The 115343-nt window shown below is 61.9% G+C and carries 109 protein-coding genes and 1 riboswitch (2 of these 110 cut by a window edge); of the genes, 56 read left to right on the top strand and 53 right to left on the bottom strand.

From position 1 onward, the window contains the following. On the bottom strand, positions 1-694 hold the 5' portion of the coding sequence (locus tag BWP39_RS13040; protein ID WP_096720746.1) for a nucleoside hydrolase. 419 nt of this gene lie to the left of the window's left edge; the window shows 694 of its 1113 coding nt (coding positions 1-694); its start codon is at positions 692-694; its stop codon lies off the left edge, out of view. A gap of 421 nt (positions 695-1115) precedes the next feature. On the opposite strand from BWP39_RS13040, the gene leuS reads away from it, so the two are divergent. The 5 genes from leuS (at position 1116) to BWP39_RS13010 (ending at position 7920) form a co-directional block, all read left to right on the top strand. Next, on the top strand, positions 1116-3641 hold the full coding sequence (gene leuS, locus BWP39_RS13035) for a leucine--tRNA ligase (protein ID WP_096720744.1): 2526 nt from the start codon (positions 1116-1118) through the stop codon (positions 3639-3641). 185 nt (positions 3642-3826) lie between these two features. Then, positions 3827-4411, top strand: a complete 585-nt coding sequence (locus tag BWP39_RS13030) for a GNAT family N-acetyltransferase (protein WP_157915143.1) — start codon at positions 3827-3829, stop codon at positions 4409-4411. Beyond that, positions 4399-5424 (top strand): D-alanine--D-alanine ligase family protein, encoded by a 1026-nt coding sequence (locus BWP39_RS13025; RefSeq protein ID WP_096720740.1) that lies wholly within the window; start codon positions 4399-4401, stop codon positions 5422-5424. The genes BWP39_RS13030 and BWP39_RS13025 overlap by 13 nt, the downstream gene beginning before the upstream one ends. A 475-nt stretch (positions 5425-5899) precedes the next feature. Then, positions 5900-7072 (top strand): DUF4919 domain-containing protein, encoded by a 1173-nt coding sequence (locus BWP39_RS13015; protein WP_157915142.1) that lies wholly within the window; start codon positions 5900-5902, stop codon positions 7070-7072. Between the two features lie 83 nt (positions 7073-7155). Next, positions 7156-7920 carry an alpha/beta fold hydrolase gene (locus tag BWP39_RS13010; RefSeq protein ID WP_096720733.1) on the top strand — a complete coding sequence of 255 codons (765 nt, stop codon included), beginning with the start codon at positions 7156-7158 and terminating at the stop codon, positions 7918-7920. A 104-nt stretch (positions 7921-8024) separates the two neighbouring features. On the opposite strand, the gene BWP39_RS13005 is transcribed toward BWP39_RS13010, so the two are convergent. The 4 genes from BWP39_RS13005 to msrB all read right to left on the bottom strand — a co-directional run bounded on the left by BWP39_RS13005 (position 8025) and on the right by msrB (position 12544). Further along, positions 8025-9158: a porin gene (locus BWP39_RS13005; protein ID WP_096720731.1), complete on the bottom strand. Its 1134-nt coding sequence runs from the start codon at positions 9156-9158 to the stop codon at positions 8025-8027. Between the two features lie 191 nt (positions 9159-9349). After that, positions 9350-10090: a peptide-methionine (S)-S-oxide reductase MsrA gene (gene msrA, locus BWP39_RS13000; RefSeq protein ID WP_407944791.1), complete on the bottom strand. Its 741-nt coding sequence runs from the start codon at positions 10088-10090 to the stop codon at positions 9350-9352. A 39-nt stretch (positions 10091-10129) separates the two neighbouring features. Further along, entirely contained in the window at positions 10130-11980 is a 1851-nt protein-coding gene (locus tag BWP39_RS12995) for a cytochrome c biogenesis protein DipZ (protein ID WP_096720727.1), read from the bottom strand. A 51-nt stretch (positions 11981-12031) separates the two neighbouring features. Further along, the gene (gene msrB / locus BWP39_RS12990; RefSeq protein WP_096720725.1) at positions 12032-12544 is read right to left on the bottom strand and encodes a peptide-methionine (R)-S-oxide reductase MsrB; all 513 of its coding nucleotides are present in this window, start codon (positions 12542-12544) and stop codon (positions 12032-12034) included. A gap of 176 nt (positions 12545-12720) precedes the next feature. Here msrB and BWP39_RS12985 point away from each other — a divergent pair, with 176 nt between their 5' ends. The 4 genes from BWP39_RS12985 to sfnG all read left to right on the top strand — a co-directional run bounded on the left by BWP39_RS12985 (position 12721) and on the right by sfnG (position 16935). Beyond that, positions 12721-13476 carry a response regulator transcription factor gene (locus tag BWP39_RS12985; protein WP_096720723.1) on the top strand — a complete coding sequence of 252 codons (756 nt, stop codon included), beginning with the start codon at positions 12721-12723 and terminating at the stop codon, positions 13474-13476. Beyond that, complete coding sequence (locus tag BWP39_RS12980) at positions 13473-14975, top strand: sensor histidine kinase (protein WP_096720721.1); 1503 nt, start codon at positions 13473-13475, stop codon at positions 14973-14975. Before BWP39_RS12985 ends, BWP39_RS12980 begins: the two co-directional genes overlap by 4 nt. Before the next feature lie 179 nt (positions 14976-15154). After that, positions 15155-15649: a cupin domain-containing protein gene (locus BWP39_RS12975; RefSeq protein WP_096720719.1), complete on the top strand. Its 495-nt coding sequence runs from the start codon at positions 15155-15157 to the stop codon at positions 15647-15649. Between the two features lie 185 nt (positions 15650-15834). Continuing rightward, positions 15835-16935, top strand: coding sequence for a dimethylsulfone monooxygenase SfnG (sfnG, locus tag BWP39_RS12970; RefSeq protein WP_096720717.1), 1101 nt, complete (start codon positions 15835-15837; stop codon positions 16933-16935). A gap of 32 nt (positions 16936-16967) precedes the next feature. Here the strand turns inward: sfnG and BWP39_RS12965 are convergent, their stop codons facing one another. From BWP39_RS12965 to BWP39_RS12950, 5 genes are all read right to left on the bottom strand, one after another. Beyond that, positions 16968-18425 (bottom strand): ATP-binding protein, encoded by a 1458-nt coding sequence (locus BWP39_RS12965; protein WP_207556791.1) that lies wholly within the window; start codon positions 18423-18425, stop codon positions 16968-16970. Next, positions 18406-19089 carry a response regulator transcription factor gene (locus BWP39_RS12960; protein ID WP_096720715.1) on the bottom strand — a complete coding sequence of 228 codons (684 nt, stop codon included), beginning with the start codon at positions 19087-19089 and terminating at the stop codon, positions 18406-18408. Before BWP39_RS12960 ends, BWP39_RS12965 begins: the two co-directional genes overlap by 20 nt. Before the next feature lie 38 nt (positions 19090-19127). Then, positions 19128-19964, bottom strand: coding sequence for a MipA/OmpV family protein (locus BWP39_RS12955; protein ID WP_096720713.1), 837 nt, complete (start codon positions 19962-19964; stop codon positions 19128-19130). Between the two features lie 157 nt (positions 19965-20121). Continuing rightward, positions 20122-20289, bottom strand: a complete 168-nt coding sequence (locus BWP39_RS31960; protein WP_170043853.1) for a hypothetical protein — start codon at positions 20287-20289, stop codon at positions 20122-20124. A gap of 101 nt (positions 20290-20390) precedes the next feature. Next, on the bottom strand, positions 20391-21047 hold the full coding sequence (locus BWP39_RS12950) for an HD domain-containing protein (RefSeq protein ID WP_096720710.1): 657 nt from the start codon (positions 21045-21047) through the stop codon (positions 20391-20393). A gap of 157 nt (positions 21048-21204) precedes the next feature. Here BWP39_RS12950 and BWP39_RS12945 point away from each other — a divergent pair, with 157 nt between their 5' ends. Next, on the top strand, positions 21205-21732 hold the full coding sequence (locus BWP39_RS12945) for a DUF3574 domain-containing protein (protein WP_235851420.1): 528 nt from the start codon (positions 21205-21207) through the stop codon (positions 21730-21732). Positions 21733-21745: 13 nt separating this feature from the next. Here the strand turns inward: BWP39_RS12945 and BWP39_RS12940 are convergent, their stop codons facing one another. The 5 genes from BWP39_RS12940 to BWP39_RS12920 all read right to left on the bottom strand — a co-directional run bounded on the left by BWP39_RS12940 (position 21746) and on the right by BWP39_RS12920 (position 25696). After that, a complete protein-coding gene (locus tag BWP39_RS12940) occupies positions 21746-22042 on the bottom strand; it encodes a 4Fe-4S binding protein (protein WP_096720708.1) in 297 nt (98 codons plus the stop codon). Then, positions 22039-22353 carry a hypothetical protein gene (locus BWP39_RS12935; protein WP_096720706.1) on the bottom strand — a complete coding sequence of 105 codons (315 nt, stop codon included), beginning with the start codon at positions 22351-22353 and terminating at the stop codon, positions 22039-22041. Before BWP39_RS12935 ends, BWP39_RS12940 begins: the two co-directional genes overlap by 4 nt. Before the next feature lie 12 nt (positions 22354-22365). Continuing rightward, positions 22366-22950 carry an RNA polymerase sigma factor gene (locus tag BWP39_RS12930; protein ID WP_207556790.1) on the bottom strand — a complete coding sequence of 195 codons (585 nt, stop codon included), beginning with the start codon at positions 22948-22950 and terminating at the stop codon, positions 22366-22368. A gap of 239 nt (positions 22951-23189) precedes the next feature. Beyond that, positions 23190-24284, bottom strand: a complete 1095-nt coding sequence (gene add, locus BWP39_RS12925; protein WP_096722522.1) for an adenosine deaminase — start codon at positions 24282-24284, stop codon at positions 23190-23192. Positions 24285-24346: 62 nt separating this feature from the next. Then, the gene (locus BWP39_RS12920; protein WP_096722520.1) at positions 24347-25696 is read right to left on the bottom strand and encodes an NCS2 family permease; all 1350 of its coding nucleotides are present in this window, start codon (positions 25694-25696) and stop codon (positions 24347-24349) included. Between the two features lie 94 nt (positions 25697-25790). On the opposite strand from BWP39_RS12920, the gene BWP39_RS12915 reads away from it, so the two are divergent. Further along, positions 25791-26699 (top strand): LysR family transcriptional regulator, encoded by a 909-nt coding sequence (locus BWP39_RS12915; protein ID WP_096720704.1) that lies wholly within the window; start codon positions 25791-25793, stop codon positions 26697-26699. 9 nt (positions 26700-26708) lie between these two features. Here BWP39_RS12915 and BWP39_RS12910 read toward each other — a convergent pair whose 3' ends face one another. Continuing rightward, complete coding sequence (locus tag BWP39_RS12910; RefSeq protein ID WP_096720702.1) at positions 26709-27764, bottom strand: nucleoside hydrolase; 1056 nt, start codon at positions 27762-27764, stop codon at positions 26709-26711. Positions 27765-27766: 2 nt separating this feature from the next. Beyond that, the gene (locus BWP39_RS12905) at positions 27767-28888 is read right to left on the bottom strand and encodes a porin (RefSeq protein WP_096720700.1); all 1122 of its coding nucleotides are present in this window, start codon (positions 28886-28888) and stop codon (positions 27767-27769) included. A 277-nt stretch (positions 28889-29165) separates the two neighbouring features. Between BWP39_RS12905 and BWP39_RS12900 the strand changes: the two genes are divergently transcribed. The 12 genes from BWP39_RS12900 (at position 29166) to BWP39_RS12845 (ending at position 42830) form a co-directional block, all read left to right on the top strand. Then, complete coding sequence (locus tag BWP39_RS12900) at positions 29166-30785, top strand: NAD(P)/FAD-dependent oxidoreductase (protein WP_096720698.1); 1620 nt, start codon at positions 29166-29168, stop codon at positions 30783-30785. 127 nt (positions 30786-30912) lie between these two features. Then, complete coding sequence (locus BWP39_RS12895; protein WP_096720695.1) at positions 30913-31620, top strand: DJ-1/PfpI family protein; 708 nt, start codon at positions 30913-30915, stop codon at positions 31618-31620. Between the two features lie 452 nt (positions 31621-32072). After that, entirely contained in the window at positions 32073-33347 is a 1275-nt protein-coding gene (locus BWP39_RS12890; protein WP_096720693.1) for a NupC/NupG family nucleoside CNT transporter, read from the top strand. A gap of 34 nt (positions 33348-33381) precedes the next feature. After that, complete coding sequence (gene deoA, locus BWP39_RS12885; RefSeq protein ID WP_096720691.1) at positions 33382-34701, top strand: thymidine phosphorylase; 1320 nt, start codon at positions 33382-33384, stop codon at positions 34699-34701. Positions 34702-34717: 16 nt separating this feature from the next. Continuing rightward, complete coding sequence (locus tag BWP39_RS12880; protein ID WP_096720688.1) at positions 34718-35959, top strand: phosphopentomutase; 1242 nt, start codon at positions 34718-34720, stop codon at positions 35957-35959. Positions 35960-35978: 19 nt separating this feature from the next. Then, the gene (locus tag BWP39_RS12875) at positions 35979-36374 is read left to right on the top strand and encodes a cytidine deaminase (RefSeq protein ID WP_091010340.1); all 396 of its coding nucleotides are present in this window, start codon (positions 35979-35981) and stop codon (positions 36372-36374) included. Between the two features lie 74 nt (positions 36375-36448). Further along, complete coding sequence (locus tag BWP39_RS12870; protein ID WP_096720686.1) at positions 36449-37147, top strand: HAD family hydrolase; 699 nt, start codon at positions 36449-36451, stop codon at positions 37145-37147. A 231-nt stretch (positions 37148-37378) separates the two neighbouring features. Then, complete coding sequence (locus tag BWP39_RS32630) at positions 37379-37651, top strand: YjhX family toxin (RefSeq protein WP_096720684.1); 273 nt, start codon at positions 37379-37381, stop codon at positions 37649-37651. Positions 37652-38088: 437 nt separating this feature from the next. Beyond that, entirely contained in the window at positions 38089-38550 is a 462-nt protein-coding gene (locus BWP39_RS12860; protein WP_096720682.1) for a DUF2846 domain-containing protein, read from the top strand. Between the two features lie 179 nt (positions 38551-38729). Further along, positions 38730-39980: a metal-dependent hydrolase family protein gene (locus tag BWP39_RS12855; protein WP_096720680.1), complete on the top strand. Its 1251-nt coding sequence runs from the start codon at positions 38730-38732 to the stop codon at positions 39978-39980. Between the two features lie 77 nt (positions 39981-40057). Next, on the top strand, positions 40058-41434 hold the full coding sequence (locus BWP39_RS12850; protein WP_096720678.1) for an MFS transporter: 1377 nt from the start codon (positions 40058-40060) through the stop codon (positions 41432-41434). Positions 41435-41564: 130 nt separating this feature from the next. Continuing rightward, positions 41565-42830 carry an MFS transporter gene (locus BWP39_RS12845; protein WP_096720676.1) on the top strand — a complete coding sequence of 422 codons (1266 nt, stop codon included), beginning with the start codon at positions 41565-41567 and terminating at the stop codon, positions 42828-42830. 22 nt (positions 42831-42852) lie between these two features. Here BWP39_RS12845 and BWP39_RS12840 read toward each other — a convergent pair whose 3' ends face one another. Beyond that, positions 42853-43377, bottom strand: coding sequence for an Lrp/AsnC family transcriptional regulator (locus tag BWP39_RS12840; RefSeq protein ID WP_091010349.1), 525 nt, complete (start codon positions 43375-43377; stop codon positions 42853-42855). Between the two features lie 162 nt (positions 43378-43539). On the opposite strand from BWP39_RS12840, the gene mdeB reads away from it, so the two are divergent. Beyond that, complete coding sequence (gene mdeB / locus BWP39_RS12835; RefSeq protein WP_096720674.1) at positions 43540-46245, top strand: alpha-ketoglutarate dehydrogenase; 2706 nt, start codon at positions 43540-43542, stop codon at positions 46243-46245. A 23-nt stretch (positions 46246-46268) separates the two neighbouring features. Here mdeB and valS read toward each other — a convergent pair whose 3' ends face one another. Beyond that, positions 46269-48830, bottom strand: coding sequence for a valine--tRNA ligase (gene valS, locus BWP39_RS12830; RefSeq protein WP_096720672.1), 2562 nt, complete (start codon positions 48828-48830; stop codon positions 46269-46271). Positions 48831-49234: 404 nt separating this feature from the next. On the opposite strand from valS, the gene BWP39_RS12825 reads away from it, so the two are divergent. Then, entirely contained in the window at positions 49235-49747 is a 513-nt protein-coding gene (locus tag BWP39_RS12825) for a tetratricopeptide repeat protein (RefSeq protein WP_096720670.1), read from the top strand. A 149-nt stretch (positions 49748-49896) separates the two neighbouring features. Here BWP39_RS12825 and BWP39_RS12820 read toward each other — a convergent pair whose 3' ends face one another. Further along, complete coding sequence (locus BWP39_RS12820; protein WP_096720668.1) at positions 49897-50697, bottom strand: aminoglycoside phosphotransferase family protein; 801 nt, start codon at positions 50695-50697, stop codon at positions 49897-49899. Between the two features lie 70 nt (positions 50698-50767). Then, entirely contained in the window at positions 50768-51652 is an 885-nt protein-coding gene (locus tag BWP39_RS12815) for a LysR substrate-binding domain-containing protein (protein ID WP_096722518.1), read from the bottom strand. Positions 51653-51818: 166 nt separating this feature from the next. Between BWP39_RS12815 and BWP39_RS12810 the strand changes: the two genes are divergently transcribed. From BWP39_RS12810 to BWP39_RS12800, 3 genes are read left to right on the top strand one after another with little or no spacing between them, the layout of a single operon-like run. Beyond that, the gene (locus BWP39_RS12810) at positions 51819-52364 is read left to right on the top strand and encodes a sugar ABC transporter (RefSeq protein ID WP_096720666.1); all 546 of its coding nucleotides are present in this window, start codon (positions 51819-51821) and stop codon (positions 52362-52364) included. Positions 52365-52371: 7 nt separating this feature from the next. Continuing rightward, positions 52372-52698, top strand: coding sequence for a hypothetical protein (locus tag BWP39_RS12805; protein ID WP_096720664.1), 327 nt, complete (start codon positions 52372-52374; stop codon positions 52696-52698). Positions 52699-52719: 21 nt separating this feature from the next. Beyond that, positions 52720-53565 (top strand): MBL fold metallo-hydrolase, encoded by an 846-nt coding sequence (locus tag BWP39_RS12800; protein WP_096720662.1) that lies wholly within the window; start codon positions 52720-52722, stop codon positions 53563-53565. A 34-nt stretch (positions 53566-53599) separates the two neighbouring features. Here BWP39_RS12800 and BWP39_RS12795 read toward each other — a convergent pair whose 3' ends face one another. The 8 genes from BWP39_RS12795 to BWP39_RS12760 form a co-directional block, all read right to left on the bottom strand. Further along, positions 53600-55036: a methyl-accepting chemotaxis protein gene (locus tag BWP39_RS12795; protein WP_096720660.1), complete on the bottom strand. Its 1437-nt coding sequence runs from the start codon at positions 55034-55036 to the stop codon at positions 53600-53602. Positions 55037-55175: 139 nt separating this feature from the next. Continuing rightward, positions 55176-57116, bottom strand: coding sequence for an SMP-30/gluconolactonase/LRE family protein (locus BWP39_RS12790; RefSeq protein ID WP_096720658.1), 1941 nt, complete (start codon positions 57114-57116; stop codon positions 55176-55178). 165 nt (positions 57117-57281) lie between these two features. Then, the gene (locus BWP39_RS12785; RefSeq protein ID WP_096720656.1) at positions 57282-57917 is read right to left on the bottom strand and encodes a 2OG-Fe(II) oxygenase; all 636 of its coding nucleotides are present in this window, start codon (positions 57915-57917) and stop codon (positions 57282-57284) included. A gap of 38 nt (positions 57918-57955) precedes the next feature. Further along, complete coding sequence (locus tag BWP39_RS12780; protein WP_096720654.1) at positions 57956-58723, bottom strand: SDR family NAD(P)-dependent oxidoreductase; 768 nt, start codon at positions 58721-58723, stop codon at positions 57956-57958. A gap of 20 nt (positions 58724-58743) precedes the next feature. Next, positions 58744-59565, bottom strand: coding sequence for an ATP-binding cassette domain-containing protein (locus BWP39_RS12775; protein WP_235851419.1), 822 nt, complete (start codon positions 59563-59565; stop codon positions 58744-58746). Continuing rightward, complete coding sequence (locus BWP39_RS12770; RefSeq protein WP_207556788.1) at positions 59562-60584, bottom strand: ABC transporter permease; 1023 nt, start codon at positions 60582-60584, stop codon at positions 59562-59564. Before BWP39_RS12770 ends, BWP39_RS12775 begins: the two co-directional genes overlap by 4 nt. A gap of 1 nt (position 60585) precedes the next feature. Continuing rightward, entirely contained in the window at positions 60586-61596 is a 1011-nt protein-coding gene (locus tag BWP39_RS12765; RefSeq protein WP_096720652.1) for a substrate-binding domain-containing protein, read from the bottom strand. Positions 61597-61707: 111 nt separating this feature from the next. Continuing rightward, positions 61708-63318, bottom strand: a complete 1611-nt coding sequence (locus tag BWP39_RS12760) for a ribulokinase (protein ID WP_096720650.1) — start codon at positions 63316-63318, stop codon at positions 61708-61710. A 185-nt stretch (positions 63319-63503) separates the two neighbouring features. Between BWP39_RS12760 and BWP39_RS12755 the strand changes: the two genes are divergently transcribed. After that, a complete protein-coding gene (locus tag BWP39_RS12755; RefSeq protein ID WP_096720648.1) occupies positions 63504-64721 on the top strand; it encodes an ROK family transcriptional regulator in 1218 nt (405 codons plus the stop codon). Positions 64722-64778: 57 nt separating this feature from the next. Here the strand turns inward: BWP39_RS12755 and BWP39_RS12750 are convergent, their stop codons facing one another. Next, positions 64779-65159: a VOC family protein gene (locus BWP39_RS12750; protein WP_096720646.1), complete on the bottom strand. Its 381-nt coding sequence runs from the start codon at positions 65157-65159 to the stop codon at positions 64779-64781. A gap of 309 nt (positions 65160-65468) precedes the next feature. Between BWP39_RS12750 and BWP39_RS12745 the strand changes: the two genes are divergently transcribed. Then, positions 65469-66389: a LysR family transcriptional regulator gene (locus BWP39_RS12745; RefSeq protein ID WP_096720644.1), complete on the top strand. Its 921-nt coding sequence runs from the start codon at positions 65469-65471 to the stop codon at positions 66387-66389. Between the two features lie 309 nt (positions 66390-66698). On the opposite strand, the gene BWP39_RS12740 is transcribed toward BWP39_RS12745, so the two are convergent. Together BWP39_RS12740 and BWP39_RS12735 are read right to left on the bottom strand one after the other, a co-directional pair. Beyond that, complete coding sequence (locus tag BWP39_RS12740; protein WP_096722512.1) at positions 66699-66914, bottom strand: FmdB family zinc ribbon protein; 216 nt, start codon at positions 66912-66914, stop codon at positions 66699-66701. Between the two features lie 123 nt (positions 66915-67037). Next, positions 67038-67988 (bottom strand): GlxA family transcriptional regulator, encoded by a 951-nt coding sequence (locus BWP39_RS12735; protein ID WP_096720642.1) that lies wholly within the window; start codon positions 67986-67988, stop codon positions 67038-67040. A 117-nt stretch (positions 67989-68105) separates the two neighbouring features. Between BWP39_RS12735 and BWP39_RS12730 the strand changes: the two genes are divergently transcribed. From BWP39_RS12730 to BWP39_RS12715, 4 genes are all read left to right on the top strand, one after another. After that, on the top strand, positions 68106-68927 hold the full coding sequence (locus tag BWP39_RS12730; protein ID WP_096722510.1) for an SDR family NAD(P)-dependent oxidoreductase: 822 nt from the start codon (positions 68106-68108) through the stop codon (positions 68925-68927). Between the two features lie 107 nt (positions 68928-69034). After that, on the top strand, positions 69035-69952 hold the full coding sequence (locus tag BWP39_RS12725) for a LysR family transcriptional regulator (RefSeq protein ID WP_096720640.1): 918 nt from the start codon (positions 69035-69037) through the stop codon (positions 69950-69952). 291 nt (positions 69953-70243) lie between these two features. Continuing rightward, positions 70244-71683, top strand: coding sequence for a gamma-aminobutyraldehyde dehydrogenase (locus BWP39_RS12720; RefSeq protein ID WP_096720638.1), 1440 nt, complete (start codon positions 70244-70246; stop codon positions 71681-71683). A 79-nt stretch (positions 71684-71762) separates the two neighbouring features. Next, positions 71763-73280, top strand: a complete 1518-nt coding sequence (locus tag BWP39_RS12715; RefSeq protein WP_096720636.1) for an amino acid permease — start codon at positions 71763-71765, stop codon at positions 73278-73280. A 49-nt stretch (positions 73281-73329) separates the two neighbouring features. Here BWP39_RS12715 and BWP39_RS12710 read toward each other — a convergent pair whose 3' ends face one another. The 3 genes from BWP39_RS12710 to BWP39_RS12700 all read right to left on the bottom strand — a co-directional run bounded on the left by BWP39_RS12710 (position 73330) and on the right by BWP39_RS12700 (position 74734). Next, positions 73330-73563, bottom strand: coding sequence for a DUF6723 family protein (locus BWP39_RS12710; RefSeq protein ID WP_096720634.1), 234 nt, complete (start codon positions 73561-73563; stop codon positions 73330-73332). 60 nt (positions 73564-73623) lie between these two features. After that, positions 73624-73911, bottom strand: coding sequence for a hypothetical protein (locus BWP39_RS12705; RefSeq protein ID WP_096720632.1), 288 nt, complete (start codon positions 73909-73911; stop codon positions 73624-73626). 316 nt (positions 73912-74227) lie between these two features. Beyond that, on the bottom strand, positions 74228-74734 hold the full coding sequence (locus BWP39_RS12700; RefSeq protein WP_096722508.1) for an NUDIX hydrolase: 507 nt from the start codon (positions 74732-74734) through the stop codon (positions 74228-74230). A 171-nt stretch (positions 74735-74905) separates the two neighbouring features. On the opposite strand from BWP39_RS12700, the gene BWP39_RS12695 reads away from it, so the two are divergent. Continuing rightward, positions 74906-75496 carry a BPSL1445 family SYLF domain-containing lipoprotein gene (locus BWP39_RS12695; RefSeq protein WP_096720630.1) on the top strand — a complete coding sequence of 197 codons (591 nt, stop codon included), beginning with the start codon at positions 74906-74908 and terminating at the stop codon, positions 75494-75496. Between the two features lie 140 nt (positions 75497-75636). Here the strand turns inward: BWP39_RS12695 and BWP39_RS12690 are convergent, their stop codons facing one another. From BWP39_RS12690 to BWP39_RS12685, 3 genes are all read right to left on the bottom strand, one after another. Next, positions 75637-76134, bottom strand: a complete 498-nt coding sequence (locus tag BWP39_RS12690) for a lysozyme inhibitor LprI family protein (RefSeq protein WP_096720628.1) — start codon at positions 76132-76134, stop codon at positions 75637-75639. Between the two features lie 101 nt (positions 76135-76235). Then, complete coding sequence (locus BWP39_RS31730; RefSeq protein WP_157915141.1) at positions 76236-76382, bottom strand: hypothetical protein; 147 nt, start codon at positions 76380-76382, stop codon at positions 76236-76238. Positions 76383-76588: 206 nt separating this feature from the next. Then, positions 76589-77191 carry an NUDIX domain-containing protein gene (locus BWP39_RS12685; protein ID WP_096722506.1) on the bottom strand — a complete coding sequence of 201 codons (603 nt, stop codon included), beginning with the start codon at positions 77189-77191 and terminating at the stop codon, positions 76589-76591. 91 nt (positions 77192-77282) lie between these two features. Here BWP39_RS12685 and BWP39_RS12680 point away from each other — a divergent pair, with 91 nt between their 5' ends. Further along, the gene (locus BWP39_RS12680; protein WP_096722504.1) at positions 77283-78038 is read left to right on the top strand and encodes a DeoR/GlpR family DNA-binding transcription regulator; all 756 of its coding nucleotides are present in this window, start codon (positions 77283-77285) and stop codon (positions 78036-78038) included. A gap of 29 nt (positions 78039-78067) precedes the next feature. Here the strand turns inward: BWP39_RS12680 and BWP39_RS12675 are convergent, their stop codons facing one another. Continuing rightward, positions 78068-79015, bottom strand: a complete 948-nt coding sequence (locus BWP39_RS12675; RefSeq protein ID WP_096720626.1) for a choline ABC transporter substrate-binding protein — start codon at positions 79013-79015, stop codon at positions 78068-78070. A gap of 296 nt (positions 79016-79311) precedes the next feature. Here BWP39_RS12675 and BWP39_RS12670 point away from each other — a divergent pair, with 296 nt between their 5' ends. Continuing rightward, the gene (locus BWP39_RS12670) at positions 79312-79656 is read left to right on the top strand and encodes a hypothetical protein (RefSeq protein WP_096720624.1); all 345 of its coding nucleotides are present in this window, start codon (positions 79312-79314) and stop codon (positions 79654-79656) included. Positions 79657-79681: 25 nt separating this feature from the next. Further along, positions 79682-80155 (top strand): hypothetical protein, encoded by a 474-nt coding sequence (locus BWP39_RS12665; RefSeq protein ID WP_096720622.1) that lies wholly within the window; start codon positions 79682-79684, stop codon positions 80153-80155. A gap of 218 nt (positions 80156-80373) precedes the next feature. On the opposite strand, the gene BWP39_RS12660 is transcribed toward BWP39_RS12665, so the two are convergent. The 4 genes from BWP39_RS12660 to BWP39_RS12645 form a co-directional block, all read right to left on the bottom strand. Next, on the bottom strand, positions 80374-80742 hold the full coding sequence (locus tag BWP39_RS12660) for an RcnB family protein (RefSeq protein ID WP_096720620.1): 369 nt from the start codon (positions 80740-80742) through the stop codon (positions 80374-80376). A gap of 159 nt (positions 80743-80901) precedes the next feature. Beyond that, positions 80902-82620 (bottom strand): dihydroxyacetone kinase subunit DhaK, encoded by a 1719-nt coding sequence (dhaK, locus tag BWP39_RS12655; RefSeq protein ID WP_096720618.1) that lies wholly within the window; start codon positions 82618-82620, stop codon positions 80902-80904. Positions 82621-82762: 142 nt separating this feature from the next. After that, complete coding sequence (locus tag BWP39_RS12650) at positions 82763-84307, bottom strand: rhomboid family intramembrane serine protease (protein WP_096720616.1); 1545 nt, start codon at positions 84305-84307, stop codon at positions 82763-82765. Beyond that, the gene (locus BWP39_RS12645) at positions 84304-85452 is read right to left on the bottom strand and encodes an FAD-dependent oxidoreductase (protein ID WP_207556787.1); all 1149 of its coding nucleotides are present in this window, start codon (positions 85450-85452) and stop codon (positions 84304-84306) included. Before BWP39_RS12645 ends, BWP39_RS12650 begins: the two co-directional genes overlap by 4 nt. A gap of 385 nt (positions 85453-85837) precedes the next feature. Here BWP39_RS12645 and BWP39_RS12640 point away from each other — a divergent pair, with 385 nt between their 5' ends. The 4 genes from BWP39_RS12640 (at position 85838) to BWP39_RS12625 (ending at position 89732) form a co-directional block, all read left to right on the top strand. After that, entirely contained in the window at positions 85838-86596 is a 759-nt protein-coding gene (locus BWP39_RS12640) for an LptM family lipoprotein (protein ID WP_096720612.1), read from the top strand. Between the two features lie 57 nt (positions 86597-86653). Further along, on the top strand, positions 86654-86857 hold the full coding sequence (locus BWP39_RS12635) for a hypothetical protein (protein ID WP_096720610.1): 204 nt from the start codon (positions 86654-86656) through the stop codon (positions 86855-86857). Between the two features lie 339 nt (positions 86858-87196). After that, positions 87197-88330, top strand: coding sequence for a porin (locus BWP39_RS12630; RefSeq protein ID WP_096720608.1), 1134 nt, complete (start codon positions 87197-87199; stop codon positions 88328-88330). 40 nt (positions 88331-88370) lie between these two features. Continuing rightward, a complete protein-coding gene (locus BWP39_RS12625; RefSeq protein ID WP_096720606.1) occupies positions 88371-89732 on the top strand; it encodes an MFS transporter in 1362 nt (453 codons plus the stop codon). Between the two features lie 69 nt (positions 89733-89801). Here the strand turns inward: BWP39_RS12625 and BWP39_RS12620 are convergent, their stop codons facing one another. Next, entirely contained in the window at positions 89802-91484 is a 1683-nt protein-coding gene (locus tag BWP39_RS12620) for a SulP family inorganic anion transporter (RefSeq protein ID WP_096720604.1), read from the bottom strand. 436 nt (positions 91485-91920) lie between these two features. Here BWP39_RS12620 and BWP39_RS12615 point away from each other — a divergent pair, with 436 nt between their 5' ends. The 3 genes from BWP39_RS12615 to BWP39_RS12605 are packed head-to-tail and all read left to right on the top strand — an operon-like array spanning position 91921 to position 94440. Next, positions 91921-92931 (top strand): YncE family protein, encoded by a 1011-nt coding sequence (locus BWP39_RS12615; protein ID WP_096720602.1) that lies wholly within the window; start codon positions 91921-91923, stop codon positions 92929-92931. A gap of 14 nt (positions 92932-92945) precedes the next feature. After that, positions 92946-93953, top strand: a complete 1008-nt coding sequence (locus BWP39_RS12610; protein ID WP_096720600.1) for a sterol desaturase family protein — start codon at positions 92946-92948, stop codon at positions 93951-93953. Between the two features lie 28 nt (positions 93954-93981). After that, on the top strand, positions 93982-94440 hold the full coding sequence (locus tag BWP39_RS12605) for a GNAT family N-acetyltransferase (RefSeq protein ID WP_096720598.1): 459 nt from the start codon (positions 93982-93984) through the stop codon (positions 94438-94440). Between the two features lie 14 nt (positions 94441-94454). Here the strand turns inward: BWP39_RS12605 and BWP39_RS12600 are convergent, their stop codons facing one another. Beyond that, a complete protein-coding gene (locus BWP39_RS12600; protein WP_096720596.1) occupies positions 94455-95069 on the bottom strand; it encodes a uracil-DNA glycosylase family protein in 615 nt (204 codons plus the stop codon). Between the two features lie 128 nt (positions 95070-95197). On the opposite strand from BWP39_RS12600, the gene BWP39_RS12595 reads away from it, so the two are divergent. The 3 genes from BWP39_RS12595 to BWP39_RS12585 all read left to right on the top strand — a co-directional run bounded on the left by BWP39_RS12595 (position 95198) and on the right by BWP39_RS12585 (position 98497). After that, positions 95198-95461, top strand: a complete 264-nt coding sequence (locus BWP39_RS12595) for a type II toxin-antitoxin system HicB family antitoxin (protein WP_096722502.1) — start codon at positions 95198-95200, stop codon at positions 95459-95461. Positions 95462-95620: 159 nt separating this feature from the next. Then, positions 95621-95728, top strand: a riboswitch (glycine riboswitch). A 40-nt stretch (positions 95729-95768) separates the two neighbouring features. Next, entirely contained in the window at positions 95769-96998 is a 1230-nt protein-coding gene (locus tag BWP39_RS12590; RefSeq protein WP_096720593.1) for a D-amino acid dehydrogenase, read from the top strand. A 44-nt stretch (positions 96999-97042) separates the two neighbouring features. Further along, positions 97043-98497, top strand: a complete 1455-nt coding sequence (locus tag BWP39_RS12585; RefSeq protein WP_096720591.1) for a DEAD/DEAH box helicase — start codon at positions 97043-97045, stop codon at positions 98495-98497. A 54-nt stretch (positions 98498-98551) separates the two neighbouring features. On the opposite strand, the gene BWP39_RS12580 is transcribed toward BWP39_RS12585, so the two are convergent. From BWP39_RS12580 to BWP39_RS12560, 5 genes are all read right to left on the bottom strand, one after another. Further along, complete coding sequence (locus BWP39_RS12580) at positions 98552-99043, bottom strand: fasciclin domain-containing protein (protein ID WP_235851444.1); 492 nt, start codon at positions 99041-99043, stop codon at positions 98552-98554. Positions 99044-99242: 199 nt separating this feature from the next. Then, positions 99243-99974 (bottom strand): anti-sigma factor, encoded by a 732-nt coding sequence (locus tag BWP39_RS12575; RefSeq protein ID WP_096720589.1) that lies wholly within the window; start codon positions 99972-99974, stop codon positions 99243-99245. Then, positions 99971-100570 carry a sigma-70 family RNA polymerase sigma factor gene (locus BWP39_RS12570; RefSeq protein ID WP_096720587.1) on the bottom strand — a complete coding sequence of 200 codons (600 nt, stop codon included), beginning with the start codon at positions 100568-100570 and terminating at the stop codon, positions 99971-99973. The genes BWP39_RS12575 and BWP39_RS12570 overlap by 4 nt, the downstream gene beginning before the upstream one ends. Positions 100571-100711: 141 nt before the next feature. Further along, positions 100712-101017, bottom strand: a complete 306-nt coding sequence (locus BWP39_RS12565) for a divalent metal cation transporter (RefSeq protein ID WP_207556784.1) — start codon at positions 101015-101017, stop codon at positions 100712-100714. A gap of 284 nt (positions 101018-101301) precedes the next feature. After that, on the bottom strand, positions 101302-103593 hold the full coding sequence (locus BWP39_RS12560; RefSeq protein WP_207556783.1) for a PA14 domain-containing protein: 2292 nt from the start codon (positions 103591-103593) through the stop codon (positions 101302-101304). Between the two features lie 506 nt (positions 103594-104099). Between BWP39_RS12560 and BWP39_RS12555 the strand changes: the two genes are divergently transcribed. Both BWP39_RS12555 and pstS read left to right on the top strand, forming a co-directional pair. Continuing rightward, positions 104100-105587 (top strand): MFS transporter, encoded by a 1488-nt coding sequence (locus tag BWP39_RS12555; RefSeq protein ID WP_096720583.1) that lies wholly within the window; start codon positions 104100-104102, stop codon positions 105585-105587. 77 nt (positions 105588-105664) lie between these two features. Beyond that, entirely contained in the window at positions 105665-106756 is a 1092-nt protein-coding gene (gene pstS / locus BWP39_RS12550; protein WP_096720581.1) for a phosphate ABC transporter substrate-binding protein PstS, read from the top strand. A 46-nt stretch (positions 106757-106802) separates the two neighbouring features. On the opposite strand, the gene BWP39_RS12545 is transcribed toward pstS, so the two are convergent. Then, positions 106803-107204 (bottom strand): DUF302 domain-containing protein, encoded by a 402-nt coding sequence (locus BWP39_RS12545; protein WP_096720579.1) that lies wholly within the window; start codon positions 107202-107204, stop codon positions 106803-106805. 104 nt (positions 107205-107308) lie between these two features. On the opposite strand from BWP39_RS12545, the gene BWP39_RS12540 reads away from it, so the two are divergent. From BWP39_RS12540 to BWP39_RS12530, 3 genes are all read left to right on the top strand, one after another. Continuing rightward, positions 107309-108007, top strand: coding sequence for a lytic transglycosylase domain-containing protein (locus BWP39_RS12540; RefSeq protein WP_096720577.1), 699 nt, complete (start codon positions 107309-107311; stop codon positions 108005-108007). Between the two features lie 113 nt (positions 108008-108120). After that, the gene (locus tag BWP39_RS12535) at positions 108121-108996 is read left to right on the top strand and encodes an extracellular solute-binding protein (RefSeq protein WP_096722496.1); all 876 of its coding nucleotides are present in this window, start codon (positions 108121-108123) and stop codon (positions 108994-108996) included. Beyond that, complete coding sequence (locus BWP39_RS12530; RefSeq protein WP_096720575.1) at positions 108993-110831, top strand: ABC transporter ATP-binding protein/permease; 1839 nt, start codon at positions 108993-108995, stop codon at positions 110829-110831. The genes BWP39_RS12535 and BWP39_RS12530 overlap by 4 nt, the downstream gene beginning before the upstream one ends. Before the next feature lie 5 nt (positions 110832-110836). On the opposite strand, the gene BWP39_RS12525 is transcribed toward BWP39_RS12530, so the two are convergent. Together BWP39_RS12525 and BWP39_RS12520 are read right to left on the bottom strand one after the other, a co-directional pair. Continuing rightward, positions 110837-111265, bottom strand: coding sequence for a nuclear transport factor 2 family protein (locus tag BWP39_RS12525; protein WP_157915140.1), 429 nt, complete (start codon positions 111263-111265; stop codon positions 110837-110839). 213 nt (positions 111266-111478) lie between these two features. Beyond that, positions 111479-112357 carry a LysR family transcriptional regulator gene (locus BWP39_RS12520; protein WP_235851417.1) on the bottom strand — a complete coding sequence of 293 codons (879 nt, stop codon included), beginning with the start codon at positions 112355-112357 and terminating at the stop codon, positions 111479-111481. Positions 112358-112686: 329 nt separating this feature from the next. Here BWP39_RS12520 and BWP39_RS12515 point away from each other — a divergent pair, with 329 nt between their 5' ends. From BWP39_RS12515 to BWP39_RS12505, 3 genes are all read left to right on the top strand, one after another. Next, positions 112687-113433, top strand: a complete 747-nt coding sequence (locus tag BWP39_RS12515) for a sulfite exporter TauE/SafE family protein (protein ID WP_096720569.1) — start codon at positions 112687-112689, stop codon at positions 113431-113433. Between the two features lie 76 nt (positions 113434-113509). After that, a complete protein-coding gene (locus tag BWP39_RS12510; protein ID WP_096720567.1) occupies positions 113510-115084 on the top strand; it encodes a 4-hydroxyphenylacetate 3-hydroxylase family protein in 1575 nt (524 codons plus the stop codon). 18 nt (positions 115085-115102) lie between these two features. Beyond that, positions 115103-115343, top strand: partial view of an aromatic ring-hydroxylating dioxygenase subunit alpha gene (locus BWP39_RS12505; protein WP_096720565.1) — the 5' end (the start) only. The gene runs 815 nt beyond the window's last position; the window shows 241 of its 1056 coding nt (coding positions 1-241); it begins with the start codon at positions 115103-115105; its stop codon lies beyond the right edge, outside the window.

Raw genomic sequence — 115343 nt, 5'->3', positions numbered from 1 at the left:
CCGTGCGCACCGCGAGCGGATCAAACCACCAGTTCAGTTCCCCCACCGCGTTTGCGTTGCCTGGTACCGCCATCGCACCGCCCATGTAGACGATCTGCTTGATCAGCGGCACGATCTCCGGTGCCTTAGTGATCGCGGTGGCAAGATTCGTAGGCGGTCCGACCTCGAGAATGGTGACCTGGTTTGGATAGCGCTTGATGGTCTGGATCATGAAGTCCGCAGCGCTTTGCGCCTGCAATTTGGTCGACGTCGCGAAGCCGTCCGGCGGCGCGACCAGCTGCGATTGCGCAGTCGGTTCCGGCCGGCTCCATGCGCCGAAATAGCCTTGCGGATTGGCAGCCTGTTGTGCACGAATACTCGCAACGTTGTACTGCAACGGATAATCCGCACCACCGTACACGCCGACCGTGTTCTGTACGCCCATCCGCTCTACCGCTTTTAGCGCGTCGGCTTCCTCCTGGAGCAACCAGTCATTGCCGGTTACGACCGTGAGACCCAGCAGGTTCACCTTCCCTTGTCCCATCAATTGGGTTGTCATGGCGAAGAGCTGGCCGTCGTCACCCATGGTATTGAAATCGGAATCGATGATGATCTTCGGTGCGTCGGTGTAGGCGGGCGGTGCAGTCCGAATGCCTCCTCCGCACGCGGTCAGCACGAAGGGGAGGGCAAGCAGTGTTTGATGTTTGAGGTTCATGATTGATCCGCTTTTATATTGACCAGACAGACGAGCATCCACGCAGGGACAGGATTTACACCCAGCCTCAACTCGTGCAAACTCTGCCGCATAGTGTTGACAAAGACAATGGAGGCAGCGCCTTAGCGCGGTTTTTTAACGAGAACCGACAAAGCGCCTGCTGATTGCGTGTCTACCTTATGTGTCTACCTTTCTCGGACCTGACTGTCCTATGGCGTTCAATATCGTGTTCTGGGCAAATCTGAGCGGACTTCGCGGTCCGCGCCCGGGCACGTCCCTATCTGCCACCCTCCCTGTCCGCCGACTACCGCCCGGCCGCTAAGCCATGGCGTCTTGGCGGCCGTAGCCGTTCCACGACCGCACTCGCGGATGCATACGGATTAAAGCCGGTTGAAACCGTCTAGCCGGCAAGGGATAACAGATGGCATACGATCCAAAGACGATCGAGCCCAGGTGGCAAGCCTATTGGGACGAGCACTCAACGTTCCGGGCAGAGATCGATCCTACGAAAGAGAAGTTCTACGCGCTCGACATGTTTCCCTATCCATCGGGAGCCGGGTTGCATGTGGGACACCCTGAGGGATATACCGCGACCGACATCCTGTGCCGGTATAAGCGCATGCGTGGCTTCAACGTGCTGCATCCGATGGGCTGGGACAGCTACGGCTTGCCCGCGGAGCGTTACGCGATGCGCACCGGTGTGCATCCGGCCATCACGACGAAACGCAACATCGAAACCTTTCGCGGCCAGGTCAAGCGATTGGGGTTTTCGTATGACTGGAGCCGGGAACTGGCTACCACCGATCCGGGCTATGTCCGATGGACGCAATGGATTTTCCTGAAGCTGTTCGAACGCGGCCTCGCCTATCAGGCTGAGGTGGCGGTGAACTGGTGTCCTGCGCAAAACACCGTGCTCGCCAATGAAGAGGTGAAAGACGGCAAGTATGTCGAAACGGGCGACCCGGTTGTGCGTCGTCCGATGCGGCAATGGATGTTGCGCATCACCCGCTACGCCGATCGGCTCATCGACGATCTGGAAGAACTGGACTGGCCGGAAAGCGTGAAAACCATGCAGCGCAACTGGGTCGGTCGATCGGAAGGTGCTGATATCGACTTGCCGGTTGTGGGCAACAGCCATTCGGTCACCGTCTTTACGACACGACCGGACACCCTGTTCGGCGCGACCTTTTGCATCCTCGCGCCTGAACACGATTTGCTCGCCAGTATCGTCACGTCTGAAGCTCGCGCAACTGTCGACATGTATATCGACCGTGCAAAGGCGTTGGACGAAACGGTGCGCAGCGACGCAGGGCGCAAGAAAACCGGCGTGTTCACCGGCTCATACGCCGTCAATCCCGCGACTCGGGAGCGCATGCCTATCTGGGTCGCCGACTACGTATTGAGCGGCTATGGCGCCGGCGCCATCATGGCAGTGCCCGCGCACGACCGGCGGGACTACGAGTTCGCGCAGACCTTCGGCTTGCCGATCATCAAGGTCATCGATGATGGCGCCGGCAGCGATATTGCGGATGCGGCTTGCGAAGGCGATGGCCCGATGATCCATTCCGGCTTCTTGAATGGACTGCCAAACGCGCAGGCGAAACAGTCGATGTTGACGTGGCTGGAGCAGCACGGCGCGGGGCGCGCGAAAACGACTTATCGCTTGCGCGACTGGCTGTTCTCGCGTCAGCGTTATTGGGGCGAGCCCATTCCGGTCTTGCACCTCGCGGATGGATCGATCGTGCCGTTGCCTCAGGACTCGCTGCCTCTCCTGCCGCCGGAACTCGACGATTACAAACCTGCTGCAGGCGGGGAGCCGCCGCTCGCTCGCGCGGTCGATTGGGTTCACACCACCGTGCCGGGCACCGACATCGCAGCGGTACGCGAGACGAATACGATGCCGCAATGGGCCGGCTCGAGCTGGTATTTCCTGCGCTTCCTGGACCCGCACAACGATCGCGAGTTCGTTAGCAAGGAGGCCGAGCGTTACTGGATGCCGGTAGACGTCTATGTCGGCGGTACCGAGCAGACGGTGTTGCATTTGTTATATGCCCGCTTCTGGCACAAGGTGTTGTACGACATCGGCGTGGTGTCGACTAAAGAGCCGTTTCGCAAGCTGTTCAATCAAGGGATGGTTCTGGCCTTTTCGTACAAGGACGAATCGGGTCGCTACTATGAACCCGACCAGGTGACCGAGCGCGAGGGCAAGTATTTCAGCGGAGACCTGGAATTGAGCGCCCAGGTCGAAAAGATGTCGAAGTCACGCTACAACGTCGTGAACCCGGACGACGTCGTGGAAGAGTACGGTGCCGATTCGTTACGACTCTATGAAATGTTCATGGGGCCGCTCGATGTCGCCAAGCCCTGGCAAACCTCGGGCTTGATCGGCGTGCGCCGTTTTCTCGAACGTGCGTGGCGCATCGTGTGCGATGACAACGACATGCTGCATCCGTTGATACGTGATGTCCCGGACTGCGCTCAAGACTTGCTGCGATTACGCCACAAGACGGTACGCGCTGTGACAGAGGACATCGAAGGGCTGCGTTTCAACACCGGCATCGCGCGGTTGATGGAAATGGCTAACGCTTTGAGCCACGCCTCCGTTCGACCGCGCGAGATCGTGGAGACCTTTGTCAAGCTGCTGGCGCCGTTCGCTCCTCATCTGGCCGAGGAGTTGTGGAGCAAGCTGGGACACGACGGCACGCTCGCCTATGCCGCGTGGCCGGGCTTCAACCCTGGTCTGTGTCTCGACGAAAGCCATGAGTACGTCGTGCAGGTTAACGGCAAAGTGCGGCATCGATTCCGCGGCGAAACCGGACTTGACGCGACGGCCCTCATAGCCGCAGCGAAGGCCGAGCCGGAAGTCAGCGGATTGCTGAAAGGCAGGAATGTGACGAAGGAGATTGCGATTCCTGGACGACTGGTGAACTTTGTCGTTAGGGGATAGCGTTTTCTACGATCACGGTTGATCTGTCGGATTCGACACTCCTTGTCCGCTCTTGGCGGGCGAGGGGTGTTGCTTTTGGAGCGCGAGGGCAACGTATGAATGTTCTGCTATGCACCTTAGTCGACAAGCTATGCTGAATCACCGACAATTTCACGCACCCACCTCTTCCGACGTTCCTGACGACATTGACCTTTCCCAATCTACCTACGGTGTTCGAGACAGAGCGTTTGATCATCCGATCCCCTCAGCCTGGTGACGGTCCAAACCTGTTCGATGCGGTTGTCGACGCGTTAGCGGACCTGAGGCAGTTTCCTGCGTCGTTGCCCTGGGCGATGGAAACGCCATCCGTCGATACGTCCGAGTCATATTGTGTTGCGAGTTCCGAGAGTTTTCAGGCAAGAAAAGATTTTCCGTTTTTGTTTATCGACAAGACATCGCACATTGTCGTGGGCAGCGGAGGTCTTCACCGGCCAAGATGGGCCGTTCCCGCTTTTGAACTCGGTTTCTGGGGAAGGTCCCCGCTTGTGGGGCGCGGTTTGTTCAGTGAAGCCGCCGATGCCCTGGTGAACTTCGCCTTTGCCCATTTCGACGCGAAGCGAGTTGAGGCAATCTGCGACGATCTGAACGTAAGGAGCATTCGGGTGTGTGAACGCATCGGCATGCAGCTAGAAGGCGTGTTGCGGCACGAGCGACGTGCTCCGGACGGCAGTTTGCGGAACACACGAATCTATTCAAAATGCGAGCGAACCGAAACAACATGCAAGAAATGAAACTCAAGGTAGCGGTGCTCTTTGGAGGAACCAGCGAAGAGCGCGAGGTCTCGATTGCGAGCGGGGCGCAGGTGATCAAGGCGTTACGTACTGCCGGCCACGAAGTACTCGCCATTGAAACGTCGCGAGGTCTTTTGACAGCCGACGAAGAAGTCCGTCTGCTAAGTGCGCGGGTCGACGAAGTGCCGCCCGCATCCGATGCGCTCGCGGTACTTCGATCCGGCGAAGCAGGCCTGATCCGTTCTCCTGCGCTTGCGGATGTCGACGTCGTTTTTCTGGCGCTTCATGGCGGGACCGGCGAAGACGGGACCATCCAGGCGATGCTGCACATGGCCGGGATGGCTTACACAGGGAGCGGTCATCTGGGCAGCGCAATCGCCATGGATAAAGACATGTCGAAGCGTCTGTTCGTCGCAGCCGGAATCGCGACGCCGCGTTGGCTGATGGCGCCATGCGAACCTGAAGCGATCTTGCGGGAGATTGGCTATCCGCTGGTCGTCAAGCCGAATCGGCAAGGCTCGACGGTGGGTTTGTCGGTTGTCAGGAATCCCGATGCGCTTGGCGCGGCTATCGAACATGCCTCCCAGTTCGATAACGAGATCATGCTTGAGCAGTTCATTGCGGGACGGGAACTGACGGTGGGTGTGCTGGGTGACCGGGCATTGTCCGTCGGAGAGATCGTGATCGAACCGGACGCGATTTTCGATTACAAGGCGAAGTACCAACCCGGGGCTGTCCGTGAAATATTTCCGGCCGATCTGCCTGAGCATGTTGTCGCGGCTGCGCAAGACGCTGCACTGCGAGCACACCGGGCATTGAAGCTGGAAGGCTATAGCCGGGCGGATTTTCGTCTCGATACCGACGGGCACTTGTGGTGTCTTGAGGTGAACACCTTGCCGGGGATGACCGCGACGAGCTTGCTTCCTCAGTCGGCGGAGGCTAGTGGGATTTCATTTGCCGGGTTGTGTGAGCAGATTTGCCGTGCGGGGATCGAGCGGCATAAAGGTAAGTGAGGTTCGGAACGATTGGGTCGAGGGGCGGTTGTCTGACGGCAGGTAGTCGATCAGAGCTTTGACGACCGTTCTCGGAAAATTCAAGAATCCCGGGGGAAGTAATGTTCACCGACGTATTCAAGCGCAATATATGGCCTCTGCTTTCTGCCGCATTGGTCACGTTCACCATTCAGTACCATGAAACGGGCAGGGTGAGTGCATGGGGAATAGCGATCTTCCTGTTTACATACGTGGTTATGGCCATGGCACTTGAGCGGTTGAACGTGCGGTGGAGACAGCGCTTCGGGGCACGCAGGCGTTCGCGTGTTGCACAGGCCGTACTCTGGCTTGTCACGGCAATCTGCCTGTATTTACTCTTTCGCCATTTCGACAGGACATGACTAGAGGACGTCTTGTCCAGCAACGCCGTAACGTTTTCGTCTTCCGATAACAAGTCTTCAATAATTCCGGAGTACCCATGCGAAGAACTAGATGGTTGATCTGCCTGATCTCAGCCGCCTTTTCTGGTCATTTATTTGCCCAGACCTCGACCTCCGTCGTCGAACAACTCCAGTTGCAGAGACAGAAATTCTCGCAGGACGAGAAGGTTGACCTTCAGCAGCTTTCGCATGACATACAGGCGGCCGTCAAAGATTCGGACGCGCTGGATCGCGCAGGAAAAGATACCGAAGCAATCAACCGGCTTTCGGACCTGGAAAAGTATGCACCGCTGGGGCAGTTTCCCGACTACAACGTGCAGGCGTTGTGCTCCAACATCTATGGAAAATTAAACAAGCAGGATCAATCCAGGGACTGTCGTGAGCGGGCACATGCCATGGCGGAAATTCTGGAAAAACGATCCGGTAGCGGAACGACGCCTGATGATCCGGTTCGCGTGATCAGAATTGACGAGATCACCCAGTGGATCAATCTACGATCCGCGATGCCAACCGATGTGAAAGGTATCCGGTACCACGATACCGAACTGCAGAAGGTGACCTATTCGATTCGTGCGGCAGACGGGCAGCCAGCCGTATCGTATTTTCTGATCAACCCTCGTGTGTTTGCTTCGACTAACCGGACAGGTTCGAGTGCGTTCGATCCGCTGCCTGTCAAGGCAAGCGATGGCAAGTATTTCGTCGCTCTTCAGCAGGCGCACGAGCAGCGCGTCAAATTCCTGTCCGACCGGAGCTTCAACTATCTGGAACTGATGCAGTTGTGCAGGGATTCAGAGAAACAGGCGATACAGCTTGCACAGCAAGGCGACATAAACGGAGCGCTATCGAAGATCAGGGAGGTGGAAAAAATCCGGCCCATCCGGGAGATACCGCTGTTCAGCCTCATTTCGAACTACAGCATGTTATTGGGCAAGGCTGGCGACGTCGATGCACAGGCAGACATGAGACTTTATCTGTTTGGTATCACGCAGGATATCGCGCGTAGTGGCGATGGCCTGTCTCCCGAGACAGCCATCCACGTTATTGCCACCGACGAAGAATATTCCTGGCTCCACGCGAAGAAGCTGCGCCTGACAAGACAGACACTCATGCCGCAAGGTACTTCACAGTACGATGCGCTCGATACGGTAGATGCAAGTGGAAAGACCCAGACCTTTTACTTCGACGTGGGTCAGATCGTCGATCGGGGAAATCCTGCCTTGAACCCGTGATGCGAGCTTTGCCAGATCAGGTCTGAATTTCTGCGAGAAGCCACAAGTGCTGTACTTGCGTAGACAAAAGGCAAACACCGAAAATGAAAACCTTCGCTATAGATAGCGCCCAAGGAACGCTCAGATACCACGACCTCCCCGGACAAGACACCCCAACACTGTTCATCCATGGACTAGGTTGCGCATCGTCATGCGATTACCCGAGCGTAGCAACAGCCCACGCTTTAGCGGGGCGTCGAATGCTGCTAGTTGACTTACTGGGCTATGGCTTTAGCGATCGCCCGGCAGATTTTGCCTACACCGTCGAGGGCCACGCACAAACAATCGTGGCACTCGCCGATCACCTGTCACTTTCATCGCTGAATCTGTTCGGCCACAGCATGGGAGGCGCGGTCGCTATCGCCGCAGCTCACCTGCTCGGCGAGCGCGTACGGCATCTGGTACTTAGCGAACCCAATCTGGAGCCGGGCGGTGGGTTCTATAGCCGAAAGATCGCGGCGCTTTCAGAAGCCGACTATGTGCAGACAGGACACACGGAACTGATCGCCGCATCCGCGCGAGACGGCGACGATATCTGGGCTGCTTCGATGCTGGTCAGCGCACCCTATGCAGTCCATCGAGGCGCGGTGTCGCTAGTGGAGGGGAGTGATCCCAGCTGGCGCGAACAGCTCTATGCCATGGCGATGCCCAGAACCGTTGTCTTTGGCGACCGCTCGCTTCCCGACCCGGACACCGAACGTCTGCCAGCAGCAGGCGTCATTGTTGCCATCGTCGAAAACGCAGGACATTCGATGGCCTGGGACAATCCTGCGGGCCTTGCGCGGGCTATCCAGCACGGGCTCGAATAGCAGAAAACGGGCGACAACACACACATCGGCGCATCGAAGTCGGGTAACCGACGTGATGCGCCGATGCCGGGGCAAGTCTCTAACTCAAGCAAGTACCGCGGATGCTAGAACCGCGTCCGAATACCCACAGTCGCCGCAACCTGATTACCAGTCGAGGCTTGCGACAAACCATTGATATACGCGCCCTCGAACGCGGTACCGGCAGCACCGTACGCGTGTTGATACACGCCCTCGACATAGACATCCGTGCGCTTGCTGAGCAGGTAGTCCGCCATCATCGTCACTTGATGCCACTTCGGATCCACCGAACCCGTGCCGGCGTTAAACGCACCCTGGGTGAAGGTGTAGGCACCGGCAAGCGAAATCGAAGGCGTGAGCAAATAGTGCACGTTGACTTCGTAGTTGTCGAAGCGCAGCGTGTTGAACGATTGCGTGATCGTGGAATTTACGCCGGGCTGAGTATGGTCAAACAGCGTATGCGTCCATAGCAGGCCGACAGTGGCTGGACCGAATGTGTAGTTTCCGCCCACCCCCATTACGCGCTGGCGCGCGGCAGGGAAGCTCACAAAGTCGTTGTCCGTCAGTGCGCCACCCGCGGTCAAACCACCGCTATTGAGCTGGAGGTAGGCAGCGGCCAGATTGATCGGGCCGTTGCCATAAGTCACACCAAAGCTATAGGCGCGATTGTTCGAGAAACCGCCCGCCGCGTTGCTAAAGCCATACTGCGCTTCCGCTTGTAGCCCGTTGTACGTCGGGCTCGCGTACTTGACCGAGTTGTTGATATAGAACGAATCGTCGATATTGTCGTTGTCGAACGGATGCGCGGCCAGGTTGTTGCCATCGCCGTTATTCGCTAACGCAATCGCCCCGAGATTGTCGACCACGGCGTCGTACTGACGACCGAGCGTCAACGTTCCGTACTGGTCGCTTTGCAGACCAACGTAGGCCTGGCGGCCGAACATCGTGCCCGCGTAGGTTTGTCGGCCATTCTGGATGTTGAAACCGTTTTCGAGCCGGAAGATTGCATGCAGATTGCCGCCGAGGTCTTCACTGCCTTTGAGTCCCCATACCTCGTTCGACAGCATGCTGCTTTGTTCTTGCCACGCGTTGTGGCCACCTTGATTGTTCGTATAGACGATACCGGTGTCGATCAGGCCATAGAGCGTGACGCTGCTCTGCGCATGAGCCGCCACTGCAAAGACCGACAAGGTTGCTGCGCCAACAAGCTTGCTTCTCACTTTCTTATACTCCACGAATTTCCTTGATTGTTTGCCGAAGGCTCGCAGAGTTTATGGAGAATGGCGCTTCAATTCATCGAAAAGGTTTCGGTCTTTTTGCAAAATTCGCGTAAAAACGCGACACCCATTTCTGGGTATCGCAAGCTTGTTCAAGAACAAACGGGAAGCCATAAGCACGGCGGGCGCCGCGCCTAAGACCCCGACGTCTTGACCAGCACCGGTTGAGTACGATAAACCGCCGGGAACATCTGCTTCAGATACCCAACCTTCGGCAGATCGTTGATCGCGATATACGGTTGATCAGGATGCAATGTGAGGTAGTTCTGGTGGTAGCTCTCCGCCGGGTAGAAGCCCTTGAACGCCTCGACGCGTGTAACGACCGGTTGCGCGTACGCATGCGCGGCATTCAGCTGCGCGATGTAGGCCTCCGCGACATGACGTTGGTCCGCGTCGACCGCAAACACCGCCGAACGATATTGCGTCCCATGGTCCGGGCCCTGGTAGTCGAGTTCGGTGGGATTGTGCGCAACCGAGAAGAAGATCTGCAACAGATGGCCGTACGTGATCTGCGTCGGGTCGTACGTGATCCGTACCGACTCCGCATGTCCGGTATCGCCTCCGCTGACGGTCTCGTACTGTGCGGTGTCGGCCGCACCGCCCGAGTAGCCGGAGGTCACCTGCGTTACACCACGCACGTGCTGAAACACGCCCTGTACGCCCCAGAAACAGCCGCCCGCGAACACCGCCGTTTCGCTGTGCTTCGCGGCGACTTGTTCGTCGACGGTGGGTGCTGGAATCTTCGTGGCTTCCTCGACGGAATTCGCCATGCCGTGCCAGGCCAGCGCGCCGATCGCGACAGCAATTGCACTCGCGATACGGGCTCCCGGTGAACGGACCCAGCGACGCGCGAGGTTAAGAGAAGTTGAGGTCACGATTGCTGCTCCTTGAGTGATCAATGTGCTGCGCAATACCTAGCCGAACGTGAACGCATACGCTTCGACGCCGGGGTCCAGAAACTCGATGGTGAAGGTGTGATCGGCGACATCGCCGGTTTGCCGCACCAGTTGATACAGGCGCTGTTCGGTCACCGTGCCGGTGCCATCGGCGGCGGTGTCGGTGCCATGTGCCGCACCAGGTGCTGCGCCGTCGACGCTCACGCGAAACCGCACCGGCTTGCCATCCTTGCCCGGACCGAGCACCAGATGCAGATCGCGTGCGTGGAAGCGGTAGACGATGCTGCCGTTCGCATGATCGAGCGTCGCGTGTTCGCCACCGACGTTCCATGTCCCGGCCAGACCCCAGTCGTTCACCGCGGGCTGCACAGGCGCGGCATACGTATGCGGACGATCCTTCGTTTCACCGCCCGGTGATGCGAAATTCTCCGCGCGGTTGTACCCAACGTAGGTCTCTGGCGATTGCATGTCGGCATCGTCGGCTGCGGCCTGTACGCCTTGCGCATTGCCAGTCAGGCCCGTTGCGACGTGTTCGGCACCGGTGTGACCCGCTTCCGCGAGCAGTTGCTGGATGACCTTCTCCGAATGCGCGTAATCGCCTTCGCCGAAGTGGTGGTAGCGGATCTGCCCTTGCGCATCGATGAAATAGTGCGCCGGCCAGTACTGGTTGCCGAACGCGCGCCAGATTGCGTAGTTGTTATCGATGGCGACCGGGTAGTCGACGCCGAGATCGTGCGTAGCCTGCTTCACGTTACCGATATTGCGTTCGAACGCGAACTCCGGTGCGTGTACGCCGATCACGACGAGCCCCTGGTCGCGGTACTTCTGCGCCCACGCTTTCACGTACGGCAGCGAGCGCAGGCAGTTGATGCACGAGTAGGTCCAGAAATCGACCAGCACGACCTTGCCGCGCAGGGCCTGGGTGGTGAGCGGCGGCGAGTTTAGCCATTGCACGGCGCCCGTGAGGCTGGGTAGCGCGCCTTCGACAGGCAACGGTACTTCGGAGGCCGCAGCAGGATCGGCGGCACGTATTATCGCGCCCGACGATCCATTGGCATCGGCAGTGCGCTGCATCGCCGGGTTGGTCGCCGTCATCGCGTCGCCATCCGCCGGATTGCCGGAAGCCACCACACCCGCCGCATTCGCATTCGGCGACAACCGGTCCACCAGACGCTGTTCGAGCCCACCTGTGGCGATCGTCGACAGCCTCGTCAGCACGCCCGTATCGAGTCCGAGCGCAATCGCCGCGACACCGGCCAGCATCGCGACACCAATACCGCGCCGGATCCATTCGCCCGCGCCAAGCGAGCGTTTCATCGCAGCAAACACCTTTCCGCCGATCAGCAGCGCCACCGCCAGCGAGGTCGCCGCGCCCGCGGCATACGCAGCCAGCAGAATCGTCGTACCGACACTCGCGCCGCGCAATGCTGCACCCGTCAGCAGCAGGCCGAGAATCGGCCCGGCGCAGGGCGCCCACAGCAGGCCCGTCGCAATACCGAGCAGGAACGACGATCCCGCGCTTGCCTTGCCGTCAGCCTGAGCGAACTCGGTGAGCCGGCTGCCGGCGTTCACGAGCGGGCGCATCAGACGCTCGGCGAACTTCGGCAGCAGCAGCGTCAGGCCGAACACGGCGAGCAGCACGATGGCGAGCCACCGTCCGTACTGGTTGGCCTGCGTCACCCAGCCGCCACCCACGGCCGCCAGCGTCGCAACGAGTGCGAACGTGAGCGCCATGCCCGCGAGCAGCGGCAGGCTGCTACGCACGAACGGCTGGTCGGCGCGCGAAAACACAAACGGCAGCACCGGCAGGATGCACGGACTCAGGATGGTGAGGACGCCTCCCAGGTAGGCCAGGACGATGAGGAGCATGGTGGTTCCGTTCGGGGTTCGGGGTTTGGGTTTGGGGTGTGCGTCAGGGCTTCAGGTGGCGGCCGGCGTAAAGGTCAGCGCGACGCCGTTCATGCAGTAGCGCAGGCCGGTCGGCCGCGGACCGTCGTCGAATACATGGCCCAGATGGCCGCCACAGCGCACGCAATGCACTTCGCTGCGGCTCATGCCGAACGAGCGGTCTTCGCGCGTGGCGACCGCATGGTCGAGCGGCGCCCAGAAGCTCGGCCAGCCCGTATGGCTGTCGAATTTCGTGCGCGAGGCGAACGCGTCGAGCCGGCACCCCGCGCACGCGAACGTGCCCGCGCGATGTTCGTCGTTGAGCGGGCTGGTGTAGGGCCGTTCGGTCCCTTCCTGGCGCAGCACCATGTACTGGGCGGGCGTCAGCACCCGGCGCCATTCGGCGTCGGTGTGGACCACCGTGAAGGCTTCCGTCGCCGGTGCGGCGGCGGTGGGGGCAGCCGCCAGCCCGCGCCAGCGGGTGAGGGCGAACAGCGCTGCGGCGGCGCTGCCGCCTGACACCAGAAATCGTCTCCTGCCTTGCATGATGCGCTCCTTGCTGGACCCGACGGGTCGATGTCGGCATCGTATGCCCGGCGCGATACCGAAGTCCTCACAGAAAGTTAAATTAAATGTGATACTTCCGCGCGCCGAATTTCTGCACAATGGCAGCCTGTCCCCGTTGTTCCCGCGCGGTTCGCACCGCGCCCGAAAACCCGCATATGGATCAACCGAAGCGCGTACTGATCGTCGAAGACGACGTCGACATTGCCGACGTGCTGAGCCTGCACCTGCGCGACGAACGCTATGAGGTCGTCCACAGCGCGGACGGCAACGAGGGCCTGCGCCTGCTCGAACAGGGCGGCTGGGACGCGTTGATCCTCGATCTGATGCTGCCTGGTGTCGATGGTCTCGAGATCTGCCGGCGCGCCCGCGCGATGGCGCGCTATACGCCGATCATCATCACGAGCGCGCGTTCCAGCGAGGTGCACCGCATCCTCGGTCTCGAACTCGGCGCCGACGACTACCTCGCCAAACCGTTCTCGGTGCTCGAACTGGTTGCGCGCGTGAAGGCGTTGCTGCGGCGCGTCGATGCGCTGGCGAAGGACCTGCGCATCGATGCAGGGACGCTCGAACTCGGCAGTCTGACCATCGATCCGCTCGCGCGCGAAGCGGCCGTCGATGGCCGGCGCATCGAACTGACACCGCGCGAATTCGACCTGCTGTATTACTTCGCGCGCCATCCGGGCAAGGTGTTCTCGCGCATGGATCTGTTGAACGCGGTGTGGGGCTATCAGCACGAGGGCTACGAACATACCGTCAACACGCATATCAACCGGCTGCGCGCGAAGATCGAAGCGGACCCGGCGCAACCGGTCTGCATCCTGACCGTGTGGGGTCACGGCTACAAGCTCGCTGCTGGGCCGAAAGAAGGCGCGAAGGACGCACCCGATGCCACACCGAAGGATGCGCCGTGAATCTGACGCTTACCCAACGGCTGTCGATTGTCTTCGCGGTGCTGCTGCTCGCGTGTTGCGGCGCGTCGGCGTGGCTGCAGATCCGTTCCAGCGATCTGCACGAGAAAGAGGTCGTCCAGGGCCTGTCGCGCGGGCTCGCGCAGCACATCGCGCAGAGCGCACCGCTGATGGACGACAACGGCCTGCGGCCCGACGCGGTGCGACGTCTGTTCAGTCAACTGATGGTGGTGAATCCGAGCGTCGAGGTGTATCTGCTCGACAGCGAAGGTCATGTGCAGGGCGACGATGCGCCGCCTGGTCATCTGAAGCGCGAACAGGTCAATCTCGAGCCGCTGCGGCGCTTTATCGCTGGCGATACGCTGCCGATTCTTGGTGACGATCCACGCAGCGTCGATGGTCGCAAGGTGTTTAGCGCCGCTCCGTTGCGCATGAACGGGCAGGCACCGGCGGGTTATATCTATGTCGTGCTGCTCGGCGAGGCGCACGACGAACTCGCGGCGCGCGTCGCGGCGAGTTCGGTGTTGCGTACGACGTTGTGGTCGATGGCGCTGGTTGCGCTGCTTGGGCTCGTTGCGGGGCTGGTGGCGTTTCGTTTGATCACGCGGCCGTTGCGCCGGCTCACCGAGGCAATGCGGCACTTCGATGCGGACGGCGAACCGCGTGTGCCACCCGTTGCTGTTACATCGGCGGGGACGCCGCGCGCATCGACGGTGGGGCGCGGCGACGAAATCGCGGTACTCGAAGCGGCGTTTGCGCAGATGGCCGAACGCATCGGCGAACAGTGGCGCGCGCTGACGCGCCAGGACCAGCAGCGACGCGAACTGGTCGCCAACATTTCGCACGATCTGCGTACGCCGCTCACGTCACTGCATGGCTATCTGGAGACGCTGTCGCTGAAGTCGGACACGCTCGGCGAAACCGAACGCAAGCGCTATCTGGCCATCGCGCTCGCGCAGAGCGTGAAGGTCGGCGCGCTCGCGCAGGCACTGTTCGAACTCGCGCGGCTCGAATATGGTTTCGTGCAACCTGCGCTCGAAGAATTCTCGCTCGTCGATCTCGTGCAGGACGTGCTGCAGAAGTTCGAATTACCCGCGGAGGCACGCCACGTTCGCTTGCGTGCCGACGTGCCGCTGCGCGTGCCGAACGTCAGCGCCGATCTCGGCATGATCGAACGTGTGCTGACCAATCTGCTCGACAACGCAATCCGCCACACACCCGCTGACGGCACGATCGATATCGCCCTCACGAGCCGCGAGGGCAGGGTGACGGTGACGGTTAGCGATACTGGGCCGGGCATTCCCGAGGCGCTGCGCGAGGGCCTCTTTCAGCGGCCGTTCAGCTCGGGCGGCGCGCATCGCGGCGGTGGGCTTGGATTGCTGATCGTGCAGCGCATGCTGCAGTTGCATCGCAGTGAGATTCGCCTGATCGAACGCGCGGGCCCGGGCACGGCGTTCTCTTTTGAACTGGCTGCAGCGGGTAGCGCAGCCAACGGCGCATGAGTGGCGCCCTCGTAGTCGCGATGTAGACCCTCTATTCCATTCAGACGCGACGCACTACGAATCGCGTGGGCCAAACATCGTTTCTACACGCCAGGCGTCGCAGTAGAATTGCCGCACACCGGCGCGACGAATCGCGTGCGCCTGGGAACCCCACAACATACACATGTCACGGAGACTTCATGGAACGACCCAGTTTCATTCGTCATTGGACCGAGCTGGAGGGCGCGGACGACTCGCACTACACGGGCGATACCGAGCTGATGGCGATCGGCGCACCGCTTGCCAATGCGCTCGGACTCACGCGCATCGGAATTCATCACAACAGGTTGTTGCCTGGACGTCGTACCTCGTACCCGCATGCGGAAAGCGCGGAAGAGGAGTTCGTCTATGTGCTCGAAGGCACGCCGGATGTCTGGATCGACGGTCACCTGCATGCACTGAAGCCTGGCGATTCGGTTGCGTTTCCAGCCGGCACCGGGATTTGCCATACCTTCCTCAACAACACGGAGCATGAGGTCCGTTTGCTGGTGATCGGCGAAACGCCTAAGGATGAAAACCGCATCCGCTACCCGAAGAACGAAGCGCATGAGGCCAAACGTCCTGATCGCTGGATCGACTGGCCGGTACGCGAGATAGGGCCGCATGACGGCAAGCCGACCCGCTATAAGGCGTAAGGTCGCGCGTTTCGCGACTTCAAAGCGAGCCTGACGGGCGCCGCTTCGCGCGTGCCCGTCTATCCGATCGAGCGTCTATTCATAGCAGTTTTTATTGTTTCCCCGCACCTGTTGGCGCCGATACGGTATACGGCAGCCGTTTTCATTCAACAGGAGGTCCGTTCGCGGGCCAGCAGGGAAACCCGATGACAACCGATCATGAACGCGCAGTGAAATTCGCCTACTGGGTGCCGAATGTCAGCGGCGGCCTGGTGGTCAGCAAGATCGAACAGCGCACGAGCTGGGATATCGATTACAACCGCCGGCTCGCGCAAACCGCCGAGCGTAGCGGCTTCGAGTACGCGCTATCGCAGATCCGCTTTACCGCGGGATACGGTGCCGAGTATCAGCATGAATCGGTGGCGTTCAGTCATGCGTTGCTCGCCGCCACCGAAAAGCTCAAGGTCATCGCGGCCATTCTGCCGGGGCCCTGGCATCCGGCCGTGGTCGCGAAGCAGCTTGCCACCATCGATCAACTCACCGGCGGCCGTGTCGCGATCAACGTGGTGAGCGGTTGGTTCAAGGGCGAGTTCACCGCGATCGGCGAACCCTGGCTCGAACACGACGAACGCTACCGGCGCTCCGAGGAATTCATTCGCGCAGTGAAGGGCGTCTGGACCGAAGACGACTTCACGTTCAAGGGCGACTTCTATCGCTTCAACAACTACACGCTCAAGCCGAAGCCGTTGCAGCAACCGCATCCGGAAGTGTTCCAGGGCGGTAATTCGGCAGCCGCGCGGCGCATGGCCGCAGCGGTGTCGGACTGGTACTTCATGAACGGCAATTCGCTTGAGAATCATCGCGCGCAGATCGACGAGATTCGTACGGCCGCCGCCGCGCAGGGACGTACGGTGCGTTTCGGTGTCAACGCGTTCATCATCGCGCGCGATAGCGAGGACGAAGCGCAGCAGGTGCTGCACGATATCGTCCGGCATGCGGATACCGAAGCGGTGCATGCGTTTGGGCACGCGGTCAAACAGGCGGGCAGCGCTTCGCCGGAAGCACAGGGCATGTGGTCGAACTCGAAGTTCGAAGACCTGGTGCAGTACAACGATGGTTTCAAGACCGGTCTGATCGGTACACCCGAGCAGATCGCGCGCAAGATCGTCGCGCTGAAGGCGATTGGCGTCGACCTTGTGCTCGGTGGCTTTCTGCACTTCATCGAAGAGGTCGAGTATTTCGGCAAGCGCGTGTTGCCGTTGGTGCGCGAGCTGGAAGAGGCGGGGGCTACGGCGGAGACTGCGTAAGCGGAACCGCTGATGATTGGCCTGGACGGCGCTTACGCGTCGTCCGAAAACTTCACGACGATACCGGTGCCCGTCCCCAACCGGTTGACTGCAATCCGCCAGCCGTGTGCGATGGCAATCTCACGACAAATCGCGAGACCCAGCCCTGCGCCGTCATGCCGGGCGCCCGGCGCGCGCCAGAATCGTTTGAACAGAAACGGCAGATGCGCGTCATCGATGCCAGGTCCCTCGTCGCGGATCTGGATCGAGCGACCGTCGATAATCATGCGCACGGTGCTGCCAGCCGGCGATACGTTGATCGCATTCTCGACCACGTTTTTCAGCAGGATGAAAAGCGCACTGCGATCTGCCCAGATCGACTGCGCGGCCGCTGCGCCTTCCAGTTGCAGCCCGACATGCAGCGCTTCGGCCTTGCGCGACAGATACGTGAGCACGTCCTGCGCGACTTCGGCGGGATCGATCTCGCCGAAGCTGAAGTTCTGCGCTTCGCTGACTTCCGCCAGATGCAGCAGCTGACGCACCTGCCGCGCTATCAGATCGACTTCCTGTAACAGCGGTTCCTTACCCTGAATGTCACCCTGCAGTTCGATCTGCCCGCGGATCAACGTGAGCGGCGTCTGCAATTCGTGTGCAGCCGACGCGAGAAACTGCTGTTGCACGGTAAAGCCGTTTTCGAGCCGGTCGAGCGCCGCGTTGAACGCGTCGATCAGTGGGCGGATCTCGTGAGGGATGTCGCGTGTCGACAGGCGTGTCGTCAGATTGCGCGGCGTGATGAGTGCCGCGGCATCCGATACTTTGCGCAGCGGCCGGAGTATGCGGCGCAGCGTGATCGTCAGCGACAGCCCGAAGATGATCGTCGCCGCGAGAAACGTCACGTTCACGATGCGCGGGAACGGCTTGATTTTTACTTGTACGCTGATAGCGTTCAGACGTGTGCTCATTGCGGTCTGCACGCGAAATACGGTGCCTGCGTGCACGATCTGCAGGGTGGCGACGTAGAACGGGCGGCCGTCGATCGTCGCTTCGTCGACTGTCGGCGGATGGCCGCTGCGCGGCACGTTGAGCCACGGCGGGCCGCCCGCGTCGGGCGACGCGAGCAACACGGTACCGTGCGTATCGGTCACGCGGTACTTCACTTCGGTTGGCAGCGATTCGAACATCCACGCGGGTGGATCGGTGAGCTGCACGGACACGGGGCGGCCCGCCGCATCGAAGACGAGTCCGTCCGCAAGGTGCCGCACGGCTTCGAGCTGCCCGTGCTGGCCGATCACCTGTTGCGGAAAATTATTCACTGCGTACAGAACGAGCGCGGCGAGCAGGCTCAGGCACACGGCTAGTGCAACGACGCTTGTGATCCACAGTCGCGCCGACAGGCTGTGCACCCAGCGGTGCAGCATCACGACGATAGCCGGACCGGCAAGCGGCCGCGCGGACCGGTCGTCCGTGCGGGTTGGCGGCGCATTCGTGGCGTCAGGCTTCGGCGCCGGCATGCAGTGCGAATCCTGTGCCACGCACGTTGACGAGACGGGTCAGCGCGCCGAGTGTCGTCAGTTTCTTGCGCAAACGATGCAGCGTGACTTCGAGTGCGTTCGGCGTGACCGCTTCGCCGAGACCCCAGGCTGCGTGTTCGAGTACGCCGTGCCTGACCGTGCGCCCCGCGGCATGGATCAGACAGAGCATGATCTGCAGTTCGGCCGGCGCGAGCAGGACTGAATCGGCGCCGCAACGAAGCATGCGTTGTGCGGGGTCGATCGTCACGTCGGCGAACGACACCACCAGCTCGGTCAAGGCCGGCGGTCGGCGCATCAGCGTGCGTACACGTGCAACGAGTTCGCTCATCGCGAACGGTTTGGTCAGATAGTCGTCGGCGCCGCTTTCCAGACCGTCGATGCGGTCGTGCAGCGCGTCGCGCGCCGTCAGCATCAACGCGGGCGTCATGTCGCCGGCCGCGCGCCGCGAGCGCAGTAACGCCAGTCCGTCGCCGTCGGGCAGACCGCGATCGACGATCAGCACCGCGTAGTGCGCGAGGTTCACGCCGTACTCGGCTTCGGAGAGACTGCGAAACAGATCGGCCTCGATGCCCGCCCCCGATAGCGCATCGCGCACCATCGCGGCGAGGCGTTCGTGGTCTTCGATCAGGGCGACTCGCGACATGGCGCTTTGCTCAATTGAACCGGCTCAGTTGAATCGGCTTAGTTGAATCGGTAGAGATAGCCGACGGTCGCCTGCGGAATGAACTTCCTGTCGACAAGCGGACTGTCCGTGATACCACCGCCCAGACGTGCGACACCGATATCGACGGTGGCTGACTGATGCTTGGTGAAACTGTAGTTGAAGCGGGCGCCGAGCGAGACATCGACGGTCGACGTGCCGGTGTAGGCGGGCCGGCCGGGCTGCGCTTCCGATGCGCGAACGCCGTAATAGTAATCGACGTACGTGTGGCTCAACCATTCGGCTCCGACGTGTGGCTCGATTCCGAGCTTGCCGTACTGGAACGACTTGCCGAATTCGATATGCGCCTGTTGCCCTTTGTTCGCGCTCGTCAGGAAGTCGCCAGTTAGCGTGCCGTAGGTGCTCTGCCACGAGAACGCCGGGCCGTACCAGAACGCGCCCTTGCGATCCTGCATGCCGTTCAGGATCGGCGCATCCGATCCGTCGTAGCCGTCGCCGAGCGCGTATTTGCCGCGCAGACTGAAGGCAACGCCGGCCCACTTGCCGATCTTCAGGTCGAGTGTCGTGCCGAGCGCATGCACCCATTTGTCGTCGAAGTAGAAGAGCGGAATCGGCGTGAATTTCGCGCCGTCGCCGGTGTAGGGCTGCTGGCGGTAGCCGGTGCCGGCGCCGAGTCCCCAGTGCGTGACGTTGGTGGCGTTGTTGAGGAGGGTGAAGCCGGAGTCGTCGTCGGTGACGACTGAGGGCGAGGTTTCCACCGACGCGTCAGGCCCGTCGGCCATGGCCGGCGCGGCGTATAGCCAGAGAGAAGCGGCGGCGAGCAGCAAAGGCTGCGCGTGGCGAATGGATCTGTTCACAGTGAAGCTCCGGAGTCGTCGACGCGACCGACTGTAGGGGCGGTCGACTTACTCGCCACTTACTGGCTTGCGGTGCCGCTGTGATGGGGTGCTTACGGGGAGTTACCGTAGAGGTGGTGGTGATTCGGAGCGCGCGGTACACCTTGTCTGCAAGGGCCTATTCGCGCTTCTCTTCGTTTACCGCGGCAATTCGCTCGTTCGACTCGGCGACGAACGACAGCGCATCGTCCAGCGCGTCGTTCGCCTTCCTGGTGGAGGTATTCACGTGCTCGATCAGTACGTCGATGTCCCGTTCATCGTCATTTCGCTCTGTGGTAGCGGCCATTCCTTTGCTCCTGTGTGTAGGCAAATGCCAGACTGCTTCGCGATCCAGTCAAGCTACGTTTGGAACCCGGTAGCTGCTGGGTTCAAACGGGTTCAAACACCTTAAATCTCTTCAGCAAACTCTTCAAGAAACCGTTTAAGCCGCTCCTGCCTGACCGCAGCAAGACGCGCTCCAGTCGCCGTCTGAAATCCCAACGCGAGTTTAAAAAGCTTCGTATGAAAGTGGTCGATCGCGTAGCGCGCGTCGTCGTAAGGCCGTGCCTGTGCGTGCGGATCGTTGAAGTCATACAGCGCACTACCCATTCGCCCAGCCACATAGAAGCAACGCGCGGCGCCGAGCATGCCAATTGCATCAAGCCGGTCCGCATCCTGCACAATCTTCGCTTCGAGCGAGACCGGTGCAATACCCGCCGAATAGCTGTGCGCCTCGACCGCATGCGCGACCGCGCGTACCTTCTGCTCGGGCCAGCCCAGCGCGCTCAGCACGCGTGTCGCCTTTTCCGCGGAGAGTCGCGAGGCCTGCGCGCGCAACGGCGAATTTTTCTCGACGGCAACGCAGTCGTGCAGTACTGTCGACGCCAGCAGGATTTCCGCATCGCCGCCTTCTCCGGCCTGTATCGTGGCTGCGTTCTTCCAGACGCGCTGCAGATGCGAAACATCGTGCGAGCCGTCGCCGTCATTGTCCTTCACGTGTTGAATCAAGGTTTGCGCGAGCGAAGCGAACGGCGCGAACGGCACAAAAGCGGCAGTAGTCGTCATGGCGAATAAAGGCAGAAACGTCGAAGGCGTGATTATCGTCGGGGTGTGCGCAGATCGCCACCCAGGCCACCCACGCAGCCCGCCAGTCGATGTTTCAAATTTATCCGGGTGGCGCTCGTCTGGTTTATCTATCACCTATATGAAAACAGGGAGCAACATGCAGACTCTCCGGATCAAGATGCTGGTCGCATCACTGTCGCTCGCCACGCTCTCGGCGCTCTCCGCCTGCCAGCTGGGCGGCAGCCAGGCCGGCGCAGCCAGCGCCGCAGGCGCGGACACCCAGACCACGAATGCGGCCGCAGCGCCGGTCGGCGCGTCCGACCCGGTCTCGGCGGCGCAACTTTGCCCGAGGGTCAACGGCGTGCAGGAAATTTCCGCCGAACTGCTGTTCGGCCGCAATGTGAAGGGACGTCGGCCGGTTACCGACAAGGAGGTTCGCCAGTTTCTCGCCGATGTCGTGACGCCGCGCTTTCCGGATGGCTTCACCACCTGGAGAACCCAGGGGCAATGGCTCGATAAGGACAAGAACCACGTCACGAAGGAAGACAGCTTCGTGATCCAGATCGTGGCGAGCGGCACGCAGGGCACGCTCGACCATATATCGGAAGTGCGCAGCGCCTATATCAACCAGTTCCACCAGGAGTCGGTCGGGCTGGTGCTCACCGATGCGTGCGCATCGTTCTGAGGTCCGGACTGGATCACTTCATCCGCGCCAGCGTGATGGCGCGCTCGGGACACGCGGTGACGCACAGGCCGCATGAGCGGCAGGCATCGGCGTTCGGCGTGTACGCGACTTTCATACCGTGTACACGCAGCTTGAATCGGTTCATCGCGCCGAGCGCCTCGTAGTCCGCCGTATCGATGCGGCGGATGACGAAGACGTCCTCCGGGCAGACCTCGGCACAATCGCCTTTGCCTTCGCAGCGTTTCAGGTTGACGACGGGGACGATGACACCCGCCGGTTGCTTGCAGACAGCAGCGGATGCGGTGCTCATGTCGGATCTCGCGGCGTATCGTTGCGACCGGACAGCATGCCCTGACGGAATTTCTCGCGTTCTTCCGGCGTCATCTTCTCCCAACGACGCCAGTGCCGCCGACCGCCCCAACCACCGTGCCCGCGGAATCCGCCGAACAGGATGCGGCTCAGCACCAGCAGCCCCAACGCATGCGGGAAGTCGATGATCCGGCCGCTAACGAACAGCGCGGGGACCACCCAGTTCCATAGCAGCATCACCATCCATCCCAGCACCGCGATGCCGATCAGCACCACCAGCGCCTTGGCAAAACATCTCAGTCTGAATTTCATCGACCTGCTCCTTCAAATTTCCAGTTCGTCATACACCGTCTGCAAACGCTTGCGCAGATGCAATACCGCGTAGCGCTTGCGGGCCAGCAACGTATTCACGCCGACGCCGCTAGCGGCCGCCAGTTCCTTGAAACTTTGTCCATCGAGTTCGTGCGCAACGAAGACTTCGCGCTGTTCGGGCGGCAGTTCGTCGAGCGCGTTCTGCAGCGCTTTTAGCAGCACCGAGCGCGCGTAGACGGCTTCGGGCCCGGCATCCTGCGACGGCAGCGCGAGATCGAGGCGGTATTCGCTGTCGTCGTCGCTGTCGGAGCCGCCCGCCATATCGGCGATCGGTAGCTCCTTCTTCTTGCGAAAACGATCGATGATGCGATTGCGCGCGACATGAAACAGCCACGCGCTGGCCTGTTCGATTGGCGCGGGCAGCCGGTACGCCTCTACGAACTCGAAAAAGACGTCTTGCAGGATGTCTTCGGCGTCGCCCGGATCGCGCACGCGCTGCCGGATGAAATTGCCGAGCCGCGCCCGCTCGCGCACCACCGTGGCGGTGATCTCGCTATCTCGTTCGACCATCGGGTCCTGGGTGCGCGGCGGTTCCATGGGGCTGAAGACGATTCGCGAGCGGGAATATTGTGGGCGGCGGGAAAAAACTGTTGAGGTGGGGGAGGCCCGTGCGGGGCCGTTACGGCATGGTATCGCGCCGTGGCCTATCGGGACGTGCCCAGTGTGGGTTCCAGGCCCCGGTGTGTTGCCGCAAGCAGACCGGGGACCCGGGCGGCGTCGTGCCGCATGCCGCGATGCGGCTGCACCGATGGGTTCGGTGAAGGCCCTCTACAGATTCACGGCAACGCTGCAGCCAGCGCGTCGAACTCCGCCGCCCAGGCAGTCCGCCACTGCGCGCGCTGCGATTCGTCGACCCACGCGCCATCGATCCCGTTGAACATAAACTGCCGCAGATCCGCGACACCGAAGCCGAAATGATCGAACATCAGTTGCCAGGCACCGGCCGGGTCGACCTTGTGCAAGGTCGGGTCGTCGGTATTCGGATGGATTTTCAGGCCAAGGCCGGCCATGCGGCGCAGCGGATGCAGCTCGGCCCATTGTTCGGGCGGCAGTGTGCGCAGGTAATAGGAGTTGGTCGGCACCACGGTGAATACAATGCCGCGTTCGGCGCAGCGTGCGGCGAGTGCTGGGTCGTCAACGATCGTGTAGCCATGATCGATGCGGTCGCATTGCAGCAGGTCGACCGCGGTTTCCACGTTGCGGGCGGGCATGCCGAATTCGCCCGCGTGCGCGGTGGTTTTGAATCCCGCCGCGCGCGCGTCGCGATACGCTTCCCAGAACAGTTCCGGCGGACGATCGTTCTCGCGGTAGTCGATGCCGAGTCCCGCGACTTCGTCGGCCCGATGCGCTTTCATCCACGCGACAACCTGGACAGCTTCATCGGGGTCCGCTTCGCGATCGATACTCGGAATGAGCCGTGCGCTGATACGAAAATCGCGTGCGGCGTCGCGGATGGCCGTGACGATCGCGGCCTGCGCATCGGCATAGGCGATCTTCGAGACGCGCACAGTGCCGGTCGGATTCCAGAAGAACTCGCTATGCCGTACGTTCTGCGCGGCTGCGTCCTGCAGATACTCGTAGGCGATCCGGTGCAGGTCGTCGGCGCGCGTGAGCAGGTATTCGTCGAGGGCGCGCAACACGCGCAATACACCGACCGGTTTTTCGCCGCGTGTATAGAACGCGTCGATTTCGCTGCGCGCGATCGGCGCGCCGGTCCGTTCGGCCAGCGCGACGAAGGTGTCGTGCCGCACGGCGCCGAGCAGATGGCAGTGCAGTTCGGCCTTCGGCAGCGCGCGAAAGAAGTGCCGGTGTGCGGGCGTGATAGCGACGCCGCTGCGCGATGCGGGCACGTTACCCAGGGTCTCGTTCATGTCGATGTGGTGCTTGGTAGTGCGGGTCATGCCAAAGTGGAAAACAGTTACGGTACGTTGAGTCAATGCGGTTTGACAACGGTCCAGAAGTAGTAACCGAGCGGCACGGCGAGTACGACGAGCCCCCACGGTACCTCGCGAAAACGTCCAGCCAGCAGCTTCACGAGGACGTAGCAGAGCAGTCCGCCGGCGATGCCGGTGCCGAAACTGTTCGACATCAGCGTGAGCAGCACCATCGAAAGCACGGGCAGCGCATCGGTGAAGTCGTCGAAATGCGTGTGGCGGATCGTGCCGAACATCGACAGGCCGATCAGGATCAGCGCGGGCGCGGTCGCTTCCTTGGGAATGGCGAGTGCAACGGGGACGAACAGCAGCATCAGTGCGAACATCGCGGCCGCCGCCAGCGACGACAACCCGCTGCGCCCGCCCGCTTCGACGCCCGCCGCCGATTCCACCAGCGCAGTCAACGCCGGAATGCCGAGCACTGGGCCGAGCGTTGCAGCAATCGAATCGACGAGAAACGGCCGGTTGATGTTGGGCAGGTTCGCGTGTTCATCGAGCAGCTGCGCCTTGGCGCCGACCGCGAGCGTCGTGCCGAGCGTGGAAAAGAACTCCGACGCAAAGAATACGAACAGGTACGGAATCGCCGACACGGTGAGCGCGCTGGCGATGTCGAGTTTGAACGCGACCGGCGCGATGCTATGCGGCCATGCCATCGGCGCTGCGGGCAGATGCGTGACGCCGAGTGGAATGCCCACAGCGGCCGCGATCAGGATGGCCCACAGGATCGCTCCGGGCACGCGGCGCCCTTGCAGCACGACCGCGGCGGCGAGACCCGCAAGCGCGACGAGCGTGCCGGGCCGTGTGAAGTCGCCGAGCGCGAGCGCGTTGGTCTTCGCGTTGGCGATCACCATGCCCGCGTTGCGAAAGCCGAGCAACGCAATGAAGAGACCGATCGATGCGCCGAGCCCAAGCTTGATCTGCGCGGGAATCAGCCGGACCACCAGGCTGCGCGCGCCGGCCAGCGTCAGGACGAGAAACAGCACGCCCGAAATGAACGCAATGCCGAGGCCGGTCTGCCATGCGACGTGTTCGGTGGCGGCGAGCGTCACACCCAGCACGACCGATCCACCGATCCCCGGCCCCACGATAAACGGCAGGTTCGTGTAGAGCCCCATCAGCACGGTACCCAGCACGAACACGATGATCGTCGCCGTCGTCGTCGCACCGCGTTCCATGCCGCCCGTTGCCAGCAACGAAGGAATCACGACGAGCAGATAAGCGGCTGCGAGAAACGACGTGATGCCAGCGAGCACTTCGGTGCGTACGGTCGTGTTGCGCGCAGCAAGTGCGAAGCGCCGCTCGAGCCATGAGCTACCGCTCCGGTGAGACATCGCGCCAGACGATGACATCGGCGAGTCCTTGTTCAGCATTTAATTTGTCCTGTATCCCGTACTTTGACGCGTTCTATACTCCAACGCATTCTGTCCCGACTGCGCAGGCCTCATGTCCGACCGTTCGTCTCTGTTGCCGGCCCTGACGCTGCGGCAAGTCCAGTACTTCGTCGTGCTTGCGCATGCGCGCAGTTTTACCCAGGCCGCGCAGTCGCTTTCGCTGACGCAACCCGCGCTGACTGCCGCGATCCGGCAGATCGAATTCCTGCTCGGCGGTCCGCTGTTCGCGCGGTCCGCACACCGTCTGACGCTGACCGCTGCCGGTGCCAGCGTGCTGCCGCTTGCCGAACGTCTGCTCAACCAGGCGCGCGGTACCTTCGACGATATGGCGCGCACCTTCGCTGACCGCGTGCAAACGGTGCGCATCGGGCTGATTCCTTCGGTGGCCGGCCGTCTGCTGCCGGCGCTGACCGCATTCGGCACGCGTGCCCGAACCCTGCGCTTCACATTGACCGACCTGCCGAACACCGCACTGATCGATGCGGTGCGCGAGGGCGTCGTCGACCTCGGCATCGGTGTGCACGAGCCAGGTGCCGACGACCCGGTACTACGGTACGACGATCTGTTCGAAGACCAGATCGTCGTGGTGGTCCGGCGCGACGACCCGCTTGCGAAGCACAAGGCAGTCGCGTGGGCGAAACTCGTCGGGCGCGATCTCGCGGTGTTTGTGCGCGGCAGTGTCAGCGAGGCACTGCAACGCACCGGCGGTGCAGAAAACCTGCGGCTCACCGTGAGCTACCGGATGGAATACACCGAGCCGCTCTACGCGCTGGTGCGCAACGGTCTCGCGATCGCGGTATTGCCGAGCCTTTACACGACGCATCTGCACGACCCTGAACTGGTGGCGGTGCGGCTCAACCGGCCGCATGTCGCGCGTGCGATAGCGCTGATTTCTCTGGCGGGCGAGGATCGCGGCCCGCATGTGCGCGGCTGCCGCGAGTGGATCGCCGCGCATATCTGACACGCGCGCTCAGGGCAGACTGGCGATCCTCGCGCGTAGCGCCGCATAGAAACCATCCGCATCGACTTCGTTGATCCACAGCGCGTTCGGCGCGCGGCCGCTGTGCCCGCTCCAGTCGACGACGGTTTCGCCCAGCGTCCATTCGCCGGTCGTCTCGATCTCCACGTTGACCTGCCTGCCCTTGAAGAGCGTCGGATCGATCAGATAACCGGTGGCGGTGGGGTCGTACATCGGTGCTTCTTCGACGCCGTGGCGCGCCTTTTGATACGCCACTTCCGCGGTCATGATGTCCGCGACCACGGTGCCGCAACGCGTACCGAGCGCGCGGAACGGGGCGATCCGCGCGGGCGTGATCGGCGCCTTGACCGCCACATCGCGCGGCAGCACGACAATCGGCACACCGCTCGAGAAGACGATCTGCGCCGCCTGCGGATCGACATAGACGTTGAATTCCGCGGCCGGCGTGATGTTGCCGCGCTCGAAGAACGCGCCGCCCATCAGCACGATGTCGCTCAGATGATCGCGGATGTCGGGTGCTTCGGTGAGCGCGGTGGCGAGGTTGGTCAGCGGGCCGAGTGCGCAGATCGTGACGCTATGCGGCGCAGCCGCGCGCAATGTGTCGATCAGAAAGTTCACCGCGTGCCCGGGTGCGAGCGGGGCAAGCGGCTCGTGCAGCGTGACGCCTTCGAGGCCCGTCTTGCCGTGCACATTGGCAGCGGTAACCAGCTCGCGCAGCAGCGGCCGCGGACAACCGGCGTACACCGGCAGCGTCGTCGTGCGGCCAGCCCAGTCGCGGATGATGCGCGCATTGCGTTCGGTCAGGTCGAGCGGCACGTTGCCGGCCACGGCCGTGAGCGCACGTACGTCGAGCCGGTCGCTTGCGCCGAGCGCGAAGAGAATCGCAATCGCGTCGTCCTGACCCGGATCGGTATCGATGATGACCGTGCGGCGTGGAGTGGAGTTCATGGTGGCGGCCAATGCAGTAGTGGAGAGCAGTGCACCGGCGGCAAGCGCAAGCGAGCCTTTGAGAAACGCACGGCGCGGGAAGTCGTCAGTATCGCTCATAGTCAGAACAGGTGGCGGATGCCGACCGTCGCGATCACCTGGCGCGTACTGGTCGAGCGGGCGTAAGCGAAGATCTGCGCGTATTTCGCGTCACCGGCGGCGAGTTGCCCGATCACCGTCAACGCGACATCGGTGCGCTTCGACAGGAAGTAGTCTGCCTGCAGATTGACCTGATGCCACTTCGGATGCGTGTCGATCACGTCGTACTTGCCGGCGGTATAGCCGTACGCGGCACCGAGAAACAGCGCCGGCGTCAGCGTGTACACGACGTTCACACCGTAGTTCTGCAGATGCAGGTGCGAGTTGTCGAGGTAGTCGTAGTGGACGTCGGTGAACAGCGCCGCGAACTGCGCGCGGCCGATCGTATAGAAGCCGCCGGTGCCGAGGATGCGTTGTTTGCTCGCGAACACCGACGGGTTCGTCGCGCTCTTGTCGAAGATCAGCAGCGACGAGGCATAGTCGTTGGAGATCGCGCCGTCCTGATTCGTGCTGCTGTACGGATGGTTGTACTGCGCGTAGACGGCACTCCAGCGCAGCGGACCGTTCTCGTAGCCGACGCCGAAGCTGTACGCGTTGTTGTTGCTAAAACCCACCGCATTGCTGAAGCCATATTGCGCAGTCACCTTCAGGCCGCGATAGGTGGCGCTCACGTACTTCACCGAGTTCTGGACGCGGATGTCGTTATAGCCGTTGTCGTTGTCGCCGATGTTCACCCCGTTGCTGGCGATGATGACCGGTCCGATGTAGTCGTGAATGGTGTCGTACTGACGACCGAAAGTCAGTGTGCCGTAGTGTTTGTCCGAGAGCCCGACGAAGGCCTGGCGACCAAATTCGCGGCCGTTCTGCGAGGCCGTGCCTGACATTACGTTGAAGCCGTTCTCGAGCTGGAAGATCGCGCTCAGTCCGCCGCCCAGGTCTTCCTTGCCTTTTAACCCCCAGCGCGGGTTCTGGTTGGTGCCGCTCAGCGCCTGCCACGCGTTCTTGCCGCCCTGGTTGGACGCGAAGCCCACGCCCGCGGAAATCAGGCCATAAAGCGTCACGCTGCTTTGCGCACAGGCCGGCGCCGCAGCGGTGGCGGCGAGCGTGCTGAACATTGCCAGCGGAGTGAGCTTGCGGAGTTTCATCGTGGCCCGGGGCAGTGGAAGTGAAGTAACGCGCTGTGACGACAGGACGATGTGACGGCCAGGCGCCGCAATCGACTGACCGGACTATACGAAGCTCGCGCGTATAAAAATAATTTTGTTTTCTTATGAATCGATAGATTGAATTTATTCTTGATGTAACTCGGGGCGCCGCTGAAGCCTGTGCGCTGTGGCGTGCGACCGCTTTCCATTCGAAAACCCGCCGAACCTATAAAATACGGTTTTGCCGCGACTCCCGCGGTGATCGCCCCCAATACACATGCTACGTTTAAGCGAAGTCAAACTCCCTCTGGACCATGCTGAAGCCGATCTGGACGCCGCGGTTCGCGCGCGCCTCGTGGAGCTCGGCGTGGCGGCAGACGGCCTCGTCCGCTACACGGTATTCCGCCGTGCGCACGATGCGCGCAAGCGCTCCGATATCAAGCTGACCTATATCGTCGACGTCGAAGTCAAGGACGAAGCGGCTGCGCTCAAGCGGATCGTCGGCAAACCGCACTGCGCGGTGACGCCTGACATGACGTACCGCTTCGTCGCGCAGGCATCCGGACACACGGATCGCCAGCGTCCGGTGGTCATCGGGATGGGGCCGTGCGGTCTGTTTGCAGGACTGATCCTCGCGCAGATGGGCTTCCGTCCGATCATCCTCGAACGTGGCAAGGCCGTGCGCGAGCGCACCAAAGACACCTTCGGCCTGTGGCGCAAGGGCGTACTCAACCCTGAATCGAACGTGCAGTTCGGCGAAGGCGGCGCTGGAACGTTTTCCGATGGCAAGCTATACAGCCAGATCAAGGACCCGAACCACTACGGCCGCAAGGTGCTCGAAGAATTCGTTAAAGCCGGAGCACCGGAAGACATCCTGTATCTGAGCCGGCCGCACATCGGCACGTTCCGCCTTGTCAGCATGGTGGAAAAGATGCGCGCGACGATTCACGAACTGGGTGGCGAAGTGCGCTTCGAAACCCGGGTCGACGACATTGAAATCGATCAGGGCAAGGTGCGCTCGCTCAAACTCTCGAATGGCGAAACGCTGCGCTGCGACCACGTCGTCCTGGCTGTGGGCCACAGCGCGCGCGATACCTTCCAGATGCTGCACGATCGTGGTGTGTATATCGAAGCCAAGCCGTTTTCGCTGGGTTTTCGTATTGAACATCCGCAGGGGCTGATCGATCGCAGCCGTTTCGGCACGTTTGCGGGCCACAAGCTGCTCGGTGCGGCCGATTACAAGGTGGTTCATCACTGCAGTAACGGGCGGGCCGTCTACAGCTTTTGTATGTGCCCTGGCGGCACAGTGGTCGCGGCAACTTCGGAACCCGGCCGCGTGGTTACCAATGGCATGAGCCAGTATTCGCGGGCCGAGCGCAACGCGAATGCGGGCATCGTCGTCGGCATCACACCGGATGACTATCCGGGCGGTCCGATGGCAGGCATCGCGTTCCAGCGCAAATGGGAAGAGCGGGCATTCGAACTCGGTGGCAGCAACTACAACGCACCCGGTCAACTGGTCGGCGACTTTATCGCTGGCCGGCCGTCGATGTCGCTAGGCTCCGTGGTGCCGTCGTACAAGCCAGGTGTGCATCCCACTGATCTCAGCACGGCGCTCCCCGACTACGTCATCGAAGCGATCCGTGAAGCGCTGCCGCAGATCGATAAAAAGATTGCCGGCTTCGCGATGCACGATGCCGTGCTCACCGGCGTCGAGACGCGCACTTCGTCACCGATCCGGGTTCGACGCAAAGACGATTACCAGAGCATGAACGTCGACGGTCTGTATCCGGCTGGCGAAGGTGCGGGGTATGCCGGTGGGATCTATTCGGCGGCCATCGACGGCATCGAGGTAGCGCAGGCGCTCGCACTTAATCTGGCGTCGGCGCACGCTTGACGGGCATCTCGCTCTGCTTGACGGGTGATTGGGGTGATTGGCAGAAACTGAAGGTTGGTTGTCTTTCTTGCCATCGGCGGGAATGGTCCAATCGTCTCAGTGACTGCCAACCTCAAGGAGAAACGCGATGTCGCAAACGAGCCCCGTCCGCACCGCCGGCTTTCTGGTGTTTCCCAACGTAACGCAACTCGACATGACCGGGCCGCAAGAAGTGCTGACGCGCATGCCGGGCTGGCGGGCTGAACTCGTTGCGGCGTCGCGTGCGCTGGTGCGCAGCGACAGCGGTCTGGTGATTCAACCCGATGTCACCTTCGCTGAAGCGGCGCACTACGACCTGCTGGTGGTACCCGGCGGTCCGGGCGTGGACGTCGCGATGCTCGATCGCGAAACCGTTGCGTTCGTCCGCGATAAGGCCCAGCGTGCCGACTACGTGTTCGGTATCTGCACCGGTTCGTTGTTGCTGGGGGCGGCCGGCGTGTTGCGCGGACGGCGGGCGGGCACGCACTGGCAGGCGCGCGAGCAACTCGCGAAGTTCGGCGCGACCGTGAGCACCGAACGTCTTACCGTCGACGGCAATCTGTTCACGTCGGGCGGCGTGACGGCCGGCATCGACATGGCGCTGCGCGTCGCGGCGGAGCTGGCCGGCGACGATGTCGCGCAGCAGATCCAGTTGCAGATCGAGTACGATCCGGCGCCGCCGTTTAACGCCGGTTCGCCTGATGTCGCGCCGCCGGAAGTCGTCGAGCGTTTGCTGGCCGCGTCGGCACAGCGTCGTGCGACGCGTTCGGCCGCAGTGGATCAGGCCGTTGCACAGCTCGCCGCCTTCGACCGCTGAGCGCGGCGCAATTTACTCCACCGCTCGCGACGAAGTTAACATCGAAAGCCGTCATTCCATCCGGACCCGCCTGGGTCCGTTAGCTTCGTAACACGTCGGCTGTCCCCCAGCCGACGCGCACGGCCGCGCCGAACCCCGGCGGTCCGATCTGAACCCCGCTGATATTCCCCCCAGTCTGTAGGGCACTTGCAATGCAATGCGCATTGATTTGCGCGTTGCCACACTTTCCTCCACGATCGCGCCAGCCCCGGTTTGCCCAGCGCCCGCTCGGTGGAAACCCGCATTGTGACCGCATCGAATCGTGATGAGAATTTCGAAACATTTTTTGTTATGTAACTATCAGAAAAACCGGAATCGGCTGCTTTGTCCAGGTGGCACACAGCACAACGACATTCCCCCTGCACCGGTCGCGTCGTCCGGCCAGTCAACCTAACTATCCCTGTGAGCCCAACGTGAATATCGTCCGCAGCCTGTCTGGCATGGCGTTTCTGTTGCTGATCGCGTATGCGCTGTCGGCCAACCGGCGAGCCATTCGCCCGCGCACCTTGATCGCGGCCTTCGCGGTGCAGGTGGCGATCGGCGCATTCGTGCTATTCGTGCCGCTCGGTAGCGAGGCGCTCGCGGGCGCTGCGCACGGTGTGAACCGTGTGCTCGAGATGGGCGATCGCGGCGTGACGTTCATGTTCGGCGGTCTGGTCGGCGACCAGATGTTCAAGGTATTCGGCGACAACGGCTTCGTGTTCGCCCTGCGCGTGCTGCCGATGATCATCTACGTCACCGCGCTGATCGCCGTGCTGTATCACATCGGCGTGATGAAGCTGATCATCAACGGCTTTGGCGGGTTGTTCGAAAAACTGCTGGGTGTAAGTCGCATCGAAGCGTGTTCCGCGGTGGCGACGATCTTTCTCGGGCAGAGCGAAATGCCTGCCTTCGTCAAACCGTTCGCGAAGCAGATGACCGGCGCCGAACTGTTCACGGTGATGACGAGCGGGATGGCATCGGTGGCCGGCTCGGTGCTGGCGGGCTACGTCGGGCTCGGTGTGCGGCTCGACTATCTGCTCGCCGCCTCGTTCATGGCGGTGCCGGGCGGTCTGTTGTTCGCGAAGATCATCTTTCCGACCACCGAGGCACCGCAACCGATCCCCGAAAAACTGAGCTTCGACGAACGGCGTTCGGCCAACGTCATCGAAGCCGTGGCATCCGGTACGGCTGTCGGCCTGCGCATCGCACTGAATGTCGGCGGGATGCTGATCGCGTTCATTGGCCTGATCGCGCTGCTCAACATGATTGTCGGCGCAATCGCAGGGCTCTTCGGTTACCCCGATCTCACGATGCAGCTGATTCTCGGCTACGTGTTTTCGCCGCTCGCGTGGATACTCGGTGTGCCGTGGCACGATGCGCCGCTGGCCGGTAACTTCATCGGCGAAAAGCTGATCCTCAACGAATTCGTCGCCTACGTCGATCTGTCGCCGTACCTGAAGAGCGCACACGACGTGGCCGCAGCGGGCCTCAAAGTGCTCGACCCGAAGACGATCGCGATCGTCACGTTCGCGCTGTGCGGGTTCTCCAATTTTTCATCGATCGCAATTCTTGCCGGTGGTTTCAGCGCGGTCGCGCCCGAGCGTCGCGGGGAAGTCGCACGCTATGGCCTGCGCGTCGTCGCCGCGAGTACGCTGTCGAATCTGATGAGCGCGGCCATCGCCGGCACGTTCCTGTCGTTACACTGAACAGTATTCAACCCATTCGAGCAAGTGAATCAACATGTTTCTGACTCAGGAAATTATTCGCAAGAAACGCGACCGCCAGCCGCTGAATGAAGCCGAAATAGCGGCCTTTGTGCGCGGTGTGACGGACGGTAGCGTTAGCGAAGGCCAGGTCGCGGCGTTTGCGATGGCGGTCTTTTTCAACGACATGAGCATTGCCGAGCGCGTGGCGATGACGCTCGCGCAACGCGACTCGGGCCAGGTACTCGGCTGGCGCGATCTCGACCTGCCGGGACCGGTGCTCGACAAACATTCCACCGGTGGTGTCGGCGATCTGACGTCGCTGTTGCTCGGACCGATGGTGGCCGCGTGCGGCGGCTATGTGCCGATGATCTCGGGCCGCGGTCTTGGTCACACGGGCGGCACGCTCGACAAGCTCGCCTCGATTCCCGGCTACGACGTGACGCCCGACACCGACGCATTTCGTCGCGTGGTGCGCGACGTGGGCGTGGCGATCATCGGCCAGACTGCGCAGCTTGCACCCGCCGACAAACGCATTTATTCGATCCGCGACGTCACGGCTACGGTTGAATCGGTTGCGATGATCACCGCGTCGATTCTCTCGAAGAAGCTCGCGGCCGGGCTCGATGCACTCGTGATGGACGTCAAGGTCGGCTCGGGTGCGTTCATGCCGAGCTATGAGAAATCGGTGGAGCTGGCGCGCAGCATCGTCGCAGTCGGCAACGGCGCGGGCATGAAGACGACGGCTGTGCTGACCGACATGAACCAGCCACTCGCGCCGTGCGCGGGCAATGCGCTCGAAGTGCGTTTTTCGATCGACTACCTGACCGGTCGCACGCGGCCGACACGCGTGCACGAGGTGACGCTTGCGCTCGCCGCGCAGATGCTGGTGCTGGGCGGTCTCGCCAGCGATGTCGCGCAAGGCCGCGACAAGCTCGTCGCCGCGCTCGATTCCGGCGCGGCAGCCGAGCGTTTCGCGCAGATGGTGACGGCGCTCGGCGGTCCCGCCGATCTGCTCGAGACGTACGATCGTCAGCTCGGTCATGCGCCGGTCGTGTTGCCGGTGGCTGCGCCGCGTGCGGGCGTGGTTGCGCAGATCGATTGCCGTGCAATGGGTCTCGCGGTGGTGGGTCTTGGCGGCGGCAGGCGCCGTCCCGAAGACACGATCGACTACCAGGTGGGGCTCACCGATATCGTTGAACTGGGCGAGCGCGTCGCCGCGGGGCAACCACTTGCACTTGTCCACGCCCGCGACACGGCAGCCGCGCAACGCGCAGCAAGCGAGATCCTCGCCGCCTGCACCATCGCGGACGCCGATGCGAACGTCCCGCCGTCGCTGTACGATGTGATCGACTAGTTCAACGGACGTCGTCATGCGTGCAATCATTTTGATCCTCGATTCGCTGGGCGTCGGTGCTGCGCCGGATGCCGTGCGTTTCGGTGATGTAGGCGCCGATACGCTGGGCCACATCGCTGCGAGTTGTGCGCGCGGCGAAGCGGAGGTAGGGCGCAGCGGACCGCTGCGGATTCCGCATCTCGAACAGCTCGGTATCGGACTCGCCAATCAGCTTGCGACCGGTGCGCTGGCACCGGGTTTTACCGCTACGCCGACGTTGATCGGCGCATACGGTGCGGCGCGCGAACTGTCGTCGGGCAAGGACACGCCGTCCGGGCACTGGGAGCTGGCGGGCGTGCCCGTGCGCTTCGACTGGGGTTACTTCGAGCAACCCACCGATACCTTCCCGCCCGAACTGCTCGATGCGCTCGTGCGGCGTGCAGGATTGCCCGGCTACCTTGGCAACTGTCACGCGTCGGGCACGACGATACTCGACGCGCTCGGCGACGAACATCGCGCGAGCGGTAAGCCGATCTTCTACACCTCCGCAGATTCCGTGTTCCAGATTGCGTGCCACGAAGAGACATTCGGCCTGCAGCGTCTGTACGACCTGTGCGATATCGCTCGCGAAGAAGTGGACCGCTACAACATCTGCCGCGTGATCGCACGGCCATTTACCGGCGATGCGCAGCACGGCTTCACACGCACGCCGAATCGCCGCGATCTGGCGGTACCGCCGCCCGCAGCAACTGTGCTGGAGAAACTCGCCACAGCGGGCGGCGAGGTGGTATCGATCGGCAAGATCGCCGACATCTACGCGCATGTCGGCATCACGCGCAAGATCAAGGCGCACGGACTTGACGGGCTGTGGCAGGCGACTTTCGATGCCGTGCGCGAGACACCCGACTTCAGCATCGTGATGACGAACTTCGTCGACTTCGACCAGAACTTTGGGCACCGCCGCAACACGCCCGGCTATGCGGTGGCGCTCGAATATTTCGACACGCGGCTGCCGGAACTCTATGAGCTGCTCGCGGACGACGACGTGGTGATCCTGAGTGCGGACCACGGCTGCGATCCGACCTGGCCAGGTACCGATCACACGCGCGAACACGTACCGGTGCTCGTGTACGGCAAGCGCGTGACGCCAGGTAGCATCGGCGTGCGCGAGAGTTTTGCGGATGTCGGGCAGAGCCTTGCTGACTGGTTCGGGCTTACGCCGTTCGCGGACGGTGTGTCGTTCCTCAGCGCTACACGTGCTCCTTCCGCGCCGCAATGAACCGAATACCGGAGTCACTATGACCACCCACGAACAACTGATCGAAGAAGCCCGCAAGGCACGTACGCGCGCCTATGCGCCGTATTCGAATTTCCACGTCGGCGCTGCGCTGCGTGCGAAAGACGGCAGGATCTTTCACGGCTGCAACGTCGAGAATGCGTCGTACGGACTGTGCAATTGTGCGGAGCGCACCGCGTTTTTCGCAGCGGTGGCCGAGGGATACAAACCTGGACAGTTCGATGCGATCGCCGTGATCGGCGCCACGGATGATCCCATCGCGCCGTGTGGCGCATGTCGTCAGGTGATGATCGAACTGGGTACGCCGGCGCTTACTGTCGTGCTGAGCAATCTGACCGGTGCCGTCGAAGTGACTAGCGCGGACGCGTTGCTGCCTGGAGCGTTCTATCTGAAGTGAACGGAGGTGTGGAACGCAGCGTGAGCGGCGCTGCGGTATGCTTGTGCGCTTCGCTCACTCTTCGCTACCGTTCGATGTCCGATTTCCCTTTTGATGCCGTCATCTTCGACTGCGACGGCGTGCTCGTCGATTCGGAGCCGATCACCAACCGCGTGATCGCCGAAATGCTCAACGAACTGGGCTGGCCGATCAGCATCGAAGAGACGATGCGCATTTTCGTCGGCAAGACGGTGCGAGACGAAGCGGCACAAATCGAAGCACACACCGGTTTTGCCGTCACGTCCGAGTGGCTCGCACAGTTTCGTGCGCGCCGTAACGAAGCACTCGTGCGCGACCTGGTCGAGATTCGCGGCGCACCCGATGCGGTGCGCGCGTTGCATCGGACGCTGGGTGGACGGATCGCAGTGGCATCGGGTGCCGACAAGCCCAAGGTCGATATGCAACTGGCGAAGGTCGGCATACTTGAGTGCTTCGATGGCCACGTGTTTAGCGGCCACGATATGCCGCGCAGCAAACCTTACCCCGATGTCTATCTGGCAGCAGCCGTTGCACTCGGTGTCGATCCGGCCCGCTGCGCGGTGGTGGAAGACACGGCGACGGGCGTAACAGCAGGCGTTGCTGCCGGCGCGACGGTGTTCGGTTACAGCCCCAAGGTGATCGGGCAGCAGAGTCCCGAAGCGCTGCGCGCAGCGGGTGCCATCGCGGTGTTCGAGGATATGACGCAGCTGCACGCGCTGCTTGCGGGCTGGTCCGACTCTTCGCGCGCTGCGTGAACTGCGCACCACAGCGCACGTTTGACCACACGACAAACCGAAGGTAGCATTCCGCCTTCATCTCACCCTTCCGCACTTCAATCGCGGATTGTCCGAGGAAACTATGTTGGAGCTTGTAGCCGCCTGCTAACCGCTTCGTTTCAACGAAGCTGCGTTAGCCGAACCCTGGCAGCGTGCCCGCACACAGCGGGCAGCGCTATTTGCGTTCGCGGTTACAACCTATGCTCCAACATGAACATCTCCAGGCAGGAACAACGTGTTCTGCACGTACTCGCGCAGGGTGGCGAAATTCGCCTTCAGCGCATCGAAAATCAAATCATCGACGTAGATTGCTTCAATCGATACGGGCTACGGCTCAGCGATTGCACGCTTTCGGTTTTCCGGAAACTCAAACGCCGTGGCCTGATTGCAAGCCTCGATGGTCGGCCGTATCAGATCACGCGGCTTGGGCGGGAAGCGGTGCGTCCGCAGCTGGACAACCGGGCGCCGGCGCGTAGCCGGTGATCGATGGATCGCGCGCGGCCTGTTCGTGAGGGGATGGGCCCGCGCTTCACGCGGTCTGCGGTGAGCGATAACCTGTTGCGATATTGCTCAGTCTGAATGATCCAGTTGATGCTTTGAAATTGCTTGAACCTGAAATCGCACGCACGCCGCATGTTTGCGCATATACAAATCGAACAATGGCAGGGCGAAGATGTGACAAAAGAGATCTCGAAGTTATTGCTCTCTACGGTGACATCGAATAGATTTGCGATCGTCGGATGCAGCAATAAAATATTTGCGACGAGTCGCTTCAGTTCGATAAAAAATTGCCGAAAAGACCAGTAGCAATAAAGCCGATCAGGGCAAGCGGATGACGACGGCATGTCATGCAATGGTGTGCCAAACTGAATACTTACCTGACCGGAGAGCCCCACATTTTTCACTCCTGGAGACGTTTAATGATCAAGTTGTACCGCACGTTGTTACTCGTAAGTGGCGCTGCCCTGATAGCTACCGGCTGCGCTTCGGGACCGCAGTATAAAGAAATGGCATCTTCGATTCCGACACTGGGAGCCGATCACGGGCGCATTTATTTCTTCCGTTCAAGTTCAGTGTTAGGCGCAGGAATTCAGCCTGATATCAAGCTTAACGGCGCGGTTGTCGGCGAATCGAAACCAGGCGGGTTCTTCTATATCGATGAACCTGCGGGTCAGTACACTGTCTCGACGGAAACTGAAACGGAGAAGACACTGTCGTTTGCCCTGAATACGGGTGAAACGAAATATGTCCGCACGTCGATATCGATGGGAATCCTCGTTGGGCACGTGGCGCCGTCGCTGGAGACGCCAGAGAACGCGACGAAGGAAATCGAAGGATTGAAGTACACCGGCGGTACTACGGCGACACAAGCCGCCCAGTGATATCGCGGAAGGCTGAGGTACGCGTAATCTGACAAGGAAACGCATCTACCGAAGCGACATACTGAGCAAACCCGGCCCGGCGCCGGGTTTGTCGTTTATGAGGCCGTCGATTTCACCAGTGTGTGTACGATGCGAAATAGCGGCGCACACCACGCGCCCCTCTTTCCCGGAGGCTCACGATGGATCCCGTGTTGTTCCGCAACGGCGCCTTGCTCGATCCCACCCAACCCGAACTGTTACCCGGCCACGATGTGCTGGTCGAAGACGGCCTGATTCGCGAAGTATCGGACCGGCCGATTACGAGTAGCCGTGCCCGTGTCGTCGATCTGAAAGGAAAGACGATCATGCCGGGCCTGATCGATCTGCACGTGCATGTCGTCGCCGTCGAATTCAATCTGCCGCGTGTCGCGACGCTGCCCAACGTGCTGGTCACGCTACGCGCCGTGCCGCTGATGCGCGCGATGCTGCGCCGCGGTTTCACGACGGTGCGCGATGCGGGCGGAGCGGGTTATCCGTTCAAACAGGCTGTCGAAACCGGGCTCGCGGAGGGGCCGCGCATGTTCGTCTCCGGCCGAGCGCTCAGTCAGACCGGCGGTCACGGCGACCCGCGCGCACGCAGCGACTTCATCGCGCCCGATGCACCGTGCGGCTGCTGCGTGCGGGTCGGCGCACTCGGGCGCGTGGCAGACGGCGTCGATGAAGTGCGTCGCGCCGTGCGCGAAGAACTGCAGATGGGTGCCGACCAGATCAAGATCATGGCGTCCGGCGGCGTTGCGTCGCCGACCGATCCGGTGGGCGCGTGGGGTTATTCGGAAGACGAGATCCGCGCGATCGTCGGCGAAGCGCAGGCGCGCCATACCTATGTGCTCGCGCATGCGTACACCGCCGATGCGATCGCCCGCGCCGTGCGCTGCGGTGTGCGCACCATCGAGCACGGCAATCTGATCGACGATGCGACCGCACGCGTCGTCGCGGCACACGATGCGTTCGTCGTGCCGACGCTCGTCACCTATGATGCGCTCGCCAGCGAAGGCGAGAAGTACGGTCTGCCCGAGGCGAGCATCGCGAAGGTCGCAGACGTACACGCAGCGGGTTTGCGCTCACTCGAAATACTCAAACGAGCCGGCGTGAAAATGGGTTTCGGTACCGATCTGCTCGGCGAATCGCAGCGTCTGCAGAGCGACGAGTTCCGTCTGCGTACCCAGGTGCTGACGCCTGGCGAGGTGATCGCGAGCGCGACGCTGGTCGGCGCCGAAGTGCTCGGCATGACCGGCAAGCTCGGACAACTCGTGCCGGGCGCGTTCGCTGATGTTCTGGTCGTGGACGGCAATCCGCTCAAGTCGATCGACTGTCTGCTCGGGCAAGGCGAACACATCCCGTTCGTGATGAAAGGCGGTCACATTCATTTTGACGAGTTGCAGCACGGCTGAAGACGGGGGCACACTGCGCGGGCACGTGTGAGCGCAGTGTGCCTGCAACGATCCGTCGATTGCCGGGAGCGGCCGCCATGACTTCGATTTCTGCCCGTATCGAGCGCATGCCGTTCGCGCGCTTTCATCGCCGGTTGCTGTTGATGGGTGGCCTCGGCTACACCTTCGACGCGATGGATGCAGCGGTGCTCGCGTTCCTGCTGCCCGTGTTGCGTCAGCAATGGCACCTGACCAGCGTGCAGACCGGTGTACTCGGTAGTGGCACGTTTATCGGCTACTTTGTCGGCGCGATGCTGGCCGGGATGCTCGGCGATCTGATCGGGCGACGTCGCGTGATGATGTGGGCGCTGGTCATTTACTGCGTCGCGTCGCTTGCCAGCGCGACTGCGCACGACTGGCCGTTCTTCCTCGCGACGCGCATCGTCGCGGGGCTCGGCACCGGCGCGGAGAGCGCGATCGTCGCACCGTTCCTGTCGGAGTTCGTCGCGCGGCGTTATCGCGGTGCGTTTACCGGGAGCCTCGCGGGGTTCTTTTCGTTCGGCTTCGTCGCTGCCGCGCTGCTCGGCTATTTCGTGATTCCGCTTGGCCCCGAAGCGTGGCGTGTCGTGATGGTGATCACCGCGCTGCCGATCGTGATGCTGCTGTGGTGGCGCCGTGCGCTGCCCGAATCGCCGCGCTGGCTCGAGGCACGCGGACGACACGCCGAAGCCGAAGCGATCATCGCCGCCGCGGAAGCTGAAATGCTCGCCGATGGCATCCATCTCGACCCATTGCCACCCGACGCCACAACCGATGGCGCTGTACCGATCGCAGCCGAACGCGCATCGGTCGTCGCGAACGTGAAGGCGCTGTGGTCGCGCTCGCTCGCGCGCATCACCGCAATGACCTGGCTGATGTGGCTATCGATCACCTTCAGCTACTACGCGTTTTTCACGTGGATTCCCGGTTTGCTCGTGCAAAGCGGTATGACGATTACGCGCAGCTTTTCCTATTCGCTCGTGATGTATCTCGCGCAGATTCCCGGTTATTTTTCCGGCGCATGGCTCAACGAGAAGATCGGCCGGCAGGCGACCATCGCGAGTTACATGGTGCTGGGCGGCGTGTCGGCGCTCGGTCTCGCGCTCACGCGCAGCGATGCGGGCATCATGGCCTCAGGTGTGTTGCTGTCGTTCTTCATGAACGGTACCTATGCAGGCGTCTATGCGTACACACCGGAAGTGTTTCCGACCGATGTGCGCGCAACCGGTTCGGGACTGGCTTCGTCGATCGGGCGGCTCGGTGCGATTGCGGCGCCGATCCTCGTCGGCTATCTGTACCCGGTGTTCGGTTTCGCGGGCGTGTTCGGTGCGACGACGACGGTGCTGCTGGTCGGCGCGCTGGCCGTGGTGCTGATGGGCGTGCCGACGCGCGGCCGCTCGCTTGAGGATATTGCCGCGCAGCAACTGCATCGCTGATAGAACCGTAGCGCCTTTGCCGGGTAGTCCCGATACCGGAATCGCGCGTGAACTGGTTGCACCTGCGTAACGCCTATATGATCGGGGACCGGGCCTGCACCGCGTGCCCGCATCATGCAAGGGCCTCACGATGACTCCCTCTCCCCGCAGCATTGCGCAGGCACCCGACGACGATGGCGGCGCGCCGCACTGGCAGCGCAACCTGATCGTCTGCGTGTTCGGTTCGTTCACGACGATCGTCGCGATGACCTTGCTGTTGCCGTTTCTGCCGCTGTACGTCGAGCATCTTGGCGTGACCGATCACGCGGCGATCGTCCAGTGGTCCGGTATCGCGTTCGGCGCGACGTTCTTCAGCGCGGCGCTGGTTGCGCCACTGTGGGGCCGCCTCGCCGATCTCTACGGCCGCAAGCTGATGCTGATTCGCTCGAGCCTCGGCATGGCCGTCGCAATGTCGCTGATCGGCATGGCGCACAACGTCTGGCAACTGGCCGCGCTGCGGCTGCTCGCGGGGTTGCTGGGCGGCTATGCGTCGGGTTCGACAGTGCTGGTCGCGACGCAGACGCCGAAAGGCCGTACCGGTTGGGCGCTCGGCGTGCTCGCGTCGGGCATCATGGCCGGCAACCTGGTTGGTCCGTTGATCGGCGGAATGCTGCCGCCGTTGATCGGCATCCGGCAAACCTTCTTCGCCGCGGGCGCCGCGATCTTTGTCGCGTTTCTCGCAACGGCGTTCCTGATTCGCGAGGCGCCGCGTCCGCCGCGTTCAGCCGGCTCTTCGAAGCAGCGTCAGCAGGGCGCATGGGCTTCCGTCGACGATCGCCGCCCAGCGGTCGCGATGCTCGTCACTGGCTTGCTGCTGATGGTCGCGAACATGTCGATCGAACCGATCATCACGGTCTACGTCGCGCAACTCGTCGACGTGCAGCACGTCACGATGGTGGCCGGTTTCGTGATGTCGGGCGCGGCGCTCGGCAGCATTTTGTCCGCGTCGCGGCTCGGGAAGCTGGCGGACCGTGTGGGCCACTGGAACGTGATTGTCGGGTGCCTTGCGGTCGCGGCCTTGCTGCTGATTCCGCAGGCGTATGTCACCGCGGCGTGGCAACTGATCGTGCTGCGCTTTCTGATGGGACTCGCATTGGGCGGACTGCTGCCCTGCATCGCGAGCGTGATCCGGCACAACGTGCCCGATCGCGTGGCGGGCACGCTGCTCGGCTATTCGACTTCATCGCAGTACGCGGGGCAGGTGGTGGGGCCGCTACTGGGCGGATTTGTCGGCGGTCATCTCGGCATGCGTGCGGTGTTTCTCGGCACCTGCGTGCTGATGGCGGGAGGCGCGTTGTACAACCGCACGGTGCAGCGCGGCCGCGCGCTTGCGCGAGCCGCTACGGACAATCACTAACCACTAAAACAGCATCGCGCGTTCAACGCCAGTCGGTCGCCACGTCGTCCGGATCGATCAACGTGAGCCCCGACGCCGGCAGCGGCAGCGCAGTCTTATAGCGCACCTGCTTGAGCGCAAAACTCGAGCGGATATTCGACACGCCAGGAATCTTCGTCAACTGATCGAGGATAAAGCGCTCGAGCGTCGGCATATCGGGCACGACGACGCGCAGCAGGTAATCGGCATCGCCCGTCATCAGATAACACTCCATCACTTCGGGGCGCTCGCCGATCGCCTGTTCGAAGCGCCGCAGTGCGTCCTCCACCTGCTTCTCCAGACTGACCTGAATGAACACGTTGATGCGCAGCCCGAGCGGCTCCGGGTTCAACAGCGTGACCTGCTGTTTGAAGAGCCCGAGCTTTTCGAGCGCCCGTACGCGGTTGAAGCACGGCGTGGGCGACAGGTTCACCGCGCGCGCCAGTTCGGCGTTGGTGATGCGGGCGTTCTGCTGCAACTGGCTCAGGATGCCAATATCGATGCGATCCAGCCGACGAGGGGAGTTCATAGTCTAAATATTCTGTTGATGGGCGGATAACCGGAATAAATACACTATTGAACGCCATTCTGACAAGCAGATGAGACGCATATTCTGCAGATGGACGGGTAGCATATTTCGAATACTCGATAGCTCGAGATGGCTTGAATACGCCCTTTGCGGAATACGACGATGACCGATTTATCCAGCGGCAGCGACCCGATCCGGCGTCTTGCCGGTGCCGAAGACGATAGCGATCCCGCGGAAACCGCCGAATGGCTCGGCGCGCTCGACGGCGTGATCGCGCATGTCGGCCGGGAGCGCGCGCAGTATCTGTTCGAGCGTCTGGCCGCCCATGCGCAGTCGCTCGGCGTGCGCCCGGTGCGCTCGCGCGCAACGCCGTACGCGAACACGATTCCCGCCGCGCAGCAGCCGCGTTATCCAGGCGACCTCGAACTCGAAGCACGGCTCGCGGCAGCGCTACGCTGGAACGCACTCGCGATGGTGGTGCGCGCGAACCGCGCGTACGGCGAACTCGGTGGACATATCGCGAGCTACGCGTCGGCGGCGGATCTGTTCGAGGTGGGCTTCAATCATTTCTTCCGCGCGTCGGCCGCTGATGGCGCGGACGGCGATCTCGTCTACTTCCAGCCGCATTCGTCGCCGGGTGTGTATGCGCGTGCGTACCTCGAAGGTTTCTTGAGTGAAGAGCATCTGCGGCATTACCGGCGCGAGATTGCGGGGCCGGGGCTGTGTTCGTATCCGCATCCGTGGTTGATGCCGGATTTCTGGCAGTTTCCGACTGGCTCGATGGGCATCGGTCCGATCAACTCGATCTACCAGGCGCGCTTCATGCGCTATTTGCAGAACCGCGGGCTCGCACACACCGAAGGCCGCACCGTGTGGGGCTTTTTCGGCGACGGCGAGATGGATGAGCCCGAGTCGATGGCTGCGCTGTCGCTCGCGGCGCGCGAGCAACTCGACAATCTCGTGTTCGTGATCAACTGTAATCTGCAGCGGCTCGACGGTCCGGTGCGCAGCAACGGCCGCATCATCGACGAACTCGAAGCGCAGTTCGCCGGCGCAGGCTGGAACGTGATCAAAGTGGTGTGGGGTTCGGACTGGGACGATCTGTTCGAGCGTGATCGCAGCGGCGCGTTGTTGCGCGCGTTCGCGCATACCGTCGACGGACAGTTCCAGACCTTCTCGGCCAACGACGGCGCGTACAACCGCGAGCGCTTCTTCGGCCAGAACCCCGAACTCGCGGCGCTCGCCGCATCGCTCGGCGACGACGACATCGACCGGCTGCGCCGCGGCGGTCACGACGTGCGCAAGCTGCACGCAGCGTATGCGCAGGCGCTCGCGCACCGCGGCCAACCGACGGTCGTGCTCGCGAAGACGATGAAGGGCTTCGGCATGGGCACGTCGGGGCAGGGGCGCATGACGACGCATCAACAGAAGAAACTCGACTTCGACGATCTGAAGGCGTTTCGCGACCGCTTCCGGTTGCCGCTCTCGGACGACGACGTCGAACAGGTGAAGTTTTACAAGCCAGCGGAAGACAGCCCGGAGATGCAATACCTGCACGCGCGCCGGGCTGCCCTGGGAGGCTATCTGCCCAGAAGGCGGAGAGTGGCGTCGAAGGGATTGACCGTTCCTTCGCTGCCGTCCTGGGGGCAATTTTCGCTGGAGGCAAACGGCCGCGAGATGTCTACGACGATGGCGCTCGTGCGCATGCTGACCGCACTGCTGAAAGACGGCGAACTAGGCCAGCGTGTGGTGCCGATCGTGGCCGACGAGGCGCGTACTTTCGGCATGGCGAACATGTTTCGCCAGGTCGGTATCTACTCGCCGCTTGGCCAGTTGTACGAGCCCGAAGATCTTGGCTCGATGCTGTACTACCGCGAAGATACGCGTGGGCAGATTCTCGAAGAGGGCATTTCGGAAGCGGGCGCGATGTCGTCGTGGATTGCTGCCGCGACCGCGTACAGCGTGCACGATCTGCCGATGCTGCCGTTCTACGTCTACTACTCGATGTTCGGCTTCCAGCGGATCGGCGACATCATCTGGGCCGCCGCGGACCAGCGGGCGCGCGGCTTTCTGATCGGCGCGACCTCGGGCAAGACGACGCTTGGCGGCGAGGGCTTGCAGCATCAGGACGGGACGAGCCATCTGAGCGCGTCGACGATTCCGAACTGCCGTGCGTACGATCCCGCGTTTGCGTATGAGCTGGCGGCGATCGTCGATGAAGGGATGCACGAGATGGTCGAGCGCCAGCGCGATGTGTTCTATTACGTGACGGTTACCAACGAGAACTATGCGCAGCCGTCGGCGCCGGACGGCGATCTTTCCGTGCTGCGCGAAGGGATTCTGAAGGGGCTTTATCCGCTTGCGTCGTCCGGGCACGCGCAGGTGCAACTGCTTGGCGCGGGGGCGATTCTCGGCGAAGCGATTGCCGCGCAGCAGATTCTCAAGGACGACTGGGCCATCGATGCCGCGGTGTGGAGCGTGACGAGTTTCACCGAGTTGCAGCGTGACGGTATCACCGTTGAGCGACAGGTGCGCCTTGGCGAACGCGGACATGTGCCGTACGTGACGGCTGCGCTGGCAGGTGCCGCAGGTCCGGTGATCGCTGCAACCGACTATGTGCGGGCGTTGCCCGAACTGATTCGCGCGTACGTGCCGCATCGCTATGTGACGCTCGGCACCGATGGGTTTGGTCGTAGCGATACGCGTGCGGCGTTGCGCGCTTTCTTCGAGGTCGACCGGTACGCGATTGTGATCGCGGCGTTGCGGGCGCTAGCAGACGATGGTGTGATCGATGGGCAGGTGGCTGACGATGCGTTGCGACGGTATCGGGCGGCGGCGCCGGTTGAGGCGCCGCCTTGGGAGCGTTGATTGCGTGTTGCGCGTCGTCTCGTTCAGGCAAGCGTGACGTTGACCTGAAACGTTTCCGACGCGATCAATTCGATCTGTGCGACCTGTCCCGCGTCGCGCAGATCGTTCTCCGCCTGTCGCAACAACGCTAGCCGTTGCGCAGAATCGTTGACTCTGAGGTGAGCCACGGCTGCCTTCATCGACACCTTCGCTTCCGACTTTGCCCGACGAATCTCTCGCAGGACATCGGAAACGACATCGATCGTCGCGCTGCTTGCATCGGTTCCAGCGAGGGTTTCGAGCGTAGCGATATCAGGCCATGCAGCCCGATGAATCGATGTCTCTTGCCACCACGACCAGCTTTCCTCGGCCGCAAAAGGCAGAAACGGCGCGAACAGCCGCTGGATGACCGACAACGACTCCGCTAACGCCCGGTGAGCCGACATTGCACCGATGTCCGTGCCACGCGCCCGGTTTTTCACAAGCTCCACGTAATCGTCGCAATACCACCAGAAGAACGCTTCGGTTTGCTCGATCGCCTTGCTGTAGTCGAATGCGGTAAGCGCAGCGGTAGCGAGCGCGACAACCTTCGCGAGGCGCGCCATCATCGCGCGATCGGTCGCTTCGGTGAGCGTGCCGCCGGCAGCGTCGACAGCATCGGCAAAGCCGAGCGCGAACTTCGACACGTTCAGTAGCTTCAACGCGAGCCGCCGGCCGTTCTTCATCTGCGTTTTATCGAAGGTGACGTCCATGCCGGGACGTCCCAACGCAGCCCAATAGCGCACACCGTCCGACCCGTATTCGTCGAGCAGCGCGAGCGGCGTCACCACGTTGCCCTTCGACTTCGACATCTTCTTGCGGTCGGGATCGAGAATCCAGCCGGACAGCATCGCGTGCTTCCACGGTAACTGCTTCTCTTCCAGATGCGATCTGACGAGCGTCGAGAACAGCCATGTCCGGATGATGTCGTGCGCCTGTGGCCTCAGGTCCATCGGAAACACCTGCTCGAAGCAACTGTCGGCCTCCTCCCAGCCTGCCGCGATCTGCGGCGTCAGGGAACTGGTCGCCCACGTATCCATGATGTCGGTGTCGCCGATGAATCCTCCAGGTTGGCCCCGTTGATACGCGACAAATCCCGGTGGCACATGCGACTGCGGATCGATGGGCAACGCAGATTCGTCCGGACAGATCGGCGCGCTGAAATCGGCTTGTCCCTGTGCATCGAGCGGGTACCACAATGGAATCGGCACGCCAAAAACCCGTTGACGACTGATCAGCCAGTCGCCATTCAAACCACCGACCCAGTTCGCGTAGCGGCTTCCCATGAAGCCGGGATACCAGCCAAGCGCTTCGCCGCTGGCCAGAAGTTCGTCTCGTAGCGCGGGATCACGGCCGCCGTTACGCAGATACCATTGGCGCGTCGCGATGATCTCCAGCGGACGCTCGCCCTTCTCGAAGAACTTGACGGCATGCGTGAGCGGTCGCGGCAAACCGATCAGATCGCCGCTCGACGTCAGCAACTCGACAATCCGTTGACGCGCCTCCGCAACGGTACTTCCCGCGATGTGCGAGTACGCGTGACGACCTTCTTCCGATGCGATCCAGTCGGGCACATCGCGCTGCAAGCGACCGTCCCTGCCGATGATCGCGCGCGTCGGCAAGTGAAGTTCGCGCCACCAGATCACATCGGTCAGATCGCCGAATGTGCAGATCATCGCGAGGCCGGTTCCTTTTGCCGGGTCGGCGAGCCGGTGTGCCATCACGGGCACGTCCATGCCGAACAACGGACAGCGAACCTGAGCGCCGATCAGCGAGCGAAATCGCTCGTCCTCGGGATGCGCCACCAGTGCGACGCAGGCCGGCAGCAATTCGGGCCGGGTGGTGGACACCGTCAATGCCTGGCCGTTAGCGTCGATGAAACGGAGATCGTGATAAGCCCCCGCCGTCTCGCGATCTTCGAGTTCGGCCTGAGCGATGGCGGTCTGGAACGTCACATCCCAAAGGCAGGGCGCCTGCTGGCTATAGAGTTCTCCGCGTTTCAGGTTTCGCAGTAACGCGCGCTGACTTGCGCGCTGGGCGCGATCGTCGATCGTCGCGTAGGTGAGACTCCAGTCGACTGAGATGCCGAGACGCGTGAACAGATCGCGGAACGCCACCTCATCGAGCTTGATCAGGCGATGACAAAGCTCGAGGAAATTGCGCCGACTGATGCGCGCAAACGCAGATCGCCGTGTCGGCACGGTGTCATGTTCGGGTGCGCGATAGTCCGGATCGTAGGCGGTCTCGAGATCGCACACCACGCCGTAGTAGTTCTCCACGCGCCGCTCGGTCGGCAGTCCGTTGTCGTCCCAACCCATGGGATAAAACACGGTCTTGCCCGTCATGCGCTGGAAGCGGGCGACGATGTCGGCATGCGTGTAGCTGAACACGTGACCGACGTGCAGGGAGCCGGACACGGTCGGTGGCGGGGTATCGATCGAGAAGACCGCATCACGACCGGCGTTACGATCGAACGCATACGTGTGCTGTGCTTCCCATTGTGCGGCCCATCGCGCTTCGATGCCTTCGAGTTGCGGTTTATCGGGAACGCGAATACGGCTCGCCATCACGCAAGCGGCGGCAATATCGGACGGCGGAGGAGAGGACCAGCAACGTAGACCGGTGACTAAAGGACCGGTTGAATCAGCGGGGGCAAGCGGGTGACGTTGCGTGCGATGACGTATGCGTTCGAGGCGGGAATGATCGGCAGAAGGCGACGGTGTTGCTGCAATTAGCGCGGCGTTACGTTTAACGGTGACATAGCATCCTCCGAAGGTAGGCGCAGGAAAAGGAATGTCCGGGCTCGTGGCCCGGACGCTTTTTTATAACCGATTCCCGGATTGGCTGCAATGACTTATCAAGCCATGCCTTCCACCACGCTGGTATCTGCCATCTGGAAAGCGAAAATGTGCGATGCTTTTGCGCGATCTGTAGTCGCAGGTATTTCTCCCCCAAGAGGTGGAATCAAAACATGACGAACAACGAGAAAACTGGCCAACCCGATTGGGAGCAGCGTATCGCTGGCTTGTGGGCCAACATCGACAGCTACACGCCCGATGACTTCGTGGAGAAAATGCGCGTACTGGCCAACGAGTTGCCTGCAGGCGATGCAATTGCCTTATTCGAACTCGCTTCTGCAAACGATTCGACCGGCCGCGAGCAGCAAGCCGCCCCGCTTTATCGGCAAGCGCTTGCCGCCGGACTCGTCGGAATACGGCGTCGCCGTGCCGTCATCCAGTTGTCGAGCACGCTCCGTAACCTCGGCCAGGCCGAAGAAAGCGTCGCCCTTCTTACCGCGGAGCGCAACGCGGGTTCGGACGAGTTAGACGACGCGGTTGTGGCATTTCTCGCGCTGGCGCTGGTGGACACCGGACGGGAGCGAGAAGCGGTTTCACTTGCTCTCGGCGGATTGTCTCGCCATCTGTCGAGGTACAACCGCTCACTCGCCAGATATGCCAGGGAATTGATTGACGACCACGGGTGATCATCCGTGGTCGACTTCCTCCAGGAGGCCTGAATTTTCGCGAGGTCGTAGGGCCAATATCACCGGCGAAAAAATGATGAACTCGTTGCGCGTTGCGACCCGTCGATCCATCTGCAGTTGCAGTTGCCGAAAATGCCCAAGCCCGATGCTCATTCGACGATGCCAAGCGCAGATGCTGCGAGTTTCGCTATTTCCAGCCTACTGTCTGCGTCTTCCCCATCGTCGAGCATCCATACTGCCGACAACCCACTCCACGCGAGTACCCATTGCAGAAGTCGACGACGCTCGATACCGGAGGCTTCAGCGATTAACGCGAGGCGACGCGCGAAGGTACCTGGCGCCAGGGCAGCCTTGCTGTCAGGGTTACAAAAGAGGTTGGCGTAGTCGAAACCGCGCTCGCCAAGCAAGCCTTTTGGATCGATAGCAAGCCAGCCAGACTGTCCGAAGTCGAGCACATTCTCGTGATGAACGTCGCCGTGTAGCACCGTAACGTCGCGCGGCGCGCCCAGCAAATCGGATGCCGTACGCGCACAGTGTCCGAAAATGCGACCGCGCCCGGTGGTCCCCGCCAACAGCGCGCTGAACCATTGTGTCAACGGAACCAGCGCGGGAAGTGATTTGGCACGCGGTCCATGCAGGCGCGAGATGGCTGTACACAAGATGCGCGTCGCGTCGTCGTCGCGACCGAGCTTGACCATCTGTGTGAGCGAGCCAGGGCCTTGCGCGCGCACCATGAGTAACGCTTTGTCGTCGTGAGCGAGTACAGGCGCCGCACCGTCACCGCTCCACCACACCATTAGACGGTTTCCCGCCTGCTCCTCGGTTGCTTGCGAAATCTTGAGCATGGCAGGTACGCAGCCTTGACGTACCGGGAGAAGGTTACCGTTGCGTGTGGCAAACGGATCGCCATCTATCGTCAGATCCCACTGCTGTAAATACTTGTCGAACATCGATTGATCTTCTCAGGTGAACAGGAGCGTTTCGTGTTTTGCGACGGACATCAGGCATTACTTTAGGGCACTAACTCCGGGCTTCCTCAAGAATCCATCTAGCAAACGCCTGCACCGGCGCGCCACTCAACTCAATCGGCTCCGGAAGCACGAGGCAAAAGTTTTTAGTAATCGCCTTGCCGTCCGGCCAGGGCGCAACCAGACGACCTTCTTCAAGTTCTGTCTCGACGTAAAGGCGCGGCACCAACGCCACACCCAGACCGACTAACGCCGCTTCGATCAACATGGAATGAAGATCGTAACGCGCGCCAACTGCCGAATTGGTCAACTCGATACCGGCCTCCTGTGCATAAAGCTGCCACGCGTCCGGATTTTGTCGCCGGTGAAGGCGCGGCAACTCATCTAGCGATACATTCGCACCGCCGTCTGCGAGGAGCGCCGGACTACAGACCGGCACCAGCACCTCTTCCAGCAGATGATGCAGATGCATACCCGCCCACGCCGGATGTTCAAAGTGAATGGCCGCGTCGAAACCGCTACCAGCAAGAAGGAAGGGCTCCATCCGTTCGGCGATATGCACGGTAATGTTCGGATGCTGATCCTGGAAGCGCTTTAGCCGGGGGATAAACCAGCGCGTGGCAAAGGTGGGAATTGCAGCGATATCAATGCTCGCCCCCTCGATGGGCTGACCCATCAGATACAGGCTGTCCCGTTCCAGCCGGTCTAACGTCTCGCGAACCTGCACCGCGTATCGCGTGCCATTGGGCGCGAGCCGTACGCGATTTCCAACGCGCTCGAATAGCGTGACATTCAAAAACGCCTCCAGTCGACCAATCTGACGACTGATGGCCCCCTCGGTCAGCGCGAGTTCTTCGGCGGCGCGGGCGAAGCTGCCGTGTCGAGCCGCGGCCTCGAAAGCCATGAGCGCGGAATTGCTTGGAATCTTACGTCGCATGGGAGTCTCTGCGGTGGGTATGCATTCGACGTCAGCTTGATTAAACGTCACTGAAGGCTGACTTTATATCGATATATACGCGGGAAATGTCAGATTAGCATTACCTCAATGCAAGGAGCGTGAATCATTTGCTGCAATACGCTCACCCGTCACGAAGGACACTCTGATGATCTACACCGTGGAATGCAGCTTCGCCGATCCCGGCAGCGAAGCCGAATGGAACGACTTCTACAGCCTCGAAAAACTGCCGGCGCTCATCTCGGTGACGGGCTTTCACACGTCGCAGCGCTTCAAATCGCTAAGCGACGGTTGCCCGCTCTACCTCGCGGTCCACACGATCGACGGTCTCGATGTTCTGACGGGAGACGAATATCGCCAGAAAGGCGGTGGTAATTTTGCAAGGTGGCAGCAACACATCACCGACTGGCATCGAAATCTCTACAGCGATATCGGTCTTGCGCCGGCAATCAATGCAGATGAACTGCTCGTGCTTTGTGCGAGCGGTCCCGATCCTTTGATTCAGATGGGCCTCACCCCGTTGGCCATGCAAGCCGTTGCGCTGGAGAAATTTCCGGAGCGTCGCTGGCTCGCAAGACTGCACCGGCGAAACGCCCCGTTTATCGAGAGCGTGCCCGAAGGCGTCCATCTCTACGCGCCGATGACGGAACAACTGACAAGCGCCCGCACCGTTTCGATCGAACAAGAAGAATAGGTCCGCGATGCCCAACATCACGATCTATATCCCGACCGAGCAAATGCCGCTTGACGAGGGGCTTGCCGACCTTTCCAGCGACTGCACCAAACTCTGTGTGAGAGTCCTCGCAGCGGCCCTCGAAAACGTTCACGTCATCTTTGTCGGCGTTCGACATGGGCGCGGTCATCCGGTCTTCGCGGAAGTCCAGTATCGCCTTGAGACGTTTCGCACCTCAGCGGTAATGAACCTGTTCATGGAGGATCTGGAGAATGCCATCGCGCGTTGCACGGGTCTCAAGGCGCGTATCCGTTGTTTTGGTTATGGCGCATCGAACATTTACGCTCGAAATTAGACAGTCTTCGGGAGAAGCATTGTGTCCACCGTTACCTTCCCACATCAGCGCGTCGGGGATTTCACGATCACCGCCATCAGCGACGGCTACCTTACCGCGAGTCTCGACTTCCTCTCGAATATCGATCCTCACGAAGCCTCCAGAATGCAAAGCGAGGCAGGCCAGAATGAGCCTTCCGTCGTGCATATCAACTGCTACGTCGTACGCGGAGCGGGGCACACAGTGCTCATCGACAGTGGGGCGGGTGGCATCAAGCAATGGGGCGGCCGGCTGAGAGAAAATTTATCGCTTGCCGGTGTCGAGCCTTCCGAGATCGACACCATCCTGCTCACACACGCGCATCCCGACCATGTTGGAGGACTGGTCGACCCAGCCGGACATATTGCCTTTCCGAATGCCGAGCTAGTGGTTCATCAGCGAGAGGTCGAATTCTGGCAGGACGACGGAAATCTCAGTCGTGCGAGCGAACGGGCCCGCGGTAACTTCCTGATTGCGCGCCGGGTGTTCGATGGCTATCGCGACAGGCTCCGACCTTTCGATGCGGGCGAAGTGCTTCCCGGTATAAGAGCGATGCCGCTACCGGGGCACACCGATGGCCACACCGGATATCTGCTCGAATCCGGCGATCAGAGTCTGCTCGTCTGGGGCGATATCGTTCACTTTCCTCACATCCAGATCGAACGACCCGACGTATCGATTGCATTCGATCAGGACGCCTCTCTGGCCGCTACCACGCGATCACGGCTTCTGGACAGGGTCAGTGCAGACGGAATCTTGATCGCGGGTATGCATCTGGGGGAAGCCGGCTTCGCGCGAATCAGGCGAACGAGCGCGGGCTACGGTCTGCTGTACGAGATCGAAGCATGATCGAAGCATGAGCCCGCGCGCTGTCGTAAACCACTTACGTGGTTGAACTCACCTCATGCTCGACGAGAAAAATCGACATCGCCTTGCGCAACGTCCGCGCTTCCTCACGCAAGTCAGCTGACGCCGACGCGACGCCTTTCACGTGCTGGACATCGCGTCCCAGCATCGTGTCCATCGTTCCCATACCCTTGCTGAGCCGGTCGACATCGTGGCTCTGGGCATCGCTCGACGTGCTGATCTGGTCGATCAACCTGGCCACATCTTCCACATCGCCGACCACGTCACGCATCGCCGTGCCGGCGCGTATCGCGAGTGTCGAGCCGTGTTCGACGCGCTGCAACGAATCGACGATCAGGCCTTTGATCTCACGCGCGGCGCTCGCGCTCCGATGGGCGAGCGTACGGACCTCCTCGGCCACCACCGAGAAACCTCGTCCGTGATTGCCCGCGCGGGCCGCCTCGACTGACGCGTTGAGCGCGAGGAGATTCGTCTGAAACGCAATGCTCTCGATCATGGATGTCATGTCGCCCATCCGGTGCACGGCCTGATCGATCTCGTTCATCTTGTCGACGACCTCGCTGACAACCTGTTCGCTTTGCTTCGCCGCACTCGACGTTTGCCGCGCGAGACTGTTTGCCGATGCGGCATGTTCCGCGCTTTCCCTGACCCGTTGCGCGATCTGCTCCATCGCGGTGTTGGTCGCGTTGAGCGTTTCGGCTTGTGTCGTGAATTCCTGCGACAGGACGTGGTTTTCGGCCGCGATGTTGTCCGACGATGCCGCCATCTGATCGATCGTCCGGGTGATTTCCCGCATGGCATCGTGGATCGCGTGGAGCGTGTTCTTGAAGGTGCGGCTACTGCTTCCCTCGAGTTCCATGGGCGGAAGACGCAGGTCGAACTGGCCCGCTTGCCGGGAAAGATTTTCGCCCAGCACGGCGAGTTCCCGGCCCGTTTGTGCATCGGCCTTCATATGCAACGCGATGAAGATCAGCAAGCCGGCCTGGACCACGACGTAGACCGCATGCAACAGCACGATCGACCAGGCGGGCTGGGTGAAGCAATACACGTCCAGTCCGGCAAGCTGGAGATAGTTGAACGTGAAGTGGTGCACGGCGATGACAACGGCGGCACAGAGGATCGGCCGCCAGTCCCGATACGCCAGCAGGAACGACATCAGCACAAAGACGCCAAAGTGCAGTTCAGTCAGGCCGCGCGCCTGATGAATCTGCAACGCGGCGAACGTCATCAGGCTGGCCGCGAGAAAGAGGCGCGTGACGAGTGCGCCTGGCCGCCAGTAAGCCAGCATCGACGCAATCGCGGCGACAGGCAAGCCGATCCACAGAACGGCGCGCAGGTTGTAGTCGCGTATCGCCAGCAGACAGGAAATCGCGAACAGGCCCCAGACGACAATCATCATCAGCCTGTCGGCCTTCACATAAACCGTATGCAACAACGCTGCCCGCTGTTTCATGGAGGTCTCTCTGAGTGTCGTTTTTATTGGGTTGGTGCGGATGTGCCTGCTCCGCATCCTTGGGGCAATACCGTGCCGACGTGGGGCCCTTGTCCACGAAGTACGCCTGCATAACGGCAGGCGGCACGGATTTCTTGAATTACGGCGTCCAGCGATAAACCGTGACGCTGTCGCCCTTGACGTTGTTCTTGGTGACCACGTACTCGCCCGTCGATCGCAGATAGGCCCGGACGCCGTACATCGAATCGATGGCGCTGCTGGCGTCTACGGTGCTGGGGCTGGCGTTGACGAGCGTCGTGTCGAGCTTGCCTGTCGAGAGATTGATGGCGTCGATGTTCGACAGGGCATCCCCACTGCTGAACCAGTAGCCGACGAAGAGATAGTTGCCCGCCGCGTCAATCGCCTTGGCGTTGGCATGGGGGAGGGTGATCACCGGGTTGGGTGTCGTGGTGTTGCCCGCGCTCCAGCCGTGATACACCTCGATCCGCGTACCGATCGCGGTCCAGTCCGTACTTCCCGTTACGCCCTGTCCGAGGATCATCGTGTCGCTGTCCGCGAGGTAGACGATGCGCGTCAACTGCGGGATGGTCTTCGGAATGGCGTAGCGGATAGCGGGTCCCCATGCCGGCTTGCCGCTGGCGTCGAAGCCGGTCAGCGGGTAGTGGTCGATGTAACCGGTCTTGTCCAGACCGACCCATATACCGCCCTTGCTATCCAGACAGAATCCATGTCTGACCCATGTGGTCGCGTTAAACGCCGCGCTGGGAAGCACGGCGTCCGGTATCGCGATGTCGCCATTCGCCGCGTTGAAGTGGAAGAAGTCGAACGCCTGGGGGTTCTGCCCGGACACCACGAGGATCCGGTTGCCGCCGACAGCGGCAAGTTGACTGAAGTGCTCATCCCGGTCGCCATTGGTAGCGATGCGCGGGTCCGACGGGTAGGTGAACGGATCGACGGTGTTCGCGACGAAGGTGCCGCCGGCGCCGCCGGAATAGATGTTGGTGCCACCATAGAACAAGGCACCGTCGGTGGCCGGATCCGGCGTCTCGATCCCCTCGAAGTTCAGCGCCTGCAGCGTCCAGCGCAGGTTGCCGGCGCTGTTATACGCATGAATGTCGGTGCCGCCGTCGCGGGCGAGATCCCAGCCGCCGCCCCACGGGTTGTTGAGCACATACAGGTTGCCGGCGGTGTCCTTGCCGATACCGGCGACGCGCGTGAAGCGCTTCGCGCCAACCTGGCCTTTGATGCCCGTCGTGGTGTCGAGATAACCGCCCTGAACGCCGAATGTGCCCGCCAGCGTCGGCGTGGCCGTGAGCGTGTAGCGCTTGATGTTCATGTCGGGGCCTTCGTCTCCGACCATGAGCTGCTTTGATGACGCATCGAAATAGAGCGACGACGGCCGCGACCTGGTCGACATCCGGATGGTGTTCAGCAGCGCGCCCGTTGGACTGTACCCGACGATCGCACCCTCGCTCTTCTGCGCGACCCAGAGGTTGCCTGTGCCATCCACAGCGAGCGCGCCCGGGCCGGTGATGTTGATGTCGCGCTGCCAGACGCCGTCGGTGGTGTAGACGCGGACGCGATTGCCGTAGAAGTCGCTCGCATAGAGCAGTGTGCCCGCCGTGGCGAGTCCGGTGATGGTGTCGACCTTCTGCTGGTTGGTCGTCGCACTGACGTGTATCAACAGATCGCGGGCTTTGGTCGTGCGGTTGTATCGCGCGACGGCGCCGCTTCCGTACACCGTGCTGAACTGGAGCGCCGCGAAAATCGATGTGGCATTACCGGTAATGGCGCTGCCCTGGAATTCGCCGTGAATACCGATCGTGCCGGCGCTGCGACCGTTCTGATAGATCGCGACGCCGCCCTCGTACTCGTCCCACATCGATGCCGTATAGATCACGCCTTCGGGTGCGACCCACATGGAACGTGCAGTGTTGCCCACCTGGGCGGCCAGCGTGCCGTAGGTGTTGGCCAGCCAGTCGGTGGTGTTTCCTGCCTGAGAGACCGGTGCAATCGTGGCGATTGTCGTGGCGAGAAACGTGGTGAGAAGTACAGCACGAATGCGTTTTCTTGCGACCATGGCTCATCCTCTCCTGAATGTGTGGATCATTCACGTGAATAGTCGGCCAGCCAGGTTTCCTGAAATCCGTGATGGGTGAATTCTTCCTCGAAACCGTCCGGCACAGCCTGCGTTGCGTTCAGCGTACTGTCGACACGTTACAGGACGAGGATGATTTCCTGAACATTAAGTGCGGCGTTTAAACCATCCGGTGAGCGACAGGCGATCGCGTGTCGCGGGCAATACCTCATGCAGCATATCGGCGGACAGAAATACCGCGATCCGGCTACCGACCGGCAAGATATCCCGCATGCTCGCGCCTTCCGGATGCAGTCGCAATTCGCCGCCATGGTCGGGCAACCAGTCGGCATTCAGATAGACGACAACCGACACGACGCGGCTGTCATCGTGGCGAAACCGATCGCGATGCTGCCGATACGAATCGCCCGGTGCGTAGAACGCGAAATGGCTTTCGTATTCTTCGAGTCCGAGGAAGAACCTGCGATTCAACGCCATACGCAGCGTGTCCATGATCGCAAGATATTGATCGCAGGCTGCGGATTGTCCCGCGTCCAGCCAGCGAATCCGGTCGCCGCGTATCTCGGGCTGTAGCGCACGCGCCGCGCCCTGGCTGACCCGCGCCAATGCGAGCGCTCCGGACGCCGCAAGCTCGACGCATTCCTGCGCGAGCGCGAGCGTCAAATCATGGGGAAGAAAATTGTCCTGTTCCGACCAGCCATGTTCATCAAGGGCATCCAGGATCTGTCGATGCCCTTCGTCGCGAGGCGCATCGGAATGCGCCGACGAGTGTGTGCGATTCACTACCTGTTCCTTCGAACGTCCGTTAGTGAGCCATTGTATTACCAGAGCGTATAACCCCCATCTACCACGAGAACAGCGCCCGTCATGAACGACGATGCTTCGCTCGCGAGCATCAGCGCAACCGGTGCGATTTCCTCAGGCGTGGCATAGCGCTGCATCGGCACTTCGTCACGCCAGTAGTGCCGGTAATCCTCGTACTCGGTGCTGGCAATTTCGGTCTTCACATAGCCCGGCGCAATCGCATTGACGCGCACACCCGATTGCGCCCACTCGGCGGCGAGCGAGCGGGTGAGATGGTGGACTGCAGCCTTGGCGATGCCATAGGGCGAGTGCCATTGCGGCCGGTTGACGATGAGCCCCGAGATCGAACCGATGTTGATGATCGAGCCGCGGCCGTTCTTGACCATCTGCCGTCCGACGATCTGGCTGGCTTTCCAGACACCGTCGAGATTGATCGAAAAAAGCCGCTGCCATTCGTCGTCTTCTAACGTCAATGCGTTGGCGTGGAAGCCGATTCCCGCGTTATTGACGAGCACGTCGATCGGTCCGAGGGTGCGGGTCACGGTATCGACCATTGCTTCCAGTTCATCGCGATTCGATACGTCTGCCTTCACGCTGATCGCTTCCACGCCTAACTTCTTCAGCTCGCCGATTGCGGTTGCGCTCTGTTCTTCGTCTCTGGCAGCGATCGCAATGGCGGAACCGGCTTCGGCCAGCCCCTGTGCGATTGCCCGGCCGATACCCCGATTTCCGCCGGTAACGATGGAGACTTTCCCGCGCATCGAGAAACGATCCAGTATGGACATACGATGTTTTCCTTCTCGGACTAAAGCGTTGAAAGCGATGGTGTGGAATAGATCGCGGGCTTGACGGCAGTGGGCTCGAGTGCGCCGGTCATGACGGCAACGACTTCGCTCATCGACGTCGACTTCGGCTCCACGATGGTGGCGCGCCGGCCCAGCCGGTGGATGTGAATGCGATCGGCGATCTCGAAGACGTTCGGCATGCTGTGGCTGATCAGAACAATCGATAACCCATGGCTGCGCACCTTCAGGATCAGATCGAGCACCTGTCTCGTCTCCTTGACGCCGAGCGCGGCGGTCGGCTCGTCGAGGATGACGACTTTTCTTCCCCACGCCGCGGCGCGCGCCACCGCGATAGCTTGCCGTTGTCCGCCTGACAGTGTCTCGACTTTCTGCCGGATCGACTGCACGCGGATGCCGAGGTTCTTCATATGCTCGGCGGCCTGTTTGCGCATGCCTGCCTTGTCGAGCTGGCGAAAGAGTGTTCCGAGCACGCCGGGTTTGCGCAACTCGCGGCCTAGAAACAGGTTCTGTGTGATGTCGAGTTCGGTCGCGACTGCGAGTTCCTGATAGACGGTTTCGATCCCGGCCAGCCGCGCGTCGAGCGGGTTGCGAAACCGGACTGCTTCGCCGTCGATGAATACCTCGCCGCTGTCGGGACTCACCGCGCCGGTGAGCGCACGGATAAGGCTCGATTTGCCCGCGCCGTTGTCACCCACGACCGCGAGGATTTCGCCTTGTGCGAGTTCGAAGTCGGCGCTGTCCATGGCGACGACGTGGCCGTATCGTTTGGTCAATCCTTTCGCCTGCAGGACCAGCTGAACCGTTGAGCTTTGCGGATTCACGATTGTTTCCTCCTGCTCAGGTAGTGATCGACGCCGACGGCGAGGATCACGAGTATGCCTGTGGCGATCTGCTGATACAGCGAGTCGATGCCGGCCTGGGTCAGCCCGTTCTTCAGCACCGTGACGATGAGCGCGCCGACGAACGTGCCAGCCACGCCGCCACGTCCGCCAAACAGACTCGTACCACCAATCACAACCGCCGTAATGGCATCCAGATTCGCGGTCTGATAAGCGCTTGGATCGGCAATGGGCGTACGGCCCAACGCTTGCCACGCAGCGAAGAAATAGAACAGCCCTGCGAGCGCATACACGCTGAATGTGATCCGTCCGACGTGAATACCGTTCAGCCGTGCAGCACTCGACGAATTGCCGATCGCGTACACGCGCACACCCCAGGCTGTCTGGTTCAACACATAGCTGAGCACTAGCGTTAGAACGATCCAGAGCAGGCTGCCGTAAGTGAAGGTCACGACGCCGCTCGTGAATCCGCTACCCAGAATGGTCAGGAAGTCCGACGAGACCGGGTAGCTCTGCGACCGCGTATAGAGACGCGACGCGGCCGCGAGAATGGTCAGCGTTCCAAGCGTGACGATAAACGGCGGCAACTTGAAACGCGTGATGACAAGCCCGTTGAGTGACGCTGCGGCGAGACACACCACCAGACCGGCCGCAATCGCCGCCATGTCGCCATGCCCCGCAAGGCTCCCGATGAGGACGGTACCGAGCACCAGAATTGCTCCACACGCGAGGTCGATGCCTGCCACCAGCACGATCAGCGTCTGTCCCAGCGCAATGGTGCCGACCACCACCGACTGCTGAAACAGCAGCGAGATGTTGCCGACATTGAGAAAGGTCGAGGTCGTCACCGAGAACACAACTGTGATGACGATCAGCGCGAGCAACGGACCTGACATCGGTTGCGCCAGCAGCGCACGCATGACGTCGCGCATCCCGTTATGGCGATCGGCTGGCTCGTTGATCACTGGAAGATCGCCACTCGAATGACGGTTCGAGTTCATCTCATCCTCCCCAGCAATTGGCGAGACCCCATTTCGAATCTTTTGAATCGAGACCCGGGACAGGATGGTCGGTGATCAGCACGGTACCGGTGTTATTGAAGCCAGTCGGTTTCTTTCCGCCACTGGCCGCCTGGATAATCGATTCGACGGCCAGTTGGCCCATCTTCGACGGGAACTGCATCACGGTCGCGCCGATCGCACCGCTGGCCACGCTGCGTACACCCGAACAGCTTCCATCGATCGACGTCACGATGATGTCGCGTTTCGCTTTCTTGATGGCGAGCGAGGCGCCCTGCGCAGTGGGCTCATTGATCGTGTAGAGAACATTGATGTCCGGATGCGCTGAGAGAAGATTTTCCATCGCCACCTGACCGGTCTCGACATTGCCCAACGTCAGCGCAGTACCGGCGATCTTCGGCGAACCGTCGGCAATGCCGAAGCCCTGCAGGAAGCCGATGTGGCGAGCATTCGCCGTTCTGTCCGCGAGGTCGTAGTCGAGCATGGCAACATGAGGCGCAGTCGTGCCGATCCGCGCGACGGCCCATTGACCGATCAGTTTGCCGGCGGTGACGTTGTCCGTTTCGAACGATGCATCGGCAGCGGTCATCGGATTCAGCGAGCTGTTCACGGTGACGACGACGATGCCGGCGGCGCGTGCTTTCTTGACGATGGGAACCAGCGCGTAGGCATTGGCGTTATCGAGCGTAATGCCTTTCACACCGCGATTGATCATGTTCTCGATCGCGGCGATTTGCGTGGACGAGTCGCCTGCCACGGTTGCCTCGGCGGTCATGACTTTCCAGCCGTGTTTCGTCGCGGTCTCGACGGCTGACTTTTCCAGCTTGTCGAAAAACGGATTCGATAACTGCAACTCCACGATTCCGATCGTGGGCTGGGCGTCGGCTGCATGAGCGACGTGCCACGAAGCGGATAGCAGCACGCCCAGCAGTGTGAGCGCCGCGCGGGTACGACAATAACGCGGACAGTGTGTGGTTTTACGATGCAACGCCATGTTTGCCTCCTGTTCGACCTTGTACGGTTCGGGTCTGTCTCGTTGGGTTGTTTCTTTAACGCTCGTGAATGAAGATCGGTGCTTCACTTGCTTTCGGTACGCGTGTCGACATCAGTGCGCCTGGTCGCTCAGGGCCAGGTGTTCGCAGGCGGGATCGCTCAGCGAGTCTTTCAAACCGTTCAGGACGTGCATGGAATGGAGGATCGTCTGGTCCGCGCTCAGTTCGCGGTATTGGCCATACTGCTCGGCGTAGATGACAGCGAAACTCGGGTTGGGCTGGAAGCGCTCGAAGCTTTGCGCGCCGAACTTCGCGCTGCCCGCTACGAAACCGGTGACGAGTCCCGCTGCCACGGCTCCATGGATGGCGGCGCCGACGGCCGTTGCGTGCGCAATCCTGGGCACTTCCACTTCGCGCCCCAGCGCGTCGGCCATCGTCTGGACCAGAAACGGATTGTTCTGCGCCAGTCCGCTCGTCAGGACAACGCGATCGATCGCGACGCCGCCGCTTTCGAAGAGATCCACGATCGCGCGTGCGCCAAAACACAATGACTCGATCAGTGCGCGGTAGATGTCGACGGCGGTCGTGTTCGTCGTGAGGCCGACCAGCAGGCCGCTCAGACTCGAGTCCGCAAGCGGCACGCGATTGCCATTCCACCAGTCGAGTGCAACGAGATGATTCGCACCGGGTTCGAGTTGCGCGGCCTCGCGGTTGTAGTGGCGAAAACTCTCCGCTGAATCGGTGCCGCGCGGAAACGCATTGACGAACCAGCCGAGCGTGTCGCCGAAACCCGCCTGGCCCGCTTCGTAACACCAGAGATCGCGAATCGACCCATCTTTGGCGACGCCTTCGATACCGGGTGGCAACGGCTGGAATCGCTCGCTCAGCACGAGATAGGCGGCCGACGTTCCCAGCGCACCGACGAGGCAGCCACTCGACACCGCGCCAGCCGCTGGCAGAACCACGTGAGAGTCGATCACCGCGACCGCGACGACAGCGCTGCCGCTGATCCCGGTGCGCTGGCGCCAGCTTTCCGACAGACTGCCGGCTGGGCTGCCGATACGATGCGGCTCCGCCAGCTTATCCGTGAGGTCTGGCACGACTCCGTGCGGATAGCCTTCCATATCAGAGTATTGGGCCTTGTAGGCGGCAAAGCCCAGGCTGCGCGCTTCCGTGCCGGTCAACTGCCAGACGAGCCAGTCGCCCGACTCGATGAAGCGATCGGTGGCATCCCAGATATGCGGCGCCTCATCGGCGATCTGGGCGGCCTTGGGCAACAGCCATTCACCGGAGAGCTTGCCGCCGAAATTGCGCAGAAAAGCCCCACCGCGACGATTGATCTCGTCGGCGTACGGTTGCGCGGCGTGGTGTTTCCATAGCTTCACGTAGGCGTGTGGCTCGCCCGGATACAGCTCGGAGAGGGCGGTGCCATCCTGTCTGGCAGGCATGGGCGAACTGGCGGAGAAGCCGAGCCCGATCGACGCGATGTTGCGGCCGCGCCCGAGCTTGCTGAGGATTTCCTGCGCCGCCTCGAGATAGTCCGCGGCGTTCTGCAGGGCCCAGGCTCTGGGCAACGGCGTACCGTCGCGCAAGCTCCGGGTCATGACATCGTGCCGATAGGCGTGCATATGACTGCCGATCTGCTCCCCGGTCGCCGCGTCGAGCAATACGCCTCGGGCCGAACTCGTGCCGTAGTCGAGTCCGACGATATAAGTCTCGGTCATGCTCTTTGTCTCCGTGCCGCAAGATTTGCGATGATGGCGGCGCGCCGCATCGTGTTGTTGACGGCAAGTTAAGCAATAAATTAGGCGTAAGTCAAATATGTTTTGTATATTACTGTTCAAAACATATCCCGGTCTTGTGGAGGCGGCCTTGGCCGGGCAGGTGACTCAATTCGGAGCTGGAAGAAATGTCGAAGGTGAATGGCGTGGCGGAGCGTCCCGCGCTCGAGAACAGCGGCGAAATTCTCTCGTTGATTGCAACCGGGGCGGCAACGTCGCGTCCCGCGCTGCTCGATGCGTCGGGGTTATCGCGGGTGACCGTCACGCTCCGGTTGAATGCCCTGATCGACTCCGGCGTGGTGCGCGAGACCGCGCAAACCATCCCGAGTGGTGGCAGGCCGACGCGCGTGTTGCGCATCAACGAACGGGCGGGTTTCCTGCTGGTCGCCAATATCGGCGAGACCTATATTCATCTCGCCGCGATGGATCTCGAACCCGCGGTGATCGCGCAGAGCACGGTACCGTTCCGTGCTTCAGATGGGCCGGCTAGCACCCTCGAGCAGATCGCCCGCGAGTTCGACAAACTGGCGAAGAAGGTTCGTGCGAGCCACGGGATGCTGTTCGGTATCAGCCTTAGCCTGCCCACACCGGTCGATTTCAAACGCGGTCGTATCGTGGGGCCGTCGGTGCTGCATCGATGGGACGAATTCGACATCATCGGCTGGCTGCGCGAGCGCTTTGACGCACCGATCTACGTCGAAAACGACGTGAACCTGATGACGATCTACGAACATCGCCAGAATTTTCCGCACGTGGAAGACATGTTCTTCATCAAGGCCGGCACGGGGATAGGCAGCGGTATCGTGACGGGCGGCAAGATCTTTCGTGGCGCTCAGGGCGCGGCCGGCGATATCGGCCATATCCAGTTCAATTCCGACGATGCGCCTTTGTGCCGCTGCGGCAAGCTCGGTTGTGTCGAAGCGCGTGCGGGTGGCTGGGCGATTGCCCGACATCTGTCCAGTCAAGGCTTCAAGGCGGAGAACGCGCGTGATGTGATCGCGCTGGTCGAAACGCAGCAGCCTGAAGCGCTGATGTTGCTTCGCAATGCGGGGCGCGTGATCGGTGAGGTCGCCGCCGATGTGGTCAGTATCCTGAACCCTAGCTTGATCGTGGTTGGCGGGACACTCGCCCGGGGCGGGGAAGTCCTGCTGTCAGGTATTCGCGAACTCGTCTACCAGCGATGTCTGCCGCTTGCTACGCGCGAATTGCAGATCGTTCTCGCTGATCCGCCTAAGGACAGCGTGCTTTTCGGCGCGGCGTTTCTTGCGCTTGAGGATGTGTTCAGCCATGCGAACGTGGGTGGGTTGATTGACCGGTTGGGGACTTATCAGGCGCAGGGACGTTGATTGCCTGGCAGGCTGCCCGAAGCCAGGCACCGCTGATGCGTCAATGCGACGGAGCGGCTAGGCCCCAGGTTTATGGCAAACCAGCTCGACGTTATGCCCATCCGGATCAAACACGAAGGCGGCGTAGTAGTTCGCGTGGTATTGCGGACGAAGCCCCGGCGCACCATTGTCTTTCCCGCCTGCCTCCAGCGCCGCGCGATAGAACGCATCGACCTGCTGGCGATTCTCCGCGACGAACGCCAGGTGAAGATGCGCCGGTTTTTCCGTGGTCTGGTACAGACACAATGAAGACTCACCCGGTGCGCTCATCTCGACACCGTATTCCGGTGGTGCATGCCGCTCGCCGATAACCGCTACGCCGATCGGTTCAAGGGCCTTGAGGTAGAACGCTTTGCTCACTGCATAGTCGCGGACGCCGAATTTGACGTGGTCGAACATGGGTTTTCCTGAGATGGGTGGGCCTGCGCGAGACCCGACGTGTTTTAAAAGCATCGCGATATTGCCATAGGCCGCTACGGCTAGCCATCGGTGGAACTCGTAGTGTGACAAAGGCACGGTGCGCGAATTGTCCGTAGCCACCGCGATTAGCGACACGCTCCGCCGCGTGCCAATCCCCCTCTGTTCTGTCCTCCCCCTCCCGTCGTGTAAGCTTGGCGTCTCTGTCACCCCCGTCGACCGGCAGCGGCTATCCGCCTGCGCGCATCATCCGGCGACGCCCGCTATTAACCGGTATCTCAGGGCATAGATATGGACCGCTTCGAAGCAATGGAGATTTTTACTCGCGTCGTCGAGGCGAATAGTTTTTCCAAGGTTTCCGAACTGCTTGATCTGCCGCGCGCGAAGGTGAGCCGGACCATCCAGGCACTCGAAGAACATGTCGGCGTACGGTTGCTGAACCGTTCGACACGCCAGGTCAGCGTCACCGAAGACGGCGCACTGTTCTACGAACGCTGCGTGCGGATTCTCGCGGAAGTGGTCGATGCGGAGTCGTCGCTGTCGAGCAAGCGCGACAACCCGACCGGCATGATTCGCGTCGACACATCGGGCACGCTTGCGCGGGTGCTGCTGCTCCCCGCGCTCGGCGATTTCTACCAGAAGTATCCGGGTATCGAAGTGCGGCTCGGTCTCGCCGATCGCAACATCGATCTGATCCAGGACGGTGTGGACTGCGTGATCCGCATGGGTGCCCTCGAGGAATCGAGTCTCGTTGCGCGACGCATCGGCGATTCGCGCATCGTCACGTGTGCCTCACCCGCTTACCTCGAGCGCTACGGCGTGCCGGAGACACTCGACGATCTCGACCAGCATCGCGCAGTGAACTACGTGTCCGCGCGTAGCGGCCGGACGTTTCCGTTCGAGTACGAGGTGGACGGCGAGAGCGTGAAGGTGCAGATGAAGAGCGTGCTTGCGGTGAACGACGGCAATGTCTACATCGGTGCCGGTGCGCAGGGCTACGGGATTATTCAACCGTCGCGCTTCATGGTCGCCGAACTGATCCAGCAAGGTGCGCTGCGCGAAATCCTGACCTCGTATCGCTGCCCGTCCACGCCGCTGTCTATTCTCTACGCGCATCGGCGCAATCTCAGCTCACGGCTGCGTGCTTTCGCGGACTGGTTTAGCGAACTCGTGCAGCGTAATCCGGATCTACGGCTACCGACGCACGGCTGAGTGTAGCGGTTCGCCGCGCAGGAAAACCCCGGTGGTTAGCCGGGGTGCGCGACTTATCGACGGCGGAAATGGCCACTTGAAGGATCGACGAACGATGCGAACGCAACGAGTGCCACGATGCCCACTGGCGAGGCGATCAGAAAAGCGAGCAGCATTTTTTACCCCGTAATTCATGCTTGATTTATGGCATGAATCATCCGCTGAGTTGGCATCACTGAACATAGGGACCCTACATTAAGTAGATTCCCTGCAGCGCGGCCTACGTGTTTGCGAGAACGGTAATTTCTGCCGCGCATGGTGTTCGCGTCGTCAGCAGCACGAGCATCCTGCGCGGTGTCGCATGCCGTACGAACCTTGGTTATCGCTACCATCGCTGTCGCCGGTGGCGAGCATCGGCGCACCGGTGTGGATACGATCGACCGCGCCACCGCACTGCGGACAATCAACGGGAGCATCGCGCTCCGCGATGCGGCGCATCACCTCGAAGGCACCGCAATCCGCGCACTCATAGTCGTAAATCGGCATCACGCTCTCACTGGTTCGACGGCCCTTCCAACGCGCAACGCGCATGGCTGCCGACATTCTATCGGCAAGCCACGAGAATTTCCTCGGGCCGCGCACCTCATGCGCACGTCAAGCGCGCCGCGCTCACGCGGGTTGCTCATCCTCGGTACGCGACGCACGCCGGATCGCCTGCGGAGGCTGACCGAACGCCCGCAAAAACGCACGCCGCATCCGTTCGCGATCGCCGAAGCCGGTGTCGCGTGCGATCACATCGATCGGATGCCGGCCCGATTCGAGCATCAGCCGTGCGGCTTCGATGCGCAGATGTTCGACGGCTTTCCCTGGCGATTGTCCGGTTTCCGAGCGAAACGCCCGGCTGAACTGCCGCGGGCTCAGATGCGCGGCTTGCGCGAGTTGCTCGACCGACAGCTCGGTATGCAGATGCTGCTTCGCGTAGACGAGCGCGGTCTGGATGCGATCGGAGCGCGGTTCGAGATCGAGCAGCGCGGAGTACTGCGACTGGCCGCCCGCGCGCCGGTGATACACCACGAGCTTCTTCGCGACGAGCCGCGCGAGTTCGGCGCCCAGGTCTTTTTCGACGAGCGCGAGCGCGAGGTCGACGCAGGCGGTCATCCCCGCTGAAGTCCACACCGGCCCGTCGATGATGAAGATGCGGTCTTCCTCCAGCTTCACCGCCGGGTAGGTGCGCCGGAACTGCGCGGCAAACGCCCAGTGCGTCGTCGCGCGTCGCCCGTCGAGGATGCCGGCCTGCGCCAGGTTGAATGCCCCGGTGCAGGTCGAACCGATGCGCCGCGCGGTTTGCGCCGCCCGTTGCAGGAATTCGGTCAACCCGGGCGGCGGCTCGGATACGTCGTTGTCGCCGACCACCAGCACGGTGTCGAAGCGGCTGTCGTCGAAGGCCTCGGTCGCCACCGCAAAGCCTGCCGAACTCAGCACCGGGCCGCCCCGCGGCGACAGCAGCACGACGTCGTAGTGCGTTTCGCCCGCGGTGATGTTGGCGAACTCGAATACCGTCGTGACGGAGAGATTCAGCACCTGAAAACCGGGATACAGCACGAGTCCGATACGTAGCATGGGTTTGCTCCAGCGATGTCCTAAAAAGAGGCATTTATGACATTTGTGCCGCTCGATTATGCCTCTATTCTCGGTTTCATGCAGACCGATACCGGTCGGCCTTACTGGAGAACAGACATGAGCACCGCAATTAACAACACGACGCAACACCTTGGCACCGCGCTGATTACCGGCGCTTCATCGGGCATCGGCGCGGTCTATGCGGACCGTCTCGCGCGCCGCGGCTACGACCTGATCCTGGTCGCCCGTAACCGCGAACGGCTCGACACCCTGGCCAGCCGCCTGACGGACGCGACCGGCCGCTCGATCGAAGTCGTCGCGGCCGATCTCGGCAAGCGCGAGGACGTGCGTCGCATCGAGGAAATCCTGCGCACGGATTCGAGCATCACGCTGCTCGTCAACAACGCGGGCATCGGCGGTGCCGCGCCGTTGCTCGATTCCAATGCAGACCAGATGGAAGCGATGATCGATCTGAACGTGACCGCGCTTACGCGACTCACGTACGCGGTCGCACCGAAGTTCGTCGCGCGGGGTGCTGGCGCGATCGTCAACATCGCGTCGATCGTTGCGGTGGCGCCGGAGGTGCTCAACGGCGTTTATGGCGGGACCAAGGCATTCGTGCTCGCGTTCAGCCAGTCGCTGCATCACGAACTCGGCGCGAAGGGCGTGCGTGTGCAGGCGGTTTTGCCGGGCGCGACGCGTACGGAGTTCTGGGACGTGGCGGGTCATCCGGTCGATAACCTGCCGCAAGACATCGTGATGAGCGCAGGCGATCTCGTCGACGCGGCGCTCGCGGGTTTCGATCAGGGCGAACTCGCGACGGTGCCGTCGCTGCCGGAGCTTGCCGACTGGACCGCGTTCGAATCGGCACGTGCGGCGCTTGCGCCTAATCTGTCGCACAGCAAGCCCGCCGCGCGCTACGGTCTGCATGCCGCGTGAAAGCATGACGACGTGACCGCATGAGCCCATGAAGGCACGACGGAGCCACCGGAGTTCACTCCAGTGGCTCCGATATACTTTGCGCTTCGTTGCCCCGGTCGACGCCCATGTCCCTGTCACTCCGAAGCGTGCGCTATTTCATTGCCGTCGCCGAAGCCGAATCGATCACGGGGGCGACGCAGTCGCTGAACATTTCGCAATCGGTCATCACGGACGCGATCAAAAGTCTGGAGACCGAAGTGGGCGCGCAGCTGTTCGTGCGCCATGCACGCGGGATGGTGCTCACCCATGCCGGCCATCAGTTCCTGCGTCACGCCCAGCAGATTCTCGTCGCCGTACGCAACGCCGAACAGGCGATGTCGTCGCGGCCCGACACGGTGGTAGGGCGCCTGAACATCGGCGTCACGACGATGATGACCGGCTACTTTCTGCCGTATCTGCTCGATCACTACCGGCGCGTATTTCCGCAGGTACAGATCAACGTCACCGAAGACCAGCGCAGTTATATCGAGCACCTGCTCGTGAACGGCGAACTCGACGTCGCCGTCTTGATCGCGTCGAACATCGAGAACGTTCAGGCAATCGAAAGCGAATCGCTGATCCGTGCCGCGTGGCGACTATGGATGCCGGCCAACCATGCATTGCGCAGGCTGGAAAGCGTGTCGCTGCGCGACATCGCCAGCGAGGCGATGATCATGCTGAAGGTCGACGAACTCGAAGACAACACCACCGCGTACTGGCGCGCAGCCGGGCTCAAGCCGAACGTCGTGATGCGCACGGCGTCGGTCGAGGCGGTGCGCAGTCTGGTCGCGACCGGCGCGGGTCTCGCGATCCTGCCGGACATCCTGTACCGGCCATGGTCGCTCGATGGCGATCGCCTCGAAGTCCGCGATATCGCCGAGGACATGCCGAAGATCGACATCGGCATTGCATGGCGACGCGGGCTCACCCAGTCCGAGACGGCGCAGAATTTTCTCGTCGTCGCCCGCGAATACACGCGCAGCCACGCGAAATCCCCCATATAGTTTTCCGATAGTGCTCACACTGCATTCTGTTTGGCGGAAGGCAGTGCGGCATGTTGCAGTGCGTTTGAGGGTAATCCCGCAAGCCGTGCGTTGCTGCGACCGCAACACGTCACTGAATGCCATTGCAGATTCGGTTTTCCAGATGACTCGTATCTGCGTTTCGGGCTGGCGCTCAAAAAAATCGTGACCCTAGAATCGCTCCATTCGCGGTCGTCTTTAAATGGGTAGTCACGCTTCTTGCCATGCGACCGGCCGCAGCCCCTTCCTTTCTTCGACATGAGAGACAGGCACATGGAACAACTTGAACAGACCGGACTACTGATCGGCGGTGCGCTGATCGCGGGCGAAGGCGAGCTCGAGGACATCCTGAATCCCGCCACTGGCGAAACCATTGCGCGAGTGGCCGAAGCGTCGATCGATCAGGTGCAGGCGGCAGTGGCGGCGGCGCGCCAGGCGTTCCCCACGTGGGCGAAGACCGTGCCGAAGGATCGCGCGACGCTGCTGCTCAAGCTCGCCGACGCGATCGAGGCGCGCGCAACCGAATTCGCCCGACTCGAATCGCTGAACTGCGGCAAGCCCTATCTGGGCGCGCTCAACGATGAAATTCCCGCGGTCGCCGATGTGTTCCGCTTCTTCGCGGGCGCATGCCGCACGCAGCACGGTCAGCTTGCCGGTGAATATTTGCCGGGTTATACCAGCATGGTTCGGCGCGATCCGCTCGGCGTGGTGGCCTCGATCGCGCCGTGGAACTACCCGCTGATGATGGCCGCGTGGAAGATCGCACCTGCCATCGCAGCGGGCAACACCGTCGTGCTGAAGCCGTCCGAGCAAACGCCGCTCACCACGCTCAAGCTCGCTGAACTCATCACCGCGATCTTTCCGCCGGGCGTGGTCAACGTTGTGACCGGGCGCGGCGACACGGTCGGCGCACCGCTGATCTCGCAGCCGGACGTGCGGATGATTTCGATCACCGGCGATGTATCGACGGGACAGAAGGTGCTCGAGGCCGCGTCGCGCACTGTCAAGCGCACGCATCTCGAGCTGGGCGGCAAGGCGCCGGTCATCGTGTTCGACGATGCCGATCTGCAACAGGTGGTCGAGGGGCTGCGCACGTTCGGTTACTACAACGCAGGGCAGGACTGCACGGCGGCGTGCCGCGTATATGCGGGGCCGAAGATCTACGAGAAGCTCGTCGCGGACCTGTCGAGCGCGGTGAGCACGATCCGCTTCGGCGAGCAGCATAGCGAAGGCGTAGAGATGGGACCGCTGATCTCAGAGCGCCAGCGGAGTCGCGTCGCGAGTTTCGTCGAGCGTGCAGCGAGCCAGAGTCATATCGAAGTGACGGCGGGCGGCAAGGCCGCCGGGTCGCGCGGGTTCTTCTACGAACCCACGGTGATCGCCGGAGCGTTGCAGGCCGACGAGATCGTGCGGCGCGAAGTGTTCGGGCCGGTCGTGTCGGTGACGCGCTTCGACGACCCCGCGCAGGCAATCGACTGGGCCAACGATTCCGACTTCGGTCTCGCCAGTTCGGTCTGGACCCGCGACGTGAGCCGCGCGTTCAAGGTCGCCGCCGAACTGCAATACGGTTGCACCTGGATCAACTCGCATTTCATGCTGGTGAGCGAGATGCCGCACGGCGGCATGAAACGCTCCGGCTACGGCAAGGACATGTCGGTGTATGCGCTCGAAGACTATACGTGCGCGCGTCATGTGATGGCGAAGTTCGAGTAGTGCCGTAGTGCCAGGTCACGTAGCGGTAGTGGCCTTTGGTTCATCCACCTTGGTAGTCCAACCGATCACGAGGTAAATCATGGAACCTCTGCAGCAGGGCGACGCGCCAGGCGCGCTCGACCACGACGCCAGGCAACTGCAAAGAATGGGCTACAAGCAGGAACTGTCGCGCAGGATGGGCGGCTTTTCCAATTTCGCGATTTCGTTTTCGATCATCTGCATTCTCGCGGGCGGTATTACCGCGTTTCCACAGGCATTGAGCGCGGCGGGCGGCGCGTCGGTCGGGATCGGCTGGCCACTCGGCGCGCTGTTCGCGGGCGTCGTGGCGGCCGCGATGGCGCAGATCGCGTCGTCGTACCCGACCGCGGGCGGGCTGTATCACTGGAGTTCGATTCTTGGCAACAAGGGCTGGGGTTGGGCGACTGCGTGGTTCAACCTGCTCGGGTTGATCTTCGTCGTCGCATCGGTGAATTTCGGCGTCTACGATCCGTTCTTCAAGACGCTCGTGGCGCCGCTGTTCGGCATCAACCCCGACTCGCTGACGTTCTGGCATCAGACCGCTTTCATTGCCGTCATCACGTTCAGCCAGGCGTGGCTCAATCACAGCGGTATCAAGATCACGACGCTGCTCACCGATATCTCCGGTTATCTGATCTTCGCGATCGCGGTGATTCTCACGCTGGCGCTACTCGGTTTTTCGAAGACACCGTTCGATTTCGGCCGGCTCGTCGACTTCACGAACTACACCGGCTTCGACGGCGGTGCGTGGCCCAAGGAGGGCATGCTGTCGGCGTTCCTGTCTGGTCTGCTGCTGACCGTCTATACGATCACCGGCTTCGATGCGTCCGCGCACACCTCGGAGGAAACCCACGACGCCGCGCGCAATGTACCGAAAGGGATGTTGCGCTCGGTAGGCTGGTCCGCGCTCTTTGGCTACATCATGGTCTGCGCATTCCTGCTGGTGATGCCCGACATCAAGGAAGGCGTGAAAGCCGGCGGCGGCTTTTTCAACGCGCTGCTCGGCACACTGCCGTCATGGCTGCGCGTACCGCTCGGCATCGGTATTTTTCTGTCGAACTATCTGTGCGGTCTCGCGTGCCTGACCTCGTGCTCGCGGATGATGTATGCGTTCGCACGCGACGGTGGCTTGCCCGCATCGCGTGCATTGCGTCGCGTCAACGATACGCATCGCACGCCGGGTACGGCGATCTGGGTGTCGGCGGTGCTGGCCATTGCGGTGACGCTATACGGCGATGCGTTCGCGGTGCTGTCGACGGGCAGCGCGGTGTTTCTCTATGTGTCGTATGTGATGCCGGTGGCCGCGGGGCTCAGCGCGGAAGGTCGTACGTGGGTGCACAAGGGGCCGTTCAACCTTGGCGTCTGGTCGAAACCGGTGGCGCTGCTGGCGGTGCTCGGCGGGGCCGTACTGGTGTACGTCGGCATCCAGCCGCCCAACGAAAAGGTGCTGTACATCAGCTTCGCGCTGGTGGTGGCGATGGCGGTGTGCTGGTATGGGCTCGGGGTGCGCTCGCGCTTTACGGGGCCGCCCGAAGTGAAGGAGGAACTACCCGCCGACGTCGAGGCAGCGGGGTCCTGAAGCTAGAGCATTGAAGCTGTCGACACGCGCTGCCAACGGCAGCGCGGTTTCATTCCGGCACGGCGATATCGCCGTCGACCAGTTGCCGCCCGTAGGTCTCGGCAAAACTGATGGCGCTTTCGGCATCCGCGCACAGCGGCATGTCCGCACAGCCGCGAAACGGATAGATCACGCGCTTGTCGGACAGGCGGATCACTTTCAGCGTCGGAATGGAACCGCTCGACGTCCGTCGATACGATGCGGCCACCGCGTAATTGTCGGGGCTGCGCTCAGGGTGCTGCATGGGAGGCTCCTGTAGTTGTGTCGCGTGTTTTGTGGCGAGTTTTGCCGGGTAGCACCGACATCAACCTATGTCGTGAACCGATTGCCCGTCCACGTCACCATCGATCAGCCGCTCGGCGTATGCAGTCGATGCCTTGCGCGCCTCACCCGCCGACATGAACGGTGTCTGCTGCGGAATCGGGTACACCCGGCTCGCGGTCTGCGAGTCGTCGTCGCCGCGGCGGCATATCTTTACGGCGGCGTCGAAGCCCGCGGCGTAGTCATACGATCCGGTCGCGCCGCGCGGCGTATGAGGATAAACGAGTGGATGAATCTCGAGACCTCGGTAAGTTCTGACAGTGTCGTTCATGATGAAGTCCAGGGTTAGCGCTGCCGCCGGGCGTGACAGGGCGTCGCGAGCATACGGCGAACGGATCGGTCGGGTGGCACGCGCCGCGGGTTCCACAATGAACCCGCCGTCGCGCAGCGCAGGGATTGGATCGGCGGCCAGGAGACCGGGCTGTCGGACTGTCGCTTCCTCTGGAAACGAACCTGAATGAACGGGGTAGGGGAAGAGGATTTCGGCGTGTCGCGCACACGCGCGACAGGGCGGGAATCGACACTCATACGACGTAAAAGTCGAAGCGATGCACGGAGTGTACCACCCGGCCAGGAGCGGGTTTTGCTTATCGGAGCGTCCGCTTGCCGCGTTTTGCGGCGTGGCCGCGCTTCCTCGTCGGCGCATGCTCGTAGGCCCCGAGCGTGCCGGCATTCTGTTTGCGCAGCCGGCGCCGCGCGGCGCGCATTCCTTCGTGCGGCCGTTTGAGCGCTCCCATTGCGTGCCCCATCAGTTGCACGATGCCGCGGGTCGAAACGCTCGCGGGCAGCGACGCGATGCGGCTGACCGGAAACCAGCCGCAGCGTTCGATCTCGTTGGCGGGCTTCGGGATGGCATCGCCCGGCAGCGTCGCGACAAACACGTAGTGCCGGGTGCGGATACCGCCGAACTGGAACAGATAGGTCACATTCATCGCCTGCAGCGACGTTTCCTCGCGCAGTTCGCGCAGCGCTGCGTCGCGCAGCGTTTCACCGGGCTTGACCCTGCCGCCCGGCAGCGCCCAGCGGCTCAATGTCCGTGCGACCAGCAGCACATGGCCGGCCTCGTGACAGATCACCGTCGCTCTATGCTTCATTGCCATTTCGTCCAGAGTGTCGGATGTCTTTGCACTTCTTGTGCCTGCGTCGGTCTATCGATGCATACTCCGCTATCGATGATATCGGGGAAACCGAGTGTACCCAACCGGTTGCGGACGAATCGAAAACAGACTTCAATGCGATAACTCTTTATTAAAGGAAACACCACCATGCGTCGACGTCAATTCATCGCGGGCAGCAGTGCAATTCTTGCAACGGGCGGTCTTGCGCTTGCGGGCTGTACGACTACGTCGCTGAGCGCACGGGACGGCACGAGCGAAGACACCGCGAAGCGCGCGACGATCAACACGGGTATCGACTCCACGCTTGCGCGTCTCTACAACTCGGTCAACGGTTCGCGCGAACTGATCGGCAAGGCGCGTGGCGTGCTGGTGTTCCCGTCGGTGATCGCGGCCGGCTTCTGGATCGGCGGGCAATACGGTGAGGGCGCGCTGCGCGTGGACGGACGCACGACGAGCTACTACACCACGGTGGGCGGTTCGTTTGGTTTGCAGATCGGCGCGCAGTCGAAAGCGATCATCTTCGCGTTCATGAACCAGGAAGCGCTCGATCGTTTCCTGCAAAGCCAGGGCTGGGCGGCGGGCGCCGATGCGACGGTCGCCGTCGTGAAGGTCGGTGCGAACGGCAACATCGATACGTCGACGGCGGCCAGTCCGGTCGAGGCGTTCGTGCTGACCAACGCTGGGCTGATGGCTGGCATCTCGCTCGAAGGGACCAAGATCTCGCGGCTCGTCATCTAAAAACACGTGCGATGGGACCGCGAGGGCAGATCCTCGCGGCTGGCGGTTCATGGCTTCCGATGACGAGGACACCGGCTCGCCAGCACCTGTCGCACCACCGCTGAGGGGCGGCGACGACGCCCCCACCGCACGCTGAAAACTTACTGCTGTGCGTGTAGCGAAGCGCGGTCAGCGGCCTTGAGCTTGAGGATGGCATCCCGCGCCGACGGGTCGAGGTCCTGCGCGGCGACGTTCGTCTTCAGCGCAAGCACCTGGGCCTGCTGGCCTTCATTGAGGTCGGCTTCGAGTTCGCTGATACGACGGTTGTACCAGTTGACCACACAGGTCTTGTCCTTGCAGTTGTGCTGACGCCATTGCCACTGGTTCACGCGGTCCGCTTCGAGCGCATCGCGGTCGGGCGTCGCATCCTTCGCGCGTTGATAGACGGTGGCGAGCTTGTCGTCGAGCGACGACAGCGTCGGGTCGCCGCACACGAGCTGTTCGGAACTCGACGCATTCTTCGGGCAATGAAAGCTCGCCGCCTGGGCGAGTGTGGCGTAGCTGCCCGCCGACAGTGCCGCCAGCAGCACTGCTGCGCCGAGAGAATGCCGGGCGCGGCGTGCTTGCCCGATGGTGTCGATAAGGGTCTTGGTCCTCATGCTGATCGCTCCGTTTAGGGGTTTAAAGGCCGCTTCAAGTGATTCGATCCGGCTTGCCGGGTGGGGCTTCTGCGTTGCAATGGGGTGTGCTTCTATCGTCGTCAGTGGCAGGTGACCGTGCAGGCGATGCCGCTGACGACCGCCACCGCTCCGACCGCACTGCCCGCGAGGAACGTCTGCCACGACGTGGCGCAGCCCTGCAGAGTCAGCAGGGAAACGATGAATAAACCAACGATGGATCGCCGCATGTTCCGATGCCCGCAGAGAGTGCCCTCGATACGCTGAGCGCTGCGCCGTGCGGCGTCGCTCGATCACGTTCGGATCGAATTATGGTGATGTCGCTGCGATGGAATGTGGGGAACAGCGTGGAATGTCGGATGGGGCTTACGGGGTGTTGCGGCGTGGAAGGAGTGGGCGCGGGTAAGGAAACGAAAGACGCTGGCGATGCGTGGTCTCACCCGATGTTTTCATGCAATGCCGCGTACTGCAGCAGCATGATGGTCTTCGCATCGACGATCTCGCCGCGCGTGACGGCCTGCAGCGCATCGGCTAACGGCATCTCGATCACCTCGATGTCCTCGCCTTCGGCAGCCACACCGCCGCCTGCGCCGATACGCTTCGACGCATCGTAGTCGCCGATGAAAAAGTACAGCTTCTCGGTGACCGAACCGGGGCTCATGTAGGCCTCGAAGACCTTGCGCACATTGCTCAGGCGGTAACCGGTTTCTTCTTCGGCCTCCGCGCGGATGCGCTCTTCCGGCGATGCGTTATCGAGCAGTCCCGCGGCTGCTTCGATCAGCATGCCGTCGTGTCCATTGATAAACGCAGGCAGGCGGAACTGGCGCGTCAACACGACCGTGCGCGCCGTGCGGTTGATCAGCAGGATCGTCGCGCCATTGCCGCGGTCGTAGGTCTCGCGCGACTGGCGCTGCCAGGTGCCGTCGCCGCGCAGGAAGTCGAACGCGGTTTTCTTCAGCACGTACCAGTCGTCGGACAGCAGCGTCGTGCTGACGATCCGGACGCGGTCTTTCGTAACGAGATCTTTGATGGCAGGCATCGGCGGCTCCATTCGACAGCGCGGAGCCGCCATGGTATCGTGCGATTTCGTGCAAAATCAAGAAAATTCGTGCAATGACGAATCTGCAACCATGCTGACGACCCAACGCAAGAAAGCCATCCTGCAGGCACTCAAACGCGACGGCCAGGTGCTGGCGAAGCAACTGAGCGAGACCTTCGACGTGTCGGAAGACACCGTGCGGCGCGATCTGCGCGAACTGGCGGGGGAAGGGCTGCTGCAACGGGTGCATGGCGGCGCGTTGCCGGCTTCGTCGGCGGTTGTGCCGTTTGCGCAGCGGCAAGGCATCGAATCGGCGGCCAAGCGCGCGATCGGTAAGGCTGCTGCGGCGATGATCCGGCCGGGGCATGTGGCGATCATCGACGGCGGCACGACGTCTGCGGAACTCGTACGCCATCTTCCAGCCGACCTGCGCGCGACCATCGTTACGCATAGCCCGAGCGTCGCGGTGGCGCTCGTCGACCATCCTTCGGTCGAGGTCATCGTGATCGGCGGGCGGCTCTACAAGCATTCGGTAGTGACGGTCGGCGCCGCGGCCGTCGAGGCCATGGCGCACATTCGCGCCGACCTCTACTTCATGGGCGTGACCGGTGTGCATCCGCAGGCGGGACTGAGCACCGGCGATCTCGAAGAGGCCTACATCAAGCGCGCGCTCGCCGCGCGGGCCGCGGAAACGGTCGTGCTGGCATCGGCGGACAAGCTCAATGCCGCGTCCCAGTACGCGATCGGCGAGATCACGCTCGCGCAGACCATGATCGTCGAGAAGGGTACCGAGGCCGCGCTGATGCGGCCGTTCGAAAAGGCTGGCATTGCCGTGGTGCGTGCCTAGCGGTGCGCTATCGTGTGCTTATTGCACGCTTATTGCACACCGAGCGCGTGCTTCACCGCCGCGATCCCGTTACTGCCATCGAACGCGCTCACACCGGCCAGCCATCCATCGAGCGCATGCGGATTGCTCTTGAGCCAACCCTGTGCGACTACGGTCGGGTCCTGATGATCCATGATCGGCACCATCAGATGGTTTTCCAGATCGGTGGTGAACTGCAGGTTCGTAAGTAACCGGCCGACGTTCGGGCAACGTTCCATATAGTCGGTCGGCACGACGGTGAAGACCTTTGCCGAGCCGTAGTTCGGACCAAATACGTCATCGCCGCCGCTCAGATAGGCGATCTTGTAGTCGACGTTCATCGGGTGCGGCTCCCACGCGAGGAACACGATCATCTTGTGATCGCGGATCTGTCTGCCGACCTGCACCAGCATCGCCGCCTCGCTCGACTCCACCAGCTTGAAACCGCCCAGCCCGAACTGGTTGGTGTCGATCATCTTTTGCACATGCGCGTTGCCGTTATTGCCCGCACCGATTCCGTAGATCTTGCCGTCGAGCTGATCCCTGAACTTCGCGATATCGGCAAAGCTCTTCAGACCCGCGTCGGCGGCATAGGCGGGCACCGCCAGCGTGTATTTCGCGCCCACGAGGTTCGGCCGCTCCAGCACCTTGAGCGCACCGGCCTGCACGAAAGGCACCACCGTCGATGTCATGCTCGGGTCCCAGTAACCGAGGAACGCGTCGATCTGCTTTTTCTTGATCCCGGCGAAGACGATGGGCGGCGACGCGATCGTCTTGGTTGGCTGGTAGCCGAGATCCTGCAACAGCGCGCTAGCGATGCCCGTGGTCGCGGCGATATCGCTCCAGCCGACATCGCCGAACGTCACGCTCCGGCAGGCTTCGGGGTCTCGCGCGTAGGCGCTGCCGAGCAGCGCAAGCGATGCGAGGCATGCGCCAGCCAGTTGTACGACGCGTTTCATCAAGTGGTCTCCTTCATGGGAAGCGTGGGAAGCGTGAGAAAGGTCGGCGCAGACATCGGACGCCCATCGCTCGCGGACCCGGCAACCCAGGTTCCGCGTGGTTGGGAAGAGCATAAATTCAAATACACAAAATCACAAGTTTGCAAAAATAAGCACATCATCGACGCCCGCGGCACGAGCCCGGCCTTTGAGGCACTCAGTGGATATGCTAGATTGGCCCCGCCAATCGCAGCCGCATTGAGATTCGCAAGAACATTCGATAAAACATTCGGTAAGACCAGGAAAGGGAGGGCGCTATGTGGATCGTGGTGATTGGCCTGTTCGCGAATCTGCTGATGTCGTACGCGGCCTATTCCGATTTCGCGGACATGGCCGCCATGGGTTTGCCACCATCGATCACGAGCATCCTGCTGTATGTGCTGGTGTTTTTCTGGGTGCTTTCTCTAGCGGGTTTGATCCTGATCCTCACCGGCAAGAAGAAGCCCGGCGCGATCATGGTCATCGTCGGTTCGGTGATTGTGATTCCGGTGGGACTGGTGGCGATTATCGGTGCGCGCAACGTGATCAAAAGTCTCGGCAACGATCTCGACGCGCGCCGCAAGCTCGCGCCCGGCGGCGACGCTTCGCCACCCTCTGCATGACGCCGGTTCCGGCACGGGTGCGACCATGAGCGACGGTGGCCGGATGCCCGACATCCTGGAAGTACGCGCGACACGCGGTGCATCGTCGATGATCGTGCTCGGCGCCATCCTGCTGCTCGTCTCGATCTTTCTGGTCGTGACGTTCGACGATCTGTATGGCCTGAGTGGCATAGGCGGTCTCGGTACGTCGGCGGTTGTGATGCTTGTGGTCAGCGTCTGGAGACTGAAGAGCGCGCGCGTGACCTTTCGTCACGATCACTTCGAAACGAAGGTCGCGCCGGCGGTGGGCTGGCATTCGGTGCTCTATTCAGAAGTGACGCAGGTGGAGCAGAACGACACACTGCTGACGCTCTACTACCGCAAGCACAACGTTGCCGGCACGGCCAAACCTACGCGCGTGAAAATCCGCCTGAATGAAATGCAGGACGATGAGCGTGACAGGTGTATTGCTGCGTTTCGTGCGCGTTTGCCGGTGCGGGTTTTTCGGCGCACACGCTAGCTAATGTCGGTGTAAATGCGCGCAGTGAGGCATTGCCGCAGCAGGTCCCAGTCGTGCGTATCGAATGCTTGCTGGAAGCGGCAGAGCAGGTCGTGAAGTGCGTCGTGTGTGGCGGTGCTCACAGGACGATGTCGGCGGGACTGTGCGTGTAATGGAAAACACAAGCAGACTGCCGCGTGGCGGACAGTCTGCTGCTATCGGTCGAACAAGCTCCCGGTTTACTGCCCCGAGACGAGCACGTCCGCGATGACGCCCGTGGCAATGGCGGCCAGCACGTAATCGCCATTCACCCCGACCCAGTGATAGCCGCGCGGCGGCTGGCGTAGCCCGTGGCCGCGCCAGTCGTCGACGGCGTAATTGCGGTCGCGGTATTCGGCCGGGAGCCGCTCGCCGCGATGCCAGTCGCTATGCGGAATCGGGCCGCCGTCTCTGCGGACATCGGCATCATGGTAGCCATGGCCACCACGTGGGCCGCCGTGCTCCGGGCCTTGCCGCGGGCCATCCGGACGTTGCTGGGCAACGGCGAGGGCTGAAGTTGTTCCCAGCAGCGAAACCAGGACTAGCTGTGCGATCGTTTTTGTCTTCATGTCCGTGTCTCTCGATAAAGGAGTCGATGACGGTACAGGCCGTGTCGGTTCACAAGCCCCAATCCAGCGGGGTAGGTGACACGGCCAGCGTTGCGTCACGCGGCAATGCGATGACGCCGACACATGATCGCATGGATCGTGTGAGCGTCGCATGAACGGTCAGTGACGGGCCAGTTCATCGCGGATGGCCGCGAGCCACAGGGCCACCGCATGCGCGCCGGGATCGGCAAAACCCAGTGCGCGATCGCCGACGTAGCTGGAGCGGCCCAGGCGCGGTTGCATCGAGGCGGTGCTCGCAGCACCTGCGCTGGCTGCCTCGACGGTGGCCTGTAATGCCGCGCCAATGTAGCCCGACTGGGCGAGCGAGACCCTCAGTGCAACGGCTGCCGGATGCAGCGCGTCGACCATCGTGCGGTCGCCGGGATGGGCGCCGCCCAGTTCCATCAGGCTATCGACGGCAGCGGTGAATGCCGCCGACCAGTCACCGGCAGCCGGGGCCACGTGCGCCGCGTCCAGTACCGCAGCCGCACGCAACAACATGACTGCATAGAGCGGCCCGGAGGTGCCGCCCACGACGCGCCGGACCGTCGCGGACAGGGCACGCAATACCGCACCCGGCGATGTGGCCGCTGGATAGCCATCGATCTCGTCAAGGATGCCGTGGGCGGCGCGCGCCAGGCTGATGCCGAGATCGCCGTCACCAACGCGCTGATCCATCGTGGTCAGCACCGGTTCGGCTCCGAGCAGGCACGCGCATACCGCTTCGATGGCCCGGCGCAGGGTCGAACCGGGTGCGAGCCCGGCGACGTGCCGGCTGCCCGGCGCGACATGAGCGCCACGCGCAGGCTTTGCCGCGGCCCGCGCCACGCGCCCACCCGAGGTCGGCCACGCGCTCGTCTGCGCAGGGGCATCGAGCCATGCAAGCCGTTGATCGTCGACGCGCAGCAACGTGAGCGAGATGCCGGCCATCTCGAGCGCGCTCAGGAACGTACCGGCCCACGCACGTTCGACCTGCAGATGGCGCGTGCCGAGATAGCGCAACGCCGCACCGGCAACGATGCTCAGTTCGCTCGACGGCGTGCCGCCCAGGTTGTTGACGAGCAGCGCGACGCGGTCGCCGGCGCGCAGCGATCGATCGTCGGCGATCTGTGCGAGCAGACGCTCGACGATCCGGTCGGCCGGTTCGAGCGTGCCGCGCTGCACGCCGGGTTCGCCGTGTATGCCGAGACCCCATTCGATTTCGTCGTCGGCCAGCTCGAACCCTGGCTTGCCCGCGGCCGGCACCGTGCAGGACGTCAGCGCGACGCCCATCGTGCCGAGTTCAGCGGCGACGGCGCGGGCGATCCGCGCGACCTCGTCGAGCGAGCGGCCTTCGGCGGCTGCCGCACCGGCGATCTTGTGCACCAGCACCGTCCCGGCGAGCCCGCGGCGCCCCGCGTGCGCGCCGCCTGCCGAGAGCGCCACGTCGTCGGCTACGACTGCCATCTCGACGGGGATGCCTTCAGCGCGTGCGATTTCCGCGGCGAGGCCGAAGTTCAGACGGTCGCCGGTGTAGTTCTTGACGATCAGCAGCACGCCTGCGGGGCCGGCTACGGCGCGGATCGCGTCGAGCACCGCGTCGACCGATGGCGATGTGAACACTTCGCCCGCGACGGCCGCGCTCAGCATGCCCGCGCCGACATAGCCGCCGTGCGCCGGTTCGTGGCCGGAGCCGCCGCCCGAAATCAGCGCGACCTCGCCGCGTGCGGCGGCCGCTTCGGCGTCCGCACGCACGACGATCGTGGTGCCCTGCAGCAGCGCCAGGCCCGGGTTGAGCGCGGCCAGTCCGTCGAGCATCTCGGGCACGACGGCGGCAACCTCGTTGATGAGCTTTTTCATGGTCGGGTGGGTCCTCGGAAGGCTTGGAAGTGTTGGACGGGTTCGAGACGGCCGGCGTTGTTTGCGTGCCTGTCGCGGTTGCCGGACATGATAAATCGGCTAGTGGCGGGGCTGCACTAACGCAGGAATTTTCCGGCCTTTCTCAGCGCTGCGCAGCCAGCTTCACAATCAACGCATGCTCGCGTTTCGCATCCTCCAGCACAGCCTTGATCTTCTGCGCATGGGGCGAATCGATGCTTTCATGCGTCGTGGAAGCATCGGCGAGCCCCAGCATCGCGTGGCGCATGTCGTCGTAGTACCGAAGCACCGCGGCTCGCAGTGGCGCGCGCGCCGAGCCCGGTGGCAGCGGCGTGGCGTTGATCCGCTGATACAGCGCATCCCACTCCGGCCAGAGCGTAGTGCGTATCTTCGATTCGAACTCGGTGCGCTGCGATGGCACGTTGGCCATTTTTGCCACGCTCTGTAGATCCTTGAGTGCGTTCTGTTCCGCCGCCGACTGCTGCTGCAGCGCGAGTGTGAAAGCGCGTTCCTCGCGTGCCTCGGGACTTGCATTCGAGCGCACCGCCAGGAAGACGAGCGCCGCCGAGACGAATGCCGCGAGCGCGGCTGCAAGGAGTGCGGTGTCGCGCGGATCGCCGCGCGCTTCGGCCGGATCGATGGGCTGGGCCAGCAGCCAGCCCATCACCAACCCCGCACATAAACCGCCGACATGGGCCGCATTGTCGATACCGCGATTCGTGAGACCGTTGAACAGGCCAAAGGCCACGACGAGAATGGCGGCGCGAAACCGTTGCGCGCGGATCGTGGCGGGCATGCTCGAGCGGTAGCGGATGACATAGGCCAGCAGCGCGCCGAGCAGGCCGAAGATCGGACCCGAGGCGCCAGCGCTGTTGAGGTCGGGATGCCAGTACAGGCTGACGAGACTCGCCGTGAGCCCCGCGAACAGATAGAGCGCGGCGAACCGTACGTTGCCGAACAGCCGCTCGACGATCATGCCCACCTGGGCGAGCACGATCATGTTGAACGCGACGTGCGTGAGACTGAAATGAATGAACGTCGACGTGATCAGTCGCCACCATTCGCCATCGAGCGTATCGGGGCCGAAATTGGAGCCGAAAGCGAGCGCCGCGCTGCTGCGGGTCTTCGGGAAGCCCGCGCCATTGGCCACCATGACCGCATACACGAGCACATTGAGCGCGATGATGGCCCACGTGACCCAGATGTAGGGCGTGCGCGTTTCCACGCCGTCGAGGAAGCGCTCCAGCGTCGCCGCTTCGGCAGCGAAACGGGGTGTCATCGTGCTGGGTAGCTGCGCGGCGATCGCGCGCGCGTCGGGCCGGCTCTGCGCCTGGATCAGGATCATGCGGGGCTTGCCTGATTCGGCTGCGGCTTCGAAACGCACGAGCCTGCCGGTCACGACGACGTTGTGAATGTCTCGCAGCGGCAACTGCAGGTCGATTTCGACGTTGGCGCCGAACGTGCGCGGGGCCAGTGCGAGGATGCGCACGTCGTGGCCTGTGAACAGGATCGCGCCACGCGCGCTGAACGAGCGAGCGCGATATTCGCCGCGCCGTTGATAAAGCCCCGAACCGTAGGCGATGTCATAGCGATCGGCTTTGGGAGATTCGACGGCGGTGCCTGGGACGCGGTTGGCTTCAAGTCCCCAGGTGGGTTCCTCGCGGCTCATGAATTCTTCACCGTGGTCCCATGCTTCATCTGCTCGAACAGTTCCGCGACTTGTCGAACCGCTGCTTCGGATGCCGCGCGGTCCGGCGTGAGGTCGCTGTTGTTGTAGTTGCCGGTGTCGCCGAGTACCTGAACCATCACACCGTCGCTGCGCGGCACCACGCTGATATGCCGCGTGCTCAAGCCGTATTTCACTTCCGGCTGCGGAATCAGTCGTGCAGTCTGACCGCGCACCGGCACGATCGAATCGTCGGCGAACAATGCTTTTGCGCCGTAGCCCGTCGCGTTGATCAGCGTGCGCTCGGGCAGCTTCAGCAGTTCGTGCGGCTGGTTGAATTCGCGCACCTCGATCTTGCCGCCGGCCGCAAGAAAATCGGTCATCAGCATGCGTGCGTAGGTGCTGATGTTGAACATCAGCGTGGTGTAGCGGCGCACATGAGGCTGCGGAAACGGATAGCTTCCCGGCGGCAGGACCACGGAGCGCGGCGTGAGATCGCGCACGCGGTCGTAGAGTTCGCCGTAGGCCGGTTCGTCGGATACGGTTTCGCCGCGCTGGCTAAATGGTGTATCGGACAGCGAATAGCCGTCGATCCACTCGATCGGCTGACCAGGTAGACCCAGCAAACTCTGGTACATGCCGAACGACGCGCGCGTCATCTCCTCCCAGGTCGCACCCAAGCTATCCGCATGCTGCGCGTCGCAGATGCGCGAGTCGGGTGTCCACAACCCGGAGGCGCGCATCGAATAGACATCGGGCGGCAGCGCTTTGGCGTAGATGCGTACCGTGAGCCCGGCCCGCTGTGCGAGCAGCGCGGAAGTCAGACCGAGCGCGCCGCAACCGATCACGCCGAGATTGCGCACACCGGTGGTCTGCGCAATGCGCAGCGCCCGTGCACTCGACCCCCACGACAGCGACCAGCCGCTGCCGCCGTGCCCGTAGTTGTGCACGATCGCCGTGTGCCCGACGCGTTCCATTTCGATGCGCGGTCCGGCGGCGCGGAACGGCCGCGTGCAGACATAGATGCCGGTGATCCGGTCAACCTGCGCCCTGATCGGCGCGAGTACGACGTCGTCCGGCTGCATGCGGGTGGTGAGCGGTGGTGTGGTGGTGTCGCGAGCAGGTGCTGATGCTGGTGCGGTTGCCACGGGCTGCCTGGCACACGATGCGGTGACCGCTGTTGAAGCGACCGCCAGTGTTGCGCCCGCATGCCGCAGAAATTGACGTCGTTGCACTAACGGACTCCGTGCCAGGGTAAGAGGGAATGGAGTGAATCGGGTATGGCGAATATCTCACGAGCGCGCGGGAAAGAACATTTGTCTTCCCGGGTTTATTTGTGGTCTTCGATAAATATCGCTTTGTCCCGTGTGTCCTATGAATGGGCGGGCTACCCTATAACAGATTGCTTACGGTAGACTGCACGAGCGGCACAATCGATGAAGCGGTATGGGTGAAATCGACGGTTCGATAATATTCGCATGACCGGAAGATTTTGAAAAATCAGATTAACCATCATCCCGAAGCCAGCTAAAAATGAAAATCCTTCAACGCATTTTGATGCTTGCCCTGGTTTTCTGGCTTGCCGCCTGTGGCCAGGCCGGTCTTCCGTCCGCCGCGTCGCCGTTGGCGCCGACCGATGCCGCCGCCGATCGCCCCGGGCTCGGCACCGCGTGGGGCGAGACCGTGAGTTCGGTGACCCACACCGTCAAGTTCGAGCGCGCCGACAGCACCACACCCGACGACGTCACCTCGATCTATTACAACGACACGATTAAAAGCAATGCCGGCGATTCACGCGCAAGCCTTTCGATGGCAAGCGGCGCGATCAATCTCCGGTTTCGCGACGGCAACAATAACACGCTGAATCTGCTGCACGGCGGCAATGGCCGGTGGAATATCGTCGGGAAAGCGGGAGATCACTACGAGATGGTTTTATATAACAAAGGCCGGGCGCCTTATGAAGTGGTTTCCAGTGTGGACGGTCTCGATGTTATCTCGGGGCGGCCCGGCAGTTATCGCACGGGCGGCTATATTCTCTATCCGGGCAAGACGCTGGTAATCGACGGTTTCCGGAAAAATGAAAGGGAAGTCGCGGCATTCCGCTTTTCGTCGGTGCCGCATAGTTATGTCGCGAATACGTCGAATGGCGATGTCGCCAATGTCGGTGTGATCGGCGTCGCGCTGTTTGCCGAGAAGGACTCGGAGGCGGCAATCCGGATGAAAGCCAATCCATTTCCGCAGAACACGCAGAACGACAGTCGCTTCGCGCCACCGCCCGACTCGATCCCGTGATTCAATGACGAAGCCGCGCCGCAGGACCGTCGCGCGGCGGCAATGCTGGGGGCATCGATGGAACGCGTGTTCATGCTGAGGGGGCGAGCGGTCGCACGGCTCCTCGAAATTCGCAACGGCTTGCCGGGCGGCAGTGCGGCTGCGTCGGGCGCCACGCTCGCGGCCGTCGAACAACTGCTCTTCGACCTCAGAGCCTGTCGCATCGACAGCTTCGTGCTGCCGATCGAAACGCCGGTGCAGGTTTTCGTGACCGACGACTAGATTCGCCATCAAGCACTAACAGGTTTAGCCCGGCGTTACGCCGCGGCACTCGCCCTGGCATTCGCACTCGCATTCGCACTCGCATTCGCACTCGCATTCGCCCTTACACGCAGGGCGATATCCACTATGCCGATCCGAGATAGTCCCTCGAAAGCGTTATGCAACGCGGCTCCGGGGTAAGGGCCCGCACGTCTGTCGGTTGGCTTACGGGTTGTCCCGCATAGGTGTCACGAACCGCTCTTCTCTAGTATCCCGCCATGTCATACAAAGTTCGCTAAACGAAACGACAACCGTTTAGCGAACATTATTAGAACGATTCGACACTGGAGACGGAGATCCATGAAGCTTTCAACGGTTCTGATAGGCGGGCTCGGGCTCGTCAGCGTATCGGCGTATGCGCAGAGCAGCGTGACCTTGTACGGCATTCTCGATACCGGCATCGAATACGTGTCGCATGCGAACGCGGCGGGCAATGCGGTCGTCCGTATGCCGGGCATTACCGGCGAGCTGCCGTCGCGCTGGGGCCTGCGCGGCAGCGAAGATCTGGGCGGCGGCTACAAGGCGGTGTTCGACCTCGAAAGCGGATTCAACACGCGCGCCGGCGACCTCAACCAGGGCGGCCGGCTGTTCGGCCGCCAGGCGTGGGTCGGACTTGCAAGCCCGTATGGGCAACTGTCGTTCGGTCGCCAGTACACGATGACTTATTGGGCGATGGCCGATTCCGACATACTAGGTCCGGACATCTACGGTAGCGGTGCGCTCGATTCCTATCTGCCGAACGCGCGCAGCGATAACACGATCGCGTACAAGGGCACGTTCCATGGGCTGACACTCGGGGCCACCTGGTCGTTCGGCCGCGACGGCGCGGGCACCGGCAACTCGCCCGGTCAGGGCACCTGCGCGGGTCAGGTGCCGGGACAGTCGACCAACTGCCGGGAATGGACGGCGATGCTGAAGTACGACACGGCATCGTTCGGTGTGGCCGCAGCCTATGATGAACAGCGCGGCGGGGCGAGTGCGGCGGCGAACTTCTTCGACGGCGTGACGCCATTCGCACTGACGAGCGGAGCCGACAAGGACGTGCGCATGCAACTGAACGGCTGGGCGAACGTGTTCGGCGTGCACCTGGGCGGCGGCTGGTTAGGGCGCATGGTCGAGGCCGATGCGTCGGGCGGTCCGGACGTGCGCTCGAATCTGTTTTACCTCGGCGCGTCGTATCCTTTCACGCCGGCCTTCACGCTGGATGGCGAGGTCTTCCGGATCATGAACCGCGAGCAGGACGCGCGCGCGACCATGACGACGATACGCGGCACGTATTCGCTGTCGAAGACGACCGCGGTGTATCTGCAGGCGGCTTATCTGTCGAACAGCGCGCACGGTCGCTATACGGTCAGCTCCGGTGGCGGCGGCACCACGCCGCCCGCAGGGGAAGGGCAGACGGGCGTGATGGCCGGCATCCGGCACCTGTTCTGACGCATGCATCGAGCCAACCCATCCACACTATGGAAATGACATGACAGGGCGCCCGGTAGTCAACGTTCAAACGTTTCTTAATGAGCACCCGTTCTCCAGGTTTCAATGGCTCATCTTCGCGATGTGCTTTGTGATTGTCCTGCTGGACGGATTCGACACGGCCGCGATCGGGTTCATTGCGCCGTCGTTGATGGCCGAGTGGAACATCGGCAGGCCCGCGCTCGCGCCGGTTCTGAGCGCTGCGCTATTTGGGCTCGCATTCGGCGCGATTCTCGCCGGGCCGCTGTCGGACCGCCTCGGGCGTCGCGCGCTGCTGATTGCGTCGGTGGTGGTGTTCGCGGTGGCGTGCGTGGCCTCGGCTTACTCCGCCGATCTCACGCAACTGACGGTGCTGCGCTTCATCACGGGCCTTGGGCTCGGTGCCGCGATGCCGAATGCGGTGACGATCATGAGCGAATTCTGTCCTGACCGACGGCGCGCCACCGTGATCAATCTGATGTTCTGCGGCTTCCCGCTTGGCGCGGCATTCGGCGGTTTTCTCGCGGCGTGGCTGATCCCGAACTTCGGCTGGCGCAGCGTCTTGCTGTTCGGCGGAACGACGCCTCTGCTGCTCGTCATCGTGTTGCTCGCCGCGCTACCGGAGTCGGTGCGCTATCGCGTCGCGCGCGCACACCCTGTCGAAAAAATCCGCGCCACGTTACGCCGCATCGATCCCAGTGCCGCCGATGCCAGCGCTTTCGTCATGACGGAGCAGGCCCATGAGGACGCGGGGAAGAGCGGCGCCGCGCTCGTGCTGTCCCGCACCCACCTGGTTGGATCGATCATGTTGTGGCTGACCTACTTCATGGGTCTCGTCATTTTCTATTCGTCGATCAACTGGATGCCGGTCCTGCTGAAGGAAGCGGGCTTGAGCGCGCAGCGGGCCACACTGGTTTCCGCGTTCTTTCCGCTTGGCGGAGTGGGCGCGGTATTGTGCGGCGTCTTGATGGACCGCTTCAACGCCGACCGGATCGTGGCGGCGTGTTACGGATTGACCGCGATCAGCGTGTTCTTCATTGGGCACGCGGTCGGCAATATCGGTCTGCTGGTTCTCACGGTGTTCGCAGCGGGCGTGCTGATGAATACCGCACAGTCATCGATGCCGGCGCTGGCCGCTGCGTTCTATCCGACTCGCGGACGCGGCACCGGCGTTGCATGGATGCTCGGCATCGGCCGGTTTGGCGGCATCGGCGGATCGTTTCTGGTGGCCGAGTTGGCCCGACAGCATGTTTCGTTCGCGGGCATCTTCGCGGTTCTCGCGGTGGCCGGTGTGATTGCGTGCGTTGCGCTGCTCGTCAAGCAGGGCTTTCATCCGCGGCCGGTGATTGCCCAGGCGAGCGAGATCGAACCGCTATCGCATTGAAGCATTGAAAGTGTGCAAAACCCATCGATGAAAGGCGCGGACCGCTGTCCCGCGCCTGACCGCAAGACACTACGCCTCACGCGTCTTCACCATCGTGGGCTTGATGCCGATCGTGTCCAGCGCTTCGTGCATGGTCCGGAAGATCTGCGCGTCGCCGAGCACTTTGGTGATGCCGTGCCGGTTCATATCGGAGCGCAGGTACTGGTTGACGCGCGCAAAGATAACCTTGATCCCGCGCTGTTCGAGCGACTCGCACAGATCGCTGACCGAGCGTGCCGCCGAGTAGTCGAGATCGGTAATCGCCCCGGCATCGACGATGAACGTGTGCACCGGGTGCGGCGCCCGGTCGACGAGACTTTGCACTTCGTCGACGAAGAAGTGATCGTTGGCATAGAACAGATCCGCGCCGAAACGATAGATGATCAACCCCGGCACCGTCTCGCAGCCCGGCAACGCCGGCACCGGCACCCATAACGTATCGGGGCCGGGTGTCAGCATCATCGTGTGCGGGCGGTAGCTGTGGCGGACGTGCTTCAGCAGCGACAGCCCGACGGCAAGCAGGATGCCTTGTTCCACACCGATCAACACCACAGCCGCCGCAGTGAAGACTGCCAGCGTGAATTCGCTGGGGCTTTCGTGGCGAATCGCGCTGAGGCTTTTCAGATTGACGAGGCCGATCGCAATCGTGAAGACGATGCCGGCCAGAATGCAGTGAGGCAGGTACTGCAGCCATCCGCTCAGAAACAGCAGCACCAGCACCACGACCGCGGCGAAGACCACTTGCGCGAACTGGCTGCGGGCACCGGCGCGCTCGGCCATCGCCGTCTGCGTCGGACTGCCGTTGACGACAAACGCACCGGTGAAAGCAGCCGCTGCATTCGCTACGGCGATCCCCAGAATGTCGGCGTTTTCATCGACGGTTTCGTGATACCGCTCGGCGAAGACGCGCCCCGCGGCCGCGCTTTGCGCGATGATCATCGCGAAGCACGAGGCGGCGACAGGCAACAGGTCGAGCGTTTCTCGCCAGCTGACAAACGGCAGATGCAGCGACGGCAAGCCGCCGGCCACCGGCCCGATGACCGAGATGCCATGGCCGGCAAAGCCATAGAGGTAGCTCGCCGCAATCCCGGCGATGACCGCAAAGAGCGACACCGGGAGGCGCGGTGCATAGCGTTTGCTGATCAGGATGCAGATCACGACGAGTAGCGAAATGGCGAGCGTAGGCAGGTTGACCTGATTCAGATGCAGCAGGATCAACCCGAGCTGCGTAACCGTACGCGACGCGTGTCCCGGCACACCGAGCATGTCACCGAGCATCGCGATGCCGACCTGCACACCGACACCGGCCAGAAAGCCGACGAGGACCGTGCGCGACAGAAAATCAGCCAGAAAGCCGAGCTTGAAGATGCGCGCGAGCAGGAGCATGCCCGCCGTCAGCATGGCCACTGCGCCTGCCAGTGCGACATAGGCGCCGCTCGCGAGCGGTGCCATCGTAGACAACTGGCTCGCGAAGATGGTCGCGGTCGCAGAATCGGCGGCGACGACCAGATGACGGGAAGCACCGAAAATCGCAAAGGCGACGATCGGCAGTAACACCGTATAGAGGCCGGTTACCGCGGGCATGCCGGCAATACGCGCATAGCCGAGCACCTGGGGAATATTCATCGACGCGAGCGTGATGCCCGCCAGCGCATCGCGCAGCGCCGCCGCGCGGCCAAGAGGAAGTACACCCTTTAACAGAGGAAGTCGCATCGCCGTTTCCCAAATGGATTGGGTATATAGGAGTTATCGAGCGGAACCGTGGAGCGTCGAAGTGCGGACACATCGAAGCGTGGGTATCCGGGCAGCAATGAAACGATGAACCGGCGTAAGCCATTTGGAGGCCAGACGGCCCTTACACATAGGCTGCAAAGTTACCACGGCTCGCGCGGGTTCGAGGCGAGCGGCCGACGGTGCGTAGTAGAGTGTCGGGCCAAACGTGGGGCTGTTTCGCGGGGATTCAGTGTTTTGTTGCGTTCTTTGTGTCATCGGCGGCGTGGGGTCACGCGTTAGAGGAGCACTGGGACCCCCGGGGTACCGTCGTGCCGTCGCGTGATTTCCGCCGATACCCCACGCTTTTTGCTCGCTTCGCTCGCGTTAGCCCACAGGTTTCCGATTCGCTTATTTCTTCCGCACGAGCCCGATCTTCATGTCATTTTCTATCGTTTCGATTACCCGGGCCGCTGCGCTGGCCGCGTCGCTTTGCGTCCTGCTTGCCGCAGCGGATCGCGCGTATGCCGCCGACAATGTGATCGTGCTCGATTCCGGCGAAGCACAACTGAACCTGATCGACGAAACCACGCACAAGGTCATCGGCACGGAGCCGACCGGCAAGGAACCACACCATCTGCAGATCACGCCCGACGGCCGGTCGCTGATCGTCGCCGATTCGGTGTCCAACGACCTGCTGTTTCTCGATCCGCATACGGGCAAGGTGCAGCGTCGTCTCGAAGATATCGAGGACCCGTATCAGCTGGGTTTCTCCCCCGATCACAAGTGGTTTGTGACCGCCGGGCTCAGGCTCGACCGGGTCGACATCTATCACTACGACGGCCAGAACCTCGTGCTCGCGAAACGCGTGCCGCTCGCGAAGACGCCGAGCCACATGACGTTCGCCTCCGATAACCGCACGGTGTTTGTGACCCTGCAGGACACCGGCGAAGTCGCCGCGATCGATCTGCCGACGCAGACCGTGCTGTGGAAGCTGCATATCGGCAACACGCCGGCCGGCCTGTGGATGACGCCCAACGACCGCTATCTGCTGATCGGCATGACCGGCGAGGACGACGTCGCGGTGATCGACTGGCACAAGCAGCAGGTCGTCAAACGAATCCAGACCGGGCGCGGCGCGCACAACTTCCGCAATCTCGACGACGGTCAGCACATCGCCGTCACGAATCGCGTGGAGAGCACGATCAGCATTCTCGATTACAACGCGCTGACAAAAGTCGCGGACATCACCGGTCTGCTGCCCGGACCCGACGATATGGAACTGTCCGCCGATCGCCGCTACCTGTGGGTCACGTTCCGTTTTGCCAAGCACGTGGGCATCATCGACCTGACGACCCATAAACTTATCGATACCATTGCGGTCGGACGTTCGCCGCACGGACTGTTTTTCGCGAACCGCGCGCCGATTTACGCGCCTAACCCGGACTGATCAAGAGGTTTTCGATGATTCACGAAATTCTCGCGCAGCTCGACAACGGCATCTCGGCACTGCAAACGCTGCTGTACGTCGACGTAGTGCAGCCGTTTTTCTACCGCTTCGGGCTGATGGGCTACGACGAGGATACGTATGACGCGCTCTACTGGGTGATTGTCGGCGTGCTGGAAATCGTCGTGACCTATCTCGCGCTGCGGCCGCTCGAAGCGTTGCGACCCATCGAGACCTGGTCCGATCGCAAGGCGCTACGCTCGGACGTGATCTACACATGGATCGCCAAGCTGGGCATCATCAACATCGCGTTTTTCTTCATGCTGCAGCCACTGTTCAATCACTGGCAAAGCCTGATGGCGATCTACAACATTCCTAATATCGATGTGGATAGCCTGTGGCCCGGCGTGACCGATCAGCCGGTTGTGTCGTTCCTGATCTACCTGATCGTGCTCGACTTCTTCGGCTACTGGTATCACCGCTGGCAGCATCGCTTCGGCGTCTGGTGGGAATTGCACGCCGTGCATCACAGCCAGCAGCAGATGTCGCTGTGGGCCGATGACCGCAATCACTTCCTCGATGACATCATTCAGGCCGCGTTCTTCGCGGCGATTTCGCTGTTTATCGGTGTGCAGCCGGCGCAGTTCGTGGTGCTCGTCGCCGTCGGCAACTTCATGCAGAGCGTGCAGCACGTGAACGCACGGCTTCCTTATGGATGGCTGCTTGAGCGCGTGATCGTGAGCCCGATCTTTCATCGGCGGCATCATGCGATCGGGTACGGCCACGAGGGTGTGCGCTACGGCTGCAACTTCGGCGTGCTGTTTCCGTGGTGGGACATGATCTTCGGTACGGTGTCGTGGAATCGTACCGTCGAGCCGACCGGTATCCGCGATCAGTTGCCGGTGCCGGACGGCGCGGCCCGTTCGTATGGCGAGGGCCTGCTTGCGCAGCAGTGGTATGCGTTTGGTCGTATCGTGAAGCGCTTGCGCGGACAGCGCAATTACGCGGGCGGCGCAACGCGCTGAACTTCTCTTTCAGTCACAAGGTGTGGTTGTGGAATCTATTGTTTTTCGTTCGGCGTTGCTCTCGGATGTTCCTGCTATCGTCGCGTTGCTTGCGGACGACGCGCTCGGTAATCATCGCGAAGTTTTGGGCGAACCGCTCGACAGCCGGTACGTCGATGCTTTCCGCGCCATTGAAGCCGATAAGAACCAGCGGTTAGTGGTGGTGGTCGACGGCAACGAGGTGATCGGCACGCTGCAGCTGTCGTTTGTTCCGGGGATTGCGCGGACGGGCATGTGGCGCGGGCAGATCGAAGCGGTGCGCATTGCCGCGCATCGGCGAGATTCGGGTCTTGGCCAGCGCGTGATGGAATGGGCAATCGAGGAATTCCGGGCGCGCCATTGCGGACTGGTTCAGCTGACTACCGACAAGAGTCGGGGGGATGCGCACCGGTTCTACGAGCGGCTTGGTTTTGTCGCTAGTCACGAGGGGTACAAGCTCGCGTTGTAAACCTCGGGATGCGGTTAGGGGAGCACTGCGCCATCGGCCAGCAGCTTGCCCACTCTCGCGCGCAGCATCGGCAGAATTTCACCATCGAACCACGGGTGCCGTACGAACCAGGCTATGTTGCGCGGCGACGGATGAGGCAGCGCGATGACGGCCGGCGCATAGTCGCGCCATGCCGCGACCGTGTCGGCCAGCGATGCCTTGCGGCGCTCCGCGAGGAAATGCCGCTGTGCGTATTGCCCGATCAGCAAGGTCAGCTCAATGTGCGGCATCAGTGCGAGCAGCCTGTCGAGCCATAACGGTGCGCACTCGGGCCGCGGCGGCAAGTCGCCGCTCTTGCCTTTGCCGGGGTAGCAGAAACCCATCGGCACAATCGCGAACTGCGTCTCGTCGTAGAAGGTCGTATCGTCGACGTCGAGCCACGTGCGTAACCGCTTGCCACTTGCGTCGTTCCACGGGATACCGCTCGCGTGTACGTGGGCACCGGGCGCCTGTCCGACGATCAGAATGCGCGCTTTCGTCGATGCTCTTACAACCGGACGCGGGCCGTGTGGAAGATGTTTTGCGCACACCGTGCACGCGCGGATCTCGCGGAGCAGCGTGTCGAGCGGGGCGGGGTGCGACGCGGGCATGGGTATGGGTGGGGTCGGGCGGATGGGTAGGTGGCAAGTGTATCGCGGGCTGCTACTTACTCTGATGATTGTGTATTACTGAAACAAGCGGGTCTGAAGTGAATGGACCCAACGCGAAGGAGAGCATCGTGCTTTATCCAGCCTATATCCAGCCCGGCGACGCGAAACACGCGAACGGCATCGAGTTTCCCGACTTTCCAGGCTGCTATTCGGCGGCCGATGACTGGGCCGATATTCCTGCCAATGCGCAGGAAGCTGCGGAAGCTCACTTTGCAGATGGTGAGCCGGTTCCGGCACCGTCAGCGCTTGAGCAGTGGCTGAACCATCCAGAGTACCAGGGCGGTGCGTGGATGCTTATCGACATCGACTTGTCGAAGATCAAAAACGCCTAGTCAGAAACGCCACCACCAAAGCGCCCCCTTGCACAAACCCCGCGCTTTGTATAACGTTCCAGTGTTCACCAACGCAGCGCGGAAGAGATCGCCCGGTTTTCACGGACGACGCCGACGGAGCAACCGCCCCGGAAACTCTCAGGCACCCAGGACCGCGCAGCAAGAACATCTGGAGAGCGGCGCTGTTGTTCACGCGCCCACCGAAGGGGATTTCCGCGCCGCCACGGCAGGGAAGAAACTCTCAGGTCCAAGGACAGATGGGGCATCGACGCCAACCGGCGATGCTCAACTCTTTCTGGACCTTGTCATGCACCATATCGCCATCATCGGCGCCGGTATTACCGGCGTCACGACTGCGTACGCCCTGCGCAAACGTGGATTCGACGTCACCCTCATCGAACGCCATCGCTACTCCGCGATGGAGACCTCGTTTGCGAACGGCGGGCAGTTGTCCGCGAGTAACGCCGAGGTGTGGAACAGCACATCGACCGTGCTCAAAGGCCTGCGCTGGATGTTCACCGCGGATGCACCGCTCCTGCTAAGCCTCAAACCGAGCTGGCACAAGTACTCGTGGATGGCCGAGTTTCTCGCGCAGATCCCGCGTTATCGCGCGAATACCGTCGAGACCGTCAGGCTCGCGATCCAGGCGCGCGAGTTTCTCTTCTCGATCGCCGAGCGCGAACACATCGATTTCGATCTGGAAACGCGGGGCATCCTGCACGTGTATCCGGATCGCCGTGGCTTCGAAGCGGCGTCGAAGGTGAACGTGCTTTTGCGTGAAGGTGGGCTCGACCGTCGTGCCGTCACCGACGGTGAAATTCACGCGATCGAACCGACGCTGACCAGCAACTTCTACGGCGGCTTTTTCACACCATCGGACTCCACCGGCGACATTCACAAATTCACACACGGTCTGAGCGACGCATGCGTGCGCGACGGTGTGCGCTTTCTGTACGACACGGAGATTGCCGACATCACGCAGCACAGCGACGGTCGCTTCGAAATCGTTGCGACACAGCCCGACGCACCGTCGAACGGCGATCGCTACGACAGCGTGATCGTGTGTGCCGGCGCGCATAGCCGCCAGTTCGCCGCGATGCTTGGCGACCACGTGAATGTGTACCCGGTGAAGGGCTATTCGATCACCGTGTGTCTCGATGACGAAACCAGCCGCCGCAGTGCGCCCTGGGTGAGTCTGCTCGACGACGGCGCGAAGATCGTCACCAGTCGTCTGGGTGCGGACCGCTTTCGCGTCGCTGGTACGGCGGAAATCAACGGCTTCAATCGCGACATTCGTGCAGAGCGGATTGCACCGTTGATCAACTGGACACGCCGGCATTTCCCCGACGTGTCGACGTCGCGCGTCGTGCCGTGGGCAGGGCTGCGACCGATGATGCCGGGCATGCTGCCGAAAGTAGGACCAGGCAAGCGACGCGGTGTGTTCTACAACACCGGACATGGGCACCTTGGCTGGACACTTTCGGCGGCGACGGCGGAAGGCGTCGCGCTGGCGGTTGAGGCATCGCTCGGGCATTGAGCGCGGTAACCGCTAGAATCGCGGTTTTAGCCCGGAATATGTCCATGTCTTTTGCCTCGCTTGGCCTGATCGATGCGTTGCTGCGTAATCTGCAGGACCTCAATTACCAGACACCTACGCCGGTGCAGGCCAAGGCGATTCCTGCTGTGCTCAGCGGCAAGGACGTCATGGCTGCGGCGCAGACCGGCACGGGTAAAACGGCTGGTTTTGCGCTGCCGCTCCTGCAACGGCTGGTGCAGCACGGCCCGGCGGTGTCCAGCAATCGCGCGCGCGTTCTGGTGCTGGTGCCCACGCGCGAACTGGCTGAGCAGGTGCTGCAAAGCTTTATCGATTACGGCAAAGGCCTCGACTTACGATTCCTGGCCGCCTACGGCGGTGTGAGTATCAATCCGCAGATGATGACGTTGCGCAAAGGCGTCGATGTGCTCGTTGCCACGCCGGGCCGTTTGCTGGATCTGAATCGCCAGAACGCGGTGCAGTTTGATCAGGTGCAGACGCTGGTGCTCGATGAAGCCGACCGCATGCTGGATTTGGGCTTTGCACGCGAACTCAACGCTGTTTTTGCTGCGTTGCCTGTTCAGCGCCAGACCTTGCTGTTCTCGGCCACGTTTAGCGACGAGATCCGCGCCATGGCGGCGAGCATTCTGCGCGGCCCGGTCGATATTAGCGTCAGCCCGCCCAATGCCACGGCGAGCCGGATCAAGCAGTGGGTGGTGACGGTGGATAAAAAGAACAAGCCGGACCTGTTCATGCACCTTGTGGCGGCGAACAGCTGGCAGCACGCGCTGGTGTTCGTCAAAACCCGCGTTGGCGTGGAGTACCTGGCGGCCATGCTCGATGAAGCGGGCTATGCGGTCGACACCATCCACGGCGATAAACCGCAGCCCGCGCGTCTGCGTGCGCTTGAGCGCTTCAAGACGGGCGAAGTGCATATGCTGGTTGCCACCGATGTGGCTGCGCGCGGGCTCGATATCGACGACCTGCCGCTGGTGATCAACGTCGATCTGCCGATCGTCGCGCAAGACTATGTGCACCGTATTGGCCGTACCGGTCGTGCGGGTGCTAGTGGCGTGGCGGTGTCGCTTGTGTGTGCCGATGAAGCGCCGCAACTGGCCGCGATTGAAGCGCTGATCCGGCAAACGTTGCGTCGTGAGGAAGAGCCGGGCTTTGAAGCTGAACACCGTGTGCCGCAAACCAGTGCGACGGGCGAGATTATCAAGAAGCCTAAAAAGCCTAAGAAGGCGAAAGTGCTGCAAGTTGCGTCGGGTGCTATGCAGGTGCCCGGTAAAAAGCCGCGGGTGCAAAGTGGCGAAGACAAACGCAAGCCTGTGGCGCAGCGCGTTTTGGCTGCGGGTAAAAGCACAAGCGGCACAGGCTTCTCCGGCGGTAATCCATTCAGCGTGCAAAAACCACGCAGCAAACCCGCCAGCAAGCCAGTTGCGGGTTCACGTAAGCCGGCTGGCAAACCCGCCGGTGGTCGTGGCAAGCGCCAACCCTGATTCATGGGGCGAGTAACGTCAGCCATAGACCTCGCCGAGCTTTTCACACCGACGTCAAGGCATCAGTACCGTGTCGACGACATGAATCACGCCGTTCGATTGCATCACGTCGCCAATCGTTACATGCGCGACGTCGCCCTTGTCGTCGGTGATGGCCCACCCTTTGCCGTCCTTGCTGACGATCAGCGAATCGCCCTCGACCGTTTTCAGGCTCGCCTTGCCACCACCCTGATCGACTGCCATCGCGAGGTCGTGCGCGGTGATGCGACCCGGTACGACGTGATACGTGAGCACTTTCACGAGCGTTGCCTTGTTCTCCGGCTTGAGCAGCGTCTGGACGGTTCCGGGCGGCAATGCGGCAAATGCCTCGTTGGTCGGTGCGAAGACCGTGAAGGGTCCGGTGCCCGACAGCGTATCCACGAGACCGCCTGCCTTGACGGCCGCTACCAGCGTCGTGTGGTCTTTCGAATTCACGGCGTTGGCAATGATATTTTTCGACGGGTACATCGCGGCGCCGCCGACTTCCACCGTATTGTCGGTGGACATCGATCCGGCCGTCGCGGCGGGCACGGCCGTTCCCAACGCCAGCGCAAGCGTGAGCATTGCACCGATGGTCTTCATCTGGTTACAGGATTGCATTTCGGTTCTCCCCGAAAGATCGACGCTTCCGGACTGGAAGCAATCGGAGATACGGATCGAACGAACCGACGGATGCACGTACTTCGATTAAATATGCAGAAACGGCTTATGCACCACCGACTCCCCCTTTCGCGAGCACGGGCCCGGTTGGCTGTCCGGTAGGCGACCCGCCGTACGGTTCCAGCGACACAGCGAGGATGGCCCGAGGGTCCAGCTGTGCGAGTCGCGCTGGCGGCAGCGTGACGATAGTCGGCCGGTCGGCGGCGATCACACCGAGCGAGACAGGTCGAGCGTCCGACGGGATGAGCCACAGCTCTGTGGAACGACCGGCGGCGACCGCCGTGCCGCTGGCCGGAACGATCACCATGCGGGCACGCTGAACGTCGACGGTAGCGGTCCATCCTGCTCCACCGTCTTCACGGCCGATATTCGCAACCAGGTAGCCGCTATTGCCCGGCACCTCCGGCACCGCGACGGGTCCACGCCAGACAGGCACCACGGCCACGATCGCCAGCACCACAGCCGCGACGCTCGAACCGATGCCGACCCAGCGCCACAAGCGAACGTTGTCCCACAGCCTGGCGCGAGGCCGATATGGTGCGGCCGATGCGAAACCCAGTTCGGACTGGATGCGCGCCAATACATAGGGCGCCGGCGCGATCTCGCCGACATCCTCGCTCAGCGGCATCAGGCGTTCCTGCCAGCGCGCTACGTTCGCGGCGAGCCGGGGGTCGTGCTGCATCGCCTCCTCGATCTGCCTGCGCTCGTCAGCGTCGAGCACGCCCAGTACATACTCGGCGCACCGCAGTTCGTCGGGATCGTGTGAGGGCGTATTCATTGATCGAGGCAGGTTTTGAGCTGAATCAGGCTACGCCGGATCCAGCTTTTCATGGTACCGAGCGGCACGCTCAGGCGCACAGCCAGTTCGGCATACGTCGCACCCGTAAAAAAGGCTTCTCGTACGAGGGTTCCCTGCTGGGCAGGCAGGGCGTCGAGGCACCGTTCCAGACGCCGCTTCTCCTGACTGCGCTCCGCCATTGCGGCCGGCGAAGGATGCTCGTCGGCGAGTTCCTCTTCCATCGATGCGTCCAGCGGTTCCTCGCGCCGGCGCCGTAAGCGGTCGATGGCCCGGTTGCGCGCGATCGTCGCGAGCCAGGTAACGGCGCTGGCGAGTCCTGGGTCGAAGCTTGCAGCCTGGCGCCATACCGTGACATAGACGTCTTGAAGGACTTCTTCGGCTTCACCGCGATCGCGCAGCATCCTCACGCATACGCCGAACAGTTTGGCGGAAGTGCGTTGATAGAGCGTGGCGAATGCTGCCTGGTCGCCTTCGCCCGCCTCATGCAACAGGCGGTTCAGCTCATGGCGGCGATGGGCTTCAACTCCGTCCAACGGACGGTCGTCGTTGGTCGCTGCATTTCGTTGCATGTCCATCGCGCTCCCTGCGGGTTGGCTGCGCGTAATCGGGAATAACAGCAACGTCGCCGTGCGGTGGTCACTCAAAGCGCGTGCTGTCTGCGCATGTGGCCATCGGATGTTCAGGCTCTCCTGTGCATGCCACCGCGCCTTCGTGGACTACGTCAGCGTTTGCCACAGGAGGACAAGATTGAGCGCCATCACGACGGCCGCGTCAAACGATGCGACGGGGATCGTCGAATGGCGATTGCGGTGCTGTGCCATCCATCGCCTGCTCGACGAAAACCAGACGACCATCGCCATCGGTACCGGAAGCGCGATACTGAGCACCACCTGACTGATGATCAAGGCCCGGGTCGGATTCGCACCAAAGCCGATTACAACAAATGCCGGCAACATTGTCACGAGCCGTCTGAGCCAGACTGGTATGCGGAAACCGACGAAGCCCTGCATGATCATCTTCATCTTCCGGAGAAACGGCGAGTCCTCATTGACCTCTACGGAGCGGATGGATCGACGGATGCAGGCGAACAAAAATATAGTCGACGACGCTGCGCGACAGCATCGATCGGCGGTGCACGGCATAGAGGAAGTTCGCGACGAACGTCGGCGAATGAGAGGAGCCCGGTAGCGGCGGACGGCCGGGTTCTAGCAAGAAGTATCGGCCGTCCGGATTTTTGCAAGAACTGTGGCAGCGGTTTTTCACCTACCCGCCACAGTTCTCACTTTCTGCAGCACCTGATAACACTTCAGCCCGAAGACACAAGCGACCCCGAAGGCACAATCCGCAACCCATCAGGCCTACGCGCAAACGGACTCCACCAAGTCAGATGCATACTCGCCACGCCCGTGTTGTGCACATACTCGACCTTGATCGAAGCATGCCGCCGCGCTTTCAACCAGACGGTACCGCTCACTGTCGACAGTGATGCACTCTTCTTGTTGATCACCTCCACACCATCGATCCACAGACGCGCCACGTTATCGCTATTGATCGAGAACCGGTACGGCCCACTCACCGCAGCTTCAATCGCGCCAGTCCACCGCACGCCATAGCCGGTAGCATTCACCCCCGCCGACGCATCGGGCGAATCCGTACCACGCTCAGTGTTCAGATCGAAATCAATCAACGGCGTAATCGAAGTCTTCACCGGAGCGCTGTTAAAAGTCGGATCGTTGTAATACCCGACATTCAGCACAGGCAGCTTCACATAGAACCCACCGGTCAACGCCTGCATTTCCGCCGTCGACCACGGATGGCCGTCAGGATAGATCGTCCCCTGGAACGGTATCGCCGGTTCGACGGTGGCAGGCGCACTCGGCACTTGCCCCCAATGGAAGCGCGTATTCGTGCGACCGATCATCAACTCCCAGATGATGAAACCCGTCGTGCCACCGTAGTTCGAGACGATACCCGCCATCGTCTGTCCGGTCGTGCCTGGAAAACCGCGTTGCAACGTTTCCGAGTTCAACGCATTGACGCTGCTGCCGTTAATCGGACCCGTGTACGGATTGTTGTACGGATGGAACGCGTAGAAGTCGGAGAAGTAGCTGCCTTCGTCTTCCTGCACCTGCGGCGAGTTGATTGGTTGCGTCGCGCCCGCATTCAGGATCGCGATGCGCGCGTCGTTCATCATCACCGCACGCGTTTCCTGCAGCGCGCCGTTGCCGCTACAACCCGGTTCATTCATCGGTTCCCAGAAGACGATACGCGGGTCGTTCCGGTGCGGCGCGACGAAGTCGGTGATGTAGTTCGCGAGGCTCGCCTTGTACGTCACGTTCGGATTCGACGCGCTCGGCTGGAAGTACGCCTGTTCAATCGGTGTGCCTGGCGACTGTACCCACCGGCTGTTATGCACGCCCCAGACCGGCGCCGGCTGCGGACCGTATTCCGGCGTCTGGTTCCAGCAGTCGTCGTAGAAGATCGGCGACACCTTGATGCCGTGACGCGCGGCAATCTCGAGCAGGTTCTCGAACTTGCTCAGGAACGCGACACGATCGTTGGCCCATACCAGGTAGTGCAGGTACACCGAGATCGTGTTGATGCCGTAGGTCTGCGCGTACGTCAGTTCGCGGTTCACGACGGAGGGATCGTAGTTCTGCCAGAAGTCGATCGCGTTCACTGCGGTCGATGAGGAGTACACCATGCCGACGACCTTCGAGAAATCGTAGGTGGGCGAAGTAACGGTCGGGTATGTCTTGATCGTGATGTTGCTGAACGTCGCGCCGACACCAAAGCGGCGCACGCCGAAACTGCCTGACGCGAACGCCGCGGGCAGTGCGTTGGTCGCGTCGTTGAGACTGAGCACGCGTTGCTGGTCGAGATCGACGGTGATCGCGGTGCCGCTCGTCGTGACCTTCAGATGGTGCGTGCTGCCACCGACTATCGTGCTCACCGGGTAGTCGATGAAGTTGGTCCAGTTGTTATTCTCGCGGCCGACCACGAGCGTATGCGCGGCGGTGTCGAGGCCGATGAAGTAGCCGGTCAGGCTATCGAATCCGCCGGCCGTCGGGTTGGTCGTGCGAACGATGAAGCCCGCGTTCGCCGGGCCGTTGCCGACCGGCGGCGTGACCGTCACGTCGGCTTCGTACGAGGCGGTCGTATAGGTATTCGCGAGCGCAACGGCCTTGTCGCCGGCACCGGTGCCGTTGGTCGCGGGGGCGGGAATCGTCACGCTACCGCTCGTCGTGCCCGCTGCCCAGCCCTGAGTCGAACCGGCAGAGAGATAGCTCGTGAAGTCGCCAAAACTGAGCGTCGTAGTCGACAGCACAGGGGGCGGTGGAGGCGGCGTGTATGGCGGCAGGTTCTGATCGGGATCGCGGATCACAACCGCAGGCGTGGTGGTTTTCATCCCGAGCGCAACGCCTTGCGCCGCCTTGAATTCGCTCTCGACGTTCGACGCCGCCGCGGCCGATGCCGCCACCGCATTGGCTGCCACCGGCACCTGCTTGTTTGCTGTCGAGACGGCCGATGGCGAATCGCCATTGCCCCCGCAAGCGGCCAGCATCGCTGCTGCCGCCAGCACCAGATAATTGCGCACCTGTATCTCCTGAGATCCCGTCTAATCAGAGGTCTGGGTCATTATTATTAATTTATTCCGAACGTCCTTTGGACGGACGACATCGTGCTACGCCAGAACAGGAGGCGCTCGCAGGAAAGGTCTGGTAATGAATTTTCGATGATGAATAATATTATTACTAAGAGATATCTCTATCAGGACTAACCCTGAAAGGTCGGTTTTCGTCGCAACGCTGCTGTCAGCCTCTATCGACGGATGTCACGCATTCGACATCCACCATCGGCAGCATGTCCGCCTGACCTGGTCGATCAACAGCGCAACACCAGGGCACAACACCGGAGCGCAATGCCAGCGCATCAAGCCGGTCGCAGGCACGCTGGCATCGCATCGTCCAGATCCCCGATTCCAGATCCGCGTGCTGTTCAGGCGCGCGAAATACGCGGCAAGGTGTCAGTGCGGGAGCCCGTTACTCATCTCGCGCGCTCCGTCGACAGCAAAAGCGAACCCCCACCAGCAAGGAGCGACTGATGCATGAAGCGGCAGATTCCGAAGGCTCGCGGCGCGTGAGTATGAAGTCGGTCCAGCAGTACATCGACGAACGGCCGATGTGGCCCGACGGAACGCATCTTCCGACGGTGCCGATGACGGGCATGCAGTGGCGCATCTGGGCCCTCGCGGCCGCCGGCAAGTTCTTCGAAGGGTTCGTCGTGTTCATGACCGGCGTCGCGCTGCCGCTGATCTCGCGCGAGTTCGGCATCGGCGCCGCGCAGAACGGCCTGATCAGCGCGGCCAGCTTGATGGGGATTCTCGTCGGCGCGGTCGGTCTGGGTGGGATGTCCGATTACTTCGGGCGCAAGCGGATGTTCATCGTGGAGATGATCATCTTCGTCGCGTTTCTCGTGCTGCTGGTGATGTGCACGAACTTCGTCTCGCTCGTGATCTGTCTGTTTGGCCTCGGCGTCGCGCTCGGTTGCGACTATCCGACGGCGCACATGATCATCTCCGAAAGCATCCCGAGCAGCGCACGCGGCAAGCTGGTGCTGGCGGCGTTCGGCTTCCAGGCATTGGGTGCGCTCGGTGGTACAGCGGTAGGTTTCCTCGTCCTGTCGACGATTCCGAATCTCGATGCGTGGCGCTGGATGTACGGCACCGCAATCATCCCGGCACTGGCCGTGACTATCGGCCGCTTCTTCATCACGGAAAGCCCGAGCTGGCTGCATATTCGCGGCGCCGTCGATCGTGCGGAAGCTGCTACGCGACGTTTGCTCGTGCGCGCACCGCAGTATCCGACGAGCATTGCGCTGTCACGTGAGGTCGAACTCGCCGCTGCCGGCCACGGCGGCAAGGGGAGCTTTCTCGCGCTGTTCGCGAAGCGCAACCGGCGTGCGACGATCCTCGCTTCGGTGCCGTGGTTTCTGCAAGACCTCGGCACGTATGGCATCGGCATCTTTACACCGACCATTCTTGCTGCGGCATTCGGCAGCAAGCCCGATCATGTACGCAGCATCACCGACCTGATTCTCAACGACATCCTCGCCGCGAAGGGCGCTGCGCTCATCACGATGCTGCTGATCGTCGGCATTATTTTCGCTGTGATTCTCGCGGACAAGGTGGGGCGGATCTGGTTGCAGGTGGTCGGTTTTATCGGTTGCGCAGCGGGTCTGCTCGTCGCTTCGTTTTCCGATGGCTTTGAAGGGTCGACCAAGACTGTGGTGATTTTCGCAGGCTTCATGCTGTTCAACTTCATGACCAACCTGGGCCCTAACGCGCAGACCTATCTGCTGGCCGGCGAAGTGTTCCCGACCGCGATTCGCGGTACAGGTGCGGGGTTTGCAGCGGCAGTCGGCAAGATCGGCGCGGTCGCGACTGCGTTCCTGTTTCCGATTCTGTTGACCGGCATCGGTACGGGTCCGCTGCTCTACATCCTCGTGGGCACGTCGCTTCTCGGCGCAGTGGTGACGTGGATATTCCGCATCGAAACGAACGGGGTGAGTCTTGACGATATTGGGCGCTAAGCGTGCTGAACGTGCTTAAGCTGCATCGTCGGGCTTCTCACAGCAGAGATGATTTTCGCGTATCGACGGAGACACAGATGACTGACCACCGTAAGAAGCATGCACTGCGTTTGCGCTGGCGACAACGCGTCGCGGCACCGTTGTGCGTAGCCGCGCTTACCTTGATGACAAGCGCGTTGACCCATGCGCAAGACCTCACGTTGCGCGAAACCGGTTCGACCCTGCTGTACCCGCTCTTCACGACGTGGGTCGACGCCTACACGAAGACACATCCCGGCGTGCACATCACCGTGGGTGCGACCGGCTCAGGCAACGGCATCGAACAGGTGCTGGCGGGCAGGGTGGAGATCGGTGCGTCCGACGCGTATATGTCCGATGCGGAAATGCGGCAACACCCGCAGATCATCAACGTGCCGCTCGCTATCGCGGCGCAGACGATCAACTACAACCTGGCAGGATTGAACGCAACGCATCTGAAGCTGGACGGCACAGTGCTCGCTGCGATCTACTCGGGCGCGATTCGCAACTGGGATGCACCGCAGATCGCGGCGCTCAATCCGGGCGTGAAATTGCCGCATCAGGCGATCGTGCCGATCCATCGCGCCGAGGGCTCCGGCGATACGTTTGTGTTCACGCAGTTCCTGTCGTTCGCGACATCCGATTGGGAAAACGCGCACGGTTACGGTACGACGATCGCGTGGCCGGGCGTGCCAGGCGGCGCGACGGCAGTGGGCAATGACGGCATGGTGAAGGCGTTGCAGGCGACGCCCGGATCGATTGGTTACGTCGGTGTCAGCTTCACCGACAAACTGTCCGCTGCGCAACTCGGTACTGCGGCACTCAAGAACGGTGCTGGCGAATTTGTCACGCCGAGCAAGGAGACGATCACGGCGGGCGCTGCATCGCTGGGCACGCGTACGCCGGCCGACGAACGTCTGAGCCTCGTGTTCGCACCTGCATCAGGCACGTATCCGCTCGTCAACTATGAATACGCGATCGTGTCGACGAAGCAGGCCGATGCGACGACTGCTGCGGCGCTGCGCAGATTCCTGCTGTGGTCGATCGTGCCGTCGGAGACGAATGAAGCGTACCTCGACACCGTGCACTTCATTCCGCTGCCGCCGCATACGTGGGAGTTGAGTCAGGCGCAGATCCAGTCGATCAAGTAGCGCTGCTAGAGACGCAGGAAGACGACTCACGGAAGCTTTCCGTGAGTCATTCCGCGACCGCAGCGCTCACTAGCGCAGCCACACCGGCAAGCGGCTTCGCCAGTTCATCCGGTAACCCGTGCCGCAGCTGTAGATACTCCGCCGCGTTATACGAAACCCAGACGTGTTTCTCCGCGTCCTCCCACACCAGCACCTTGAGCGGTAAATCGAGCGCCGCGGTGGGTACCGCTTGCATCAGCGGCGTACCCGCACGCGGATTGCCGAACACGAGCAGTTGTGATGGCTGCATCGCAAGACCTTCGAGTTGCGCGTCGCCGCTGAAGTCGATGTGCGCGAACAGCGTCAGTTGCTTCGATTTGATCAGCGATTCGAACCTGGCAACCGTTTCCTGCACCGAATGGCGGCTGGCGACAGTCACGATTCCGTGATCGGTAGTTTGAGCAGACATGGTTTCTCCACGTTTACGCCGGATTTACACCATACCCGCATTTCTTTCGGAAATCGCTATGCCGCCTTGCGTAGAGTCCCAAGATCCGGAAGAAGGCGAACCCTATGCATGGAATCAACGCACTGAACGGAATGACCGGCGCGAGTGTGCGCCTGGCATCGGTTCTCAAGGCTGCATTCGTGACGATCGTTTTTTTGCTGGCTGGTTTCTCGCCAGTTACCCACGCGCAGTCGATCGCGGCTCCGCTGGCCGCCAGCGGCGGTGCGATCGACGCACCAGCAGCACCGATCGCCCCTGAACTCGACGACATCGTCAGCGCACTCTGTGCACAGTTTCGCGTGACGCGACCCGATTCGATCAAGATTGCTCGCGCGGTGCTCACCGAGGCAAATCGCTATGGCATGTCGCCGGTTTTACTGCTGGCCGTGATGGCGGTCGAATCGGGCTTCGACCGTCACGCGGTGAGCGTGGTCGGGGCGCGAGGGCTCATGCAGATCCTGCCGGCCGCGCATCCGCAACTGCTTGCACGCGCCGGCGATCTGTCGGATCCCGCGACCAACGTGCACCTCGGCTCGGCGATACTGCGCGGCTATCTCGATGACGCCGACGGCGACCTCGGCGCCGCACTGCATCGCTATAGCGGCGGCGGACGAGGGTACGCACGCCGTGTCGACCAGCGGATGCAGCAGTTCAACGCGCACTTTCAAAGCGTCGCCAACGGAAACGGAAGCGCAAACACAAACGCAGCGATGAAACCCTTCCTCTACACCGCCTGGCACCCAGACAGTTCCGCAAGCCAATAGCGCCACACGTCGTTCATCTCGCACGATCCAGCCTCGACAGACCCCCCGCCTTCAAGCAGAAAGCCCGCAGCTCGTCGTAATATATGGGCCTTTATAACGCTACGGGGAATACCATGCTTCGCAAGCTGCTGCTGTCGTGTGCAGTGTTGACCGGTGTATTGAGCGCAAGCGCTCACGCCGCCGACGATACAACCGTCAACGTGCTCTACGCCGGCTCGCTGGTCAACCTGATGGAGCGCAGCGTGGGCCCCGCATTCGAGAAGGAAACCGGCCTGCACTTCCAGGGTTATGCAGCGGGCTCGAACAAGATTGCTAACGAGATCAAAGGCAAGCTGCGCCGCGGCGACGTGTTCATCAGCGCAAGCCCGAAGGTGAATACGAGCCTGATGGGTGCGGCCAACGGCGATCATGTGAACTGGTATGTGAGCTTCGCCGAATCGCCGCTGATGATCGGCTACAACCCGCAAAGCCGCTTCGCTGCCGACTTCAAGAAGAAGCGCTGGGACCAGGTGCTGCAGGAACCGGGCATCCGCATTGGCCGGACCGATCCGAAGCTCGATCCGAAGGGCGCATTTACCGTCGAGATGATGACGAAAGCCGCTGAGCTTTATCATCAGCCGGACCTCGTCGCGAAGACGCTCGGCGCGCCCGACAATCCCGATCAGGTGCTGCCCGAAGAGACGCTCGTTGGACGTCTGCAATCGGGCCAGCTCGATGCTGGCTTCTTCTATTCGACGGAAACGTCGGACCTGAAAATTCCCGCCTTCCGTCCCGCGCCTGAATTGCAGGCCAAGGCGAGCTATACGCTGACCATCCTCAGCGATGCAGCGAATGCGGGCGGCGCGACCCGCTTCGTCAATTTTCTGTTGAGCGAGAAGGGTCGCGCGCTGTTGAAGGAACATGGCGTCGATGTGATCAAGCCGGTAGTAACCGGTGATGCGCGCGCCGTGCCGCCGTCGTTGCAGGCAGTGATCGACGCGGCTCAATGATGCGTTCCGCGCCGCGGCCCTTGCTGTGGCTTGCCGCGCTGCTCGCGGTGTATCTGTGCGCGCCGTTTCTCGCGAGCATTCCGCAGATCGGTCACGCGGACTGGGCGGGCGTCGACTGGCGGGCGACGTGGTCGGCCGTCGGTGTGTCGGCGGCCAGTGCGAGCGTCGCGGCGCTGATCATTCTCGCGGGCGGTGTGCCACTCGGTTACTGGCTCGCGCGTTCGTCGTCGCGCTGGACCGCGTTGCTCGGTTTCGTGGTGCAACTACCGCTCGCCTTGCCACCGCTCACGAGCGGTGTATTGCTGCTGTTTCTGCTCGGGCCGTATAGCTGGATCGGGCGTGTGTTCGGCGGCACGCTGACCGATTCGTTTGCCGGCATCGTCCTCGCTGAAACCTTTGTCGCCGCGCCGTTCCTGATCGTCGCGGCGCGTTCGGCATTCGCCGCGGTCGATCCGGTGTTCGACGATGTCGCCGCGACGCTTGGCCATCACGCAGGCAGCCGTTTCTTTCGCGTGATGCTGCCGGTTGCATGGCCGGCAATACGCGCCGGTCTCGCGCTCGCGTGGTTACGTGCATTCGGCGAATTCGGCGCGACCGTGATGGTTGCCTATCATCCATATTCGTTGCCGGTCTACACCTATGTCGTGTTCGGTGGTCAGGGCTTGCCGGCGATGATGCCGCTGCTGCTCCCTACGTTGGCCATCGCATTGGTGTGCGCCGCACTGTCGATCTATAGCCGCGGCAATCGCGCAGGCACACTCGTCAAGACGGACAACGGCGACGAACCGCCTGTCATCGCGGCAACTTCAACAACCACGAGCACCGCGCCTGACCTGCGGCTTGCCGTGCAGCTAGCCAGACAGCTTGGCGCGTTCAGTCTCGACATCGCGTGGGCGCCGTCGACACGACGGCTCGCGATCATCGGTCCGTCCGGCTCGGGAAAATCGATGGCGCTACGTCTGATCGCCGGGCTGGAGCCGAATGTGGATTGTGCGGTGACGCTCGGCGGAATCGATCTCCATGCGCTGCCACCCGAGCGACGTCAGATCGGTTATATGCCGCAGGACTACGGCCTGTTTCCACATATGACGGTTGCGCAGCAACTCGCGTTTCCCATCGATGCCGATGCAGCCAGCGCCCAGTACTGGCTCGACCATCTCGGTCTTGCCGCGCTCGTCGATCGTTTGCCGCATCAGTTGTCATTCGGTCAACGGCAGCGTGTTGCGCTGGCTCGCGCGCTCACGCGTCACAACCAGCTGCTGCTATTCGACGAACCGTTCGCGGCGCTCGATACACCGCGGCGGCGGCGCTTGCAGCAATCGTTGCGCGATCTGCAGCGCGAAATTTCCGCGGTCACCGTCATCGTGACGCACGATCCCGACGAGGCCGCGCTACTCGCCGACGAAGTGCTCGTGATCGAACACGGACGCGTGCTGCAAAGCGGTCCGGTCGAACAGGTTTTCGAGCAGCCGGCCACGATGCGTGTCGCCGATCTACTCGGCCTGCACAACGTCGGCCAGGGCGTGATCAAGGCGCCGGGGCAGATCGAAGTTGACAGCAGCGGATTCGTACTGGAAACAGCGGACCGTTCGATTCCATCGGGCTGCGAAGTGATGTGGCGGGTGTCGTCGCACGCCATCGTGCCGTCGCCGAACGGCGTACACGTGGGCACGATCGGCGCGGTCGGGTTGCGGCACGGCGAGCGCTACGTCAGCGTGAACGTGGGAAACATCTGCCTCGAGTTTGCCAACGAGGACGACGGCCGGCACGAAAACGACCGCTGCCAGTTTGCCGTCGATCCAGCTGGGGTCTCAGTGTGGAGATATCGCGCGTAGCGACGTCAATGAAACGCCTGGCGCGCCAGCAGCTTCCATGCGCCGTGCTGCTTCTGCCACACGAGCAGGACGTTGAGAGCGACATCGTTCACCTTGCCGTCAGGCTCGACGACCGTACCGGTGAAGTGATCGCGCATCACCGCGGAATCACCGGTGACGGTGGTCACGGTTTGCGTCAGATCGATCCGTCGATACTTCGTTTGTCCGCTCGCAATCGTCGTGACGAATTCCGTCTGGTTCTGCACGAGTCCATTGGAGTGTCCGTACGACAGTGTGTCGGCGGTCAGGTCCTTCATCTGTTGTGCGTCGGCGGCAGTCATCGCCGCGCTCAGGCGCTGCATCGCGTCGTTGACCGCGCTTTCATCGGCGGTGCTGGCAAACGCGCTGGACGCGAGCAGCAGACTGGCCGCGACAGACAACACGAATTTCTTCATGGATGAACTCCTTGTGATCGAGGGCGATGGGCGGCTGACGACGGAGTGAAATACGTCGTCAGATGACATCACGATTATCACGTAGAGTTTCTGGCGAATTGATACTCGTTAACCCTCGCCAATCACACGATTTCGTCTGAAGGTGAGCAAAGTTAACGTATGTCATCGGATGACATAAGAAACTTCAAAGCCGAACCTGCTCCACCATCCGCCTCACGCCGTACTGCGCAACGCGTCGGCAAAACCGTCGACCAGCGACGAGGCACCGCGCCGGTACAGCATCGCAACCGAGGTCGCATTGTCGGTGCCGATGAGCGGAATGAAGCGCACGCCGTGCGGCGCGATGGCGCGCATGCTGGCGGGCACCAGCGCAACCCCGAAGCCGGCTTCGACGAGGCTCAGTTGCGTGGTCTTGCGCGAGGTTGCGCGCGCTGCGCCCGGAAAGAAGCCGTTGCGCATGCATAGCTCCGCGACGCGATAGCTCAGACCGCCGCGTTCGCCATGCGGCAACGACACGAACGACGCTTCCCGCAACGCCGACACCGCGACTTCGTCCGCACCGCTTAGCGGATGCGTCAGCGGCACCGCGAGCATCAACTGCTCGGTGTATAGCTCTTCGATCCGCACGCTTGGGAATCTCACATGGACCGGCAGCCGCACGAAGCCGATGTCGCTGCGGCCTTCCTCGATCTGCTGGCCTTGATGTTCCGACGACATCTGCGAGATTTCGAGCGAGGTGCCTTCGTAGCTCAGCAAATACGCGTTGATCCGCTCGATCAGCGGGCTCGCGAACGGTACGGAGCTGGAGTGCAGCACGCGGATCACGCCGTGTTCGCCGCGCTCCGCATGGCGCGTCTGCACGAGGGTTTCGTTCAGATTGAACAGCAACCGTTTGGCGCCGTCGTAGAAGGTCTTGCCCGCTAGCGTGAGTTCGAAGTGGCGCGCGTTGCGTGTGAGCAGTTGCACCTGCGCGGCGACCTCGAGTTCTTTCACCTGACGGCTGAGTGCCGACTGTGAAATGAACAGCCGCTCGGCAGCCAGACTGTAGCTCCCCGCTTCGACGATTTCTACGAAGTAGCGTAGTTGTCGCATCGACACCATCGTCCATGCCTTTTTTAGATACTTGATTGCGTATTTTATATTGGTCAATCCCAGAACGCATCGATATATTGATTTGCCAGAACTAAAACGCGCAAGACACTTGAGACCATTGCCTTCGTGCCACTAGCTGCACGAATGCCGCAGGAGCGGACCACGGGCTAGACGGGGATTCGGGAAAGGACGGGACTACTACACGATTAGCGAACTGCGTTAGCGAATCCCGCTAGTGCTGCCGGTATCGTGCGTCCACTCAAATCGAAATTTAAAAAAACGACCGCCGCAGATCGTCGTTCCTTTGTTAGAAACAAGGAAGAAAATTCGTGCTGAGCCATCTGAGCGTATCGCATCTGTCAATTATCTGGTTGGGTGTTGCAATATCGTATGTCGTGTTCGGTATTGCCGGATTCGGCACGGCGCTGGTGGCGAGTCCGCTGCTAGCGCAGTTCATGCCGGTCTCGCACATCGTGCCGCTGCTCGCGCTACTCGACTTCTTTGCGGCCACCACCAATCTCGCTCGCGACGGCCGCAAGGCAGAGTTCAGCGAACTAAAGCGGCTGGTGCCGTTGATGATTGTCGGCAGTGGTATCGGTGCGCTGATCCTGTTGTTCACCAAACCCGACGTGCTGTTGCTGCTGCTCGGCATCTTCGTGATCGGCTATTCGATGTATTCGCTGAGCGGCTACAAGCCCATGGCGAAATTCGGTCCGGCGCTCTCGGTGCCGTTCGGTCTTGTCGGCGGTGTGTTTAGCGCGCTGTTCGGCAGTGGCGGTTTCATCTACGCGATCTATCTGCAAAGCCGGCTCGACAGCAAGGAACACATCCGTGTGACGCAAACCACGTTGATCGGTCTGTCGACGCTGACGCGTTTGCTGATCTTTCTCGCCGCCGGTGTCTATGCCGACAGAAACCTGTTGCTGCTCGCCGCGCTGCTTGCGCCGAGCATGCTGGTCGGCGTGTGGGTTGGCCGCCGCATCACCCTGAAGCTGACGCGCGAGCAGTTCATCCGGCTCGTCAACATCGTGATTCTGGTATCGGGCGTGTTCCTGCTGGTCCGGTACTTCTCGTAAGTCACTCACGCATTTCATCCGCATTCGCTGCAACACCGTACATCGCCTTAGAGGCTTAGCCCCATTGGAGAAGCACATGAGTAAAAGTGTATCTGCCGCATTGAAGCTGGAAATCGCGGAGAAAAACGACATGTTCACTGCCGACGACTACCTCGCCAGCATCGACGACGGCCGTGAAGTCTTTATCTACGGCGAGAAAGTGCGCTCGGTGACGACGCATCCGGCGTTTCGCAACAGCGCGCAATCCGTTGCGCGTCTGTACGGCGCGCTGCATGCGCCCGAGTCGCGCGACATCCTGACCACGATCGATCCACACGGATATCGCACGCACCGCTATTTCACACCGGCCCGTTCATCCGACGATCTGCTGAAGGCACGTGCCGCCATCGCGCACTGGTCGCGTATGTCCTACGGTTTCATGGGCCGCACGCCCGACTACAAGGCGGGCTTCACGGCCACGCTGCTGTCGGACCCGGATTTCTACGATCCGTTTCGCAGCAACGCGCTGCGCTGGTACGAGAAGACCGCGCGCAATGTGCTGTTCATGAATCACGTGCTGGCGAATCCTCCCGTGGGCCGCGCGAAGACGATCGACAGCATGCGCGATATCTATCTGCACGTCGAGAAGGAGCGCGACGACGGCATCATCGTGCGCGGCGCGAAGATGGTGGGGACGAGTGCTGCGCTGTCGAACGCAACCTTCGTGGCGCAGAACAGCGCGACGCAATATACCGAGAATCGCGAGGAAGACTTCGCGCTGTGTTTCATCATGCCGATGAACGCGCCGAATCTGAAGATCGTTTGCCGGCGTTCGTTCGAAGCCTCCGCACTGAGTCCATTCGACAACCCGCTGTCGAGCCGCTTCGACGAGAACGACTCGGTGCTGATTTTCGACGGCGTATTCGTGCCGTGGGAAAACCTGCTGATCTACCGTAACGTGCCAAAAGCACGCAGTTTCTATTCCGCCTCGGGTTTTCTCAATCGCTATCCGCTGCAGTCGGGCACGCGTCTCGCGGTCAAGCTCGATTTCCTGTGCGGCGTACTGATCAAGCTGCTCGAATCGAACGGCACGTATGAATTCCGCGGTGTGCGCACGAAGGTTGCCGAAGTAGTCGGCTGGCGCAACGCGATGTGGGAGCTGACCGAGGCGATGTGCATCGCCCCGGAAACGCGCCGCGATGGTTCAGTGGTGCCGCGGCTCGAAGCCGCGGCGACGGTGCGCTACTTCGGCGCGCAGGTCATGTCGCAGATCAAGCCGATCTTCGACACGATCCTGGGCGGCTCGCCGATCATGCAGGTGGCGAGCTATGCGGACATGCAAAACCCGGAGCTGCGCGGGCTCATCGATACGTATTTCCAGGGCACGGATTCGGACGCCGAGACGCGACTGAAGCTCGTCAAGCTGCTGTGGGATGCGATCGGCAGCGAGTTCGGTGGGCGCCACGAGCTTTACGAGCACAACTACGCGGGCAATAACGAACAGGTGCGCATCGACATGCTCAACCATTCGACGTCGAGCGGTGCGATCGATCAGTGCAAGGCGCTCGTCGATCAATGCCTGTCCGACTACGGCATCGACGGCTGGCGCAATCCGGTGTGGCAGTTCGACGGACTGGGCGAAGGAAAGCGCGAAAGCAGTCTGATCGCCTGAATACGGAGAGACCGAATCATGATCTATAGCGGCAAATGGGATCGCGATGGCCTTGACTACAAGGCGTTGCGCAATCAATGGCATGTCGTCGCGCGCGAAGACGAGGTCGGCGCCGACACGCCGCTCGCAGTGCGACTGCTAGGTGAGGACCTAGTGTTGTGGCGCGGACCGACCGGCATCAACGCATGGAAAGACTACTGTGGGCACCGCGGTGCGAAGCTGTCGCTCGGCTGTGTGCGCAACGGCGAGATTGAATGTC

It is taken from the genome of Paraburkholderia acidicola (assembly GCF_002362315.1).
In the GTDB taxonomy this organism is placed as follows: Bacteria; Pseudomonadota; Gammaproteobacteria; order Burkholderiales; family Burkholderiaceae; genus Paraburkholderia; species Paraburkholderia acidicola.
Note: the sequence above shows the minus strand (reverse complement) of the source record. Positions and strands in the feature narration are given on the sequence as shown.

Excerpts from the sequence above, each read along its gene's own strand:
- BWP39_RS12960 (WP_096720715.1), bottom strand. The coding sequence starts at position 19,089 with ATGTCGCGAGTCGCCCTGATCGAAGACCACGAACGCCTCGCCGCGATG.
- BWP39_RS12545 (WP_096720579.1), bottom strand. The coding sequence starts at position 107,204 with ATGTCTGCTCAAACTACCGATCACGGAATCGTGACTGTCGCCAGCCGC.
- msrB (WP_096720725.1), bottom strand. The coding sequence starts at position 12,544 with ATGCAAGGCAGGAGACGATTTCTGGTGTCAGGCGGCAGCGCCGCCGCA.
- BWP39_RS12765 (WP_096720652.1), bottom strand. The coding sequence starts at position 61,596 with ATGGCGTTGCATCGTAAAACCACACACTGTCCGCGTTATTGTCGTACC.
- BWP39_RS12845 (WP_096720676.1), top strand. The coding sequence starts at position 41,565 with ATGACTCCCTCTCCCCGCAGCATTGCGCAGGCACCCGACGACGATGGC.
- BWP39_RS12795 (WP_096720660.1), bottom strand. The coding sequence starts at position 55,036 with ATGAAACAGCGGGCAGCGTTGTTGCATACGGTTTATGTGAAGGCCGAC.
- BWP39_RS12590 (WP_096720593.1), top strand. The coding sequence starts at position 95,769 with ATGCACCATATCGCCATCATCGGCGCCGGTATTACCGGCGTCACGACT.
- BWP39_RS12895 (WP_096720695.1), top strand. The coding sequence starts at position 30,913 with ATGTCGCAAACGAGCCCCGTCCGCACCGCCGGCTTTCTGGTGTTTCCC.
- BWP39_RS12860 (WP_096720682.1), top strand. The coding sequence starts at position 38,089 with ATGATCAAGTTGTACCGCACGTTGTTACTCGTAAGTGGCGCTGCCCTG.
- BWP39_RS12700 (WP_096722508.1), bottom strand. The coding sequence starts at position 74,734 with ATGAAGCATAGAGCGACGGTGATCTGTCACGAGGCCGGCCATGTGCTG.
- BWP39_RS12705 (WP_096720632.1), bottom strand. The coding sequence starts at position 73,911 with ATGAACGACACTGTCAGAACTTACCGAGGTCTCGAGATTCATCCACTC.
- pstS (WP_096720581.1), top strand. The coding sequence starts at position 105,665 with ATGACTGACCACCGTAAGAAGCATGCACTGCGTTTGCGCTGGCGACAA.
- BWP39_RS12910 (WP_096720702.1), bottom strand. The coding sequence starts at position 27,764 with ATGAGCGATACTGACGACTTCCCGCGCCGTGCGTTTCTCAAAGGCTCG.
- BWP39_RS31730 (WP_157915141.1), bottom strand. The coding sequence starts at position 76,382 with ATGCGGCGATCCATCGTTGGTTTATTCATCGTTTCCCTGCTGACTCTG.
- BWP39_RS12750 (WP_096720646.1), bottom strand. The coding sequence starts at position 65,159 with ATGTTCGACCACGTCAAATTCGGCGTCCGCGACTATGCAGTGAGCAAA.
- BWP39_RS12760 (WP_096720650.1), bottom strand. The coding sequence starts at position 63,318 with ATGACCGAGACTTATATCGTCGGACTCGACTACGGCACGAGTTCGGCC.
- BWP39_RS13010 (WP_096720733.1), top strand. The coding sequence starts at position 7,156 with ATGAAAACCTTCGCTATAGATAGCGCCCAAGGAACGCTCAGATACCAC.
- BWP39_RS12815 (WP_096722518.1), bottom strand. The coding sequence starts at position 51,652 with ATGCGACGTAAGATTCCAAGCAATTCCGCGCTCATGGCTTTCGAGGCC.
- BWP39_RS12690 (WP_096720628.1), bottom strand. The coding sequence starts at position 76,134 with ATGAGGACCAAGACCCTTATCGACACCATCGGGCAAGCACGCCGCGCC.
- BWP39_RS12945 (WP_235851420.1), top strand. The coding sequence starts at position 21,205 with ATGCAGACTCTCCGGATCAAGATGCTGGTCGCATCACTGTCGCTCGCC.
- BWP39_RS12985 (WP_096720723.1), top strand. The coding sequence starts at position 12,721 with ATGGATCAACCGAAGCGCGTACTGATCGTCGAAGACGACGTCGACATT.
- BWP39_RS12915 (WP_096720704.1), top strand. The coding sequence starts at position 25,791 with ATGTCCGACCGTTCGTCTCTGTTGCCGGCCCTGACGCTGCGGCAAGTC.
- BWP39_RS12620 (WP_096720604.1), bottom strand. The coding sequence starts at position 91,484 with ATGCGACTTCCTCTGTTAAAGGGTGTACTTCCTCTTGGCCGCGCGGCG.
- BWP39_RS12940 (WP_096720708.1), bottom strand. The coding sequence starts at position 22,042 with ATGAGCACCGCATCCGCTGCTGTCTGCAAGCAACCGGCGGGTGTCATC.
- BWP39_RS12805 (WP_096720664.1), top strand. The coding sequence starts at position 52,372 with ATGCCCAACATCACGATCTATATCCCGACCGAGCAAATGCCGCTTGAC.
- BWP39_RS12585 (WP_096720591.1), top strand. The coding sequence starts at position 97,043 with ATGTCTTTTGCCTCGCTTGGCCTGATCGATGCGTTGCTGCGTAATCTG.
- BWP39_RS12820 (WP_096720668.1), bottom strand. The coding sequence starts at position 50,697 with ATGTTCGACAAGTATTTACAGCAGTGGGATCTGACGATAGATGGCGAT.
- valS (WP_096720672.1), bottom strand. The coding sequence starts at position 48,830 with ATGGCGAGCCGTATTCGCGTTCCCGATAAACCGCAACTCGAAGGCATC.
- BWP39_RS12675 (WP_096720626.1), bottom strand. The coding sequence starts at position 79,015 with ATGAAACGCGTCGTACAACTGGCTGGCGCATGCCTCGCATCGCTTGCG.
- BWP39_RS12630 (WP_096720608.1), top strand. The coding sequence starts at position 87,197 with ATGAAGCTTTCAACGGTTCTGATAGGCGGGCTCGGGCTCGTCAGCGTA.
- BWP39_RS12635 (WP_096720610.1), top strand. The coding sequence starts at position 86,654 with ATGGAACGCGTGTTCATGCTGAGGGGGCGAGCGGTCGCACGGCTCCTC.
- BWP39_RS12935 (WP_096720706.1), bottom strand. The coding sequence starts at position 22,353 with ATGAAATTCAGACTGAGATGTTTTGCCAAGGCGCTGGTGGTGCTGATC.
- BWP39_RS32630 (WP_096720684.1), top strand. The coding sequence starts at position 37,379 with ATGAACATCTCCAGGCAGGAACAACGTGTTCTGCACGTACTCGCGCAG.
- BWP39_RS12920 (WP_096722520.1), bottom strand. The coding sequence starts at position 25,696 with ATGTCATCGTCTGGCGCGATGTCTCACCGGAGCGGTAGCTCATGGCTC.
- BWP39_RS12555 (WP_096720583.1), top strand. The coding sequence starts at position 104,100 with ATGCATGAAGCGGCAGATTCCGAAGGCTCGCGGCGCGTGAGTATGAAG.
- BWP39_RS31960 (WP_170043853.1), bottom strand. The coding sequence starts at position 20,289 with ATGGCCGCTACCACAGAGCGAAATGACGATGAACGGGACATCGACGTA.
- dhaK (WP_096720618.1), bottom strand. The coding sequence starts at position 82,620 with ATGAAAAAGCTCATCAACGAGGTTGCCGCCGTCGTGCCCGAGATGCTC.
- BWP39_RS12725 (WP_096720640.1), top strand. The coding sequence starts at position 69,035 with ATGTCCCTGTCACTCCGAAGCGTGCGCTATTTCATTGCCGTCGCCGAA.
- BWP39_RS12780 (WP_096720654.1), bottom strand. The coding sequence starts at position 58,723 with ATGTCCATACTGGATCGTTTCTCGATGCGCGGGAAAGTCTCCATCGTT.
- BWP39_RS12540 (WP_096720577.1), top strand. The coding sequence starts at position 107,309 with ATGCATGGAATCAACGCACTGAACGGAATGACCGGCGCGAGTGTGCGC.
- deoA (WP_096720691.1), top strand. The coding sequence starts at position 33,382 with ATGTTTCTGACTCAGGAAATTATTCGCAAGAAACGCGACCGCCAGCCG.
- BWP39_RS12770 (WP_207556788.1), bottom strand. The coding sequence starts at position 60,584 with ATGAACTCGAACCGTCATTCGAGTGGCGATCTTCCAGTGATCAACGAG.
- sfnG (WP_096720717.1), top strand. The coding sequence starts at position 15,835 with ATGACAACCGATCATGAACGCGCAGTGAAATTCGCCTACTGGGTGCCG.
- BWP39_RS12930 (WP_207556790.1), bottom strand. The coding sequence starts at position 22,950 with ATGGAACCGCCGCGCACCCAGGACCCGATGGTCGAACGAGATAGCGAG.
- BWP39_RS12720 (WP_096720638.1), top strand. The coding sequence starts at position 70,244 with ATGGAACAACTTGAACAGACCGGACTACTGATCGGCGGTGCGCTGATC.
- BWP39_RS12525 (WP_157915140.1), bottom strand. The coding sequence starts at position 111,265 with ATGAAGAAATTCGTGTTGTCTGTCGCGGCCAGTCTGCTGCTCGCGTCC.
- BWP39_RS12510 (WP_096720567.1), top strand. The coding sequence starts at position 113,510 with ATGAGTAAAAGTGTATCTGCCGCATTGAAGCTGGAAATCGCGGAGAAA.
- BWP39_RS12600 (WP_096720596.1), bottom strand. The coding sequence starts at position 95,069 with ATGCCCGCGTCGCACCCCGCCCCGCTCGACACGCTGCTCCGCGAGATC.
- BWP39_RS12615 (WP_096720602.1), top strand. The coding sequence starts at position 91,921 with ATGTCATTTTCTATCGTTTCGATTACCCGGGCCGCTGCGCTGGCCGCG.
- BWP39_RS13025 (WP_096720740.1), top strand. The coding sequence starts at position 4,399 with ATGCAAGAAATGAAACTCAAGGTAGCGGTGCTCTTTGGAGGAACCAGC.
- BWP39_RS12570 (WP_096720587.1), bottom strand. The coding sequence starts at position 100,570 with ATGGACATGCAACGAAATGCAGCGACCAACGACGACCGTCCGTTGGAC.
- BWP39_RS12880 (WP_096720688.1), top strand. The coding sequence starts at position 34,718 with ATGCGTGCAATCATTTTGATCCTCGATTCGCTGGGCGTCGGTGCTGCG.
- add (WP_096722522.1), bottom strand. The coding sequence starts at position 24,284 with ATGAACGAGACCCTGGGTAACGTGCCCGCATCGCGCAGCGGCGTCGCT.
- BWP39_RS12840 (WP_091010349.1), bottom strand. The coding sequence starts at position 43,377 with ATGAACTCCCCTCGTCGGCTGGATCGCATCGATATTGGCATCCTGAGC.
- BWP39_RS12905 (WP_096720700.1), bottom strand. The coding sequence starts at position 28,888 with ATGAAACTCCGCAAGCTCACTCCGCTGGCAATGTTCAGCACGCTCGCC.
- BWP39_RS12575 (WP_096720589.1), bottom strand. The coding sequence starts at position 99,974 with ATGAATACGCCCTCACACGATCCCGACGAACTGCGGTGCGCCGAGTAT.
- BWP39_RS12640 (WP_096720612.1), top strand. The coding sequence starts at position 85,838 with ATGAAAATCCTTCAACGCATTTTGATGCTTGCCCTGGTTTTCTGGCTT.
- BWP39_RS12530 (WP_096720575.1), top strand. The coding sequence starts at position 108,993 with ATGATGCGTTCCGCGCCGCGGCCCTTGCTGTGGCTTGCCGCGCTGCTC.
- leuS (WP_096720744.1), top strand. The coding sequence starts at position 1,116 with ATGGCATACGATCCAAAGACGATCGAGCCCAGGTGGCAAGCCTATTGG.
- BWP39_RS12710 (WP_096720634.1), bottom strand. The coding sequence starts at position 73,563 with ATGCAGCACCCTGAGCGCAGCCCCGACAATTACGCGGTGGCCGCATCG.
- BWP39_RS12745 (WP_096720644.1), top strand. The coding sequence starts at position 65,469 with ATGGACCGCTTCGAAGCAATGGAGATTTTTACTCGCGTCGTCGAGGCG.
- BWP39_RS12680 (WP_096722504.1), top strand. The coding sequence starts at position 77,283 with ATGCTGACGACCCAACGCAAGAAAGCCATCCTGCAGGCACTCAAACGC.
- BWP39_RS12900 (WP_096720698.1), top strand. The coding sequence starts at position 29,166 with ATGCTACGTTTAAGCGAAGTCAAACTCCCTCTGGACCATGCTGAAGCC.
- BWP39_RS12870 (WP_096720686.1), top strand. The coding sequence starts at position 36,449 with ATGTCCGATTTCCCTTTTGATGCCGTCATCTTCGACTGCGACGGCGTG.
- BWP39_RS12625 (WP_096720606.1), top strand. The coding sequence starts at position 88,371 with ATGACAGGGCGCCCGGTAGTCAACGTTCAAACGTTTCTTAATGAGCAC.
- BWP39_RS12650 (WP_096720616.1), bottom strand. The coding sequence starts at position 84,307 with ATGAGCCGCGAGGAACCCACCTGGGGACTTGAAGCCAACCGCGTCCCA.
- BWP39_RS12850 (WP_096720678.1), top strand. The coding sequence starts at position 40,058 with ATGACTTCGATTTCTGCCCGTATCGAGCGCATGCCGTTCGCGCGCTTT.
- BWP39_RS12565 (WP_207556784.1), bottom strand. The coding sequence starts at position 101,017 with ATGAAGATGATCATGCAGGGCTTCGTCGGTTTCCGCATACCAGTCTGG.
- BWP39_RS12670 (WP_096720624.1), top strand. The coding sequence starts at position 79,312 with ATGTGGATCGTGGTGATTGGCCTGTTCGCGAATCTGCTGATGTCGTAC.
- BWP39_RS12695 (WP_096720630.1), top strand. The coding sequence starts at position 74,906 with ATGCGTCGACGTCAATTCATCGCGGGCAGCAGTGCAATTCTTGCAACG.
- BWP39_RS12715 (WP_096720636.1), top strand. The coding sequence starts at position 71,763 with ATGGAACCTCTGCAGCAGGGCGACGCGCCAGGCGCGCTCGACCACGAC.
- BWP39_RS12965 (WP_207556791.1), bottom strand. The coding sequence starts at position 18,425 with ATGCCGGCGCCGAAGCCTGACGCCACGAATGCGCCGCCAACCCGCACG.
- BWP39_RS12735 (WP_096720642.1), bottom strand. The coding sequence starts at position 67,988 with ATGCTACGTATCGGACTCGTGCTGTATCCCGGTTTTCAGGTGCTGAAT.
- BWP39_RS12875 (WP_091010340.1), top strand. The coding sequence starts at position 35,979 with ATGACCACCCACGAACAACTGATCGAAGAAGCCCGCAAGGCACGTACG.
- BWP39_RS12755 (WP_096720648.1), top strand. The coding sequence starts at position 63,504 with ATGTCGAAGGTGAATGGCGTGGCGGAGCGTCCCGCGCTCGAGAACAGC.
- BWP39_RS12535 (WP_096722496.1), top strand. The coding sequence starts at position 108,121 with ATGCTTCGCAAGCTGCTGCTGTCGTGTGCAGTGTTGACCGGTGTATTG.
- BWP39_RS12950 (WP_096720710.1), bottom strand. The coding sequence starts at position 21,047 with ATGACGACTACTGCCGCTTTTGTGCCGTTCGCGCCGTTCGCTTCGCTC.
- BWP39_RS12610 (WP_096720600.1), top strand. The coding sequence starts at position 92,946 with ATGATTCACGAAATTCTCGCGCAGCTCGACAACGGCATCTCGGCACTG.
- BWP39_RS12855 (WP_096720680.1), top strand. The coding sequence starts at position 38,730 with ATGGATCCCGTGTTGTTCCGCAACGGCGCCTTGCTCGATCCCACCCAA.
- BWP39_RS12730 (WP_096722510.1), top strand. The coding sequence starts at position 68,106 with ATGAGCACCGCAATTAACAACACGACGCAACACCTTGGCACCGCGCTG.
- BWP39_RS12665 (WP_096720622.1), top strand. The coding sequence starts at position 79,682 with ATGAGCGACGGTGGCCGGATGCCCGACATCCTGGAAGTACGCGCGACA.
- BWP39_RS12825 (WP_096720670.1), top strand. The coding sequence starts at position 49,235 with ATGACGAACAACGAGAAAACTGGCCAACCCGATTGGGAGCAGCGTATC.
- BWP39_RS12810 (WP_096720666.1), top strand. The coding sequence starts at position 51,819 with ATGATCTACACCGTGGAATGCAGCTTCGCCGATCCCGGCAGCGAAGCC.
- BWP39_RS12975 (WP_096720719.1), top strand. The coding sequence starts at position 15,155 with ATGGAACGACCCAGTTTCATTCGTCATTGGACCGAGCTGGAGGGCGCG.
- BWP39_RS12790 (WP_096720658.1), bottom strand. The coding sequence starts at position 57,116 with ATGGTCGCAAGAAAACGCATTCGTGCTGTACTTCTCACCACGTTTCTC.
- BWP39_RS12520 (WP_235851417.1), bottom strand. The coding sequence starts at position 112,357 with ATGCGACAACTACGCTACTTCGTAGAAATCGTCGAAGCGGGGAGCTAC.
- mdeB (WP_096720674.1), top strand. The coding sequence starts at position 43,540 with ATGACCGATTTATCCAGCGGCAGCGACCCGATCCGGCGTCTTGCCGGT.
- BWP39_RS12660 (WP_096720620.1), bottom strand. The coding sequence starts at position 80,742 with ATGAAGACAAAAACGATCGCACAGCTAGTCCTGGTTTCGCTGCTGGGA.
- BWP39_RS12685 (WP_096722506.1), bottom strand. The coding sequence starts at position 77,191 with ATGCCTGCCATCAAAGATCTCGTTACGAAAGACCGCGTCCGGATCGTC.
- BWP39_RS12995 (WP_096720727.1), bottom strand. The coding sequence starts at position 11,980 with ATGCTCCTCATCGTCCTGGCCTACCTGGGAGGCGTCCTCACCATCCTG.
- BWP39_RS12580 (WP_235851444.1), bottom strand. The coding sequence starts at position 99,043 with ATGTCCACCGACAATACGGTGGAAGTCGGCGGCGCCGCGATGTACCCG.
- BWP39_RS12740 (WP_096722512.1), bottom strand. The coding sequence starts at position 66,914 with ATGCCGATTTACGACTATGAGTGCGCGGATTGCGGTGCCTTCGAGGTG.